The organism is Shimia fortis (genome assembly GCF_040225985.1).
GTDB lineage: Bacteria > Pseudomonadota > Alphaproteobacteria > Rhodobacterales > Rhodobacteraceae > Shimia.
Genome location: NZ_JBBPEU010000001.1, coordinates 518,225 through 629,510 on the forward strand (window position 1 = coordinate 518,225; position 111,286 = coordinate 629,510).

Consider the following 111,286-nt stretch of genomic DNA (forward strand, 5'->3'; position numbering starts at 1 on the left):
GGCGTTCCGGTGTATTCGGAAATCTTCGCAGATCGGGGATACCTCAAGAACGGGCAACTGGTGCCGCGCGGAACGGAAGGTGCGATGATCCACGACCCGCAAGAGGCGGCAGAGCGGCTTGTCGCGTTTCTGAAAACAGGAAAGATGCCGGTGATCGACGGAGACCCGATCGCGCTGCGGGCCGAGTCGATCTGTGTGCACGGTGATGGGCCTGCCGCGGTCAACATGGCGCGGGAAATCCGGGCCCGCCTTCAGGCAGAGGGGGTGCAGTTGCAAGCATTTCTGGCGCCGTGACCTTAAAGGAACCGTCTTTCATCCCCGTTGCGGATCACGCATTGCTGGTGCAAGTCGCGGATGCAATTTCCGATGCGGCGACCGCGCGTGTGCACCAGTTCGACAAGGCCATTCAGGATCAGCCCCCCACCGGTGTGCTGGAAACGATACCGGCCTTTGTGAATCTGCTGGTCGAATTCGATCCGTTGCTAAGCGATCATGACACCCTTGCGAACGCTTTGCGCGACCTGTGGCACGAACCGGCGCAGGCACAGGACAAGGGCCGCCTGCACGAAGTGTCGGTGTGCTATGACGGGGATCTGGCCCCGGATATCGCCTCTGTCGCCAAGGCGGTCGGGATGAGTCCCGAGGCCGTCATTAACATGCACCTCTCTGGCCGCTACAAAGTCGGCATGTACGGCTTTGCGCCGGGATATGCATACCTGTCGGGTGTGCCCGAACCCCTGCAACTGCCACGCAAGCCTGCCGCGACCCGCGATATCCCTGCGGGAAGTGTATTGATCGCGGGGCCACAATGCCTTGTTACCACGCTGACAATGCCGACTGGCTGGTCCATTATCGGGCGCTCCCCGACGCAAATCTTGCGAGACGATCCTGTGCGACCCTTCCTGTTCGATGTGGGGGATAATGTTCAGTTCGTGCGAATGTCGCACGAGGCGTTCCATGCACAAGACAAGGGAACGACCTGATGGTTGAATGCGTGTTTCGGATAAACTTTGCCGGTCCGCTGGTTACCGTTCAGGATGGCGGCCGGTTCGGGCACATGCGGTTCGGGGTTTCTGCGTCCGGACCGATGGACCGACTTGCCGCCGCTGCCGCGAATGCCGTGTTGGGGAATACGCATGGCGCGCCTTTGATCGAAGTCTCGATGGGCGGATTGGCGCTCGAGTGTATCTCGGGCGAGATAACGCTCGCTGTTGCGGGCGGTGAGTTCTTGGTGGAGCGAAGTGATGGAAAACTGGCCTGTTGGAGTGTGTTCAAGGTCGAGGCAGGCGACAAGCTGACCATCCGACCGGCGGGCTTGGGCAGTTGGACCTACCTCGCCTTTGCTGGGCATCTTCAGGCGCAAGAATGGTTGGGCAGTGTGGCGACCCATTCCATTTCCGGGTTTGGAGGGGGGCAGTTGGCTTCGGGCCAAGAGTTGCGCCTAAGCGACGCGCATGTCGCCGAGGACCGTCACGGCACCTTTGCGCGCCCCGATTTTGCTGCGCACAGCGATACGATCCGCGTCGTACTTGGGCCTCAGGATCGCTATTTCACAGCCGAAACCCGCGAAATTTTTAAGACAGCGTCTTACCGTCTTTCCAGTGCCTTTGACCGCATGGGTGTGCGTCTGGTTGGGCCGGATCTGCCCTTGAATGGCGCGCTGTCCATCCCGTCTGAACCTGTTGCACGCGGGTCGATACAGGTTTCGGGCGACGGGGTGCCGACAGTTCTGCTTGCGGATCACCAGACGACCGGTGGATATCCCAAGATTGCGACGGTCGTTTCGGTTGATCTGGACCGGCTCTGCCAGTCTCGGGCGGGCGACACATTGCGTTTCACTCCTGTCAGCCCGGCCGAGGCGGTTGCCCTAGTCCGTGCAGTCGTCCAGAAACGACAAGCTTATCTTGAGGAAATCGCGATCCCGAAAGGAACACTTGCTCAACGTCTAATGCGAGAGAACCTGATCAGTGGGGCGCTGGATGATGACGGGCAGTAGCCCCGGCTAGGCGCTTATCTCTTCTGCGCTGACCGCAATGCAGGTGACGGGGGTACGTACGTTATGCAGGGTGACCTCTCCCAAGTGGGTCATGTCACAGGTTGGTGCTTCGAAATCCGCCGTGGCCACGATGCGATGACCAACCTGTTTCCCGTGGTCACTCAGGCGCGCGGCCACATTAGCCGCGTGCCCGATCACTGTGAAATCCAGCCGTTCCCGAGAGCCGACATTGCCATAGGTTACGCGACCAAAAGCCAGACCAATCGAACAGGCGCAATCCGTCGTGTTCTCAGCGAGGCGATCAATGATGGCACGGGCGGCTTGCATCGCGTTTTCCCGCGCACTCTCGGCGGTGCTGTCGACCGGGAATACGGCCAGAACAGCATCCCCGATGAATTTCAGAACCTCGCCGCCACTGTCCTGAATGGCGTCAGTCACGGTCTCAAAAAACAGGTTGAGCCGGTCGATATAGTCGGACTGCCCCAAATCCGTGACCAGACTGCTTGACCCCCGAAGATCACAGAACATGATTGCCGCATCCATGTCGTCTCCATCTCCCCGGCGAATTTCTCCACCAAGAACCCGTGCGCCAGTTCGCTTGCCTACATAGGTTTCGAGCAGCCCTTGGGCATTTTCTCGTTGGTTAAACACTTCGAACAAACGGCTGATGATAGCGCTGCATTCAAACACAAGGCCAAGGTTGGCTGTCGTAAACCCCGCTGGATGATCGCAGGTCAGGGTCAGAACATTGATCTGTCCGTCCGAGAACTGCAGCGGCATCGCGACATAGTCCGTGGCGCCCTCTGCCTTGAGGTCTCGGATGATGGGAAAACGATCTTCATCTTTTTCCACGCCGATCTTCTGGCGCACGCCGCCTAACCCTTTGGAGACAAAGTCCAACGGACTGCCGACAAAAGCGGGGTGGTCATAGATTTCGTAGGACGGTGCGAAGGTGGCGAGGTCGCGCTCTCCCTTCTTCCAGACATAGTGCCGGCCCGCGATCTGCGGGTGCAAGGACCAGATCATGACCGACAGCCGAGAAATCGCGATCCCGTTTTCGATCATCTTTTGTGACAGCGCGATGGTCAGTTCTTGAGGAGAGGTGCAGCGCCACGCCTCGCGCAAAAGCCAATCGACAAACAGCCCGTTGATATGGCCCCCAGCCTGATCTGCAAGGTGGTTGCCGCCCAGATCAATCGTGGTCCGGTCGTCCCGCATAAAGCCTATATGCCCCCCGATTTCGGCGCTTTCGGGCAATGGGGTGTCGTAGCTCCAACTGCCGTTTGCGATCTCTTCTCCGTCAAGGCTGATGTGTCGATAGGTGGCTGTGCCCTTGAACGGACAAAAGGTTTGCAGGTCTGTCGGGGCAGAGAGGTCCGCGCGCACATCTTCAGGCGGAAAATAGACGGTTGGGGGCAGGCGGGTTTCATACATGACCTTGGCACGCTCGCTTTGCGCCAACAACACGTCGTCACGCCACGCCCGAACGGGTCCGTCCAGCCGCTCGATCCGAATCTGGTAGTCCTGTGAAAGGTCGCGCAGGGGGGCGCCCATGGGCCAACACCTCGGTTCTTGGAAACAGGCAACAAACATGAGGGGTGGCGCCCCCTTTGCCAAGGGGCGAGCCTTCACCTTTGTGTGCGCCAGCTTGGCAGGTTTCTACAGAACGCGGATAACGTCCTTGTCTATGGCCAGAACATAACCTTTCCGTGCGATGTTCTTGACCAGAAGTTCGCTCACAAGTTGGTTGCCCAGCGAATCCCTTAGCCGTTTGATTCGGGTGGCGCCTGCAGCTTCCTCGCAATCGGTTTCGGAACGCCCCGAGATCATAGCCTCGATCTGGGCACCGGTCAGCATGTCGTCATCCATGCGTGCTTCGGCCAGAACCGACAGTGTTTCCATTGCGGCATCCGTCAGTTTGAACCCCATGTTGTTGAGGTAGACCGCCTTTTCCTCGCGGCTGATCAACAGGGAATTGACCTGGATGCCCGAACGTTCAATCGCGGCCATGCGACGGTTCATGGTAATCAACATCACCAGAAAAACCAGTGCGGCAACCAGCATACCCGTCGCGAACACCAGCAGCGTGAAGATCACCATCCGATAGCTTGCCAGCGTTTCGGAAAACGCCGTGCCAGACTGTGCCAAAATCTCGAGAAGCTTGATCTCGGCCTGGCCTGTCAGGTCGTCATTTTCAAGGAAAAGCTGTTCGACACGCGCATTGAACGCGTTGGCATCCGGCAGAGACAAGAACAACAGCACCGCGGCGACAACTAGCAAGGCGACGATCCCGGCAAGGCCAAGACCAACTACTCGGTTGCCGTGCCGACGCGCTTCAATAGCGGAGATAGAATTGCCCTGCATTGGCTTCCTTTCCGGAAAGTTTCGAGGCGTCAAACACCGAAAGCACATTCAAAAGGCTCCAGCCGTCGCGGGCGATGCGGGGCGCGATTTCGGTTTCAGCCGATGCTTTGGTGCAGCCTTCATAAAGCTGGACCACGCCATAGTGCAGTTTAAGCGGGTTGTCTTTCTTGGCCTTGTAATCGGCAAAACACTCGGCCGCGTCAGCGGGTGTGGTCAGGAAGGCCGCGATCAGAAAGGTCAGGGTCAGGAATGTCTGTTTCATGCCCTCAACCTGCGCAGAAACCGCCTGATATTCAATAACAACGCCGTATATCAGCGGCTGATATTCGATAACACCGGGCTGATATTGCCTGTCTTTCAGGGGGCGGCCGATGTTCGAGACAGCCGCCCGGCACTGGCGTCGGGCCGAACAAACCCTGAAAGGAAACCACATGCCCAATACGATCTCTCGCAAATTCATCCTGTCCATTCTTGGGGCCGCAGTGGCTGTCACCACTCTGGCGGCGCGTCCGGCCCACGCCCTGTCTGAAGAAGATGCCGCGAAGCTGTTGTTCGGGGCGGCGGCGCTGTTCATGATCGGCCACGCGATCACCGATGATGACAAGCCGGCCCGCGTCACGCGTCACACGCATGTCCCGCCCAAGCCCCGGCATTCGCACAATTCCCACCACCCCAAGCCGCGCCCCCTGCCGGAACGCGCCCGGATCAGTTATAAAGAGTATGTTCCGCGCGGCTGTGTTCGGACGTTTGAAACCAACCGTCGCGGCAGCGTCTCCATGTTGGGGGCTCGCTGTCTGGACAAGCATTATCCGCAGGCACACCTGTTGCCCAAGACGTGCCGCACGCGGATTCACACACCGGCCTATGGTGTCGTGAAAGGCTATGACCAGCGCTGTCTGAAAGACAAGGGTTTCAAACTGACCCGCCGGAAATAAGGGTCGAGCAGAGGGCGCTTAAACGGTGCCCGGAAGCCCGGTGAGCCACTGGCCGCCGGGCTTTTTACTTGCAAGAGGCCCTGCCTTGCTGTTTGTCGCGATCATGACTGGACCTGATTTTTCCTATGAACAAGCTGCGCTGACCCGGGGCGCTACCCGTGTTGCAGGTGTGGACGAAGTGGGGCGCGGCCCCCTTGCAGGCCCCGTAACGGCGGCAGCAGTTGTTTTAGACCCGGCAAATATCCCCGAGGGGCTGAACGATTCAAAGAAGCTGACCGTGAAGAGGCGGGAAGCTCTTTTTGATGTGATTCTCGCGGTTGCGGACGTGTCGATTGCCCATGCCAGCGTGGAAGAGATTGACACGCTCAATATCCTGCGGGCCAGCCACTTGGCCATGGAGCGCGCGGTTGCCGGTTTGAAAGCAGCGCCGGATCACTTGTTGATTGATGGTAACATGATTCCGCGTGGACTGACCGGATCGACCGAGGCCGTGGTCAAAGGGGATGCAAAATCTCTTTCGATTTCAGCGGCTTCAATTGTGGCGAAAATATGTCGTGACCGGATCATGTGGGATTTGGCGCAACAGTTTCCCGGTTACGGATGGGAAACAAACGCGGGCTATCCGTCAAAAAGCCACAGAGAGGCGCTTCGAAATCTTGGGGTGACCCCACACCATAGACGTTCCTTCAAGCCTGTCCACAATATCTTGTATCAAGAGTAAAATGTAAGTGACTGATTCAAAAAAGAAATTGACCCCGAATCAGGTTTGAATCATCTTTGTCTCAACCAAGAGCGCACAAAAACAGCGCCGGTTTATTGAGGCAGAGAATGAAGACTATGACCAAAAGCAAGAGCGCAACTGCGCTCCCTCTAAACACGATTCTTGATGGTGACTGTATCGAAGTGATGAACAGTCTCCCGGAAAACTCGGTTGATCTGATCTTTGCAGATCCGCCCTATAACCTTCAGTTGAAGGGGGATCTGCATCGTCCCGATAACTCCAAGGTGGATGCGGTCGATGACGAGTGGGACCAGTTTTCAAGCTTCGCCGCCTATGACAAGTTCACCCGTGAATGGCTTAAGGCGGCCCGCCGTCTGCTAAAGCCGAACGGGGCGATCTGGGTGATCGGCTCTTACCACAACATCTTCCGCCTGGGGGCCGAGTTGCAGAACCAGGGCTTCTGGATTCTGAACGACGTGGTGTGGCGCAAGTCGAACCCGATGCCGAACTTCCGTGGCAAACGGTTCACCAACGCGCACGAGACCATGATCTGGGCCTCGAAAGAGGAAGGCGCGAAGTACACTTTCAATTACGAGGCGCTCAAAGCGCTGAATGAAGGTATCCAGATGCGCTCGGATTGGGTTCTGCCGATCTGTACCGGGCATGAACGCCTGAAAGATGAAAACGGCGAAAAGGCGCATCCGACGCAGAAACCTGAATCCCTGCTGCATCGTGTGCTGGTTGGGTCGACCAACCCGGGTGATGTGGTCCTTGATCCGTTCTTCGGCACCGGTACGACCGGCGCCGTGGCCAAGATGCTGGGCCGCGACTTCATCGGGATCGAGCGTGAAGAAGCGTACCGCAAGGTAGCCACGAAACGGCTTGAGAAAATCCGAAAGTTCGACCGCGAAGCCTTGCAGGTGTCCACCAGCAAACGCGCCGAACCGCGCGTGCCGTTCGGTCAACTTGTCGAACGCGGCATGTTGCGCCCGGGTGAGAACCTCTATTCAATGAACGGGCGTCACAAGGCCAAGGTCCGTGCCGATGGCACTCTGATCGGAGATGATGTCAAGGGATCGATCCATCAGGTCGGCGCCCATCTTGAAGGCGCGCCCAGCTGCAATGGCTGGACCTATTGGTCCTATCAGCGTGATGGCAAGAAGGCCCCGATCGACCTGTTGCGCCAGCAGATCCGGGCCGAGATGGCGGAGCGCCCGAACTAATACCTCGTAAACCCAAGAATACCGCCGGTGCCTGTGGCCTGACTTACACACGGCACCATGACTTGCCCCGCCGGTTAACGGCGGGGTTTTTTGGTATTCTGGGGGCATCAATCCCGTGTGACGGTTTCGTGACGACGCGCTATTTCAAACGAGCGGCGCAGCGTTTATCTTGTGCTTCAAGCTATCAAAGGCATTTCCCATGGCGCGGCGTTCCATTTCGTCCTTTTTCGAAGACCAGACCTATGAGCTGCCCCAGAAAGGGGCGCCCGAGTATGAGTATACCGAGCAGGTTCTCGAGCGTCACAAGCGCGAAGGGCTATATCTTGCCGTGCGGGCGCGCTGGGTGGCGATGGGCGTGGTCAGTGTGCTGCTGTTGTTCGTTGTGCCGTGGCCCGAGGTTCTGTTCTATGAATTCATTGTTGCGATCATTGCCTTCAATGGTTGGTTGATGCTGCGCATTGGCAAGGTCGGCCTGTCGCGGGCCGAGCTGACGTTGTTGTTTCTGGATCTGCTTGTCATGACGCTTGGCATGGTGATCCCCAACCCGCTCAGCGAACACACATGGCCACAGGCGATGCAGTACCAGTTCGGCAATTTCAAATATTTCTTCATATTGCTGGCGGCCGGAACGCTGGCCTATTCCTGGCGCACCGTGATTGCGATTGGAACCTGGACGGCGGGTATGTGGACCATCGCCCTCTTGGTGGGCTGGTGGTTTGCCGACCCAATGCCAGCTCTCAGCGAAGCCGCGAAAGCCGCGTTCCCGGAGGGTGACCTCGCGTATTTCATGGATCCGACCCAGTTCCATTTCCGGCTACGCATTCAGGAAGTCGTGGTGTTCCTGCTTGTCGCGGTAACCCTGGCGGTGTCGGTGCGCCGGTTCAACCGTTTGCTACGCTCGAACGCCGCGTTAGAGCGCGAGCGCACGAACCTGTCGCGGTACTTTTCGCCCAATGTGGTCGAAGAGTTGTCAAAGAACGACGAACCCCTGAAACAAATCCGCAACCACAACATCGCCGTGCTTTTCGTGGATATCGTGCACTTTACAGAGTTCGCGGCCAGTCGTAGCCCGGAAGAGGTGATCGAAACGCTGCGCGAATTTCACGGTTTGATGGAGACCGCGGTGTTTGCCCATCACGGGACGCTCGACAAATATCTGGGCGACGGGTTGATGGCGACCTTCGGCACGCCCGAGCCGACCCAGCAGGATGCGATCAACGCCCTGAATTGCGTACATGCGATGATGGACGCTCTGGACACTTGGAACGACAACCGGATCAGGCGTGGCCTGCCGCCGCTGCGTGTCGGGTTCGGCGCGCATTACGGGCCCGCGGTTCTCGCGGATATCGGGGCCAACCGCCTTGAATTTGCGGTCGTGGGCAACACCGTGAATGTGGCCTCTCGCCTCGAAGCACTGACCCGCGGTCTTAATGCGCGCTTGGTGATCAGCGATGGTATGCGTGAGGAGGTTCTGAAAGAAGGCGGTCACGCATGCCTTGCCGGTCTGCGCCGCTTTGAAAAACAGGATATCCGCGGCGTTGAACAGAAGCTTACGGTGTGGGCGTTTGAGCGCCCGGTAGAGCAAAACCCATCCTCCTGAGCTGCGCCTCAGTGTGGTGGTAGGTTAGGTGTAGCTGTTGAGGCCGATTCCAACGATCAGCAGCGCCACCAAAACGATTGTTGAGACAAGGGTCAGATAGGCCGCCATGGCAATGGCCGTGGATTTTTCCTCTTCGGCAATTTCGCTGTATCTTTGGCCGCGCGGCAGAAGCATCCGCAAGGTGGCCAGGCTCATAATCATGGCGACCAACGCAACGAAAATCGGAACTTTTACATAATCGGGAACGCGCACCATGCCTAAACCAAGGGCAAAGGCCTGTTGCGGCATCAAAAAGGTGAGGAGAACTAGGCCTGAAAAAATGGATCGAGCCGTCACAACTAAATACTCCGACGATTGACTTTAATTAGCGTCAGATACTCTATTTTCTGTGGCCGAAATTGGGCAGGCACCGGGTTTTTCCATGAAGGCGCTTGTTTTTGGGGCAATGCCTATTGGTGTGTCACGTAACGGTCACGCGATCTTGGTAAGCTGCGACAAAAAAATGCGAGAGCGTGTAGTGTCCGGATCCAAAAAGCCATTTGATACCAGAAGCCTCGAGAGCATGGCGCGCCATCACCGCACCCGAGACCTCTTGATGCGCTACAATACGACCGCCTCACCTGAAACTGCCGCAAGGCGCGGGCTTCTGGACAGTCTGCTGGGCCGTTGCGAAGACGGTGCTTGGATCGAGCCCCCCTTTTATTGTGACGGTGGGGCAAACATCCATTTGGGTGCAGGGGTATTCGTAAACTTCAACTGCGTCTTTCTGGACGGAGAGTCGATCACGATCGGGGCGGGCACATTGATCGGGCCGGCGGTACAAATCTATGCCACGGCACATCCGGTCAATGCCCGAAAGCGGATATTCGAACGCGAAGGCGTGCCAGCCTATCATACAACGGCTGCCCCGATCACTATTGGCCGCAACGTCTGGATCGGTGGGGGCGCGATCATCCTGCCGGGTGTATGCATTGGCGATAACTCCACCATTGGCGCGGGGTCGGTTGTCACGCGCAGTGTCCCCGGCGATGTGTTCGCAGCAGGAAACCCCTGTAGGGTCGTGCGACCTTTGTAGCCGTTATCGAGGCATCGGGGTTTTGGCCTTGTTATAGGCCTGCCAGTTGGTGATCTCGGGATAATACATCTGGCGCCATTTGCGCACACGCGGATTCATCACCCGTTTCCAAACCGGCGGGATCATTGCCGCCATGGTCATGATCGGGTACCCGAATGGAAGCTGCGGCGCATCGGCCTCAGTATAGTTTTGCAACAGCGGAAAGCGCCGGTCAGGTTTATAATGGTGGTCCGAATGGCGTTGCAGATTGATCAACAGCCAGTTCGACGCCTTGTGCGCGGCGTTCCACGAATGATGTGGTTTGACATGTTCGTACTTCGCTTCGCCCAGGTGTTTGCGGGTCAGGCCGTAATGTTCGACATAGTTCACCAGTTCGAGTTGCCAGATCGCGATATAGGCCTGCCAAAGGAACAGCAACAGACCCTGCCACCCCCCGATCAGGAACGCTAGCCCCAGCATCCCCGCCTGTAACGCCCAGTAGCGAAAGAACGGATTTGAGAGATCGGTCCAGGGCAACCCTTTGCGGGAGAGTCTTTGCTTTTCAAGTCGGAAGGCCGAAACCGGAACCTGCCAAAGCACGCGCGGAAAATAGCGGTGGAAGCCTTCATTATAGCGTGCGGTGACCGGATCGCGGGGAGTGCCGACATAGACATGGTGGCCGTGCAGGTGTTCGGTCCGAAAATGTGAATACAACACCATCGCCAACAGGAAATCCGCCAGCCAGCGTTCTGTCTTGTTTTTCTGGTGCATCAACTCGTGTGAATAGTTGATCCCGATTGTGCCCGTGACAACGCCCATTCCAAAGAAAAGCCCGATCTTGGCTGCAACCGAAAGGTGATCAGTGTGCGTAACAAACCAAATCATTCCGAACAGTGTCGCGAACTGGAGGAAAGGCCAGATCATTGTCACCAGCCGGTACCAGTAAAGATCTTCTTCTGGTGTTTCGAGCTCGGCATTTTCGAGATTAAGGCCAAGCGCGGCATCCAGCGCCGAAAACAAATACCAAGTGGCTGCAGGAACAAGCAAAACCCACCAGCCGCCAAGCCCCGCGACGATCCAGATCAGCGGAATCAGGAACAGCGAGAGCCAAAAGGGCAGAGCGCTTTGCAGTTTGGCAACTTGTGAAGACGGGATCATGGTCACTCTCCAGAGCTGGGCGCGCACCCGCATAATGGGTTGCCGCGCAGGCAACTGCAATCGCGATTTGCCTGCCTGCGTTCAGGTGTTGTGATAAAGATCAAACGCCTTGCGCATCACGGTTGGCAGGTCAGAGGGTCTGAATGTGTCCAGCGACACGAAGTCCCCGATATCGGCCTTGCGTTCCATTGGAACCAAAGCCGTTTTCACCGTCAGGCGCAGATGAAAATGGGTGAAAGTGTGCCGTGCCTCGCCGTTGAGGGTGGTCCATTCGGCGCGTATCGGGGTCTTGTGCCGGGGCGTTTCGCCTTCAACCCATTCTGACCCGGGCCAACCCAGCATACCCCCCAACAACCCTTTGTCGGGCCGCCTCTCGAGCAACACCGCGCCATCTACCCGCCGCGCGATATAGACCGTGCCAAAGCGGATGGGCTTCGGCTTTCTCGGGGTCTTCTGTGGTAATTCGCCGGCTGTTCCGGCGATACGCGCATCGCAGGCCGGACGCCAGGGGCAGATACCACAGGCAGGATTGCGCGGGGTGCAGATTGTCGCGCCAAGATCCATGACAGCTTGCGCGTAATCTCCGGGGCGCAAGGCTGGCGTCAACCCTTCCGCCAGTGATGTCAGCTCAGGTTTGGCGGCGGGCAGGGGGGTATGCACGTTGTAAAGCCGCGCCATGACGCGTTCGACATTGCCATCCACCACCACGGCTTGCCGGTCAAAGGCAATCGCCGCCACGGCCCCCGCCGTGTAGGGGCCTACTCCGGGCAGGGCGCGCAATCCCTCGACCGTGTCAGGAAACACCCCATCCAGATCATCCGCTACGACCCGCGCACATTTCAGCAGGTTGCGCGCACGCGCGTAGTACCCAAGGCCGGCCCATTCGGCCATTACATCTTCGTCTTTGGCCGAAGCAAGATCTTGCACCGTGGGCCAGCGTGCCGTGAAGCGTTCGAAATAGTCCTTCACCGCCGCGACAGTGGTCTGTTGCAACATGATTTCGGACAGCCACACCCTGTAGGGATCCGGGCAGACCCCTTGCTGGCGATCCGACGGGGCAACGCGCCACGGCATCTTTCGTGCATGCCGGTCGTACCATTCCAGCAAAACCTCGGGAGAGGGATGTTCACGCAAGTTTTATTCTCCGAATTGTCCGGTTTCGCTGGCACCTTGCCACGCGGCTACTAAAATAGCGCCGAACCGAAGGATGCAAGACACCAGATGCGCCGCTCTACTACCAAAGGCTTTGCCCGCACATCTTCCTTGTTGCGGGAACAGATTCGCGAAACCGGCGAAACCCGTGGTTTCGCCGCCACGCGTGTCTTGACCCATTGGGCAGAGATCGTCGGCGAAGACATGGCCGCAGTGTGCAAGCCGGTCGAGGTCAAGTATGGACGGCAGGGCCTCGGCGCGACACTAACGGTGCTGACCACCGGCGCGCAGGCGCCCATGCTCGAGATGCAAAAGGATCAGTTGCGCGCGCGGGTTAATCAGGTCTATGGCTACAACGCCATTGAACGGCTGCGGATCACCCAGACTGCGGCGACAGGTTTTGCCGAGGGGCAAGCGGTTTTCGCGCACAAGTCAAAGCCCGCACCCAAGACCGAAACACCGGAATTACGCGCCGAGGCTGCCAAGCTGGCAGAGCAGGCGCAGGATTCCGAATTGCGCGCGGCCCTTGAACGCCTGTCGCGCAATTTCTTGAAAAAGACAAAACTCTAGGAAAGGTTCCGCGATGAATCGCATCATTCCAATCTTGATCGTTGCCGTGATCGTTGCCGCTGGGGCGGGTTACTGGTTGACTCAATCGAACGGTCAGGCCAACGCCCAGCAGACACAGATTGAACGGGTTTCTGCATCGGGGGGTGACTCTGCCGCTGCAACCGATACTTCGGGTGTCATTGAAATGGTCATGGGCTCGAACGATGCGCCGGTGACCGTGATCGAATATGCCTCGTTCACCTGTCCGCACTGCGCGACCTTCCACGAGAACGTGCTGAAGCCGCTCAAGGCAGACTACATCGAGACCGGAAAGGTCAAGTTCATCTTCCGGGATGTCTATTTTGACCGGTTTGGCCTGTGGGCCTCGATGGTGGCGCGCTGTGCGGGGCCGGACAAGTTTTTCGGTATGACCGACCTGCTGATGAAGGGTCAAAGCGAATGGACCCGCGCGGGGGATCCGGTGGCGATTGCGGGCGAATTGCGCAAGGTCGGGCGTCTCGCCGGCATTGAGGATGCGGCGCTGCAGGCCTGTATGCAGGACGAAGATAAGGCAAAGCAGCTTGTCGCGTGGTATGAAAAGAACGTGGCAGAACACGACATCTCGGGCACGCCTGCATTGATCATCAACGGCGAAAAGCATTCGAACATGTCTTACGCCGATCTCAAGAAGATCCTTGACGAAAAACTGGCCCAATAAAGCCGGTGTGATCGGGCGGGGTTAGGTCCGCCCGGTCAATACCCTATCAAGAAGAGCGTCGATCGGGCCCCAATCGCCGATTTCCAGACGCACCGGCAAGGTCAGAACCTGCGCCCGGAACGCGGCGGGCAAACGTACCGCGTCTTTTTCGGTTGTCACCAACTGCGCCCCAAGGCGGCGCGCGTCCGCCTCCAGTCGTGCCATAAGGGCCGGGGTCAGCGGTTGGTGGTCGTCCAGCCCTTCGGCATGCAACAGGGTGGCCCCTTGCGCGCGCAAGGTTGCAAAAAACTTCTCGGGATGGCCAATGCCGGCAAAGGCCAGAAACGGTGTGTCGGTCCAGTCCATACCCATTTCGAGAACCGCGAGATGCCCCGTCACATGGGGCAGGACAATCTGGTCTGCCCAAGCGGCGCTGAAACGCTCTTGTGCGGTGTTGTCACCGATAGACAGAACAAGATCGGCGCGGCGTAACCCGACCTCGACCGGCTCTCTCAAGGGACCAGCGGGCAGGCAGCGCCCGTTGCCAAAGCCCTTGTTGGCATCCACGACGATCACCGAGGCATCTTTGTGCAGACTCGGATTTTGAAACCCGTCATCCAATAGGATCACATCCGCACCTGCTGTGGCGGCGGCTTGCCCCCCTGCCGCGCGGTCCTTGGCGACCCATGCCGGACCGAAGGCTGACAAAAGCAGGGGTTCGTCGCCCACCTGATCTGCGCTGTGGCTCCGTTCATTCACCTGAACGGGGCCCTCAAGGGATCCGCCATAGCCGCGCGACACCACATGCGGTGTCAGTCCGCGCGCCTGCAGCCTTTGCATCAGGGCAATCGTGGTGGGTGTCTTTCCGGCGCCCCCTGCGTTCAGGTTGCCAATACAGATCACCGGCACATCGCACCGTGCGGCACTGTCCTGACCGTGTGCGAGGCGGCGCGCCGTGGCCCGGGCATAAAGCGCGCCCAGCGGGGCCAACATCCTTGCACGCCAGTCAGGACGGTCGGGGGGCGTATCCCAAAAACGTGGTGCCCGCATCACGTTGCCTCCTTCATTTCCAGCGCATCCTGCGCGAGGCTGATGATCTGATCTGACACTTGCGCCCCCTCGGAGACAACTCGCCAGCCGGCATGGGCCATCTGGGCCGCCTGATCCGGTGCGGTAAGCTGTGATAGTGCCGAGCCAAGGCTGTCGGCGTCGCGGACAATCCTTGCCGCCCCGCCTTCGACGAGACGCGAATAGCTTTCGAGATGCCGTCTCACGCTGGGGCCGTACATGACAGCGGATCCAAGCGCTGCCGGTTCAAACGGATTGCGCCCCCCCAACCCCGAGCTCAGCGAGCACCCCATGAATGTCACTGGGGCTATCCGGTACCAAAGCCCGAGTTCGCGCAGGTCCGATCCTATCAGGATTTGCGTGTTGCTATCCGGAAATTCGCCCTCATCCCATTCGGCGATGCGCCAGTCGTCCCGGCGGCAGGCTTCGACAAAACCGACCGCGTCTTTTGCCTGGTCCGGTGCAATCACAAGCAGCAACCGATGCGACAGGCGCAGGTTATTGCGATGGGCGCTCAGAACGGCCCGCAGTTCACTCGGGTGAAGATGCGCGGCGAGCCAGACAGGCCGGCCTTTCAGGGCATCCCGTAATTCGTCCAGATCATCCTTGTTACAGGGCAGGGCCGCGTGCTCTTCCAGCAGGGTTCCAGAGCGGCGCACCGTGCGGCTTTCCCCCAAGGTGCGGCGAATTTTCATGGCTGCAGCTTCTGATCGCGCGAGGATCGTGGTGAACAGGGCCAGTGTGCCTTTGACTGGTTCCAGAAACATCCGCCACCGCGCATGTTCCAGCCCCGGTTCGTCTGCATCCAAAAGGAAAAGCGATATTCCACACTTGTGGGCCGTATGAATCAAAGTCGGGCGTAGCCACGGCCCCAGCCAGAGACAGAGGTCCGGTTGCCAATGATCCAGAAATGCCTGTGTATCATGCGGATGCTCGGTCGGCGCCTCTTGCCAGATCACCTCGGTCGGCAGCTCCGGTGGCGCGGGTTGGCCGGGGGCCGTGGTCAGCAAGAGGGACAGATCATCGCGCTGTGCGCTCAGGCGTAGCCCCAGCTGGGCTAGCGCGTTCGCGCGACCTGCCTCGCTGCAATGCAACCAGACGAGCCGGCCATGCGGCCTCGGGGTGCTGGTGTCCGGCGGGCAGGATGCTTCTCTTCTGGAAAAGGCGAGATAGGCAGAAAGTCCAAGGTTGCGCGCCATTTGATATGACTGTTCCCGTGTTGCTCAGGCCTTTTGATCCGGTATCGCGCTCCCCGGGGTCTGTTGTTGCGCGTTTCGGCACGTGGGCCGCACCTCGCGAGGGATGGGTTCAAGGCTGGCAGCAACCTATGTGGTCGCGTTCGGGGTGGCAAGGCCGCGCCTGCGGCAATTTCCGACATGCGCAGGGAGCCCTGTAAGCTTGACCTGTGCAAAGGGATGCGGCAGGTCGATGCAGGAACGAGAAAGGTCAAATCCGATGAAGCCGTTTCTAATCCTGCAACTGCGCCCCGAAACCGAAGCTTCGGACGACGAATTCCAGGCCATCCTGAACAAAAGCGGCCTTGCCGAACGCGATACGGTGCGCATCCGTCTGGATCAGGAAACCTTGCCGGCTGATCTGGATCTGGATGTTTTTTCAGGGGTGATCGTGGGGGGAGGGCCCGGATGTGTCAGCGATGCTCCCGAAAAGAAAACCGAGATTGAAGCCCGCATCGAACATCAGGTTCTCGGGCTGATGCCGGATATCACCGAACGGGACATTCCGTTTCTGGGGTGCTGTTATGGCATTGGCATTCTGGGCCATCATTTGGGGCGGGTAGTTTCAAAGGACCAATATTCCGAAGACGTCGGAACCTCTGATTGCACCCTGACCGAGGACGGGCGCAACGATCCCCTCCTTGCAGGTTTGCCGGAACAGTTTTTGGCATTTGTCGGCCACAAAGAGGCGGTTCAGCGCTTGCCCGAAGGTTGCACGCATCTGGTGTCGTCACCGACCTGCCCTTACCAGATGATACGGTTCGGGCAAAATGTCTACGCAACCCAGTTCCACCCCGAAGCGGACAGCGACGGGTTTGAGGTACGGATCAATATCTACAAGCACCGCGGATATTTTCCGCCAGAGGATGCCGACAAGCTGATCGAGATGTGTCGTGCTGCGGACGTGCATGCGCCCGAGAAGGTCTTGCGAAATTTCGTAGACCGTTACGCGGCCGGTTAGGCCCTGCCGCGAGACGTCAGGACTTGGCCAAGGATTGGGTCAGTTTGCGGTGCACCGCCGGACCGGCCGCAACCATGCCGGGCTGTCGTGGATCCGGGTTGTTGAACCGCAAAGGCTTGCCAAATCGGTCCGAGGTGACAGCACCCGCCTCGCGCAGGATCAGATCACCCGCCGCGACGTCCCATTCCCATGTCGGACGCAGCGTGAGCATGGCGTCATAACGACCTTCTGCTACAAGCGCCAGACGATAGGCGAGCGAGGGCCGGTGGCTGCGCTGCACATCCGGCGCGCCAGCTTGCCAATGATGCGCCTGCATTACGGGGCGCGCGGCCAAAAGCGTTGCACCCGCCAGATCGCTGCGCGTGCTCGGGGCAATCCGCGTGTCGTTCAGAAACGCTCCCTGGCCCCGTTCGGCATGATAAAGTTTTTCGCGCATCGGCAGGAACACCACCGCCGCGATAACCTGTCCGTTTTCCGCAATGGCCAGAGAGTGCGCCCAGCTTTTGGAGCCTTCGATAAAGCTGCGGGTGCCGTCGATGGGATCCACAATAAAAATGCGGGATGTGTCCTGCCTGTCGGTGCTGTCGAGGGATTCTTCGCTCAACCACCCATAGTCGGGCCGAGCCTTGCGCAGCTTGTCCTCAAGCATCTCGTTCACGGCAAGGTCGGCTTCGGTTACGGGACCCGCCCCTCCGGGTTTGTCCCAAACGCGGGCCTGGGGGCCGATAAAGTTTTGCGCGATGCGCCCTGCCTCGTTGGCGGCGTCGATCAGCAGGGACAGATCAGTTTCCGGCAAGTGTGAGACCTTCTACAAGCAACGAGGGCACGACGCGCGACAGGTGTTGGCGCGCATCATTGGCGGGGACTAGGTTGCGCAGGATATCACGCAGATTGCCGGCGATGGTGCATTCATTGACCGCATGGCTGATTTCCCCGTTCTCCACCCAGAACCCAGCCGCGCCGCGCGAATAATCCCCTGTCGTCGGGTTGATGGTAGAGCCGATCATCGACGTGACCAGCAGGCCGGTGCCCATGTCACGCAACAGCTCTGCCCGCGTTTGGGAACCCTGTGTCAGTGCCACATTCCAGGTCGCCGGGGACGGAGGCGAGGCCACGCCGCGGGCCGCATTGCCCGTAGATTCCATGTTCAGCTTGCGGGCATTGGCAAGATCGAGCGTCCACCCCGTAAGGATACCATCTTCGACAATCGCGCGCTGCCGGGTGGGCAGGCCTTCGGCATCAAACGGGCGGCTGGCCTCGACACGCGGGCGGTGCGGGTTTTCGATCAGGCTGAGGTGTTTGGGCAGCACGTCTTGACCCAAACAGTCACGTAGCCACGATGCGCCCCGCGCAATGCTGGCCCCGTTCGCTGCCGCCAGCAAATGCCCGATCAGGGACGAGGAAATCCGTTCGTCGAACAGGACGGGATAGGCCCCCGTGGGCGGCTGTATTGCATTCAAGCGTGACACGGCGCGGATGCCGGCGGTTGTGCCGATCTCGGTCGCGGCGCGCAGGTCGGATTGGAAAATGCGATGATCGCCATCGTAATCCCGCTCCATCTGCTCGCCTTCACCGGCGATGGCGACGCAGGACACGGCCCGCCCGGTTCGGGAATAGCCCCCCGAAAAGCCATTTGTTGCGGCCAAGTGTATTTGGGTCGCACTGTAGCCCCCAACAGCCGTCTGGACCTGTGTTACGCCTTCCACGGCCAGTGCGCTGGCCTCGGCCTCGGCGGCGTCCTGCAAAAGCATCTGGGGGTCGGGCTCGTCCGAGGGATCGGCCAGTTCCAGCGCCCCCCAATCCCATTCTGTTGCGATTTGCGCGGGTTCGGCCAACCCGATATAAGGATCTTCAGGCGCTTCCTTGGCCATGGCGACGGCTCGTTCCGCCATCGTCTGCAACGTTTGCGGCGAAGAATCAGAAACAGACACGTTCGCCTGCCGTTGTCCGACAAAGACGCGCAGGCCTAGATCAATTCCTTCGGACCGGTCGGCCTGCTCTAGTGCACCGCCCCTTACGTCAATGGACACAGAGGTGCCATGGATGGCCATGGCGTCGGCGGCATCCGCGCCCGCCTTCCGGGCGGCGTCCAGCATGGCATGTGTGAGATCATCCAGTTTCATGTTCACTTCCGTTCCCCGTTGCAGTGTGGGTTTGCATGCATGGCCCGTGTTCCGAGGTAGACCGCACGTCCCTTATGCGCAAGTCTCGTACGCAAAAGGGCCGCCGTGCTGCTGCAAAGCGGCCCTTCCGTCTCGAAACATCCGGTTACTGAATACGCTGGCCGTTTGCCAGAACGTGCCCCTCGGCGTTGATCTCGATTGTCGATTTCAACTCGTCCTCGCCAACCGGTACTGCGAACATGCCCATCATCATCCGGCCTGCCATCGCCTGATCCTCGGGCAAAAGCCCCATGGATACCAGTTTGTCGATTAGGGCGTTTGCGCCTTTCAGGTTCAAATTGAGCGCGCCTTCGGGGCGCGGAATGCCATCAAAGCTGGCCATGTCGGTATTGTCGAAGGTGAACGCGCCATCCCCCGACAAACGCGCGCCCGCAATTTCCAGAAGCATGCTGTTGAGTGTCAGGCTGTTCAACTCGCCGGGGGCTTCCATGCTTGCGGCGTCTTCGTCAATCAGGTCGGTGAACAACGAAACCTTGCCTGCAAGGTCAAAGGACAGGGTTGCCGGATCGCGCGGCAAAACCTGACCCGGATCAATCATGCTCCACAGCATTTCGGACACGGTCAGGCCGCCCAGCGTGAGTTGCATACCCACATCCTGTTGGCCGTCCCCTTTCAGCAGTGGCATCTTGAGCCCGTAGGCAGCCTCGGCCATTTCCGCGCTGATCGGGATCGGCACGCCGCCGCCAATGATGGTGGCGGTCACCTCATTGGCCTTGCCGGAATAGTCGAACCCGTCCGGCCCGATCGCGATACCCAGATTGCTGGTGGCCGAGGCAAGATCCGCGTTGAACGGTCCGTCTTGGTCGGCGCCTTCGATTTTGATGGTGGCAGGTCCCTGCGTGAAGGTGCCGTCAAAGGCAAAACCGGCATTGAACAGGGCCACCGGATCTTCCGGGTTATCCACCTCGGGCACGCTGCCACCGCCCTGGAAGTTGATGTCTTGAACCATTGCATCCATCGCAAACCGGCCGTCTTCAGGATCCTGGGCACGCATTTGGTAGCTCAGCGTGCTGGCCGACATTCTCTGGGCAAGTTTCGTCATCTCACCCGAGGTGATTTGTGACACGCCCTGAAGGTTGTCCAGCGCAAGGGTAAAGTCTACGTCCTCAATCGGCTCGTCGTTGACCACAACGCTGGTCAGGTCTGCGCCTGTTTTGGCAATACTGTAGGTGTAGGTCAGGTCATCCGTGGAGCCCGACGCAATGACCGAGGCGCCAGCATAGCTCAGCATGATCTGGAAATCGGCGGTTTCACCATCGGCCTTGGCGCTTACGTTGATCGGCATTTCGGCAGGCAGGTCAATCGAGACCGTTCCGTCGCCCTGATCCTGCAGGACAAGAGACCCCATCTCGACGCGTGCATCCCCTTCATCTTCGGGGAAGGTCATCTCGAGCACAATGTCGCTTACGGTCAGGGTGCCACCATCCATGCTTTCGGTGGCGCTGACCTCGTAGCCAAAGCTGGTCATGCTGTTGCGCCAGTTGTCCCAAACCTCTTGCGGGCTGACATCCGCGAAAGCCGCGGTCGAAGAAAAGAGGACCGCGAGCGTACCCGCGCCGGCAATTTGTTTCCATTCAATCATTTGGAACCACTCCCTGAATAAGTTGTGCATAGCTTCCGACTCTGTGACGGTGGGGTCAAGGGGGCAGGTACTGGACGGCGACAAATGACCGGTTTAGGTCTCTTGTGGTAATCGGGTCATGGAGGACGCAATGACAGATGTTCAGGGAAAAACAGTGATGATCACGGGCGCAAGCCGTGGCATCGGGGAAAGCGCCGCGCGCATCTTTGCCGAAGCGGGGGCGAATGTCGTCTTGGTTGCGCGCGGCGCGACGGATATCGAACGCATTGCGGGCGAGATCGGGGACAAGGCGCTGGCCGTGACCTGTGATGTGGCGGATTACCAAGCTTTTGAAGCGGCCGTGGCCAAGGCGATTGCCGCATTCGGGTCGGTAGACGTCCTTATCAACAACGCGGGCGTGATCGAGCCGATCTCGCACCTTTCGACCTCTGATCCCGAAGGCTGGGGCAAGGTGATCGATATCAACCTCAAAGGTGTCTATCACGGAATGCGCGCCGTGCAGCCCTTGATGGAAGCGGCCGGTGGCGGCACCATTCTGACCATTTCCTCGGGTGCCGCACACGGCCCCGTCGAGGCATGGAGCCACTATTGTGCTTCAAAAGCTGCGGTCAACATGCTGACCCGCTGTGTCGACAAGGAAGCGCGCGACAAGGGCATTCGGGCAATCGGCCTGTCACCGGGCACCGTCGCGACCGAGATGCAGCGCGAAATCAAAGCGTCGGGTGTCAACCCAGTCAGCCAGCTGGAGTGGTCCGATCACATTCCGCCGGAATGGCCTGCCAAATGTCTATTGTGGATGTGCGGCCCCGAGGGCGATGACTGGCTGGGCGATGAGATTTCTCTGCGCGATGAAAACATCCGCAAGGCAGTGGGGCTGGTATGATTGAACTGACCAAAGAAGAAAACGGGCTGTGGATTGCGACGATCAACCGTCCGGACAAGGCCAATTCCCTGACACATGCGATGCTGTCCGAACTGGCAGACATTGCCGAGGCCGCGCAAGAGGCGCGGGTGCTGATCCTAACAGGCAAGGGCAAGGTGTTTTCCGCAGGTGCGGATCTGGAGGAGGCCCGCGCCGGTCTTGCCACTTCCGATGTGTGGGAACGTCTTTCGGGCAACATCGCCCGTCTGCCCGGTTTGTCGATCGCAGCCCTCAACGGCACCCTCGCCGGTGGTGCCATGGGCATGGCTCTGGCTTGTGACCTGCGCCTTTCGGTGCCCACGGCCAAGTTCTTTTATCCGGTGATGAAGCTCGGGTTCCTGCCGCAGCCATCCGATCCGCATCGCATGGCCGAACTGGTTGGGCCCAGCCGGGCAAAGCTGATCCTGATGGGTGGGCAGAAGATACTCGCGGACGAGGCGCTTCAATTTGGCCTGGTTGATCGTCTGGTCGATGCCGACAACCTTCTGGAAACCGCCCGCGAGATTGCCGCGGATACGCTGGCTGCCAAGCCCGAGATCGCCAAGGGCATCAAGGCGATGTGCACCTGACGGCATACCTCCAAGCGGGGCCGCGTCACCTGCGACGGCGCGGTCCCGGTGTTTTTGAGTGATAGGTGGGCGGACGTTTGGCCACCCATTTGAGGAATTTTTCCAACCTTGGATGCGCACGCAGCGCCTCGATCGTGTGATATGCGCGTGCAAGCTCCGCCTCGGTCAGAGTGGCGTGAATCTCATTGTGGCAGATCTGGTGCAACAAAACCGTTGGCCCACCTTTGCCCCCCTTCAGTTTGGGGATGAGGTGGTGCTGGCTTTGCTTTGCCTCGGGCGGGATCGGCCTTTGGCACAAGGGGCAGATCGGGTCTGACACAGGGTTTCTCTTGAGTCCGGTGTGGCTGTCGGGCAAGAGGATGGCGTGAGGTTTCAGTTTATCAAGGGGTCATGGTGTGGACACGGATGAGATTATTGGTCAAGGGGCCGTCTATTTCGAGCAGGCATGGACCTTTGCCAAGGGGTGGCTGCTAAGCCCCGCCGCTTGGACCCAGTTCGCGTTGCTGGTCGTGGCCTATCTTGCCGCGCTGTTGGTGACGCGTAAGGTGCTGCCTGTCGTCGAGAAGTTGCTGACCCCGCCAGAAGAGCAAGACAGCTATATCGCGCGCGCGCGCCGGTTTGTTCTGGTCTTTACCCCCTTGGTGTTGCCTCTGCTGGCTTATGCCTTCACCGGCATCGGTGAAAGCGTGACGCGTTCGCTGTTTGGCTCGGGTGAGGTGATCGCGTTCGGCAAGCGCGTTTTCATGTTCCTTGCAGCGCGTATTCTCGTGCGTGACGTGATTTCTGATCCATTGATGAAGGTGCTTGGAAAGTACCTTCTGGTGCCCATTGCCGCCCTGTATGCCATCGGCCTTTTGGACGAGGTGATGCTCAAGCTCGACGAAACGGTGGTGCCGCTGGGCAACCTGTCGTTCTCGCTTTTGTTCCTGATCCGATTTGTCATTGTCGGGGGGGCGATCTTTTGGCTGGGGCGGTGGTCCAACGAACAGTCGTCTTCCTTCATCAAGAACCAGCAAGAGATGCGCCCGGCCATGCGCGAGCTGGTCGCCAAGACAGCCGAGATCGCAATTTTTGGTGTCGCGTTCCTGTTGCTCATGAACATCATGGGCATTTCCCTGACCTCGCTTGCTGTTCTGACCGGTGCCATCGGCGTCGGGCTCGGGTTCGGGCTTCAGAAAATCGCCTCGAACTTCATTTCTGGCATCATCCTGCTGCTCGAAGGGCAGGCTACGGTGGGCGATTATGTCGAACTGGACGGAGGCGAGGCTGGCACGATCGTCAAGATGACGGCGCGCGCCGCCATTTTGGAAACCTATGACGGCAAATGGATCGTTGTGCCGAACGAGGATTTTATCACCACGCGGGTGGTGAACTATTCCGACAGCGGGTCTGCGAACCGGTACGAAGCCCCCTTTTCGGTGAGCTATGACACGGACATCAACAAGGTGCCCGCCATCATCGAAAAGGCCGTGGGGGATCTGGATTTCGTCTTGTCAGGCGGCGAGCATGGCGAGTTGAACCCCGATTGCGAGCTGCGCGCCTTTGGTGACAGTGGGGTGGATTTTGCCGTGGAGTTCTGGGTCAACGGAATTGACGATGGCAAGAACAAGTTCACGCCACGGGTTCTGTTTGCGATCTGGAACGCGTTGAAAGACAACGATATCGAGATTCCCTATCCGCGCCGCGTGGTCGAACTGCGCGATACTCGGGATCAGGGCACCGCATGACACAAGCCCTTGTCATTGGGGCGGGGCCTGCTGGCTTGATGGCGGCAGACAGGATGTCTGCGGCAGGCCTTGATGTCACCGTGACCGAGGCCAAGCCCTCGGTCGGGCGCAAGTTCCTGATGGCGGGCAAGTCGGGACTCAACCTGACAAAGGATGAACCGTTTCCTCAGTTTCTGGCGCAGTACGAAGAGGCCGCCTCATTTCTGCAGCCGATGCTGCAAGCCTTTGGTCCGCGCGATGTTGTAACGTGGGCGGAAAGTCTTGGGCAGGACACCTTTACAGGAAGTTCCGGGCGGGTGTTCCCCAAGGCGATGAAAGCCTCGCCGCTCTTGCGGGCCTGGATGCAGAACCTTGATGAGCAGGGTGTCAAGGTTCGTACCCGCTGGCGCTGGGTTGGTGGCATAGAAGGTTATGATTTTGACACGCCCGAGGGGCGTCAAACTTTGCACCCTGATGTATGTGTTCTTGCCTGTGGAGGTGCCAGCTGGGCGCGGCTTGGGTCTGACGGGGCTTGGGCCGATTGGCTGCCCGTCAGGACCGCGCGTTTTCAGCCCGCCAATATGGGGTTTGAGGTCGATTGGTCCCCGCATATGGCCCCGCATTTCGGAACGCCGGTCAAGTCGGTGGCCTTGATCGCGGGAGGACAGCGCGTGCGGGGAGAGTTTGTTCTATCCGCGCGCGGCATTGAGGGCGGCGGCATCTACGCGGTGTCGCGGCGCCTGCGAGAAGGGGCGACGCTTTACCTTGATCTGTTCCCCGACCTTGCCGACGATGCCCTGCGCAAACGGCTTGCCAGGCCGCGCGGCAAGACCAGCATGTCCGGTTACCTGCGGAAAGCGTTGAAGCTGGACCTGGTCAAACAGGCGCTGTTGATGGAATTTGCCCGGCCCTTGCCCGAGGATTTGTTTCCCGTGCTGCGGGCCTTGCCAATCCGGATCAAGGGTCCTCGCCCGATGGATGAGGCCATTTCCACGGCGGGCGGTATCCGCTTGGACGAGTTGGATGACGGCTTGATGCTGCGCGCGCGCCCCGGCATTTTCGCAGCCGGAGAAATGCTGGATTGGGAGGCCCCCACCGGTGGCTATCTTCTGACGTCCTGTCTTGCGACCGGGCGCTGGGCAGGGGATGCCGCTGTGCGGTACGTGAAGGGTCAGGGTAAATAAAAAGCCGGACATGACATCCGACTTTTGTGTTCTGGGACTTTCAGGGCTTACTTGTAACCCTGTCCTTTGTATTTTGTGACGAGGGCCTTGAAATTGTCACTGCCGCCTTCAGTCTGTTCCACCGTTTTCCATTTGCCGCCCTTGGCTTTGGCTTGCACCGTGCAGCCAGCCGATTTGCACCCGATCCGCAATTTGTTTCCGGCGGCGTCTTTCATGCCGGTATTTCCTGCCATCGCCGGGGTGGCCATCAGGGCAATCGCTATTAGGCCGAGCATCGCAAAATGTTTCATCGTTATCTCCTTGGTAAAAAGCTGATCCAATGAGATCACGAAACTACGCGGTTTATGCTAAGTCAATTCTTATCAACCGGTGGTCAGTTTCTGGAAGGCGTCGCGGCTACGGCAGCGTTTGATATAGGCTTTGAAATCCTCGTTGTCGCTCGGGAATTTGGCGCCGCGCGCCCACCCCCCGCAATGGGTCAGGATGATATCCGGTACGGTAAAGGTTTCGCCCATCAAGTAGGGACCTTTGCAGCGCGCCATCAGGCTCTCGATGTTGCGGGCGTACTCCCATTTTGAAGGCGTGCGGATCTCGGGGATCCGGTGTTCCTCGGGCAGGATAAAGTTGTGGCGGGTCGCTATCCACAGGATCGAGTCGATCTCGTCCAGGACGCAATGGGTCAAAGCATCTTGATGGGCGCGGTCGACGGTACCAGCGGGAAAGGTCAGTTCGCCGTGTTTGTCGGCGAGATAGGTCATGATCGCGGTCGAATCGGTGATGGTCGCATCGCCGTCTTTCAGGATCGGGATCTTTCCGGTCGGGTTCGCGGCCTTGGCCTCGGCGGCGTGGGGGCCTGCCTTGATCAATTTATAGGGTTGGCCCAGTTCTTCGAGCAACCACATCACGCGAAAGGCACGGCTGGTCGGGCTTCCGATAAGTTCATACATTGTTTTTCTCCCTCTTCCTTGGTGCTCAGCGTTGCAGAGGTCACCCGAACGGGCAACCCATTCGGGAGTAAACGACGTTGGGTCAGTTTGGCAGAGTTTAAGGGGTCAGCGACGCGACAGCATTGCAAGCCGCAGGAACATCCGTTCGACGAGCGCCATGGCCGGGGCAGTTTGACCAGCTGACCGCAATTGCAGGTCGGTGTCGGTCAGGATGGTTAGCGCCTGCTCCAGTTTTGCCGCACCCCAGCCTTGCGCCTGGCGCAGCATCCGGTCGCGACGGGGGCCAAAGATCGGGGGGCGCATCCGTGCTATACCTGCCGAGGCCCCGCTGGGATCTGAGGCTGCCGTGTAAAGCGCGCGAAAATGGCGCGTCGCCCCGATGCAAAGCGTGACGGGGGCAATGCCCTGTGACTGCAATTTGCGCAGCACAGGCCCTAGTTCCGGCGCGCGTCCCTCGGCAACGATGTTCAACACGTCGTCCAGTGCCGCCTCGGTCGAGGTGGGCGCGCAGTTCAGGATATCTGTTGAAGACACCGGCGCAGGGTCGCTCAGTTTATAGAGCGACAATTTTTCAAGGGTCTGGCGAAAATCACCGGGGTCAAGCTCACGGGCCAGGTTGGACAGGTCGGTCATCGCGTCCCTTTCAACCTCTTTCAGGCCAGACTTCGCCAGTTCCGCCTCGATTTCGTCGCGCGTCGGCGGGTCGTTATAGATTCCGACCGCATAGGCATTGGCGTGCCCCTCAAACGCCTTGCGGATTTTTGACGACGCTTTGAGCTGCCCCGCCGTGACGATGATCTGGGCGTCGCCGGGGGCCCAGTCTTCAAGCGCGGTCAAAATCGCGCCCGCCGCATTGTCATTGGCATCTTCGACAAAGGCGACACGCGGGCCTGGAAAAAAGCTGATTTCCTTGATGGCATCCCCAAGCAGTGATGGTTCCTTGCGCAATTGGGCGGAGGGAATGCGTGACAGGCGCATCTCTTCTTCGCCCTGCGGGCCGATCAGCGCGGCAATCACCTCTTGCCGCTTGAGTGATACACGCATCGTGTCAGGGCCATAGATCAAAAGCCCTGTCCGGTCCGGCTCGGGTTTGGAAAAATAGCGGCTGGCGTCGCGTGCGCTCAGTTTCATAGGGGGTTCTTTGCCGCATAGGCTAGAAGCTGGGCCATGATCTGGTCGGTCAGGATGACGCTGAGACGTTCATAGGCGTCTTCTTCCGCTGCGAGGGTGTCCACGGTGGTGCCCGTGGTGGAATAGCCCGTGAAATTTTCGACCTTGCCGCTGGTCAGCACTTCCTTGGTTTCAAGGTCACGCAGGGCATAGGTGGTTGTGGCCAGAATATCATAGCGCGAGGTGATGCCGCTCACGGATTTCGCAATGCTGTTTTGCTGGAATTTTAAAGAGATGCTCAAACCGTATTTGCCGGTATCGGTCCGGCCGAGCCTGTCCTCCAACTCGCGCACGACGAGATAGGACACGTTGTCGGTTGGATCGTCGACAACCGTCTGCCCCAGTAGGCCCGAAGCGGTGCCATTGGTTCCGTAGGTGGGCGAAAAGCCACAGCCGGCCAGCACAAGGCTGGCCGCGCCAAGTATCAGAAAAGCTCTGCGATCAGATGACGACATTCACGATCCGCCCGGGGACGACGATCAGTTTCTTGGGCTGGGCCCCATCCAGCGCACGGGTGACAGCTTCGTGTGCTAGAACAAGTTTTTCAACCTCTTCCTTGGCCATATCCTTGGGCACGCTGATTTCCGCGCGACGTTTGCCGTTGATCTGGATCGGCAGGGTCACGTTGGCCTCGATCAGCATGGCATCATCCGCCACCGGCCAGGGAGCGTTGATCACCAGACCTTTGCCGCCCAGCATCGACCAGATTTCCTCGGACAGGTGCGGCGTCATCGGCGACATCAACTGGGCCAGCGTGCGCGCGGCTTCGTGTTTGGCGGCGCTGCCGGCCTTGGATTTGGCAAGCGTGTTGGTGAAGGCATAAAGCTTTGCAATCGAGGCGTTGAAGCCAAAGGATTCCACACCCAGCGTCACGTCACGGATCGCCTTGTGCATTTCGCGCAGCAACTCTTCATCCGCGGCTTGCGGTGCCTCATTGGACCCTGCGATGTCCGACGCGATGCGATGCACGCGGGCCAGATGTTTGGCCGCGGCTTCGGCACCGGACGCAGTCCATTCGACATCGCGCTCGGGCGGAGAATCAGACAACACGAACCAGCGCGCGGTGTCGGCGCCATAGCTGCTGATGATGTTCAGCGGGTCGACGACGTTGTTCTTGGACTTCGACATCTTGGCCGAGGGGATGACCTCGACCTTTTCGCCCGTTTCCTTGACGAACACGCCACCGTCACGTTCTTCGACCTCGGCGGGATAGTGATAGATCGCGCGGCCGTTTTCATCGGTGCGTTCCGCGTTCTTGTAGATTGCGTGGGTCACCATCCCTTGGGTGAATAGCGCATCAAAGGGTTCTTTGCTCTTTTCGGGCAGGTGGCCGCAGATGTGCATGGCGCGGGCGAAGAAGCGGGAATACAGCAGGTGCAGAATCGCGTGTTCGATGCCGCCTATGTATTGGTCGACGTTCATCCAGTATTCAGCTTCGGCCATGTCCGTGGGCGTTCCAGCGCGTGGCGCGGTGAAACGTGCAAAGTACCACGACGAATCTACAAACGTGTCCATCGTATCGGTCTCGCGCTGTGCAGGGGCGCCACATTTCGGGCAGCTACAATCGCGCCAGGTCGGGTGCCGGTCCAGCGGGTTGCCGGGCACGGAAAAGTCGATGGGTTTGCCGGCCTCGTCATACGGCAGTTCGACGGGCAGGTTCTCTTTCTTCTCAGGCACCACTCCGCACGTGTCGCAATGCACAACCGGGATCGGACAGCCCCAATAGCGTTGACGGGACAAACCCCAATCGCGCAGACGGTACTTGGTCACGCCTTCGCCCCAGCCCTGCGCCTCGGCAAAATCGACGGTCGCGTTGATCGCCTCTTCGCCCGTGGCCTCGTCGAGACCTGCGAAATGGTTCACCCATTTCACCTTTTCGGTTTTCGGCGGCACAAAGGCTACGTTCTCGACCGGCTTGGGATCTTCGAGAGAGAAGAACGTGTCGATCACCGGCAGGTCATACTTGCGGCAGAAATCGAGGTCGCGCTGGTCGTGGGCGGGGCAGGCGAAAATGGCACCGGTGCCGTAATCCATCAGGATAAAGTTCGCGATCCACACCGGCAGTTCCCAGTTCGGGTCCAGCGGGTGTTTGACCTTGATCCCAGTGTCAAACCCCAGCTTGGGTGCGGTCTCAATGGCCTCTTCCGTGGTGCCACCCTTGCGGCACTCGGCAACAAAATCTGCGACCTTGGGGTTTTCGGCCTCGAGCTGTTTGGCAATTGGATGGTCTGGCGAAATGCCGACAAACGATGCCCCGTTGAGCGTGTCCGGACGAGTCGTGTAAACGACAATCGGCTCTTCCCCGTCGGTGCGCTCAAACCCGAATTGCAACCCGCGCGACTTGCCGATCCAATTCTCTTGCATCAAGCGCACCTTGGCGGGCCAGTTGTCCAGCGTATCCAGCGCCGAAAGCAGTTCCTCGGACATGTCGGAGATTTTAAAGAACCACTGTGTAAGCTCACGGCGCTCGACATCCGCGCCAGAACGCCAGCCTTTGCCGTCAATCACCTGTTCGTTCGCCAGAACGGTCATATCGACCGGATCCCAGTTCACGACCGCGTTCTTGCGATAGACAAGACCCTTTTCCAGCATGTCGAGGAACAGCGCCTGTTGCTGCCCGTAATACTCCACGTCGCAGGTGGCAAACATGCGCGACCAGTCAAGCGACAGGCCAAGCGGTTTCATCTGTTCGACCATCGTGTCGATGTTGGAGTAGGTCCAGTCCTTCGGGTGTCCGCCCGAGGCCATCGCCGCGTTTTCGGCGGGCATCCCGAAGGCGTCAAACCCCATCGGGTGCAGAACATTGTGTCCGGTCGACATTTTGTAGCGTGCGATCACGTCGCCCATCGTGTAGTTGCGCACATGACCCATATGCAGCTTGCCCGACGGATAGGGGAACATCTCAAGCACGTAATATTTGGGCTTGGATTCATCCCGGACAGCCTTGAAAGTTTCGTTTTCAGTCCAGGCTTCTTGCCATTTGGTTTCGATTTCGGCGGCAGAATAGCGCGACATCCGTGGTCACCTTTCCTTGGTCTTCAGGCAATGCAGCAGTTTCACGGGTGATATGCGCCAGAATGCTTGCGGTCTAGGGGCAGGGGGCGTCAAAATGCAAAAAGAAGCCCTATAATCGCCGCGGACTTGATCTATGAAGATAAAAGCCAAGTATTTGAAAGACGACTGATGAACATTCTTTTCATTCACCAGAATTTTCCCGGGCAGTTTAAGCATCTCGCGCCTGCCCTGGCCAAACGCGGGCACAAGGCGGTTGCGCTGACCCTGCGCGTCAAAGAGCCGACAACCTGGAACGGGGTCCGTGTTCTGCCTTATGCGGTCAAGCGCAAACCTTCCCAGGGGCTGCATCCGTGGTTGGTGGATTTCGAGTCCAAACTGCTGCGGGGCGAATCCTGCTATATGGCCGCGCGTCAGCTGAAATCTGCAGGGTTTACCCCTGATGTGATTGTTGCTCATCCCGGCTGGGGTGAATCCATGTTCCTCAAGGATTTGTGGCCAACCGCGCGTATCGGACTGTTTTACGAGTTGTATTATGATGGCGCCAAAGGAGATGTCGGGTTCGATCCCGAGTTTCCCGTGCAGTCGCCCGAAACGGAATCCATGCGGTTACGGCTCAAGAATATCAACAACTTCCTGCATCTCGAGGTCGGCGATCTCGGCATCAGCCCGACTGAATTTCAGGCCAATACCTTCCCGCCTGAGTTTCGCAAGAGGATCAGCGTGATCCATGACGGGATCGACACCAAGGCCGTGACACCCAACCCTGATGTGACATTCGCGCTTGAAGGCGGGCCCACGCTAAGCCGTCAGGATGAAGTCATTACCTTCGTGAACCGCAACCTCGAACCCTATCGCGGATATCATGTGTTCATGCGGGCCCTGCCGGACCTTTTGAAAGAGCGCCCCAATGCGCAAGTACTGATCGTGGGTGGCGACGAGGTCAGTTATGGATCGCGTCCCCCGCAAGGGCAGACATGGAAACAGATATTCATTGACGAGGTGCGGGGCCGCATCCCGACACCCAGCTGGGAACGTGTTCATTTTCTGGGGCGAATTCCCTATGACCGTTTCCTCGCGCTGCTTCAGATCAGCAAGGCGCATGTATACCTGACCTATCCTTTTGTTCTCAGCTGGTCGTTGATAGAGGCGATGAGCGCAGGTGCACCGATTATCGCCAGCGACACCGCCCCACTGCACGAGGCCATCGTGCACGAAAAAACGGGGCTACTGTTTCCATTCTTTGACGGGCAGGCCTTGGTTGAAAACGTGACGAAAGTCCTGGATGACCCGGTGTTTGCCGCCGAGCTTGGGCAGGCTGCCCGGGCCCTCGCGGTCGAGAAATATGATCTCGAAACGGTCTGCCTTCCACAACAACTGGCATGGATTGACCGTCTCGCGGGTATGGAGGCGGGTGGGTTTACCTACTGACAATATGTCCGACGCAACAAAAAAGGGCGCCTGCGTGGCGCCCTCGTCATTCGATCGAAGGTTGCGATTAAAGCTTGCCGTCGGCAATCCGCAACTGGCGCGCACGTGTCAGGATCGCATCCTCAACCGCCTTGACAGTGCCGGGCGACACGGCTGACCCGCCGCTTGTTTGCATGGCCACGTGCAGCGACCGGGCATCAAGGGCGGGGTCACGAATATACACTGTGGCGCGATACGACCGTCCGCCACCGGGCGGGCGACCATACCCGGTGACGATCACGCCAGAAAACGGATCGACCGTTTGAATGGGAAGGAAATCAAGGACTTCCAATGATGCCGCCCACAGGTATTTGTTGACCCGCACGGTGACATCTGAATTGTCTGAGCCGAAAAGATCCCAGACAGTTGTGCCCTTGGCTCCTGTGATCTGGTCGCTTTCTACGGGGTTACCGACATCGTCGCGGTCTAGATAGGCATCCGCACCCGCGCTGGCGCCGGTCGCATTCCGATTGCCACAGGACGCAAGCGCCATCAACGCGGCGCATACTGCCAGAGTTCCAAAGACACGGTTCTGCTTCATGGTTCTTGCCCAGATCTTTGCTTTGTTACCGTCCTATCCAACAGAGCGTACATCGGCAAGGGAATAAAGCGTCATGGGACCCGTGTCAGAGGCGCACACGGGACAAGGGTAAAGATACCACTTGAACAGGCTTGGCGTTTCCCCTCGGAAATTCACTTATGAAATTGTAAGCCTTCATCCCAGACATAAATCCCGCTGCCCTTACCATCTTGAACGGTCACGCGACGGTGCAAAAATGGAAATGCGGTACAGAAGTGTTGTTACAAACCGGTGAGGGAAAGCGGCCTTTTCCATAGTTTTGTGACACTCGGGTCCGAGAATCTGCTGATTTCCGTTGCGAGTCCCCAAAAGCGCAGATGCGCGGAAAACTGCCGAAAACACCTGAAAATCCGTGCTTTTGTAACTGTCTTCGGGCTTGTGCGAGGGGGCGGGTCCGCAAACTGTGGCATAGCTGCACCATATCCTGCCGGTTTGCAGATCGATGCTATCCCCGTGCTTGCAAAGGACCCCCTAAAAGAGCGACAGACTACGCATACCCATTCCGGATGGACCGGTTTGGGCGCATGAATTGGAAATCCGAGGGAAAAACTATGAAAAAAGTTCTCTTCGCTACGACTGCTCTGGTTGCAACCGCTGGTGTTGCCGCAGCAGACGTCACCTTCGGCGGCTACGGCCGCTTCGGTCTGTACCACGACGACTCCGCAGCTAACGAAACCATCATCGAAAGCCGCTTCCGTCTGGTCGTAACCGCAACCGCAGAGTCGGACAACGGCCTGTCGTTCGGTGCTCAGATCCGTTACCAAGCCAACGAAAACACCACCAACGCGTTCAACACTCCGCGTTTCTGGGTTTCGACCGGCCCGTTCACCGTTTCGGTTGGTCAAACCCTGGGTGCGATCGAAAACATGCCGAACATGTACACCGGCTCGATCGGTCTGACCGGCCTGACCTACTCGAACGTTGTTTATAACTTCGGCGCCGACGCTTACACCTCGGGTGCAGCTGGTCGTCAGGGTCTGGACGTCATCTATGCTTCGGGCAACTGGGGCGTACACCTGACCTACTCGCCTGACCAAACCACTCAAAACTCGTCGTCGACCTCGACCAACGAGCGTCTGGCTGGTCACGTTTCGTACACCATGGGCAACTACACCTTTGCTCTGGGTGCACAAACTTCGGACGTCGTAACCGACACCGACCTGGCAGTCACCATCGGCGGCACCTGGGGCAACCTGTCGGCAGCTCTGATGTATGCTGACAACGGCGCAGCTGACGACAAGTACGGCATCGGCTTCAACTACCAAGTTGGCGCAGCTACCTTCATCCGTGGCTACATCAACACCGACAACGCAGCCAACGCTTACTCGACCTCGGGTGAGAACTACGGTATCGGCTTCCAGCACCGTCTGGGCGGCGGCACCTTCATCGAAGGTGGTATCGCGAACGTACGTAACGGCGCAGCAGCCGCTACCAGCGACCGCACCGTTGCTGACCTGGGTCTGCGCTTCTCGTTCTAATTTAGAACCAGAACCAACCTATAGAGGGCAGGTCTTCGGACCTGCCCTTTTCTTTTGTGCGGGGATGGTGTTCTGTGCGTCCGAACGATGTGACGAAGGAGCCTGAACATGTCGCTTGCCGAGATTTCCGCACGTATCCAGAAAGCCGAAGACGCGGCCGGTCGGGCGCGGGGATCAACCGAGTTGATCGCGGTCTCCAAAGTGCAGCCGAACGAACGGGTCGAGGCCGTTCTGAACGAAGGTCATCGGCTTTTCGGGGAAAACAAGGTGCAGGAAGCGGCTGGAAAATGGCCGGATTTCCGGGATCGATTTGAAAGTGTCCAAGTGCATCTGATCGGCCCCCTTCAAACCAACAAGGCGCGGCAGGCGATGCAGTTGTTCGAGGCGATCCATTCTGTCGATCGGCCCAAGTTGGCCAACACTTTGGCACGGCTTACGCAGGAACTGGGCCATTGCCCGGATTTGTTCATCCAGGTCAACACGGGCGAAGAACCACAAAAAGCGGGGGTGCTGCCAGCCGACGCGGATGGATTCATCAAGGATTGTCGCGACCTTGACCTGCCTGTGGTCGGGCTCATGTGTATTCCGCCAGTCGAGGAGGAACCCTCTTTGCATTTTGCCCTTCTCGCAAAAATTGCCAAGCGCAACGGACTTGAGGGCCTGTCGATGGGGATGAGCAGCGATTTTGAAAGAGCCGTGGCGCTTGGGGCGACCCATGTCCGGGTGGGCTCGGCCATCTTTGGTGCCCGCGATTACGGTTAAACCTAAGGTACGATGACCCGCGTTCCCGGCACGGCGCGTGATGCAATCCAAAGCAAGTGATCGCGGCGAAAGGCGATGCAACCCTCGGTCGGAAAGCCCTGCCGTCGGTATTGGTGCAGAAAAATCGCTGATCCGGCACCGGGTCGGGAGTCCGGCCAGTTCCAGTTGGTCAAAAGGACAAGATCATACAGAGGATCTGCCCGTCGCAACCGTTCATGGCTATGCGGGTAGGGCGCGCGCACCCATTGATTATAGGCCGTGTCATCTGCCGCATCTGACCAAAGATCGCCGTTACGGATTGGAATGGCCCATGGTGCAGGGCGTGGCATTCGGTCTGGCCGAAAGAGTAATCCGACAATCTGGTGACTGCCGCGTGGGGTGGCGCCATCACCTTCCTGTTTGTCCGATCGGATACCGCCCCGCCCGATTGTGCAGGGAAAAATCCGCCCCATAAACCTTAACCCCGTCGGGGTCAAAACCATGTCTGCGGGGCTCAAAGCAGGTGCCCCGATTTGTTGGCCTTGGTTGCGAGGTAAGCCGCGTTGTGGGCATTTTCGCCGACCTTCAGGGGAACACGCTCGGCCACATCAATGCCGTTGCTCTGCATCATGTCGATCTTGCGCGGATTGTTCGTGAGCAGGCGTACGGACGAGAACCCCATTTCTTTCAGGATGTTGGAGCCGATTCGAAAATCTCGTTCGTCATCTTCAAAGCCAAGGCGGTGATTGGCCTCGACCGTATCGAACCCCTGATCCTGAAGCGAATAGGCGCGCATCTTGTTGGCAAGTCCGATCCCGCGCCCCTCTTGGTTCAGGTACAATAGAATGCCTTCTCCTTCGGCCCCCATCTGCGCCAGCGCCCCGTGAAGTTGCGGGCCGCAATCGCATTTCAGACTGCCCAGAACATCGCCTGTGAAACAGGCCGAATGCAGCCGCGCCAGAACGGGCTCGTCACGGGGTGGGCGACCGATTTCGACAGCAAAGTGCTCTTCCCCGCCATCCTCGGGACGGAAGATATGCAAACGGCCAACCTCGGCAGCTTCCATGGGCAGCCGGGCATTAACGACGGACGACAAAGGACTGCTAGCGTTCAAGTGCGGGGCTGCGAGGTCGGCGGGGATTACGGTCAACCCGTTCTGCAAGGCAAAATGCGCGGCATCCGAGAGCGGTAAGACAATGGTTGCGGGCAGCAAGCGGGCGGATTTCGCAATCCGGATTGCGGCACGGTGCAGCGCAGCGTCGCCGTCGCGCTGGGACTGAAGGGGGCCCTTCATGGGCACGTTCAAGTCGTCCGACGGGTCTGCAATCCCCTTGACCCAGGAAAGAGGCGTGTCATTGGGGATGAGAATGCGCGCGATGTCGCCATCATAGGCGCGCGCCTTGAGCGTTTCGGCCCGTCGCGCTGTCAGCACTAACACTGCGCCCCGACCCAATGCCCGAATATCCCCCAACCTTTCGACGTTAAGCGTTTCGACAGCAAACACCAGCAAGGCGTCGTTTTTTCCGGTCAGGATAATCGGAACACCCATACGCATGTCCGACCGGGCACGGGCAAGGCGTTCTAGGATATCGGGTGCAAAGCTCATTCCGGGCCCGTTACAGTGTTACATCGCATCAACGACCGTCTAGTCCTTTTTTGCAGCAATGTGAAACAATTGCCACGCGATTTACACGAGCCTGTGAAAGAATTGCAGCATACCTTGCCGAGCACGTGATGACGCGCCACATCCCCTAAAACGACACGAAACAGGAGGGCCCCATGGCGCAGCTCAAGAAAATCTTGCTGGTAGATGACGATGAAGACCTGCGCGAGGCTTTGTCCGAACAATTGCTGATGACCGAAGACTTTGATGTCTTTGAAGCAGGAAACGGCGCTGAGGCCATGACGAAAGCCAAGGAGGGTCTGTATGACCTGATGGTGCTGGATGTCGGATTGCCCGATACGGACGGGCGCGAATTGTGCCGCCTTCTGCGCAAGCAGGGCGTGAAGTGTCCGATCATCATGCTGACCGGGCATGATACGGATGCGGATACCATTCTGGGGCTGGATGCAGGCGCGAATGATTACGTCACCAAGCCCTTCAAATTCCCCGTTCTTCTGGCCCGTTTGCGTGCGCAACTGCGCCAGCACGAACAATCCGAAGATGCGGTGTTCCAGCTTGGGCCGTACACTTTCAAGCCTTCGATGAAGATGCTGATCACTGAGGATGACCGAAAAATCCGTTTGACCGAGAAGGAAACAAATATCCTGAAATTCCTGTATCGGTCCGCTGATGGCGTCGTCGCGCGTGACGTTCTGTTGCACGAGGTCTGGGGATACAATGCCGGCGTCACAACGCATACTTTGGAAACGCACATCTATCGTTTGCGCCAGAAGATCGAGCCAGACCCCTCGAACGCGCGGCTCTTGATCACCGAATCCGGCGGTTACCGTCTGGTGGCGTAGGGTCGCAACAATTACGCAATAGTCTTGTGACACATGTTAAGAACTGTTGATTTGGATCAAAGAGGCATGTCAGCGGCACCTTTATGATCTTTTCAATTCTTCCCGCGCATGTCCGGGTTATGATATGCACCTCCCTGTTGGACTGGACCCGGACTTGTTCCGGGTCTTTTTTTTGTCTGGCCTAGAGTTGCGCGCTGGGTCTGGCTTTGCAGGCCTCGTACCAGCGTTTGAGATTCGGGTGCGTATCTTCTACGCGGATCTTCACAACGCGGGCAAAGTCGACAAAGACAAACGCCGTGATGTCCGCGAGGGAAAACTGATCCGCCGCTAGAAACTCGCGATCCGCAAGATGCGCGTTCAGCTTGTCAAAAAACAAATGGATGCGTGTTATCCCCCGCGCTGCGAGTTCCGGGATTTGTTCAAAATTCTCGGGACCAGGCAGAGCGCGCCCCTTCATATGCGGGTTCCCGTTGCGCAGGGCCTCGGCGACAGCCATGCCCAGTTGACTCTCTGTAGTGGCAGTCCATCCCAGAATGGCGCCCTTTTCATCCGGTGTGGTGCCCATCAACGGCGGCTCGGGAAAAGCTGCTTCGAGATAAGCCGCGATGCCAATGTTTTCGTTCAGCATCTGGCCGCTCTCGGTGATGAGCACCGGAATCGTAGCCCCGGGATTGACGGCCAGAAACTCGGGTGACAGCTGTTCGCCCTTGATCATGGAAACTTCACGCGTTTCGATTTCCAGCCCTTTCTCTGCAATGAACATACGTGCCCGCCGGGGGCTGGGGGCGGTACTGCAGTCGTAAAAAATCATGGTGTCTCTCTCCCTTGGCTGACCCAAGTGTTGGCTGTTGCCACCGGTTTGTCGAGAGTGCCGTGGCGTTGTCTGGATGCGGATAGTATTCCGCAGTGAAAATGCCGGTTTGGCAATGGCATCACCCGTTGCGAGTGGTTAGGGTGGCGTCGAACTGACAATGGAGCGCCCGCATGTCCTTTACGCTTGCTACCTGGAACATCAATTCAGTCCGCCTGCGCGAACCCATCGTGCTCAAGCTTCTGGAAGAAGAAGCGCCGGATGTGCTGTGCCTGCAGGAATGCAAAAGCCCGGTGGACAAGATCCCGACAGAAGGGTTTGCGCAGCTCGGATACACCCACATGGTGGCACGCGGTCAAAAGGGGTATAACGGCGTGGCGATCCTGTCGAAAATCCCGTTGGTCGAGGCGGGTGACAAGGATTTCGCCGGTTTGGGCCATGCCCGCCATATCGCCGGCACGCTGGAAAACGGGGTGACGATCCACAACTTCTATGTGCCAGCCGGTGGCGACAAACCCGACCGCGAGATCAACGAGAAGTTTGGCCAGAAGCTCGACTACCTCACCGAGATGCGCGACTGGTTCCACGCAGAAAAACCGGAAAAGTCGATCCTTGTCGGAGACCTGAACATCGCGCCGCGCGAGGATGACGTCTGGAGTCATAAACAGTTGCTCAAGGTGGTCAGCCACACCCCTATCGAGGTCGAACATCTTACCGAGACACAGGATGCCGGAGGATGGGTTGACATCACGCGTCAGGATATTCCCGAGGGTCAGCTTTACAGCTGGTGGTCGTACCGCGCGCGCGACTGGGATGCGGCAGACAAAGGGCGGCGGCTAGATCATGTCTGGGCGACGCCCGATATCTCGAATGCCGGTCACAACAGTCGTATCCTGCGCGCGGCGCGGGGGTGGGAAAAGCCCTCGGATCATGCACCGGTTTTCGCAACCTTTGATCTTTGATTTTGCGGGCCGAACCCTCATATAGAGCGCAACATATTTTTCGAGGACACGAAGATGCTGGAACTTGGACAAGGCAACGCAACCCCGGCAGGGGATCTGATCAAGGACGTCTCCGAGGCGACTTTCATGACCGATGTTGTCGAGGCATCGCAAACGGTGCCGGTCATAGTTGATTTCTGGGCGCCGTGGTGCGGCCCATGTAAAACGCTTGGTCCTGCGCTTGAGGCGGCTGTTGCCGCAGCAGGTGGCGCCGTGAAGATGGCTAAGGTCAATGTGGATGAAAACCAGATGATCGCCGGTCAAATGCGTGTGCAGTCGATCCCGACCGTCTATGCCTTCTGGCAGGGGCAACCGATTGATGGCTTCCAGGGCGCCGTGCCTCCCAGCGAAATTGATGCCTTTGTCAAACGCGTGATCGAGGCTTCGGGCGGGCAGACCGATGGGGGTTTGGAAGAGGCCGTCGCCGCAGCAGAGGAAATGCTGGCGGCCGGTGACGCGCAAAGCGCGGGCGAAACCTTTGCGGCAATTCTGGAACAGGATCAGACCATGGCCGCCGCCTTTGGCGGGCTGGTGCGGGCAAACATCGCTATGGGGGCGCTGGATCAGGCCGAGGCCATTCTTGGCCAGACCCCAGATGCCATGAAAGATGCGCCCGAAGTAGACGCAGCGCGTGCTCAACTGGAATTGGCGCGTCAGGCCGAGAACGCCGGACCTGTTGCCGAGTTGCGAGCCACGGTAGATACGAACCCTGATGACCATCAGGCGCGACTGGATCTGGCGCAAGCATTGCATGCAGCGGGCGATGCGGAGGGCGCGGTCGCGGAACTTCTCGAACTTTTCCGCCGGGATCGCGAGTGGAATGAAGGCGCTGCAAAGGCGCAGCTTTTCACGATCTTCGAAGCCTTGCCCGCGAACGATCCCGTGGTGTTGAACGGTCGCCGCAAACTGAGCTCGATGATATTTGCCTGAGGCCGGTTCCGCGCTAGAGTTGGTGTATGTTTAAAGCTGCTGATCTGCCGGACACGCTGCCCGTGTTTCCCCTTGGTGGCGCGCTGGTTTTGCCGCGCTCCCGCCTGCCACTGCATATATTCGAACCGCGTTATCTCACGATGTTGGATGACGCGCTCAAAACGCCCGGACGCCTGATTGGTATGATCCAGCCGAACGAAGTGCCTGGGCGTGAAGGCACGGGGCTGCAGATGATTGGCTGCGCGGGACGGATTACGCAGTTTTCCGAGACCGAAGATCACCGCTACCTGGTCACGTTGACCGGGGTGTCACGTTTCCGCGTGGTGCAAGAACTGGAAGGGTTCCAACCCTACCGGCGGTGCGAGGTGAACTGGGACGGTTTCGCGCGCGATCTGGGCCCGGTTGAAAAAGACAGCGCATTCAACCGGTCCGCCTTCATGGATTTGCTGTCACGCTATTTTTCCGCTTTGGACCTGTCGACCGATTGGGAGACGCTAAAGGATACCGGCGACGAATTGCTGATCAACTCGCTATCCATGCTTCTGGATTTCGCCCAAGAGGACAAGCAGGCGCTGCTTGAGGCGCCGTCGCTGGCCACTCGTCGCGAAACCCTGATCACCCTGATTGAATTTGCGCTGCGCGGCGGCGCCGGAGAGGATGTGTTGCAATGACCGAAACACAACAGGTATTTGACCGCCGGATGCTCGAGGCGCTGATCTGCCCGCAGACGCGGACGACCCTGCGCTATGATGCTGAAAATCAGGAATTGATCTCAGAGGCCGCCAAGCTCGCCTTTCCGATCCGGGACGGTATCCCCGTCATGTTGATCGACGAAGCGCGCGAGCTCGCCTGAGGCGCCTCAGCGCATCAGGCGCGGCAGTTCGCCGTTCAGCCCTGCCGCTTCGCGCATGAAGCCGCGCCGCAGGGCGGGCGAGGCGTTGACCAAACTCATGCCGATATCGCGCCCCAAACGCAGTAGCGGATTGTCATTTGAAAACAGCTTGTTGGTAATGTCTGTCGCGGCAATCAGGGTGTGCGTGTCGAAGCGGCGCCATTCCTGATACCGTTCCAGAACGTTGATGGTGGCAAAGTCTTCGCCCCTCTGTTTGGCCTCTGACAAGATCTGCACAAGTGCGGCCACGTCCCGTAACCCGGCGTTCAACCCCTGACCGGCAATCGGATGCATCCCGTGTGCTGCATCGCCCACCAATGCCACGTGATCGGCCACAAAGTCGTTCGCGACTGTCAGGTTCAAAGGATAGGTGAAACGCGCCCCGGCAAGTTCGATCTTGCCAAGGAAATCCCCGAAACGGGGGCGCAGGACCGCCATGTAGTCTTCGTCAGACAGGGCCTGGATCGCGGCGGCGTTTTCGTCGGTTTCGCTCCAGACGATGGACGACATGTTGCCGGGCAGCGGCAGGATCGCAAGCGGCCCCGGCGGCATGAAGAACTGGTGCGCCACGCCATTATGCGGTTTTTCATGGGAAATGGCGCAAACAAGGGCGGTCTGACCATAGTCCCAGCCTGTCCGTTTGATCCCGGCGCGTAGCGCAACGCCGCTTTGGCGACCATCGCAGCCAACCAGCAACCGCGCCTGCAGTGTCTTCCCCGAGGCCAGCGATACAGCCACACCCGTTGCGTCGACACTCTGGTCAACCACACTGTCTTCCGAGATCTGGGAAATTCGGCTTTCTTTGGTCAACGCATCCATGAACGCGCGGTAGAGGAACCGGTCCTCTAGCATGAAGCCCATTGGCCCTTCTTCGATTTCGTTATGGTCAAAATGAAGAAAGAACGGGGCCGGGCCTTCGCCCGCGCGGCCATCGGTGACCTTAATGTCCATCATCGGCTGCGCGTTTGCAGCAACCGAAGGCCACACGCCTATCGCTGATAACAACCTTTTGGAAGCCAGCGCGAGGGCATAGCCGCGCCCGTCGAAATTGTCGTCGGCCCGCGCCATTGTGGGACGGTTGTCGACGATGGTCACGTCAAAGCCGGCTTGGGCCAGTCCAAGGGCCAGGGCGGGTCCGTTCAGCCCGCCGCCCGCGATCAGAATATCGGTGTCAAACTGCATGCCCTCAATATGCGTGGCGAAACGGGATTGTCCATGAGTCGCAAGGCCGCTACCGTTCATTAAAGAGATATTTCTTCGGGGGAATGCGCATGTTTGACTGGCTCGGGAAAAGCGCCGCAGAACTGGGGCGGGGGATTGCAGAAGGTGCGATTGATCCCGTGGCGCTGACGCAGGCTTTTCTCGGGGCGATCGACAGCCATGATGCGCGCGACCGGATTTATTCGGTCGTGACTCATGACCGGGCCTTGGCCGAGGCAGAGGCCGCCGCCGAGCGCGCAAGGGCCGGCCATCGTCTGTCCCTTCTGGACGGCGTGCCGATCAGTTGGAAAGACCTGTTCGACAGTGCAGGTGTGGCGACTGAAGCGGGATCGCAACTGCTGGCAGGGCGGGTGCCTCAAACAGATGCCGAGGTGTTGCGCAATGCCACGGCGATGGGGCTTGTCTGTTTGGGCAAAACCCACATGTCCGAGCTGGCCTTTTCGGGCTTGGGCCTGAACCCGATGACAGCCACACCGCCCTGTATCAATGACCCCAAGGCCGTGCCGGGCGGGTCGTCCTCGGGCGCGGCGGCGTCTGTGGCCTTTGGGTTGGCTGCTGCCGGTATGGGATCTGACACGGGCGGATCGGTGCGCATCCCGTCAGCATGGAACGACCTTGTCGGCCTCAAAACCACAGAGGGGCGAGTTTCGTCCAAGGGGGTTGTGCCCCTGTGCGAAAAGTTCGACACGGTCGGTCCCTTGTGCCGCACGGTGGAAGATACTGCCCTGTTTCTTGCCGTTCTCGAAGGACGGGCGCATTCGGACCTGCGTGGCGCACGCTTGCAAGGCAAACGGTTTGCGGTTCTGGAAACGGCAGCGTTCGACGATATCCGCGAAGCCCCTCTTGCCGGTTTCACTGGTGCTGTAGAGCGGTTGCGCGACCTTGGTGCAGAAATCGAGAGCATTTCCGCCCCCGAGGTGGAAGAGGCGCTGGCCCTGTCCGGACCTCTGTTCACGGCCGAGGCTTATGGCCTTTGGCGGGATGTGATCGAGGCCCATCCCGACCGCATGTTCGACCAGATTCTGGAACGTTTCCGGATCGGCGCCTCGTTTGACGGCCCAACCTATGTGGGGGCCTGGAAGAAGCTTGAACAGTTGCGTGCGACCTGGCACGCGCGTGTGAAAGGGTATGACTTGGTCTTGTTGCCGACCTCACCAATCCTGCCCCCTGACGCCGAGCGGCTGATGACGGATCAGGATTACTATATCACTGAAAACCTGCTGGCCTTGCGCAACACCCGGATCGGGAATCTTATGGGGTTGTGTGCCATGTCTTTGCCGACCGGGGTGCCCAGTTGCGGGTTGATGATGCTGGGCGCGCCAATGCAGGAAGAACGTTTGTTGCGGACGGCCGCCGCGGTCGAGGCCGCGTTGCATGTCTGAGAACGGCCCGCACCGGGCCGGTGTTGACGCAAAGACACAACAAACGGAAAGGGCGGCATTTTTCTGGACGAAACCGGAAGGCTTCGGTACTTTGAGGGAAACGGGGCGCCAATGATCCCGAACCTTGAGGCAGTTGAATATGTTTCCCGAGCGGTTTTCGAACCTACCGGCCTACGCGTTTCCGCGTCTGCGCGCGCTATTGGACCACCATCAGCCGGGCGGTGAAGTCGTACACATGACAATCGGAGAGCCGAAACATGCGTTTCCGGCTTGGGTCACAGATGTGATTGCCGCAAACGCGGAAGGGTTCAACAAATACCCGCCGAACGATGGTGCGCCCGATCTGCTGGATGCAATTTCTGGCTGGCTCAAGCGCCGCTATGATGTGGATTTTGAAACAGACCGTCTGATGGCGCTGAACGGGACGCGCGAAGGGCTTTACAATGCGGCGATGGCGCTGTGCCCGGAGACCAAGAACGGCAAGCAACCTGTAGTGTTGATGCCAAACCCGTTCTATCAGGTCTATGCCGTGGCGACGATTTCGGTCGGGGCCAAGCCCGTGTTCGTCAATGCCACCGACGAAAGCGCGTTTCTGCCGGATTATGCCGCGCTGGACACCGAAACGCTGGATCGCACAGCCATCGCCTATATCTGTTCGCCTGCCAATCCGCAGGGGGCCGTGGCCAGCCGCGCTTATTGGCGCGACCTGATCGCCCTGGCCGAGAAACACGATTTCCGCATTTTCGCAGACGAGTGTTATTCTGAAATCTACCGTTCCACGCCGCCAGTGGGCGCGCTCGAGGTGGCGGCCGAGATGGGTGTCGACCCCGAGCGCGTGCTGGTGTTTCATTCGCTGTCAAAGCGCAGCAACTTGCCGGGGCTACGATCTGGTTTTGTGGCGGGTGGGTCGGAATGTCTACGTCGTATCCGCCAGTTGCGGGCCTATTCCGGGGCGCCCCTGCCGCTACCCCTGCAAATGGCGGCGGCCAAGGTTTGGGCGGACGAGGATCATGTCGTCATGAACCGGCGGCTATATGGCGAAAAATTTGACATCGCGGACGCGGTGTTTGAAGGGGTTCATGGCTATCACAGCCCCGAGGCTGGGTTTTTCCTGTGGCTGCCCGTCAAGGACGGTGAAGAGGCTGCATTGAAGCTTTGGCAAGAGACCGGCGTGCGGGTGCTTCCCGGCGCCTATCTCAGCCGCGACACAGATTCCGGCAATCCGGGAAAGAACTATATTCGGGTCGCATTGGTGGCCCCAAAAAACGAGGTGCAGTCTGCGTTGAGCACGTTGCGCGACTGTCTCTACGGATAAAAGAGGGTACGAGGTATGGCATATCAGGCGCGCGGGCGTGATCCGCTATTGGACAGCAACATGCAGGCCGCGATCGAAAAACGCGGCAAGGAACTCATTGGTATTGCGCTGATGGTGCTGGGGTGCATGGCCGCTGCCATGATCGCGTCATACACCCCCAATGATCCAAGTTGGATCTCTGCAACTGATGCACCTGTCCAGAACTGGATGGGCCGCTTCGGCGCATCAATTGCGGCTCCGTTGTTCATGATTGTGGGGTGGGGTAGCTGGGGGATTCCTTTGTTCCTGCTGGCATGGGGCCTGCGGTTCACCCTTCATATCGGTGAAGAGCGTGCGGTCTCGCGCCTCAGCTTTGCACCAATTATGCTGGCGCTGGCGTCGATTTATGCCGCGACACTTGTTCCCGGCGAAAGCTGGACCCACAGCTTTGGCCTTGGTGGGTTGTTTGGCGACACCGTGCTGGGGGCGCTTCTGAACATTCTGCCCGTCGGTACCACATTTGGCGTCAAGGCAATGTCTTTCGTCGCGGGTGTGGCCTTTGTGGCGTTGTCGATTTTCGTGCTTGGCTTTACCAAACCCGAGCTGCATCAGGTCGGGCGGTTCCTCGTGATTGGCATTATCCTGAGCTATGCGTCCCTTATGAACCTCTTGGGGCGTGGTGTGAATGGCGCCGCGCAGGCGGCCCAAACGGCCAAGGAACGCCGCCAGGAACGCAAGGCACAGGCCGAAGCGCAGGTCGAGATGGCGGCGGCCGCGGGATACGCCCATGCCTATGAAGAAGAACAGGTTCTGGACGAGCCAGGACATTATGATACGGAAACCACAGTCCAAGAAGCGCCCAAGCCGGGCTTGCTGGCGCGGGTGCCGAACCTGATCAAACGTGCGCCGGCGCCGGAGCCGACCCCGATGCCCGAACCGGAACTGGTTGAGGCGCCGCTGCATTCGGACATTACCGAAATGCCGGGCGATGACCGGATTCGCGCCAAAATCGCGGATGTCATCCGCGCACGGTCGGTGCCGGAACCGGAAAACGTCGCCCCCCCAATTGAAGAGGTGGCCCCGCTGACCAAGGGGCGCGGGCGTCGTCCCGATCCCCTGTTGCTGGATCCGATGCCGCACGGCACCTTGCCGCCCGAACCGCCTCTGACCGCAGCGCCGCGAGTGCAAGAGGCACCGATTGCTATGGACGTGCAGAACGCTCCGGTTGAGCCTGCCACGGTGCAACCTCTGCCACTGCAGCAAACCGAACCCGCGCCTGCCGTCACAATCCCGACCGCGGAACCGCGCAAGGTGGTCCAGCCGCGTGTGAATAAGCCGGTTCAGCCTTCGACTCGCGCCAAGGCCGAGGCACAGCCATCGCTTGCCTTTGAAGACCCCGCTGCGGCCTACGAATTGCCGCCGCTCAACTTGTTGGCCAATCCGATGGATATCCAGCGGCATCACCTGAGCGACGAGGCGCTGGAAGAAAATGCGCGCATGCTCGAGGCGGTGCTGGATGACTATGGCGTAAAGGGCGAAATCGTTTCGGTCCGCCCCGGTCCGGTGGTGACGATGTACGAGCTTGAGCCGGCACCGGGCCTCAAGGCCAGCCGCGTGATCGGCCTCGCAGATGATATCGCGCGGTCGATGTCGGCGCTGTCCGCACGGGTGTCGACCGTGCCTGGCCGCAGCGTGATCGGGATCGAATTGCCAAACGAGAATCGCGAAAAGGTCGTTCTGCGCGAAATCCTCGCGGCGCGCGACTTTGGCGACACCAACATGAAGCTACCCCTGGCGCTGGGTAAGGATATCGGCGGCGACCCCATGGTCGCGAACCTTGCCAAGATGCCCCACCTTCTGATTGCCGGGACCACAGGGTCGGGGAAATCGGTGGCGATCAACACCATGATCCTGTCACTGCTGTATCGTCTGACGCCGGATGAATGCCGGATGATCATGATTGACCCCAAGATGTTGGAACTCAGCGTCTATGACGGCATCCCGCACCTTCTGTCGCCGGTTGTGACCGACCCGAAAAAGGCGGTCGTAGCCCTGAAGTGGGTCGTCGGCGAGATGGAAGAGCGCTATCGCAAGATGTCCAAGATGGGTGTGCGTAACATTGACGGTTATAACAGCCGCGTTGCGGATGCGCTGGCCAAGGGCGAGATGTTCTCGCGGACCGTGCAAACCGGATTTGATGACGACACGGGCGAACCCGTGTTTGAAACCGAGGAATTCGCGCCCGAGAAAATGCCTTATATCGTGGTCGTCGTCGACGAGATGGCCGACCTGATGATGGTGGCAGGCAAAGAGATCGAAGCCTGCATCCAGCGCCTTGCCCAAATGGCGCGGGCGTCGGGCATCCACATCATCATGGCCACACAGCGTCCCTCGGTCGATGTAATCACCGGCACGATCAAGGCCAACTTTCCCACGCGGATTTCGTTCCAGGTCACCTCCAAGGTCGACAGCCGTACCATTCTGGGCGAGATGGGTGCCGAACAACTGCTGGGGATGGGCGATATGCTGTACATGGCCGGTGGCGCCAAGATTACGCGTTGTCATGGCCCCTTCGTATCGGATGAAGAGGTGGAAGAGATCGTTAACCACCTCAAGAGCTTTGGCCCGCCCTCCTATGTCGGCGGCGTCGTGGACGGCCCCGATGAGGACAAGGTAGACGGGATTGACGCTGTGCTAGGTCTCTCGACCGGTGGAAACACCGATGGAGAGGACGCGCTCTATGACACGGCGGTTGCGATCGTCATCAAGGACCGCAAGTGTTCGACGTCTTACATCCAGCGCAAGCTTGCCATCGGCTATAACAAGGCTGCGCGTCTTGTCGAACAGATGGAAGAGGAAGGGCTGGTCAGCCCGGCGAACCATGTCGGGAAACGGGAAATCCTCGTGCCCGAGCAATAAAGGGCCGATCCACAAAATCGTGAAGCCGCCGGGGTGCAAATCCGGCGGCTTTCTTCTTAGGTTAGAAGCATGAAGCTATTTCGAATTTTCGCAGCCCCCGTGCTGCTTGTTGCGATGGCGCTTCCGGCGCAGGCCGAAAAGCTGTCGCTCAACGAACTGTCCCAGTACCTGAATCGGATGAAGACGGCGCAGGCCCAGTTTACGCAAATCAACGATGACGGATCGATTTCCACGGGGAACCTGTATCTCAAGCGGCCGGGCAAGGCGCGGTTTGAATACAACCCGCCGGAAAAGGCGTTGATCCTTGCAAGCGCGAACAACGTGGCGATATTTGATGGCCGCTCGAACCAGCCGCCCGAGCAATACCCCCTGCACCGCACACCGCTGAGCGTGATCCTTGCGCGGAATGTCGACCTGTCGCGTGCGAATATGGTGGTCGGGCACGATTACGATGGCACCGCCACTGTGATTACGGCACAGGACCCCAAACACCCCGAATATGGTAACATCCAGCTGAGGTTCACCGACAACCCGGTCGAGCTGCGTCAGTGGATCATCAACGATGGCAACGGGGGGCGCACGACAGTTATTCTCGGAGACATGCAAACCGGCATACCCCTGAAGAACAAGATCTTCAGCATCGACCTGCACCTTTACGGAAATTGACAAACGCCCGGCCATGCCGGGCGTTTCCAGTCAGCGCGATCAGGTCACCGGATACGTGCACATTTCTCGACTTGGAACTTATACATCTCGGCGCGTTCTCCCACACGATTTGCAACCGTCATCAACCACGGTTTGTTGCGATAGGTCCCACGGGCATAGCCGGTGTGCCCTTCGTGATAGGCAAGATACTGGCGCCGCGCGTCGGTCAGAGGAATGCCGTTCTTTTCCTTGGTCTTGTTCATGTACCAGCCCATGAAGTCGGTCGCATCGCGAATGTTGTCACGCCGTGCGCCGCGCCGCCCGGTCTCTTTCTGGTATTCTCTCCAGGTCGCATCCAGCGCTTGGGCATATCCATAGGCGCTGCTTTGACGACCCATGGGAAGAACCCCCAGGACATAACGATGCGGAGTCCGGGCATCCGAGTCGAATTTGCTTTCCTGATAGAGGATCGCCATCTGCACGTGGACGGGGACGCCCCACTTACGTTTGGTCGACTTGAACGCCTTGATAAATTGCGGGCGCTGTTTGAGGATCATACAGGCGTCATCAAGGCTGTGTGGGGGTGTGTCGTACCCTCCGCCACAAGACCCAACCAGGACCACAACTATCAGCGCGCGAAAGAATCTGCTCATCTGCCTCTCGCTTTTTGCTTTTGTATGTTTTGCGACAGTCTAAACGATCTTGAGACAGAGGAAAATGACATTCGCGTGGGTTACAACAGAAGCGCAAGTAACAGTGGCAGGCCCGCAATGGAAATCAGGGTCGACACGACGACAAATCCCGCCACGCTTTCGCTGTCGGCTCCATACTTCTCAGCCAGAAGATAGGCCGTTACGGCGACCGGAGTCGAAATTTGCAGGACAAGCACCCCGAAAGATACGTCTTCTAGCGCAAACCACGAAGCCATACCCCATGCAATCACCGCACAGATCACCAGCTTGGCAAAGGACAGCCCGATCGCCGTCACAACCCGGCCCGGCGTCAGACGCGCCACGGCCACACCAAGTGTGATCAGCATCAGCGGGATGGCCATTTGCCCGATAAGGTCCAACGTATTGGTCAGGAAGGACGGCGTTTCCCACCCCTGCCAAAGAAACAGCGCCCCTAGCAGGGTTGCGCCAATCATCGGCTCTTTCAGGATTTTGCCAAAGGCGCCGCGCCCTGCTACCAGCCAGATTCCGATGGTGAAGGACAAAACCGCGCTCACCGCCAGCAGGACCACCGCGCGTTCAAGGCCCGCCTGACCAAACGCGAACAGTGCCAGCGGGATCCCGAGATTGCCCGTATTGCCAAAAATGAAGGGCGCCAGATAGGTGCGCAGGTTCAGGCCAATGAGCGCCAGAAGGGCCCAGCCGACCACGCCCACAGCCGCATAGCTGAGGGTTCCTGCGATGGCCAACTGTCCCAAAGCCACGATATCCGCCTCGGTTTTCATGAGAGCGGTAAAGATCAGGCAGGGCACGGCCAGCGTCATCGCAAGCTGCGTAACAAATTGAATTCTGTACTCGAATCCGACTTTGACCCAAGTGAACCCCACCCCGGCCAGCAGGAACACAGGAGCCGTGATTTCCAGAACTGTCAAAGCAAGGTTCACAGACTGTTTCCTTGAAAAATGTGGCAATTATTGGACAAAAGCCCCTTGAACGGGATACCTTTGGGGGATAGGGGCTGCAAGATATGTTGAAAACACGCGCAAAATATTACCTCGGGCAGGTGGTCCGTCACCGCAAGCATCCCTTTCGGGGTGTTGTGTTCGACGTTGATCCAGAGTTCTCGAATACCGACGAATGGTACGATGCGATTCCGGAAGACAGCCGTCCGGTGAAAGATCAGCCGTTCTATCATCTTCTCGCCGAAAACGATCACACCTATTATGTGGCTTATGTGTCAGAGCAGAACCTGATCGCGGATTACTCTGGTGAACCTGTCGACCATCCGGACATCCCGGATATGTTCGGTCCGTTCACGGATGGCGCATATCCTCTGCATTTCCAGATGAACTGAGACGCGGCAGTCAACCTGCCACGTCCCTCTTCGCGCTAGCCCTGTTCGACGGGGCCTCCACGCGCTTTCCACGCGCTGAAACCATCCGCCATTTCCGCGATATTCTCGACGCCGATGTCCTTTAAGGTTTTCACCGCAAGGGCAGACCGCCACGCGCTTGCGCAATAAAGGACGATCTTCTTATCGGTGGCAAAAACCGGCTTGTGATAGGGGCTTTCCGGGTCGATCCAGAATTCAAGCATGCCACGCGGCGCATGTATCGCGCCTGGAATGCGCCCGTCCCGTTTCAACTCGCGGATATCTCGAATGTCGACCAGCAGGATTTCTTCCTCGGCCAGCAGGGTCTCGATCTCTGTCTGTGACAGGGTTTCGATCTCTTCCTTTGCTTTGGCGACAAGCTCTTTGACAGGTGTGATGGGCATGGTCAGTATCCTATGGCGCAACCGTCCTTGCGCGGGTCAGAGCCCGCTTCCAGCAGGCCGTCTTCGTGAATGCGAATGGCTTGTGCGCCCCCGATCGGCGTTTCGGGGATGACAACCTTGTGTCCAAGATCGACCAACTCTTGCCGAACTTTTTCGGTATAGCCCTCTTCCACCCTCAATTCGCCGCCATCTGCAAAACTGCGCGGCGCATCAATTGCGGTCTGCGGGTCCATGCCGAAATCGACGAGGTTCGAGAGGAACCGCGCGTGGCCGTTGGGCTGATACGCCCCGCCCATCACGCCGAACGGCATGGCGACACGCCCCTTTTGGCGCAACATACCGGGGATAATTGTATGCATGGGGCGTTTGTTCGGCCCATAGGCATTCGGGTGCCCGTCCTCGAGCGTAAAGCCCGCGCCCCGGTTCTGAAACAGGATTCCGAATTTCTCGGATGCGATCCCCGACCCGAACCCGTGGAAGATCGAATAAATAAGGGACACTGCCATCCTATCCTTGTCAACGACGGTGATATAGATCGTGTCTTTATGCACCGCCTCAGACAGGGTGGCCGGCGACGGCATGGCCTTGGACAAATCAATCTGCGCGGCAAGATCTCGTGCGGTGTCCTGGGACAGCATGTGCTCCAGACGGGCGGTCGCGTCGGGATCGGCCAGAAAACGGTTGCGCGCATCATAGGCGAGCTTTGCAGCCTCGGCCTCGACATGGGCGCGCTGGCTTCCGAACGGGTCCATTCCGGTAATGTTGAAATGTGCCAGCATGTTGGACATGAGAATCGCCGTGGCCCCTTGTCCGTTTGGCGGATGCTCGACCAGTTCAACCCCTTTGTAGGTGCCGCTGATCGGATTTGTTTCCATGCCTTGGGTTTTGGCAAAATCGTCAAGGCTATGGACCCCGCCCATCGCGCGCAACGTGTTCACCATGTCTTCGGCGATTTCACCTTCGTAGAACGCCGCGCGACCCTTTACGGCCACCTGGCGCAGGACTTCGGCCTGCAACGGAGCGCGAAAACGCGTACCCACCTGCGGCACCTGACCATCGACGAGGTAATGGGCGCGCGCAGATCCTTGCAGCGTGGCCTGATCCTTGGCCCAGTCGAAGGCCACGCGCGGGGCGACAGGAACACCTGCTTCGGCATAGTGGATGGCAGGGGCCAGGATTGCGTCGAGCCCCAGCTTCCCCCAAGTGTCACTCAATTGGCAGAACGCATCAATGGCGCCGGGCACAGTCACCGCGTCGGGACTGTGGAGAGGCATCGCCTTGGCACCGGCCTTGCGTAAGGGTGCGGGGTCGGCCGCCGCCGGCGATTTGCCGGACCCGTTAAAAGCGCGGATCTCGTCTGTACCGGCTGGCGAGAACAGGACAAAACAATCGCCCCCAATGCCCGTCATCTGGGGCTCGCAAATCCCCAGCAGAACGGCCCCTGCGATTGCGGCATCCATCGCGTTGCCGCCTTGTTTCAGGATGTCCAATGCGGCCTGCGCAGCCAGTGGATGTGATGTGGCACATGCGCCGTTGTCGGCGAACACGGGCGATCTGCCCGGCAAATGTAGATTTCTCATGATGTCTCCCTCGGTCCGCGTTGGACTGTAAGGGGCGAATTTCTGTTTGCCAATCAGCCAGCCTCCGGAACCGAAGACAGCACGAGCTCCAGCCTGTTTTTTCCACTGAGCCTGACATAGCGCACATCCCGAGCGAGCATCTTGACAAGCGCCCAGCCAAAGCCGCCTTCGGGGAGGTCATGAAATTCGGTTTCCAGTTCGGGAAGACGGGTTCTGCTCAGTGTGCTGTCAGGCATGGCCGACCCGTTATCTTCGATCCTTACCGCGCATTCTGATCCGGAGCGTTCGAACCGCAGGGAGATTTTACCGTTTTCAACTTCGGCAAGGGCGTGTTCCACGATGTTGTTCAGGATCTCGGCAAGCACGATTTCAACGCGGCCCTGCATTTCCGACGACATGTCACTGCCTTCAAGACGCTTCCGCACGTCCGCAAGCGCGCTGCGTACGGCTTGTGGCGTGCCGTCCAGTTCTATCGCAAATGTCGATGTGAGTGATGTCATCTCGTCACGGCTCGGAGCGGGTCTGGCATGGATGAAGCGCGCGGGTGCCTGCCAACCTAGTGGGCCAGCGCATCGGTCAGTGAATCGTGTATGCGGAACACAGTGTCCATCCGGGTCAGCCGGAACACCTTGTCCACGTTCTCGCTGAGGCAGGACAGGTCCAGACGCCGGTCTGTCCCGAGTTCCTTCATCGAGGCAACAATCGCGCCCAACCCGCTCGAGTCGATGAATTCGACCCTGGACAAGTCAAGCACAACCCGCCCTTCCTGCCCTTCGGTCTCGACCCGCATCCTGTCTTTGAACTGGATGGCGACAGAGGCGTCGATGCGGGACTCGTTCACGGTCACCACAAGGGTGCCGGCATCAGTACTGCTCGACAGGTTCATGACTGGCTCCTTCTTCCGTTTGACCGCAGGTTAGAAGCCAAGTCTTACCAATCCCTAACTGTCACCGCATTTTTGCGGGATGGACCTTGGCCGTGATCCCGTCAAAAATGGGGCCTGAAATATCGCTGCAAAGATTTGTTGCCATGACCTTGGCAAATGCAGGAAACGCCGGAGGAGCGCGAAGATGAAAAGAGTTGTGATCGCAGGGGCCGCCCGTACCCCTATGGGGGGCTTTCAAGGCATGTTCGACGGTGTCGAGGCCGCGAAACTCGGGGGGGTGGCCATCAAGGCGGCGCTAGCCGATGCCGGGACCGACACGGTGGACGAGGTGCTCATGGGCTGTGTCTTGCCAGCGGGACAGGGCCAGGCCCCCGCGCGCCAGGCAGGATTCGCTGGCGGTCTTGGCGAAGAGGTGCCCGCTACCACTCTGAACAAGATGTGTGGATCGGGCATGAAGGCGGCGATGGTCGGGTTTGACCAGATCGCGCTGGGCCACACCAACGCGATGATTGCCGGTGGTATGGAGAGCATGACCAATGCGCCCTATATCCTTCCCAAGATGCGCGGCGGGGCCCGTATCGGCCATCAACAGGTTCAGGACCACATGTTCCTTGATGGCTTGGAGGACGCTTATGACAAAGGCCGCCTGATGGGCACCTTCGCGGAAGATTGCGCCGAGAGTTTTCAGTTCACCCGTGAAGCGCAGGACGAATATGCGCTGAAATCACTCTCGAATGCGCTTGAAGCCCAGAAATCGGGGGCTTTCGACAAAGAGATCACGCCGGTTGTCCTTCAAACCCGCAAGGGTGAGGTCACTTTTGCCGAAGACGAACAGCCGGGCAATGCCCGCCCCGAGAAGATCCCGCAGTTGAAGCCTGCTTTTCGCAAGGACGGCACCGTAACACCCGCGAACTCGTCCTCGATTTCTGACGGGGCGGCGGCGCTCGTGCTGGCTTCGGAAGACTATGCTGCGGAAAAAGGCCTGAATGTTCGCGCACATGTCTTGGGCCATGCCAGCCACGCGCAGGCGCCGGGCCTGTTCACGACCGCGCCTGTTCCAGCGGCGCAAAAGCTTCTCGACCAGATCGGGTGGAGCAAGGATGACGTAGACCTCTGGGAGGTGAACGAAGCCTTCGCCGTGGTGCCGATGGCGTTCATGCACGAGATGGGGCTGTCACGGGACAAGGTCAACGTGAACGGCGGGGCCTGTGCGCTCGGACACCCGATTGGCGCATCGGGCGCACGGATCATGGTGACCTTGCTCAACGCTCTGGAAACGCGCGGTCTGAAACGCGGTGTCGCAGCCATCTGTATTGGTGGCGGAGAAGGCACCGCGATCGCAATAGAGCGTGTCTGACGCCGCGTGCTGCACCTTTTGACAAGGCTTGCGGCATAAACCTGCATCGGCCCTAATACCCTTGTGCAAGGGAGGGGCCGATGTCCAAGCTCAAACTGTTGGCGGGTTTCCTGAAACTCAAGCTGCCCGAATCGTGGGTTGACACACTGTCGATCACGCCTCGCCCCGTGGTTCGGGGGCGCGAAATTGATACCAAAGCCCACCTCGCGAGCGAGCTGGTCGGGATGTTGCGGGACGCGAATGACCCGCCATCGATTGATGAAAGCCGCGCACAGCTGGCGGTGATGGCCCGCAAATTTGAACGGCCCTGTCCCGATGCCATCGACAAAACCGATATCACCTTGCCAGGGGCGGAGGGCCCGCGTGCGGCAAGGATTTATGGCGGCCAAGGCCAAGACCCGTTTTCACAAACACCAACACTACTTTACCTACATGGTGGCGGCTGGGTTCAAGGCAGTATCGAGACCCATGACGGGCTGTGTGGATGGCTGGCGCATCTGGCCGGAATTCGGGTGATTTCTTATGAGTATCGGCTGGCGCCCGAACATCCGTTTCCCGCAGCGGCGAATGACATATTGGCCTGCTATCGGGCGTTGGTTGCCGGGGACACAAAGGTTGCGGTTGACCCCGCCACGCTTGTCGTGGGCGGTGATAGTGCAGGAGGAAATCTGACAGCCTGTCTGATGCATGATCTCGTGCTTGAAGGGAGAGCTTTGCCCGCTGGTCAGCTTTTGATCTATCCTGGGATGGATGCGGCGTTGTCGTCCCAGTCCATGACGGACCTGCGCGATCAGCCCCTGTTGCCTGCCGCGCGCATCAAATGGTATCTCGGCATGTATATTCCTGACGGTTACGATTGGCTCGACCCGCGTATTTCACCGCTCTATTCCGAAACACTTGCGTATCAGCCTGAAGCGTTCATCGTTGCGGGGGGGCATGATCCGTTGTGGGATGATGCCCAAAGTTACGCCGACAAACTGCGTTCGGCGGGGGTGGCGGTTACGCAACTGGACTATCCGGGGCAGATCCATGCATTCATGTCATTGACGCGGGTGCTGCCCCAAGGCAATGACGCCATCGGGAAAACGGCCGCTTGGCTGCGGCGCATTTTGAAGAAGGGCTAAGCCATGCAGGTCGATTATCAAACACTGTCGCAGACAATTGCCGCGCTGACGGACGGAGAAACCGATACCGTAGCGTTGATGGCGACGGTGGCCTGCGAAGTGCACCACAGTGATGACCGCTTCGACTGGACCGGGTTTTACCGCGTGGTCGCGCCCGAATTGTTGAAGATCGGACCGTATCAGGGCGGGCACGGCTGCCTGGTGATTCCCTTCTCGCGTGGGGTGTGCGGCGCGGCAGCGCGCACCGGAGAGGTGCAGCTGGTGCCGGATGTCGATGCCTTCAGCGATCACATTGCCTGTTCTTCCAGCACCCGGTCCGAACTTGTGCTGCCAGTGCGAAACGCGGCTGGTAAGCTGCTTGGGGTGTTCGATATCGACAGCGATCAGCCGGACGCCTTTACGAAAGAAGATGCTGACAGGATTGAAAAAATCCTGACTGACGTGTTCGCGAAAGCGGTTTGATAAGGGGACTTTGCCCATGTCGCCCGAGGGCGACGCTCCTGAAGGTATTCTTGAATAGCTGAAAGACGGACACGGAAATGCTGCGCTGCGTCGTGAAAAAATACTTGGAAATTTCACAAGACTAAGGCACCGTGAAATTTGAATAGAAAATTTCACGAAGTACCTCAGTCAATGCTGCACAGAAAACCTGCCGATCTCGAAACGTTGGGAGCCGATATCCGGGCCTTGCGCAAATCGCGCGGGCTGACACTGGTGGATATGGCCGAACGCCTTGGCCGCTCTGTCGGATGGTTGTCCCAGGTCGAACGTGACAAGTCCGAGCCCACAATCTCGGACCTGCGGCAGATCGGCGAGGTGCTGGATGTGCCCATGTCGATGCTGTTCGGACATTCGAGCATTCGGGCCGAAGAGCAAGGCTTTGTCGTGCGTGCGGGTGCACGTCGCCCGATGGGAGGCAGCACCGAGGGGCTGGTCGAGGAACTCTTGTCACCCGATCTGACGGACGATTTCGAAATGGTGCATTCCACTTTCGGAGCACGGTCGCGAATGCAGCGGCCGGCGCAGCGCCCTACGCAAGAGGTGGGCTATGTCATCTCAGGGCGGCTTGACCTGCGTATCGGGGAAAGGATGTTCACTGTTGGGCCAGGGGACAGCTTTCGGATCCGGGGCGAGATGTTCCACTGGGACAATCCCTATGACGAAGCTTGTATTGCGATCTGGGTGATCGCCCCGCCGGTCTATTGAGGTGGTTGCCATGATCAAGGGATCCTGCCTTTGCGGCGACATAACATTCGAAACCGATGCCACACCCCAAGGCGCTTCCATGTGTCATTGTGGGCAATGCCGCAAACAATCCGGTGGCGTATGGTCTTCCGCTTTCGTGGCTGAGGCCGATCTCGTGATTTCAGGCGCCCCCCACTGGTTCGAGGCAAGCCCGACTGCCAAACGCGGCAGTTGTCCGCGATGTGGGGCGTTCCTGTTTTGGAAGGCCCACGCGGAAGACACGATCAGCTTTTCCCTCGGCGCAGTTGACGGTCCGACGGGCCTGACTCTCTCCAAGCACCTCTTTGTCGCTAACAAGGGCGACTACTACGACATCGCGGACGGGGTTCCGCAACAGGATTGAAAAGGACAGACCATGAATGTTTTTCCAACCAGCGCGAAGGTGGTGATTATTGGTGGTGGCGTCGTCGGCGCCTCGACGCTGTATCATCTTGGCAAAAAGGGCTGGACCGACTGTGTCCTGCTGGAAAAGAACGAGTTGACCGCCGGGTCGACCTGGCACGCGGCGGGCAATGTGCCTACATTTTCGACATCTTGGGCGATCATGAACATGCAGCGGTATTCAACCGAACTGTATGCCCGTCTGGGCGAAGAAGTCGATTACCCGATGAACTATCATCAGACCGGATCAATCCGGCTGGCCCATACCAAAGAGCGGATGCAGGAATTCGAGCGCGCCTGTTCGATGGGGCGCTATCAGGGCATCCAGATGGAAATCTGGACGCCCGAGCAGGCCAAGGAGAACTATCCCTTCCTTGAAATTCACGACCTTGAAGGCGTGTTGTATGACCCCACCGATGGCGACATCGACCCGGCGCAGGTAACTCAGGCCCTTGCCAAAGGAGCGCGGGATATGGGGCAGAAAATCCTGCGTTTCACACCGGCCACCGGCGTGACCCAGAAAGACGACAAGTCTTGGATCGTGCACACCGAAAAGGGCGACATCGCCTGTGACTATGTGGTGAACGCAGCCGGCTACTATGCGCAGCGTGTTGGGGAATGGTTCAAACCCTATGGTGGGCGTACGGTGCCGATGATGGTGATGGAGCACCAATACCTTCTGACCGAGCAGATCCCCGAGGTGGAAGCCTGGAGCAAGGAACACGGCAAGAAACTGCCCCTGATCCGCGACGTGGACGTGTCCTATTACCTGCGTCAGGAAAAACACGGCTACAACCTCGGACCCTACGAGCCGAACTGCAAAGGTCACTGGCTGTCGTCTTCAGACGATAAGATGCCTGACGATTTCTCGTTCCAGCTTTGGCAGGAAGATCTGGACCGGATCGAGGATATCGTCACCGACGCGATGGAGCGTGTTCCGCTGATGGCAACTTCGGGTGTGTCCAGCGTGATAAACGGGCCGATCCCCTATGCGCCGGATGGCCTGCCGTTGATGGGGCCGATGCCCGGTGTTGAAAACGCGTTCGAGGCCTGCGTCTTTACCTTTGGCATCGCCCAAGGGGGCGGGGCCGGCAAGGTCATGGCTGAATGGATTGTCGATGGCGCGACTGAATGGGATATGTGGGCGGTCGATCCGCGCCGCTATACCGATTACACTGATCAGGATTACTGCGATCAGAAGGGCATGGAAGTCTACGGTAACGAATACGCCATGCATTTCCCGCACCACGAATGGCCCGCTGCGCGCAACAAGAAACTGTCGCCTGTTCATGACAAACTCGTTGCGATGGGCGGGCAGATGGGGGCCTATAACGGATGGGAGCGCGCCAATTGGTTCGCCAAGGATGGTGACGACACCTCGGAGGAAGCCACGCATACCTGGGGCCGTTCTGGTCCGTGGGAGCAGCGGATCAAGGAAGAGGTCGAAAACGTGCGCGACAATTGCGGCGTGCTGGATCTGCCGGGGTTCTCGCGATTTGCGGTCAAGGGGGCGGGCGCTGCCGAGGCACTGCGGGGCCTTGTCGCGGGGGGGCTGCCCAAGGTGGGCCGGATCAACCTTGTCTATATCGCGGACTCGCGTGGTCGTATCCTGACTGAAATGTCCTGCCTGCGTCTGGACGAGGACGAGTTTGTCATGATCACCGCCGCCACCGCACAGTGGCACGATCGGGATATCCTGACACAGGCCATGCCCGAAGGGGTGGCCGTCGAAGACATCACAACCACCCGCGATACCCTGATCGTCACCGGCCCGAAATCGCGCGACATCCTGTCCAAGATGACCGATGCCGACCTGTCCCTTGGCTGGCTGACCCATCAGGCGGCGACGGTTGCGGGCAAGCCCGTACATCTGGTGCGCGTGTCTTTTGCCGGTGAACTCGGCTGGGAGGTCCATGCCCTGAACGAAGATATGCCAGAGATCTATGACGCGATCCTCGCGGCAGGCGCCAAGCCGTTTGGCATGTATGCGTTGAACTCCATGCGGCTCGAGAAAGGATACCGTGCCTGGAAAGGCGACCTCTCTACCGACTATTCGCTGCTTGAGGGCGGATTGGACCGGTTCGTCAAGCTGGACAAGCCTCAGGACTTCCCCGGCAAGGCCGCGATCCTTGCCGAGAAACAGCGAGGCATTACAAAATCCTTTGTGACCCTGATTGTCGAGGCGGGCGAGGCGGATGCGCCGTATATGTCCTGTGTCTGGAAAGATGGCGAGATCATAGGCGAGACCACTTCGGGCGGCTTTGGCCACCGTATCGGCGCATCTATCGCGCTCGGGATGATCAAAGCCGAGTTCGCAGAGCCTGGCACCGAGGTCGAGGTCGAAATCTACGGTGAGAAGTGCCGCGCCATTGTTCAGAAGGATGAACCACTTTGGGATCCGGCAAATGAACGGCTACGCGCCTGAAACCAGCCAGCACAAAAGGACCGCGCGATGACACCGGACCGGATGAAAGGCGTCTACCTGACCGCCCATGGCGGTCCCGAGGTGTTGGAATGGCGCGAGGATATTCCGGTTCCACGCCCAGGCGCGGGACAGGTTCTGGTTCGGGTTCTGGCGGCCGGTGTGAACAACACTGACATAAACACCCGCATCGGATGGTACGCGGCGGAAGTAACCGGTGCCACCGATGCTGGCGAGGTGGGCGAGGCCGGTGGCCACGCCGGGGCGATTGCCTTTCCGCGCATTCAGGGTGGCGATCTTTGCGGACGTGTTGTCGGGGTCGGAGGTGGCGTTGACGTTCCTATCGGTGCCCGCATCACCAGCCCGATAAACCTGCCCAGACCCACAATAGATGCGCCCACCGCCTATATCGCGCTGGGGTCCGAAGTGGATGGGGCATTTGCGGAATATTGCCTTTTGGAAGCCAAAGACATTTACGATGTCACGGCGTCGCCGCTCTCGGACATTGAAATCGCCGCGATCCCTTGTGCTTTTGGTACTGCGGAAAACCTGCTGACGCGGGCCGGTGTGACCGAAGGGCAAACCGTTTTGGTCACTGGTGCCTCTGGCGGGGTTGGTCTTGCGGCAGTCCAGCTGGCGGCCTTACGCGGGGCCAGGGTGACGGGGCAAACCTCGCCTGCCAAGGCCGATGTCGTACGCACGACCGGGGCCGTCGATATCCTTGAGCGTGGCATCGCCCCCGCGCCCGCACAGTATGACGTGGTGATTGATGTCGTTGGTGGCCCCGGCTTTCCCGACTTGATCCGCGCGTTGAAACCAGCGGGGCATTACGCCGTGTCGGGCGCAATCGCTGGCCCTATCGTGTCGGCGGACCTGCGCCAGATCTACCTCCCCGATATCACGCTGCATGGCTGCACCTATCAACCGCCCGAGGTGTTCGCCCGCCTTATTGACCTTATGAATGCTGGGGCAATCCGCCCCCTTGTCTCGAAAACCTATGATCTGCGCCAGATTGCCGAGGCTCAGGCGGATTTCCAATCCAAGACCTATCCCGGCAAGCTTGTGCTCATTCCCCCGAAGGAGGCCCCATGAAACAGATCATCCTCAAAGATGGCGGTACCGGTCAGGAACTGATCGCCCGCTCGTCGATGCCGCCGCACCCGCTGTGGTCGGCCAAGGTCATGATGGAGGAATCGCATATCGTGCAATCGGTGCATGCCGATTTCATCCGGGCGGGGGCGCGCATGATTACCTTGAATACCTATGCCTCGACGCCGGAACGGTTGGCACGGGAAGGCGTGCCTGAATTGTTCAAGTCGCTTCAGGCGAAAGCGATTGAACTGGTCCGGGCCGCGCGGGATGAGGTGGGGGTTGAAGGCGTACGCATCGCAGGGTGCCTGCCGCCGCTGCATGGATCCTACCGTCCGGACATGAGCAAATCACATGACGATCTGCTGCCGCTCTATCGCGAAATCGTCGCCGAGCAGGCCGAGGCGTGTGATATCATTCTTTGTGAAACCCTGTCCGCGATTTCCGAAGTTACGGCCGCGACGCAGGCGGCCGTTGAAACCGGTTTGCCCACCTGGGTGGCGATGACCCTGTCGGATGACCAAAGCGGCACCTTGCGTTCGGGCGAGAGTCTTGATGCGGCGCTGGATGCGCTTGAAGGGATGGGGCATGCCGGTGTGATGCTCAATTGCTCCAAACCCGAAGTCATCAGTGCGAACCTTCCGGCGCTATTGAAACGCGATAAACCGGTCGGCGCCTATGCGAATGGCTTTACCGGCATTGATGCGTTGGAAATCGGGGGCACGGTGACAGAACTCAAGGCGCGCAAGGACCTTACGCCCGAAGCCTACGCCGACTTTGCGATGGGTTGGGTGGACGAAGGCATCACCTTCACCGGCGGCTGTTGCGAGGTCGGACCCGCGCATATTGCCGAACTGGCGCGTCGCCTGACCGCCGATGGTTATCGGGTTGTCTGACCCATGACGCTTTCGTCGCGCCAGCAAGAGTTTGAAACAGCAGGGCGGCCCGTTGGTTTCGATATCCTGATTGCCGACGACTTTGTCTTGTCGGAACTGGCCAGTGTTGTCGACGTTCTGATGATCGCCAACCGTGTGACTGTCACACCAAGGTTCCAATGGACCTTTCGGTCTCTCTATGGTGGCACCATACGTAGCCGTACAGGTGTCAAGGTCGACACCGCGCCCGTGCCGGACCGGCCCGATGTCGCCTATCTTTTCGTGATCGGTAATTCCGACGCGGACAACCCGGCGCTTTCGGTTGGGGGGCATGTGGCCCGCTATACATTTCGCGACGCCAAGGTGTTTCTGCTGGCCGAGGCGGCCAGCCGGTATATCGCAGAACACGGCGCGCGACATGGATCCCTGACGACGCATTGGGAAAACAGTGCGATGCTGCGCGAGCGACAGGGCGTTTTCGATGCGCAATCTGCCTTTGCGGTCGAAGACGGGCAGGTTGTCACCTGTGCCGGCATGGGGGCGACGATGGACATCGTATTGTCCCTGATCGGGAAGCATGTCTCTGCAGCGGCGAAGATGACGGTGGCCGACATCATGCTGCATGAACGTATTCGCGATTTCTCGACCCAACAGCCCTACAGTGGCATCAAGGGCACGAATACCGGCGACGCCGAATTGGACGACTGTCTTGAGCTGATGGCGGCAAACATCGAAGAGCCGTTGCCGATTCAGGAACTTGTACGCCTTTTGGGAATGTCCAGCCGGTCACTTGAACGGAAATTTCGCATCTATCTGGATACGACGCCAAACACCTATTACCGTGAATTGCGCCTGAGCAAGGCCAACAATCTGCTTCTCAACACAACGATGAGTGTGCGCGAAGTCGGGCTGGCTTGCGGCTTTGGCAGCGGGTTCAGCAGCCTTTATAAAAGCTTCTTTGGCGTGACACCTCTGGCCGTGCGCAAACAAAGACGGATGCGGGTGTCGTGATCCGGTCCAGTTCGACATATTTTCTGGCGCATTTCACGCCTTTTGCCGGGCGACGGCGTGCAAATGTGCCCCTAAATCAGATCGCAGGAGAGCATGATGGCTGATCTTCCTTCCAAGGCCCGCGTGGTCATTATCGGTGGCGGCGTGGTCGGGTGTTCGGTGGCCTACCACCTGACAAAACTCGGCTGGCAGGATGTGGTTCTCCTCGAACGCAAGCAACTGACCTCGGGCACCACGTGGCACGCCGCAGGCTTGATCGCCCAATTGCGGGCCACCGCCAACATGACCAAGCTCGCGAAATATTCGCAAGAACTCTACGGGTCTCTGGAAGAAGAAACCGGCGTGGCGACCGGGTTCAAGCGGGTCGGGTCGATCACTGTGGCCCTGACCGAAGAGCGCAAGGAAGAGATCTATCGCCAGGCCGCGATGGCGCGCGCATTCGGGGTCGAGGTCGAAGAAATCTCGAATGATCGTGTCAGGGAAATGTACCCACACCTGAACCTTGAGGGGGTGGTCGGGGCAGTTTACCTGCCTTTGGACGGGCAGGGGGACCCGGCGAATATCGCCCTTGCTCTGGCGAAAGGCGCGCGACAGCGCGGTGGCATCGTCAAGGAACGCATCAAGGTTACCGAGATCGTCAAGGAGGGCCGTAAGGTCACCGGGGTGGACTGGGTCGCGGATAATGGATCGGCGTCGGGGCACATCGCCTGTGACATGATCGTAAATTGCGCCGGAATGTGGGGGCACGAAGTGGGCCGCATGGCCGGGGTCAACGTGCCGCTGCACGCCTGCGAACATTTCTATATCGTGTCCGAACCCATCGAGGGCTTGAAGCCATTGCCAGTTCTGCGCGTGCCGGATGAGTGCGCCTATTACAAGGAAGACGCGGGCAAGATGATGCTGGGCGCGTTCGAACCGAATGCGAAACCCTGGGCCATGGATGGCATCCCCGAAAATTTCGAATTCGACCAGTTGCCCGAGGACTTCGACCATTTCGAACCGATCCTCGAAGATGCGATCAACAGGATGCCGATGCTGGCCGAGGCGGGTATTCACACCTTCTTTAACGGCCCCGAGTCGTTCACGCCGGATGATGCCTATCACCTTGGTCTGGCGCCCGAGATGGACAATGTCTGGGTCGCCGCAGGGTTCAATTCGATCGGTATACAATCCGCGGGTGGTGCGGGCATGGCGCTTGCCGCGTGGATGGACAGCGGGGAAAAGCCGTTTGATCTGGGCGATGTCGATATCAGCCGGATGCAGCCGTTCCAGGGAAATAAGAAATACCTGTACGAACGCTCCAAGGAAACACTCGGGCTGCTTTACGCTGACCACTACCCCTATCGGCAAAAAGCCACCGCCCGACGGGTGCGGCGTACGCCCTTCCACCACCATCTTAGGGAACAGGGTGCCGTTTTTGGTGAACTGGCAGGCTGGGAACGCGCCAACTGGTTCGCAAACGAAGGTCAGGAACGCGCATACCAATACAGCTGGAAACGTCAGAACTGGTTTGAAAACTCGGCGGCCGAACACCGCGCCGTGCGCGAGAATGTCGGCATGTACGACATGTCGTCTTTCGGCAAGATCCGCGTCGAGGGGCCGGATGCCGAAGCCTTCATGAATCATATCGGTGGCGGCGATTATACGGTGCCGAATGGCAAAATTGTCTATACTCAGTTCCTGAACAACCGCGGCGGGATCGAGGCCGATGTCACCGTCACGCGATTGAGCGAAACCGCCTATCTGGTCGTGACACCTGCCGCGACGCGACTGGCCGATCAGACATGGATGGCGCGCCACAAGAACAATTTCAACGTCGTCATCACCGATGTGACTGCGGCCGAAGGTGTTCTGGCCGTTATGGGTCCCAATTCACGCAAGTTGCTCGAGGCGGTCTCGCCTGCGGATTTTTCGAACGCGACCAATCCTTTCGGAACCGCACAAGAGATCGAACTGGGCATGGGGCTCGCACGGGCGCATCGCGTCACCTATGTCGGAGAGCTTGGATGGGAAATTTATGTCTCGTCCGACATGGCAGGTCATGCATTCGAAACGCTGTTCGAAGCAGGTCAGGACATGGGGCTGAAGCTGTGTGGCATGCATATGATGGACAGTTGCCGCATCGAGAAGGGGTTCCGCCATTTCGGGCATGACATCACCTGCGAGGATCATGTCGTCGATGCCGGTCTTGGCTTTGCGGTAAAAACGGACAAGCCCAACGACTTTATCGGCAAATCCGCTGTCATCACACGCAAGGAAAGCGGACCCAAGAACCGGCTGGTTCAATTCCGGCTGACCGATCCGGAACCCCTTTTGTTCCACAACGAACCGATCCTGCGAAACGGCGAATATGTGGGCTATCTGTCCTCAGGCAATTACGGTCACACGTTGGGTGGGGCGATCGGGATGGGCTATGTCCCCTGCGAGGGGGAAAGCGCCGCAGAAGTGTTGGGATCAGATTATGAAATCGACGTCTGCGGCGTGCGTGTAAAGGCGGAAGCCTCGCTCAAACCGATGTATGACCCAAAATCTGAGCGGGTTAAGGTCTGACCCCAAGGCAGGGCATCTGCGCCTCGTCTGACAGGCATTCGAGAAGAGTGTCCGCAACCAGATGCGCCCATTCGCGATATGCCTCTTCCGAGGGGTGAAACCCGTCCTGTGCTATGAACCTTGGTTCATACGGCAGATCAAGTGCGAGATGCGTACAATCTCCGCGGTCCCTGGCCAGCTCGGACAGTGCACGGTCCAGCCGCTCGGCATGACACCCCAGCACCCAGCGCAGGGGCTGGGGTAGCAATGGAAAGTGGTGCATCGGCGGCAGGCCGGAAAGGACAAAGAGTTGTGTCCCGTGTTGCGCGCGCAGATGTTCCATCAATCGGGTTTGCCGCGCTTTGAAGGTTGCCTTTGACGTCAGGCGCGTCGTGTCATTGACCCCGTGCACCAGCACCGCAACCTCAAAGCGTGTCGGTGGCAAATCCGGCAGCTTGCCAAGGTTCGATTTCGTCGTGGCACCGGTTTCCGCCAGAAGGTGCCAGTCCATGTCAAAACGCTGCGAAAGGTGTTCCACCAGTTGCCCGCTCAGCGCGTTTGCCTGTGTCGAGGCTCCAACCCCGGCCGCAGAGGAATCCCCGAGGATCAACAGGCTCAGCTTCTCACCGGCGCCTGCGTGCCCCTGTCGTGGCCCCGGCGGTTCAGGCAATTTCTGCGCGATACTGCGCACATAAAGCGCCTGCGCGGCCAAGACCGGAATCAGGGGAATGCGCAGTATCTGGTCTTTGGACAGGGGCATGACAGAAACAGGTGGTGCTGGGCGAAGGCCGGGCAAACGGCCAAGCGCGGATCAGCGCAGGGCGTCCTTGAACTTCAGGAAACGCGGATCGGTTATCACGCGTGCCATGATGGCATCGCGCAGGGCGCCAACGGTCTTGTAGGGTCGCATCACCACTTCAAACGTTGCAATCTTGCCATCGTCATCCAGCGTGATCAGGTCCACCCCGACCGCATCCAGATCGCCAACCTTGCACTGGAATTCGAGCGCCCAGTCTTTGCCCTCACCCATGATACGGCGGTATTCGAAATCCTGGAAAATCTGCCCAACGTGGCCAAGGATCGCGGCGGTCGGCTCGGCCCCCGTCCAGGTTTTGTAATAGGTCGGCGGCATGAATTGCACGTCATCTGCAAGGATTTCAATGATTTTGGTGTCATCCCCCGATGCGACAATTTCGGTCATGCGTTGAATGGTTGCGTGCATGGTCGGCCTCCTCATGTTGTGTTCAGCCTGCCGATTGAAGGCGCTTGCGCAAGCATGACGTCGGGTTGCCGCCCCTTTCGCAAAGGCGTATTGCAGGCGGCATGAGTCAGATCGACAGCTACACCCCGCCGCAGGACCCGCTGGATATCCTGCATGAAGATCACGAGATCGTCGTGGTGAACAAGCCCTCGGGCCTGTTGTCGGTGCCGGGGCGTGGCGCGCATCTTGCGGATTGCCTGCTGACCCGCGTACAGGCGGCCTTTCCCACGGCGTTGCTGGTGCATCGTCTGGATCGGGATACCTCGGGGGTGATGGTGTTTGGATTGACGCCGCATGCGCAGCGCAACCTGTCGATGCAGTTTGAAAAACGCACCACGCGGAAGACCTATGTTGCGCGTGTGGCGGGACACCTTGAGCCCAAAACCGGCACGGTTGACCTGCCGCTGATCGTCGACTGGCCCAACCGCCCGCGCCAGATGGTGGATCACGAAAACGGCAAGCCTGCGGTGACTGACTGGCGGGTGTTGAAACATGGCGAGAGCGAAACCCGTGTGCGCCTGATGCCCAAGACCGGACGCAGCCATCAGTTGCGCGTGCATATGCTGGCGCTGGGGCATGTCATCCTTGGTGACCCGCTTTATGCAGAGGGTCAGGAGCGGGACGGGTATGATCGGTTGATGCTGCATTCAGAGGAGTTGCGCCTGAACCACCCGGAAAGCGGTCGGGGCATGGCGTTTCGGGCCAAGGCGCCGTTCTGAGGGGCGCTGCCCCTTTTGACGCCGGTGGCGTCAATTCACCCCGAGGTATTTGACCCAAGAAAAAGACGTGTGGTCAGGCGGTGATGGGGTGCCAGCCTTCCGGCAGGATATCGGGGTTGTGCATCTTGGCGTCCGCAAACCATGTTGCAGGTGCGGTCACGATCTTGTCGGGATTGTCATTCAGCCATGCGCCCCACCACGAAAACGAACTGTTCGCGATGATGTTGTGCGAACACAGGCTCATCAGGCGCAGGTCATCGTAGTCGGTGGCAGGACCGTTCAGGTCGACCACCACCTTTTCAAAGGGCAGGGGCAGGTTGTCCTTGGCCCATTGCGGATCGTCAGAGAACACGAACACGGTCGGGTCCGCGTCGAGTTGCGGGGCGATCTGCTGCAGGGCGGCGTGGTAATAAGCCTCGTCACAGACCCCATGCGCCCCTAGCGCAAGGTAATCGCCGCGCCGCACATGCAGCGACACCGAGGTGCAGGCACGAATGCGGTCAGCCATCGCGGCGTTTTCCGGAGATGGCGCGGGGACAGGACGGAATACCTTGCGCAGGTGATCCGCGATGGGCGCAAAATACCGTTCGGTCTGCCAATAGCCGTGCAGATAGCAGCCATCTTCCAAGCGTTCGAATGCGGGATTGTAGCCAAGGCCGTTTTCACGCCGGAACCGGGGCGCACGGCCCATCATGCGCCACAGACCATAGCCCAGAAGGCTTTCATGTTTTGCGGGCGGCAGGTTTTCGGGTGCCACGATGTCGAGATCGAATACTTCTGTCAGGCGTCGCGTCCCACGGTGGTCAATCACGCGGCAATCCAGGGCTAGGTCGACGCCCAGCCGTTCGGCCAGAGCCTTTCCTGCGGCATATTGGAACATCTGGTTCCCCAGACCGCCGAAGAGTCTTGCAATGATCATTTTCGCCCGCTTTCTTCTCGCGTATAGGGAACTGATTACAGAGTGCTTGCACGAAAGGCGAGGTAGAAATGCGAGGATCGCAATGAGTGTCCGCAGTGAGCTCAGCAAATTTTGGCGGATCCTGACAGACCCGGCCTACCGCGCTTTCAGACGTGACTACAAGAACTTCCGCAGGGCGCATGGCAAGGGCACGCCGGGGGCCTATACCGGCCTTTTGACCGGGCAAACCGTGCTGGATGTCGGCGGGTTCCACGGGGAGTGGGCCGAGATGATGCGCCGCCGCTATGCGGTGCGGGTCGAGGTGTTTGAACTGCACCCGTCATTTGCCAAAGACCTGAAGGCCCGCTTTGCGGGGCAAGAGGATGTGGTGATCCACCCCTATGCAATTGGCCATGCAGACGGGGAGATGGACCTGTCGGATGATGGCGATGCGTCCTCGGCCCTCGTCGGCGACGGTCCCAGCGTGACGGGGCAGGTGCGCGCCGTGGGACCTGTGTTCGAAGAAAATGGCCTTGATCATGTGGCGGTGATGAAGGTGAATATCGAGGGCGGAGAATACGACCTTCTGCCTGCCTTGATCGAGGACGGGCTGATTGACCGGATCGACCGGATCACTGTGCAGTTTCACAAATTCACCGAAGATGACCGCGCCCGTCGTGACGAGATCCGCGAGGCGCTTTCAAGGACGCATGACTGTGTGTGGTGCTATCCCTTTATCTGGGAAGAATGGCACAAAAAGGGTCTCGGGGTCTGACACCTCGGCCCTTGGAATAGAAAAACGCCAGAGCAGGGCTCTGGCGCTTCTTTTTTGGTATGCGGTGTGGATCACTCCATCGGAACGCCCGAGATCGCCTTGACCTCGCAGAATTCCTCGATGCCCCAGGCGCCACCTTCACGCCCGTTGCCCGACTGTTTGTAACCCCCGAAGGGCGAGCCGTTCTGGCGTCCGATGCCGTTGGTCTCGACCATGCCGGAACGGACCTTACGGGCCACGCGCAGGCGTTTGTCGTCATCTTGCGTCTGGATATAGTTGGTCAGGCCATACACGGTGTCATTGGCCATTTCGATCGCTTGCTCTTCGGTGTCAAAGGGCATGATCGACAGGACCGGACCAAAGATTTCCTCGCGGTAAATGGTCATGTCCGGCGTCACATCGGCAAACACGGTGGGGCGCACGTAGTAACCTTTGTTCACGCCTTCGGGGCGCCCAAGACCCCCGGCCAGAAGGGTTGCGCCTTCCTTGATGCCGATTTCGATCAGGTCCTGAATCTTGTTGTATTGCAGTTCCGAAACGACCGGGCCGATATGGCGACCACTTTCTGTGGTCGGGCCGACCTGCGTTGCTTCGGCGGCAGCCTTGGCCTCTTCAAGGGCCTGCGCATAGCGCGACCGTTCCACCATCATGCGAGTCGGGGCGTTACAGGACTGGCCCGAGTTCTGCATACAGTGGATCACACCACGTTTGACGGCCTTTTCGTCGGCATCCGCGAAAATGACATTCGCGCCTTTGCCACCCAGTTCAAGGCTGACACGCTTGAGCGTGTCCGCCGCCGCCTTGGAAATGGCGATGCCGGCGCGGGTCGAGCCTGTGAAAGAAATCATGTCCACATCCGGATGCGACGACAGTTGCGAGCCGACGCCCACGCCATCCCCGTTGACGAGGTTGAACACCCCTTTCGGGAACCCGGCTTCGTCCACCATCTCGGCAAACAAGAGCGACGACAGCGGTGCGATTTCGGACGGTTTCAGAACCATGGTGCAGCCCACCGCCATCGCGGGAATGGCCTTGAGCACAACCTGGTTCATGGGCCAGTTCCACGGTGTGATCAGACCGCAGACGCCAATCGGTTCAAGCCGCATCCGGTCTTTGCCTTTATAGGGTTTTTCGAACTCGAAGCCTTCTAGCGCATCAAGGAACCCGTTGAGGTGCCAGCTGCCTGCACCCCACTGGTTATTGTGTGCGAGATCCTTGGGCGCGCCCATTTCCATACGGATCGCTTCGCCCATTTCTTCTTTGCGGGCGGTATAGATCTCGCCCAGCTCGCGGATCAGTGCAATGCGTTCTTCCAGCGGGGTGTCGGCCCAGCCGGGGAACGCGGCATTGGCCGCTGCAACGGCGGCGTCGGTGTCGGCCTGATCACCGAGCGAGATCACAGCACAGACTTCTTCCGTGGCCGGGTCGATCACATCCATGTCATGCGGCGAAACGGGATCAACCCATTCCCCGTTGATGTAAAACTGGCGTTTCTCAATCATGGTCTTCCTCCGAGAATTTCCAAGCACTGTGTCAGTGCGATCCGAGTCCCGCAAGATCACCCTTGGGGTGCGTGTCGCGGCGTCACTTGTAATTTGATCAAATTATGCGGTGCCGTCAATATCGCGACATTCGGTCCCAACCGAAAAATCTGTGGTGCGGCCTCTTGCAAAGGTAAGTTTGGAATGTATCTAAATTGCAGAATATAAACCAACGCTTTGAAGGAGCATAAGATGGGTTTGCGTATCAACGACATCGTCCCGAATTTTACCGCTGAAACGGATCAGGGCACGATCACCTTCCATGACTGGATTGGCGACAGCTGGGCCATCCTGTTCTCGCACCCCAAGGATTTTACCCCTGTCTGCACCACCGAATTCGGCGCCGTGGCGCAGTTGGCGGATGAATGGGCCAAGCGCAATACCAAGGTCATCGGCCTGTCCGTCGACGGCGCCGAGGAACATGTTGCTTGGAAAAACGATATCGAGGGCTTTGCCGGCGCCAAGGCCGGGTTCCCGATCATTGCCGACGAATCGCTTGAAGTGTCCAAGCTGTTCGACATGCTGCCGGCCGAGGCGTACCTGCCCGACGGGCGGACTGCCGCAGATAGCGCCTCGGTGCGTTCTGTCTTCATCATTTCACCGGACAAAAAGGTCCAGCTGATCATGACCTACCCGATGTCCGTCGGTCGCAACTTTGCCGAGGTTGTGCGTGCGCTGGACGGTCTGCAATCCACTTATGGGGCGCCGATCGCGACACCTGCGAACTGGGTCAAAGGGCAGGACGTGATTGTTGCCCTGACGCTGGACGACGCCGCCGCCAAGGAAAAGTTCGGCGAGATCGACGCAAAGCTGCCTTATCTGCGCTTCATCAGCGACCCCAGCTAAGCCGCTGTGCGTCCGGGTATTGGGCCCGTTTTGAATGACAAATCGAAAGAGGCGGGGTGTCCCGCCTCTTTTTCACGTTTGGGGGTGACGCTTGACGGCTGCGCGATAGCGGGCGCGGTGAAATTCGCGCAACAGCTTTTGCGGCAGGTTGCCCGATTTTTGTTGCACGGTGGATCCCCCGCCAAACACCAGTTCACGCGCCCCGTTGGGAAGAATGGTCTGAACCGGTTGCCCGCTGACCCAGTGCATCTGAAGGAAGCTGTCAACTGGGCGGTCCAGTGTCTCGGTTGCGGCCAGCAGGCGTTTGGCTGCAATCCGTCCCACCACCTGAGCCGTCGTCTGAAGACCAATCCGGCGCGGAGTAAAAAGGGCCAGATCCCCTTCGCGGTCAATGACTGTGGTCAGAGGTTCGCGGTCTTTTGGCGGGATGCGGATAAATGACTCGGGCGTTGCATTGCGCCCCACAAGACGCAGAAGTGCAGGCAACACCTCGGGGTCGATGGCCAGATCATCCTCGGCGATAAGCGCTGCGTCCCAATCCTCGTCCACGATCTTTTGCCAGCATTTGCGATGGCTCAGGAAACACCCCACCTCGCCGCCTTTCAGCGGAAAAGGATAACATGGTCGGTACAATGTGCCCGCCACAATCGGTGTCGCGGCCTGAACTTCGGGCAGGCGCCCATCCACCGCATCGACGATCTCGGCGTTGGGCAATGTGGCCAACAGGGTGTCGACATTTGCGCGGCGCTCGGTCGACCCGGGCATATGAATGATCAGGCTGTGCATGTTCCCTTCATAGAGATGCCGCGGGAACACGCAAACCCATTTGAGGGATGGGCGTCAGGCAGGTTCCGGCACCCGCAGCCCGCCGATCTGCTGCAAAAGACTGATGATCTTGTCGACGCCTTCACGATGGCGCATGGCGGCAAAGACAAAGGGGCGGCCTTTGCGCATGCGGGCGGCATCTCGTTCCATGACTTCAAGGCTGGCCCCGACATAGGGCGCCAGATCGGTCTTGTTGATGATCAGGATATCCGACTTGGTGATCGCCGGCCCCCCTTTGCGCGGGATTTCCTCGCCCGCCGCCGTATCAATCACATAGATTGTCACATCGGCCAGTTCGGGGCTGAAGGTGGCAGACAGGTTATCCCCGCCGCTTTCGATCAGCACGAGTTCGACGTCTGGGTGGCGGTCCTGCATCTCGGCCACCGCAGCCAGATTGATCGAGGCATCCTCGCGAATTGCGGTATGGGGGCAGCCGCCGGTTTCAACGCCGATAATGCGATCCTGTGGCAGAATCTGCATCCGCATCAGGGCCTCGGCATCTTCCTGTGTGTAGATGTCGTTAGTGATCACACCGATCGAATAGATGTCTTTCAGCGCCTCGCTCAGCGCAGCGGTCAGGGTGGTCTTGCCAGCACCGACGGGGCCGCCGATCCCGACACGCAAAGGTCCGTTCATCTCGCTCATGTGCGGAAAATCCTTGAATATTGGGTTTCATGTTTCATGGCTGCGATATCCGCCAGAAAGGCCGCGCTGCCCAGATCGTCCAGCCTCTGCCCGATGGCCTTGCTGGCGATCTCGGCACAAAGGGGAGTGAGATCCCGGATCACCTGTTGTCCTTCGGTCTGGCCTAGAGGCACCAGCCGCATCGCCGCCGCGATCAAGTTGCTCATGAAGGCTTGCAGGTACATCTGTGCGGTCAATTCCAGAGACAGGTTTTCCAACCGTGCCGCATGCCCCATGGCCACTGGATAGGTGAGCCCGGAAAGGTCCCTTGCCCAAATCGCTGACGTTGCCGCGCAAAACGCCTCACCCTGCAAACGGGTCTCCATCAGCCGCTCTTTCGAGGACGCGAGCGCGCGCACGATGGCATCCACGGCTTGCGGATTGTCAGCGCGATACGCCTCGGCCATCAGGATCACGTCGTTGCGCGCTGCGCCATCACGCAGCACGTCCGTAACCCACGCTTTGCAACTGGCCGCATCCGTCACTTGATCACTCTCCACGGCCCATTCCAGCCCATGCGAATAGGCAAAGGCCCCCACCGGATAGGCGGGCGAAAACCATTGCGTCAGCGTCAGGATCTCAGTGGCTGTGGCCATGTGTTCGTCCGTGGCCATAGGCCCCGCCTTCTGGGGTGAACGGCTCCACCACTTCGCGCACGGTGGCGCCGATCTTGTCCAGCATGTCGCGGATCACATGATCGCGCTGGATCAGCAGGCGGGTTTCCTCGATCTGACAGGGGGTATGCCGGTTGCCGATATGCCACGCCAATCGCGGCAGGTGTTCGCCGGTGACTTCCAGCAACTCTTCGGGTGCGGCAACGATACCGACCTCTCGGCCATCTTCGAGAATCAGCACCCCGCCATGATCCAGCGAGGTTGTCTTTGGCAGATCCACCAGAACCGACTGCCCGTCATCCGTAGTCAGCACCTTGCGGCGCAGAAACCGCGCCTCATAGTCCAGCGCCACCTGCGTGGCGAGGTCCTTGTGCGCGTGCGCGTGATAGGTGCGTGCAATTGCTTGTGTCATTGTCTTTGCCTCAGAACATGAAATAGCGCTGCGCCATCGGCAGAACCTCGGCGGGCTGACAGGTCAGCAATTCGCCATCGGCGCGCACTTCATAGGTTTCGGGGTTCACTTCGATTTCCGGCGCGGCGTTGTTCAGGATCAGATCCGATTTGCCGATCCTGCGCGTATTGTCGACAGCGACGGTTTGTTTCGCCAGGCCCAACTGATCGCGTAACCCCTCGGCCTGTGCGGCGGCGCTGACAAAGGTCACGGCCGAGTTTTCGACCGAGCGACCATAGGCCCCGAACATCGGGCGGCTATAAACCGGTTGCGGCGTCGGGATCGACGCGTTCGGGTCGCCCATCTGCGCCATGGCGATGGTGCCGCCCAGCAGGACCATTTCGGGCTTCACTCCGAAGAAGGCCGGGTTCCACAGCACCAGATCGGCGCGTTTGCCTTCCTCGATGCTGCCGATCTCATGGCTGATGCCATGCGCGATGGCGGGGTTGATAGTGTATTTCGCGATATAACGGCGGACACGGTAATTGTCGTTGTCGCCGATTTCCTCGGACAGCCGCCCGCGCTGTTTCTTCATTTTGTCGGCGGTCTGCCATGTGCGGATCAGAACCTCGCCCACGCGTCCCATTGCCTGACTGTCGCTGGCGATGATCGAAAACGCGCCCATGTCGTGCAGGATATCTTCGGCGGCAATCGTTTCACGCCGGATGCGGCTTTCGGCAAAGGCCACGTCCTCGGGGATGGATTTGTCGAGATGGTGACATACCATCAGCATATCCAGATGCTCGTCCACGGTGTTGACCGTGAAGGGGCGGGTCGGATTGGTGGACGACGGCAAAACATGTTCTTCGCCACAGATCTTGATGATGTCCGGCGCATGGCCCCCGCCTGCGCCTTCGGTGTGGAAGGCGTGGATTGTGCGGCCCTTCATGGCGGCAACAGTGTTTTCCACGAACCCGGATTCGTTGAGCGTATCCGTGTGAATCATCACCTGCACGTCCATCGCGTCCGCCACCGACAGGCAGCAGTCAATCGCGCCCGGCGTCGTGCCCCAGTCTTCGTGCAGTTTCAACGCGCAGGCACCGGCCTTGACCTGTTCCTCCAGCGCGGCAGGAAGCGAGGCATTGCCTTTACCCGCAAAAGCGAGGTTCATCGGGAACGCATCCGCCGATTGCAGCATCCGCCCGATATGCCAGGGGCCGGGGGTGCAGGTTGTCGCCAACGTGCCGTGCGCTGGACCGGTGCCACCACCCAGCATGGTGGTCAGGCCCGAATGCAGCGCATCCTCGATCTGTTGCGGGCAGATGTAGTGGATGTGGCTGTCAAACCCGCCTGCGGTCAGGATGCGACCTTCGCCTGCAATGGCCTCGGTGCCGGGGCCGACGATGATATTCACACCGGGTTGCGTGTCGGGATTGCCCGCCTTGCCGATCTTTGCGATGCGCCCGTCCCTGAGGCCCACGTCGGCCTTGTAAATACCGGAATGATCCACGATCAGCGCGTTGGTAATCACCGTATCAACGGCCCCCTCGGCGCGCGTGGTCTGGGCCTGTCCCATACCGTCACGGATCACCTTGCCGCCGCCGAACTTGACCTCTTCGCCATAGAGCGTGGCGTTTGATCCGGATCCGCCGGTCTGTGTGGCCCCTGCCAATTCGGCAGTCAGATCGCGTTCGACCTCGATGATCAGGTCGGTGTCGGCCAGACGCATCCGGTCGCCGGTGGTAGGGCCGAACATGGCGGCATAGTCTGCGCGGGAAATATGGCTGGGCATCAGAGGTCCCCCATGACCTTTTGGTTAAATCCGAAGATACGGCGTGCGCCCGAAATCGGCACAAGGTTGACCTCGCGCCGCTGGCCGGGTTCGAACCGCACGGCTGTGCCCGCCGCAATGTCAAGCCGCTGACCACGGGCGGCAGCGCGGTCAAAATCCAGCGCGCTGTTGGCTTCGGCAAAGTGATAATGGCTGCCGACCTGCACGGGGCGGTCGCCGGTATTGGCCACCATCAACGTGGTCACTGCGCGCCCTTCATTCAACTCAAGGGTGCCCTCGGCCGGAAAAAGTTCTCCGGGAATCATTTGTTGCGACTCCACAGAAAAGTGGCGGCCCCCGCCCCGACCAGTAGCGCCACCATTAGCGCAGCCCACGAGGGATCATTCCCATGCGGGTGCATATGCGCGCCCTCGTGCGCAAAGGCGGGGACGGCAAAAAGAACGACAGCAGCAGGCATAAGGTGTTTCATATCGGGGTCTCCTCAGCGGATCGGGTTGTGAACGGTGACGAGCTTGGTGCCGTCGGGAAAGGTGGCTTCGACCTGCACTTCGTGGATCATCTCGGGGATGCCCTCCATACAGTCTTCGACCGTAATAACCTGCGCGCCGGCCTCCATCAGGTCGGCCACGGACCGCCCGTCGCGCGCACCTTCGACCACCGCATCCGTGATTAACGCGATTGCTTCGGGGTGGTTCAGCTTGACGCCACGGACGAGCCGTTTGCGGGCAATCTCGGCCGCCATGGCGATCAGCAGTTTGTCTTTTTCTCTGGGGGTCAGGTTCATGTCAGATCATCCAGCATCGTGGGAGGGGGGCGCCGTTCAGTAGCGACAGCGCCGGAACAAGTGTCTTGCGCAGGGCAAAGCCGTCCTGCGCCAGCAGGCGCAGAACCATTACGTCGGGTCGTAACAGGCTGGCGCCCGCGGTGTCGGGCAGCAGGTTGCGCACCTCATCCAGACGCGCCTCGGCGAGATCCGAGACAAGCACCACCGAGGCCATGGCGCCTGCGCCGTTTCCCGTGGCGGGGCGTGCCAGCTGCTGGGCGACGTCGCCATGCAGCCGGGTCACGTCGAGATAAAGCGGCACCCCCTCCCGTCGTATGTCGACCCGGTCGTTCAGATGCGCCTGCGCGAGTGTTTCGCCCATGGCCGCGCGCCCGAAAATCATCGGTTCGACCATCAGGAAAGAGGCACCCTGCGCCAGTTCCACCGTCAGTTTGCGGTCAAGCGCCGAGCCGTTGAACAGGATCGTTTCCTGCGGCAGCCAATTGATACGTGCCTGCGGGCCCACACGCAGATGGGTGCGCACCGTGCCGGTCTGGCCGGGCTGTGCCCGATACGCTCTTTCACAGGCTTGCGTGGTCAGGGTCAGGGCTGTGTCCGGTCGGGCAAGTGCTGAAAGGTTGAAGTGGTCGCCCCCCGTCACGCCCCCGGCTGTGTTGACCAGTACGGTCTCGAACGCCCCCCGCGGCAGGCGCGGAAACAGGCATTTCAAAGACCCCGACTGGCGAAAGTCACCAAGCACCGTGCGCCCCTTGCGTGCTTTGACGACCAATTTGGCCTCTCCGATCGCACGGGGCTGGCCGCGTTGCAGCGGGTCAGGGGATATGTGGGTGGTCAGGGTGATGGGGCGACTCCGGATTTTTGCTTGCCCTCTTTTTGGTCATCACGCGGTCTGAAATGCCATTCTGAGTGCGGGTGCAGAATGTAATTTCGGGGTCGCTAGATTAAAAAATGGGCGAACACCGAAATAATCGCTCAAAAATTAATCTATACGGGGTGGGGTTGGCAAAAACTCCCGCCCTGCGTTTGCTATCCGTGCTGCATTGCAGAAACGCTGTGGTCACTCGCCAGGATGCAAAATCAGGAAAGCGGGTGTGTGGCGACCAATCGATTTGGAACCTCGCAAAGGCCGCCACACGGATTGCAACAATGAATGTTGCAGAGTCAGGTAAGGGAAACGCGGTGCAAAGCGCAAGGCCCTCCCCTGCAACTCTGCAAGGAGGAAAAGATGAATCTGCTCAAATCCACACTCGCCGGATCGGTTGTTTTCGCGTCACTCGCTGGTGCCGCCATGGCAGCGGACTGCACCACCAAGGTCGGCGTTCTGCACTCTCTGTCGGGCACGATGGCGATTTCGGAAACCACGCTGAAAGACACGATGGTGATGCTGATTGATCAACAGAACGCCAAAGGCGGCCTTCTGGGCTGTGAACTCGAAGCGGTTGTTGTCGACCCGGCCTCGGACTGGCCGCTGTTTGCCGAAAAGGCGCGCGAGCTTCTGACCGTACACGAGGTCGACGTGATATTCGGCAACTGGACCTCGGTGTCGCGCAAATCGGTTCTGCCCGTGATCGAGGAACTGAACGGCCTGCTATTCTATCCGGTTCAGTATGAAGGCGAAGAAAGCTCGAAAAACGTATTCTACACCGGTGCCGCCCCAAACCAGCAGGCGATCCCGGCCACGGATTATTTCCTCGAGGAACTGGGTGTCGAGAAATTTGCTCTGCTCGGCACAGACTATGTCTACCCCCGCACCACCAACAACATCCTCGAGAGCTATCTCAAGGGCAAAGGTATCGCGGATGAAGACATCTTTGTGAACTACACGCCCTTCGGCCATTCGGATTGGTCCAAGATCGTGGCTGACGTCGTTGCGCTGGGCGCAGACGGCAAGAAGGTCGGTGTAATCTCGACCATCAACGGCGACGCCAACATCGGCTTCTACAAGGAACTGGCTGCCGCGGGCGTTTCGGCGGACGATATTCCGGTCGTGGCCTTCTCGGTGGGTGAAGAAGAACTGGCTGGTCTGGACACCTCGAACCTTGTTGGGCACCTCGCGGCGTGGAACTATTTCCAATCGGCTGATACCGACGTGAACGCCGAGTTCGTGAAAACCTGGAAAGCCACGATGGGCGAAGACCGCGTCACCAACGATCCGATGGAAGCGCATTATATCGGCTTCAACATGTGGGTGAACGCGGCCACTGCGGCTGGCACCACGGATGTCGACGCCGTGCGCACCGCCATGTATGGGCAGGAATTCCCGAACCTGACCGGCGGCACCGCCGTGATGCTGCCGAACCACCACCTGGCCAAGCCGGTCCTGATCGGTGAAATTCAGGAAGACGGTCAGTTCGACATCATCAGCCAGACCGAAGAAGTGCCGGGCGATGCCTGGACCGACTTCCTGCCGGAATCGGCGGTTCTGGTCTCCGACTGGAAAGATCTTGGTTGCGGGATGTACAACACCGAAACCAAGACCTGCGTGCAAACCCTGTCGAACTACTAATCCACGAACAGGCGAAAGGGGCCACTTGGCCCCTTTCCCCCCAGCACGGAAGCCCCCAAATGAGACAGCTTGTCCTCGCGTTTCTCGCGCTTGTTTTGTCGTGCCTGAGCGTGACCGCACAGGAAACGGCGATCCAGCCTCTGCTACAGGAACACCAGGCCGTGATCGTCAAAAGCTCGCGCAAGACCATCGCGCCCGCCATTGACGCCATCGCAAACAGTGGCCTGCCGCAGGCCCAACAGGTTCTGGAAACCTGGGCGGCCAAAAACATGTGGATGCGCAAGTCGGACGGTCTGTTCTTCATCGGCGAAAAGGGGGCGGGCAAGACCTATGACCTGACCGATTTCGACACGGGCGAAACCATCGGCCGTTACGAGAAATCCGAGCTGAAACAACTCAAACCCAACAGCGGCATCCGCGCCATGATCGGCACCGCCCTGGTGCAGTTCCAACTGTCGGACCCCGACAGGACCAAGAGGCAGGACGCCCTGACCTCCATCCAGCGCGACCCCGAGGCCGCGCTGCTGCAACCGTTGCGTGCCTCGATCGCGGGCGAATCCGACCCGGATCTCAAGGCCCAGAAACTGCGGCTCGAACGGTTGCTGACCATTGGCTATGACCCCGACACCGGTGCGCGCGTCGCCGCGATCAGTGATATGTCCGGTGATCTGGGCGTTGACGTGCGTGCCACACTGAACCCGTTGCTTGTCACTACGCGCATGGCTGCACTGACCCTGCCCGAGGGCGTGAATATCGCCCGGACGCTCACCCCCGGCGACGACGGCTTTCCCAAGGCCGAAGCCTATGCCCTGCTGGTCGAAACCAACCGTGCGCCCGCCATCGTGACGGCGGACGACATGCGCGCGGCCCTTGCCGCCAATATCGACAACGGCACCGTCGGTGGCACACCGGCCGCGTTGCTGAATACCGAAGCGGCCCGCCAGAGCGTCTACGAAGTTCTGGCCGAGGCAGGCAAGGTGCCGCCCCTCGTCAGCGAGGCGGATGTCGAACAGGCCCTGGCCAACCACGTATTCTTTGACGCCTATTCCGAACCGTCTCGCGAAGTGACCAATGCCGCCGAGGATGCGATGAAGGACATCTCTCTGAATGTCGGGATCAACCAGACGCTGGACCTGACGCTGGATGCCATGTCGCTTGCGTCGATCTATTTTCTGGCGGCAATTGGCCTTGCCATCACCTTTGGCGTGATGGGTGTCATCAACATGGCGCATGGCGAATTCATCATGATGGGCGCTTATACCGGCTATGTGGTGCAACAGATCATCCCCGATCACACCGTGTCGATCCTCGTGGCGATCCCGCTGGCCTTTGCGGTGACCTTTGCCGCCGGTGTCGCGATGGAGCGCCTTGTGATCCGCTGGCTGTACAACCGCCCACTGGAAACCCTGCTGGCGACCTTTGGCATTTCCATTGCGCTGCAACAGATCGCCAAGAACATCTTTGGCACACAGGCCCGCCCGCTGACCGCCCCCGGTTGGCTGGATGGGGCATGGGTCATCAATGACGTGGTTTCGATCAGCTATATCCGCATCGCGATTTTCTTCCTCGCACTGATTTTCCTCGGGGTGTTCCTATTCATCATGAAACGTACGCGCCTTGGCCTGGAAACTCGCGCGGTGACGCAGAACCCGCGCATGGCGTCCTCGATGGGGATAAACCCCGGTCGCGTGAACATGCTCACCTTCGGGCTTGGCTCGGGGATCGCGGGCATTGCAGGGGTCGCGATCGGCCTCTTTGCCAAGGTCACGTCCGAACTGGGCAGCGACTATATCGTGCAAAGCTTCATGACCGTTGTTGTCGGCGGTGTCGGCAACATCTGGGGCACACTGGCGGGCGCCACGATGATTGGCTTCCTGCAAAAAGGCATCGAATGGCTGAACCCGTCCAACACGCTGGCAGCGCAGACCTATATGATCGTCTTTATCATCATCTTCATTCAATTCCGGCCAAGGGGCATCGTCGCCCTCAAAGGCCGCGCGGCGGGGGATTGATCCATGGAACGTTCTTTCATTGCCAAGAACCCTTCGGTCCTGATCTTCCTCGCGATCCTCGCGCTGTTCACCATCACTGTGACGGTCCTGTCCGAGGGCTTTGGCATCGGGTTCATCTCGACCAGTTTCATCAAGACGCTGGGCAAGACCCTGTGCCTCTGCCTCATCGCCGTCGCAATGGACCTGATCTGGGGCTTCACCGGCATCCTAAGTCTAGGGCATTTCGCCTTCTTTGGGCTGGGCGGGTACATGATCGGCATGTGGCTCATGTACGAGCGCACCCGCCTGATCGTGGTCGATTCCCTGTCCAGCGCGGATATCCCGCCGACCGATGCCGAGATCGTCGATGCCATCGGCAATCAGATCTTCGGCGTCGTTGGTAGCAGCGAATTTCCAATGGTCTGGGCCTTTGCCGACAGTCTGGTTTTGCAACTCGCGCTGGTGGTCTTGGTACCCGGCCTTTTGGCGCTGGTTTTTGGCTGGCTGGCTTTCCGCAGTCGCGTCACCGGCGTGTACCTGTCGATCCTGACGCAGGCCATGACGCTCGCTCTCGCGCTGTACCTGTTCCAGAATGACAGCGGCTTGCGCGGCAATAACGGCCTGTCGGGCCTTCAGAACCTGCCCGGCGTGACCGCGTCGCAGGACGTGGTGTCGCTCTGGTTCCTCTGGGCTTCGGCTTTCGCGCTGGGCGCAGGATACCTGTTGGCCGCGTGGATCGTCTCGGGCAAATTCGGCTCGGTCATCCGCGGCATCCGCGACAACGAGGCCCGCGTGCGCTTCCTTGGGTATTCGGTCGAGACTTACAAGCTCGTGATTTTCACCCTGACCGCCTGTATCGCGGCCATCGCAGGCGCGCTTTACTATCCGCAGGCGGGAATCATCAATCCGGCGGAAATCGCCCCGATCGCGTCGATCTATCTGGCCGTCTGGGTGGCCATCGGCGGGCGTGGGCGTCTTTATGGTGCCGTCATTGGCGCGGCTTTCGTCAGCCTTTTGTCCACATGGTTCACCGGCGGGCAGGCCCCCGACATTCCGCTGGGCTTCTACACTATCAAATGGGTCGACTGGTGGCTGGTGCTGCTGGGGCTGTCCTTTGTCGCGGTCACGCTGTTCGCCCCCAAGGGCATGGGCGGGCTGGTCGATCTGTGGACCGAACGGAAATCCCCCAGCCGCCATGGCGCCGATCTTGGCCCGGATGACGGCGCATTGCGCGAACAGGAGGCCAGCGAATGAGCACCCTTCTCGAAGTATCCGGCGTGTCCGTCACCTTTGACGGGTTCCGCGCCATCAACAACCTGTCGTTCCAGATCGGCAGTGCCGAACTGCGCGCCATTATCGGCCCGAACGGTGCAGGCAAGACGACCTTCATGGATATTGTCACGGGCAAGACACGCCCCGACGAAGGGCGCGTGATCTGGGGCGATAAATCCGTCTCGCTTCTCAAGATGAACGAGGCCAGGATCGCGCAGGCCGGGATCGGGCGGAAGTTCCAGAAACCCACCGTGTTCGAGGATCAGTCGGTGCAGGAAAACCTGCTTATGGCGCTGAAAAAGCCGCGCAGCTGGTTTTCCGTTCTGGGCTATCGCCCCACCGTCGAAGACCTCGACAAAGTGGCCGCGCTGGCCGAGGAAATCGGCCTCAAAGAGGAACTGACCTGCAAATCGGGCGAACTGAGCCACGGTCAGAAACAATGGCTCGAAATCGGCATGTTGCTGGCACAGGAACCGCGGCTGTTATTGGTGGACGAACCCGCCGCCGGCATGACGCTGGCCGAGCGGGAACATACAACCGACCTTTTGGTCGAAGCCGCGAAAACCCGTGCCGTGGTCGTGGTGGAACATGACATGGAATTTGTCCGTCGCCTGAACTGCAAGGTGACAGTGCTGCACGAAGGGGCTGTTCTGGCCGAAGGCAGTCTCGACCATGTGACGTCCAACCAGGACGTGATCGACGTTTATCTGGGGCGATAAGATGCTGACACTTGACGACCTGACCCTGCATTACGGGCATTCCCAAATCCTGAACGGTATCTCGCTCGAGGCGAAACAGGGCGACGTGACCTGTGTCATGGGCACCAACGGGGTTGGCAAGACCAGCCTGCTCAAGGCGATTGCCGGCGCGCATCCCCGCTCGGGCGGGACGATGACGCTCAATGGCGAAAACCTGAACGTCCTGCCGTCACATGTCCTTGCCAAGAAGGGGATCGCCTATGTTCCGCAAGGCCGCGAAATTTTCCCGCTGCTGACCGTGCGCGAGAACCTTGAAACCGGCTTCGCCTGCCTGCCTGCGGATCAGCACTTCATCCCTGACGAAATTTACGACCTGTTTCCCATTCTCAAGGATTTCCTGCATCGGCGCGGGGGTGACCTGTCCGGCGGGCAGCAGCAACAACTCGCCATTGCGCGGGCACTGATCACGAAGCCCCGCCTGTTGCTGTTGGACGAACCGACCGAGGGCATCCAGCCCAACATCATCCAGCAGATCGGCAAGGTCATCAAACTGCTGCGTGACAAGGGCGATATGGCGATCGTTCTTGTCGAGCAGTATTTCGAGTTCGCCTATGACCTTGCCGACCAGTTCGTAGTTATGCGTCGGGGCGAAGTCGTGCTGGAAGGGGCCAAGGGCGACCTTGCCAAGGACGAGGTCATGCGCTTCGTGTCCGTCTAGGCGCGCGCCGATCCCCCCTTCGCAGCGGGGGCGCCCCCGTGCTACCGTCAGTGGGCGTACCCCACTGGGGGGGCGCGATGACCTGACAGGGGCCGGATTTGGACAAACTTTCCGTCATGAACGCCTTTCGCCGCATCGTCGAACGCGGCAGCTTTGCTCGTGCGGCCGAGGATCTTGGCGTCTCGCCCGCCTTGCTCAGCCGCGAGGTGAAGCTTCTCGAAGAAAGTTTGGGATCGGTTCTGTTGACCCGTACGACGCGGTCCATGTCTCTTACCGATGCAGGGCGGGTGTATTATGAAGAAACCATGGGTATCCTTGATGCGGTGAACGCCGTCGAGAACCGCATTCGTGAAGGGGCGGGCGCCGTGCGTGGGCATCTGCGCGTCAATGTCTCCAGCTCTTTCGGGCAGATGGTGATCGTGCCATTCCTGCCGGAGTTTCTGGAAACCTACCCGGATCTGCGCCTGACTTTGTCAATGGATGATCGCGTGGTCGATATGGTCGAGGGCGGCTTCGACCTGTCGATCCGCATCCGGTCTGCTATGCCGGATTCCGCGCTGGTGGCCCGCAAGGTCGGAACCATACGCCAGCGTATCTTTGCCGCGCCAAGCTATGCGGCGCGTCACGGTATGCCGCAAAGCCCCGAAGAGATTGCGCATCACCGGATCATAGGCTTCCTGCTGGCCGACCACCTGACACACTGGACTCTTACCGGCCCGGACGGGGTGGCAGAGCTTGAGATTGACCCGCCGGTGCGTGTCGGTAACAGCCTCGCCCTGCGTGATCTGCTGCTCGCGGGGCAGGGCATCGGCACCTTGCCGGATTTCGTCTCGAACGGTCCCGAGGCGCGGGGCGAACTTGTGCGCGTCCTGCCCGACCACGAACTCCCCGCGCCGGAAATCTTTGCGGTCACGGCCTCGCGGCTTGGGATGGATGCCAAGGTCTCGGCCTTTATCGACCACTTGCGCGCCGCCTTGGGCGGCTGACATTCTTCAACCCACGTAAAGAATGAAGTCAAACCGGCCCGGTTATTCCCGCGCCGCAGGCTCCCCATCCTCTTGGGCATGGAAACATCCAACCCCAAGAGGCCCAAAATGACTCGTATTCTTGTTCTTTACTATTCCAGCTATGGCCATGTCCGCGCCTTGGCGCAGGCCGAGGCAGACGGCGCGCGCAGCGTGACCGGCACCCATGTCGATCTGCGCCGCGTGCCCGAAACTGTGCCCGAAGACATCCGCCAACAGGCCGGTTTCATCGCTGATGACACCCCGTTGGCCACCCCTGCCGAGCTTGAACATTACGATGCCATCATCTTCGGCACGCCAACCCTGTTCGGCATGATGGCTGGCCAGATGAAATCCTTCCTTGATCAGGCGGGCGGGCTTTGGGCGCGCAACGCGCTGGTGGGCAAGGTCGCGGCGGTTTTCGCCTCGACAGGTTCGCAGCATGGCGGGCACGAGGCCACGCTTCTGTCCACGCAGATCCCGCTCCAGCACTTCGGAATGTTGATCGCAGGCATGCCCTATACCTATGCCGGGCAGACATCGGCGGACGAGATCGTGGGCGGCGCGCCCTATGGGGCGGGCACGATTGCCGGTGCCGACGGATCGCGCAGCCCATCTGAAAAAGACCTTTCTGGCGCAAGATTTCAAGGCGCGCATGTCGCCCGCATCGCGGCGCGTCTGGCAGGCACCAACCTGCAAGAGGAGGCAGCGTGATGCCAACCTTGACCGTCGATTTCTTTCACGACGTCGTATGCTGCTGGTGCTTCAACATCTCATCGCGGATGCGCGACCTTTCGGTCCTTTTTGATCTGGATGTGCGCCATCACACCTTCGTTTTGCAAGCCAGCCGCGCCGAGATGGCCGCCCGCTGGGGCACGCCCAAGCAGGCGCGTGACACCATCCTTGGTCACTGGGAAGTATGCCGACAGGTCAGTGACCGGCCCGACCTGGTCAATATCGATGCGATGCGCGCCGCCCCGTTCGACTATCCACATGGGTTGACCGCCGCGCTTGGCTGCAAGGCGGCAGAGCGGATCGGCGGGCAGGCCGCCCATTGGGACATGTTCGACGCCCTTCAGCACGCGCATCTAAGCGCGGCGCGCAACATTGCCGACCCTGATGTCGTGCAGGAAGCAGCGCGACAGATCGGTCTGAAAGCCACGCCTTTCGCGGATGCCCTGAACGATCCGGCCACGGCCCGCGCGGTCGAGGTTGATCGCCAGCGCGCCCGGTCCTTGCAAGTGCAGGCTGTGCCGACCCTCATCATACGCGAAACCGGCGCGCGATTGGTCAACGGCCCCCGCGAAGATCTTGCCGCACAAATCATGGCCGCGGAAAGGCTCGTGGCCTGAAGAAAGGAGACCAAGATGAAACCTTTATTGCTTCGCCTGTTCAAACCAGTGCCCACGCCCCGCCGTCTGCGCTGTGATCTGTCGCCCCACATGCGCCGCGATCTCGGATTGCCACCTTGCGATCCGCCCGCGCCCCCCACCGCTTTCCGCCTTTGGTAACCCCTAACCGGAGCCACCCCATGCCCCGTTCTACCGACATTTTCCTGACCGCCCTCGCGCCCGCCGTCTGGGGCAGCACCTATCTTGTGACCACCGAAACCTTGCCCGACGGCTATCCGATCACGCTGGCTGCACTGCGGGCGCTGCCTGCGGGTCTGCTGCTTCTGGTGGTGACGCGCTGCCTTCCGCCGCGCGCCTGGCTTGGGAAAACCTTCCTTCTGGGCAGCTTCAACTTCGCGCTGTTCTGGGTGCTGTTGTTCGTGGCCGCCTATCGGCTACCGGGCGGGGTTGCGGCGACTCTGGGATCGTTGCAGGCGATGATCGTGATTTTCATGGCGCGCGGATGGTTGGGTACCCCGATCAGGTTGGGGGCCGTGGTGGCCGCAGCGACCGGGGTGCTTGGCGTCGGGCTTTTGCTGGTAAGCCCCGATGCTCAGCTTGACCCCATCGGGATCGTGGCGGGCATCGGTGGGGCTGCGTCGATGGCGGCGGGCACGGTGCTCAGCCGGAAGTGGCAACCGCCGGTTTCGGCGCTCAGCTTCACCGCATGGCAATTGACGGCGGGTGGTCTGATCCTTTTGCCGCTCGCCCTGATGCTCGAGCCGCCCTTGCCGACGCTGACGCCTCTGAACTTTGCCGGTCTCGCGTGGCTGGGTCTGATCGGCGCGGCGCTCACTTATGCGCTGTGGTTTCGGGGCGTCGCCCGGATTGAACCCGGAGCTGTGGCCATGCTCGGCATGATGAGTCCGGTTACGGCGGTCACGCTGGGCTGGGTCTGGCTGGGCCAGTCCCTGTCGCTGGTGCAGGCCTTTGGGGCCGTGATCATCCTCGGCTCGGTCTGGGCCGGGCAACGCGCGAACCGTGTGTCGCCATCGCACCCGCGCCCTCGCCTGCGGCACAAGACAAAGGCCCCCGCCTGAAAGGCGGACGGAAAACTGCTGCCATGAAACAATTGCAACCCTCTCCCGCTTTGGCCCGCAATATGCGTTTCGCGGGGCTGCTCTATCTTCTCATCATTTTGGCCGGCTTGTCCGCCGAGATCGTGTTGCGCGCGCCTTTGATTGACCTACGCGATGCAGGTGCAACCGCCGCCGCGATCCTGTCCGATCCTGTCCGTTTCAGATTGGCCCTAGCTGCGGATCTCCTTATGGCGGTGTGCGATGCAGGGCTGGCGATCCTGTTGTTTCTGATCTTCCGGCCCGTCGCACCGGGGATGGCCTTGGCGGCTATGGTATTCCGGCTGATCCAAACTTGTCTGATTGCGGCCAACCTGTTGGCGCTGCAAACGGGCTGGCTCTTGCTGTCCCAAGACGTGGGGCTGCCGGTCGTACAGGCACAATCGCTGGCCTTGCTGTTTTTCGACCTGCACGGGCATGGCTACGATCTGGGGCTTGTATTCTTTGGTATCACCAGCCTGATGACCGGTGCCTTGATATGGCAGTCGGGGATCGTCGCAAAAGGTGTGGGCGTAGGGCTTGTCGCCGCCGCGAGCGTCTACCTGATCGGCAGTTGCCTGCGCTTCTTTGCGCCCGACATCTGCGCGGTTTTCACCCCCGCCTACGTCGTGCCGATTTTGGCCGAAACAGTCTTCTGCCTGAGACTTCTGGCCCGACGACCTTGACAGGACGAGGCGCAGGACCAAAGCCGCCCCTTGCGAACTTCAACTCCAAAATACAAAAGGCGCCCTTGGGCGCCTTGTTTTATTGGTCGGAGTGAGAGGATTCGAACCTCCGACCCCTGCCGCCCGAAAACAGTGGTCTTTATTTAAATCATATAGTTAAGGGAATTTCTTGCACGAGAATCAGGTGAATATGTGAAAAAAAAGGTATGTGGCGTGCAACTCCGTGCAAGCCAGTAGACGTGTATGCAACTAGCTAAGTTGACTATCGGCAGGCGCTAACGCTAGAGGTGAAAGAAGGTGAAGAATTCGTCTTTAAGGTAAAAAATGAAGATTGGTGAAGTTTACTCCCACTTGAATGGATTAGAGTGGTTGATGGTGCGCCGAGAAGGATATTGGCAAAGTCTTCAGCGCGTTATCTCAGCGGTTGATGCGTCAGCTTGCAAGACACATACGGTTGGCGGGGCCAAGGGGAACGGACGGAGAGCCTACAGCCCACCTGCACTGAATCGTCAATTCAAAACCGCAATGGAAGTTGAAGGGTGGAGTAACGCAAGTGCGAGAACTTTCTATGTTTGTAGAAACTCAGATGTAAATCTTGAGGTCTTGGACATGGAAAGGGCTGCACAAAGAGAGATTGCAGAGACGCAAAGATTACTCGATCTCAAAACACACCAGTTGAAGCAATCGCAGGCTGGCAGTCAATCTCAAGTCGACACGATTGTGGAGCTAAGGAGAGAGGTGCAAGAGTTAGAACGTGAGATTCGCGACGGTCGCAAAAGCATGCGCGGCCAGCAGAAGGCGCTAATTGAGAGCTACGGTCTAGACGCGATTCAAACTTCAAACAGTTCTGATTTCGAGAAAGATAGAGTCTCTGTGGAAGTTCAGCTTGGCAAGTATTTTGCGGTGACATTCGATCTTTTTGTAAAACATACGGCTGACTACATCCACAACCGGATTGATTTGGGAATCGAAATCGTACCGATGAAATCCATGGAGGTGGAAATGTCGAGCGGCCCCCCATTTTTTGAAAAGCACCTTCATGAAATTAATCGCCAAGGTCGTATTTTCCCCCCAGTGCCTTTGGTCTTGATTGGAATCGAGCCATGACCGAGCACCGATCACTGGATAAACTGCAAAGCCTTGGATGGGATGTCCTTTCAATCAACTTTGCAGAGTTGATTGTCGAACTTGAGTTCAAGCAAGAGCTTGAAGAACTGGTTAGTATTTTGCTGGCTGCAGAGTTTTCTGTTGAGGAGGCTATCATTAAGAGAGGTGGTGGACTAGCCGACCAAACAAAGATGCTTACAGAGCAACTCGTTTCGAAGGGATGGCAAAAAAACAATGTAACGGTCAGTAACGATATCACGTTCCAAAGGGAGTTTGATGCCATCGTTGCAAGCTCAACTACCCATGAGATTGACCACCTAATTCCCAATCCAGAAGGTCGGCTTCTGGCCATGGAGATAGAGTGGAATAACAAGGATGAGTTTTTCGACAGGGACTTTCAATCGATCCGACGATTGTATGAACTGAACGTAATCGACGCTGGAATTATTTTGACTCGGGGGCAGTCGCTGGAGGACGAACTTCTTGCTATGATTGAAGGCTATTTTGGGGAAAAGGGAGTTGAGAGTGTAAGTGATTTTCGTTCCCTGTCTGCAGAATTCATAGATGGGCAGGGTCGGGAAAGGTTTTCATTTCCAACTCGTCCGCAAGAAGCCGAAATAAACCGCAAGACAAGTGCCGGTGCCAAGACATATCTAAAGGCCGCTTCCGAAACATTCAAATCCAGTAAGTTTGGAGGGACCACAACGAACTGGCGGCAGCTAAAGAAACGAGTTGACAGACGGGATGCTGGACGAGCGCCGATTTTGTTCCTTGGGATTCCTGCCAGTGTGTTTGTGCGAACATAGTTTCCTTCACTCAGCGGCCAGTCTGTCGACCTTTTGGCTGCCATAGATAGAGTTGAAAGAAGCCATCACGCAAAATCCAATAAGCAGATCGACTATGATCTTTCGTAGCTTTTTCTCAGAGAGTCTCTGCCCATTGTCCTTCGCATAAACAGTCTGCAGAACTTGATCTGACATAGAATTGGAGAAGTCCGCCCAAAGTGTTTCTTCTTTGCACGTTGCAACAAACACTCCTAGTGCATCGATCAATTCAAACGGACCCTGACCTGACCTGTCTTGGTGTGACCAGTGTTTTTGAAGTGACAATAAGTCCAGATTTTCCAAATGACGCACCAATTGATAGCGAAGTTTTGCGAGCGTTTTCTCAACGTCGCTTGGAAGGGTCGTCAGTAGATCGTCCAACTCACCGTCGTTCAACTCGAAGCTGCGAATTCGCTTAGAGTCCCCATAAAAGAAAGAAATCTTCCAGTCGTTAGGGCCATCGACATTGGACAATTCGAAGCGTGTCCCGCTCTTGAATCGTAGTCCAGGTACGCAAAATCGAAAGCGTCGGTTGGTTGGATATGTCCGACCTACTTTGTCAGGACGTGTCTCTATATGAAAACCTTCCAAAAGCAGCGAGTTTGCATCAAGTTTGTCCAAAGATACTAGTTCCTTTGGACATACTTTTTGCATTGATGAGCCTATTAAGTATGTAAAGCAGGGTGGGATCGCATTTCCAATCATCTTGAGTTTTTGAGCATACGAAGACCCCTTGAATTCAAACTTGACGGGGAAACCTTGTAGGCAAGCTCTCTCTCGAACACTCAGGCGACGGTATTGGTCAAGTTGCTCGTCAAAAATTACCAGACTTTCGCGGGAAACTCGGGTGCATGTCGCCGTAACCGTGCGACTGGGCCGATCCAGCGGTTCTGGAAATGGCATCCCATTGTAAACAGGATGGTAAGCCTTCATGTCTCTGTTAAAGCGGGTCTCTTCAGCGCTGAGCGGTGCTTCTGTTTCGATGTCGGTCAAGGTGTTGCGCCGAGGGTCAACGTAAATTGGATCACGACCTTCGCGAACGCTTTCGATCACTGATCCGAGAGAGGTCGTTGGCGTCACCTCGGCGTATCTTTGAAGCAGTTCTAAATCTAAATTTCCAACAATGCACCTTTTTCGGCGCTGCGGTAAGCCAAAATTCGACATGTCAAAAACTTCAATATTTGCTGCATCAAGCAATTCTTCGTAACGAGCAAATGCGGGGTGCTGGCCTATGGCTTGTCGCAACACGGTTGCGACCCTTGGCACGTTTTCGAACACCCAAAATTTCGGCTGCACGTGTTCAACCACGGCTAAGAAACGTTCAATGTCCACCAATCCGTCTTCAATGTCGCCGCTTCCCCCTCTGTTTGAGAAGGAAAACTGAGTGCATGGCGGGCTTCCGACAACAATGTCTATCTCTTTTGGAAGTTCTTCAAGATTGAGCTGGCGGACGTCGAATGTGTCGTCAGAGCCGCCGTTGTTCATGGCATTGGTTTTGGCCGCAGGCTGCCACCATTCATAGGATTTGACTACATCGATGCCTGCCATGCGGAGTCCTAGCGTCCACCCGCCTACTCCCGAGTACAAATCGATAGCTTTCATTGCGCTGCCTCCACGCCTTAGACTAGCAAAGAACAGTGTCCAGATCCACCACAATATGGTGGGTGCGTTATGCGTGGAAGCACAATTTCAGCCATTATTTTGCTTTCATCGGCCTCTCATGTTTCGTGAGCAGCACTGGACCGCCTTGTTCCAATGGTGTGATACCAGAAATGGCTAGTCGGTTCGCGGATTCTCGAATGTCCGATTTTGGGGATTTTCGGACATTGGAATCTGAATGTCCGAAAATAAGGTGTTATTTTTCAGTGGGTTAGGAAGTTTTGCAAAGTTTGCAAAGTCTTGCAGAGAGCGAATCAGGGTGATTTTAGGGTGAGCAGTAAAATCGGACACTGGGAATCTGTGACATTTTTGCCATGATTCGGTCGAATGTCCGAAAATACTGGGGCGATTCGGGGAATCAGGCCAATGTCCGATAATACGGGTTTTCGGACATTTTTGAATGTCCGATTTTACTTTTGCTTTGTTTTCAAGGGGTTGATTCGTTGGGCGGGCACGCTCGAATCTTTCTCGTTGGATCAAGTTCAAACCTATTTCTGCCAGTTCAATTGCATGAAGTTGTAATGGAGGTGCCTATCGGCCCTCACAGCACGAAATCTGCAGCAGAGGACTGGCTAACTGTGCAGCCGTGCACCGCTACGAACTTGCCGCGAATATTCAGAAGAGCTTCACGCCTAGGGCGGAGCTGCACTTGAAACTGGTTCAGCAACACCTATTTCTTCCGAGGCTCTGATCGTGTCATTTTCAATGGCAATGTCAGCCCCCTCATCTGAAAGTTGCAATAATGATGAGGAAACCATGATAATTAGGAATCAGCCACCGATCGGACACTTCATTTGGGGGAGGTGGTTCACGGACGCACGTGATATCTACCGCAGCTCTCCCTACAAGCCTTCGATATCTGAAAATGGTTTCGTAGGAAGGCTTCGGAAGCGTTACAAACTGATGGGGAAACTCACAGTGGATTGCATTCTCCGTGCGCTGCTATCCAACACCCTGAACTATGAAGGTGGAGGGGGACTTTACTTCTTCAAGCAAATCTCTGCCGGTCTAAAGTATTTCGGAAGATCCGACTGTCCAGAAGAGCGCATCGAGTCCCATCTGCGCTATTACCTGAAATCGAAAGGCCGACTGCACTTGGAAATGGCGAAATATGGTCTCGATGATTTTGAGTGTGACGTGATTTTTCAGGGTGATATCCTGCGTTCCGATCTGCGAAAAATTGAGAAAGCTCTGATCCGGAGTGAAAACACTATCTGGCCGAACGGTTTGAACGTAGCATAAAGATACATCATGCTTCTCTTGGAGGCCCCAATTGTTAGGTGCCCGGCACTCAGCTGGGGCTTTCCTTCAGATTGCGAATGTGTCCCCAAGAGCCTCCTCCAAGTCCGGACTATGTTGGCTATAATGCCGCTTGAGTGTGTCTACAGTCGTATTGGTCTCTCTCTCAATGGTGTCGAATGAAATGCCTTTCCTGACCATCCAAGTGATGCACGTTCTCTTGAGGACATGGTGGGTTAGCTTGAAAGGCAGGCCCGCTTCCTTACCCACAGCCTCCAAACCTTTCTTGATGCCAGTGCTGATAGGCTTTCCTTTGTACGAGATGACGTACGGCTGGCTGCGGTCTACACAGAACAATAGATAGTGCATCAGCCGTTCGTTTTGTCCAACCGGAATCCGGGGGCGGCGCTTGTTTCCGTGCCCTGCGCCAAAATCGATATAGGCTCCTTCTACGACGTCTCCTGTTTCCCAGTTCAATGGTTTGTTTTTGGTCACTACATTCCGGTAGGCTCGTTCAGGCTTTGCAATGATGCCATCGCGTTCCATGACTGTGGGTGCCACCTCAACCCGCCGGGTTTCGATGCTCGGCATGTAGACCTGATCCCAAGTAAGTTGAAAGATCGCCTCTTTGCGTGCGCCCGTCGCCAAGGCGAGTAGCAGAAAGCCATAGATATGATTGCGATCCTCATCCTCTGCACAGCACTGCAGAACGGCTTTCATCTGCGCTTCATCAAGCCAGTCGGTGCGCTGGGCGGATACGAGGTTTCGGATTTCGATACGTGTCTCTGTGGGGACAAGTCTGTGCAGATGACCATGTCGTAGAGCAGACCTGAGGATTTGCAGGTCCTTCTTAATCGTGCCGTCGCTGAGTGGTTCTCCGCCTCGGTCCCATCGCGTGAGCGACCTAGCGTGGTCGATATAGTTCTCCACGTCGGATTGACCGAACTCCTCCCACTTCACGTTCCCCATGTATTCCATCAGGCGTTCCACCTTGGATTTCATAGGCACAATAGTGTTCTCTGCCTTCCGCCGCTTCAAATGCTGGAAATAGCGTTCCAGCAGATATCCGATAGTCACGACACTTGGAGGCGCCACGTCACCGGTAAGTATCTTCTCAGCCAGCTTTCGTTCCGCAACGTGTTCGTCGCGTGTCTTACAACTCTCTCTACGGATGTTTCCCGTCTTTGGGTCGTTCCAGACGATCTCCCAGATTCCGTCGGTTCGAGTCCGTTTGCGGTACTTGATGAATTCTTTCGTCATAACAGAATCTTAGAAACAACGGGTTTTCCGTGCAATACTTGCACGAAGAAACGCGGGGCTTGCGTCCGGTCAATGGTTTTATGCCATTGATAAATATCTGAAAAATCTGGTCGGAGTGAGAGGATTCGAACCTCCGACCCCTGCCTCCCGAAGACAGTGCTCTACCAGGCTGAGCTACACTCCGACCGTTGTGGCGCGGTGTGTATACGCGAGTCGGCGCCTTTGCAAGAGCAATGATCGCGGCGGCTTGCCTTTTCGAACCGCTTGCAAATTCTTCGTATCCTGAGCAATCTTTCAGAAAACAAGGCGCTTCTGATGCAAGACGTTCTGTTCCTCGTGATTGGCGGGGTCGGCATGTTCCTTCTGGGCATGAAAATCATGACCGCCGCCCTGCGCGAGGCCGCGGGTAGCAATTTGCGTGACTGGCTGGCGCGCTTCACCACCACGCCGTTGCGCGGGGTTGTCACCGGGGCGGTCACCACGGCGGTGATCCAGTCATCCAGCGCCACCAGCGTGATGGTTGTGGGCTTTGTCGGGGCCGGGCTGCTGACCCTCGGGCAGGCTTTGGGCGTATTGTTCGGGGCCAATATCGGCACCACCGCCACCGGCTGGATCGTGTCGCTTCTGGGGTTCAAGCTGGATCTCGGGACGCTGGCGCTGGGGTTGTTGTTCCCTGCCGCATTGATGGATCTGCTGGCGCAAGGTTTCCTGGCGCGGCTGGGGCGGGTGATCGCCGGCCTGTGCCTGTTGTTGATCGGGCTTGATTTCCTGCAGGACGGCATGAAGACGCTGACCGACGGCACCACTTTCGATTTCCTGCCGGGCGGCAGCTTTGGCGGCGTGCTGGTTTTGTTGCTGCTCGGAGCCGGCTTCACCATGCTGGTGCAATCTTCGAGCGCGGCCTTTGCGCTGGCGCTGGTTCTGTTGGATGGCGGGGCGATCACTATCACACAGGCCACGGCCATCGTGATCGGCATGAATATCGGCACCACCTTCACTGCCATGATGGCGTCTTTCGGCGGTTCGCGCCCGATGCGGCAGACGGCGATCGGCAACCTGTTGTTCAACATCGTGACGGCGGTTCTGGCCCTGCCCATTGCGCTCTCTGGGGAAACCGTGATGCAGGGGCTTGCCGACGCCACCGACCCGATGACGGCACTGCTGCTGTTCCATATGGGGTTCAACATCGTGGGCACGCTGGTCTTCCTGCCCTTCACCACGCAATTTGCGGAGTTTGTCGAACGCCTCGTGCCCGACCGCAAACCCGAGCACCTGATCTCGCTGGACCGGGCTCTGCTGGAAGAACCGGGCACGGCGCTGATCGCAGCCCAGACCGCCCTGGAAACCATCGTCGGCCGCCTTTTCGATGCCCTAGGCGCGGCCCTTCAGCCCGACCCCGATCTGCGGCAACTCTCGGCGCTAGGCGTGGTGGAAGAGGCCACCGAAGACCTTGTTTCCTTCATGGAGCATATCCGCCTGCCCGAAGGCGCAACGGAAGAGCAGAAGTTCTATACCGAGATCCTGCACCAGACCGACCATGTGCTGCGCCTGCTGGAACATGCGCGCCGTCCGGCCTTTGTGCAGGTGCTTCTTGACGATCACATCCTGCGCCGGCCCGCGATTGCCGTGGGCAGCGCCTTGCTGCGCCATCCGCCCCATGTCGTGTCAGACCATGATGCCGGGCGTCTGGCGCGGCTGCACCGGCTTGTCGAACGCCGCCGCAAACGGCATCGCCGCGCGATGTTGCTGGGGGAACATGCGGGGCTGTATTCCGTATCTTACGTCTTTGCCCACACCGATGCGATGCGCTGGCTGGACCGCGTGCTGCACCATGCCCAACGCATCGACAAGCATAACCGCAAGTTCCACAAGGTTCTGGCCCCGCACACGGACGAGCCCGCATAAAAAACGCCCGCCTAAGCGGCGGGCGCGTTGTGTTCAATTCCGGAACCGGATCAGAGGCTCGCGTCCAGCGCGGCAATGATCGCGCTGCCCATCTCTGCGGTGGACACCGGCGTGCCGCCATCGGCCTGCATCAGGTCTGCGGTGCGCACGCCATCGGCCAGAACCTTCTCGACAGCCGCTTCCAGGCGATCCGCCTCGGTGCCCTGATCGAAGGAATAGCGCAGCGCCATCGCAAAGCTGAGGATACAGGCGCTTGGGTTGGCCTTGCCTTGACCCGCAATATCGGGCGCCGAGCCGTGCACCGGTTCATAGAGCGCCTTGGGGCGGCCATTTTCCATCGGTGCGCCCAGCGATGCCGAGGGCAGCATTCCAAGACTACCGGTGAGCATGGCTGCACAATCCGACAGCAGGTCGCCGAACAGGTTGTCGGTCAGGATCACATCAAACTGCTTGGGCGCGCGCACCAGCTGCATCGCGCCGTTGTCGGCATACATATGCGACAGCTCGACATCCTTGTAATCTGCTTCGTGCACCTCGGTGACCACGTCGCGCCACAGGATGCCCGATTCCATCACGTTGGCCTTTTCCATCGAGCACAGCTTGCCATTGCGCTTGCGGGCCAGTTCGAATGCGGCACGGGCCACACGGTCGATTTCCGACTCGGTATAGCGTTGGGTGTTGATGCCGACGCGTTCGTTGTTTTCGGTGAAAATGCCGCGCGGTTCGCCGAAATAGGACCCCGAGGTCAGTTCGCGCACGATCATGATATCCAGACCGGCGACGATGTCTTTTTTCAAGGACGAGAAATCCGCCAGCGCGTCAAAGCACTGCGCGGGGCGCAGGTTGGCGAACAGGTCCATTTCCTTGCGCAGGCGCAGCAGGCCGCGCTCGGGCTTGACCGAGAAATCCAGCACATCGTATTTCGGTCCGCCCACGGCGCCCAGAAGCACCGCGTCAACCTCTTGTGCTTTGGCCATGGTGTCGTCATGCAGCGGAACACCATGCGCGTCATAGGCCGCACCGCCCACAAGGTCTTCGCTCACGTCGAATTTCAGGCCGCGCTTGTCACCGAACCAGTCGATGATGCGTTGTACTTCGGCCATGACTTCGGGGCCGATGCCGTCGCCGGCGAGGATGAGAAGCGAAGGGTTGCTCATGGGTGTCGTCCTTGATGAATTTGCTTGCTGTTGCCCTAGCGGGATGGGGCGCAAAGATCAAGAAACGAAGGGGACAAGACCCGAGGACAGAAGGTCCCAGATACGGGAAACCCGCGGTGTGTGGCGCATTGCTTCATGCGTGGTCAACCAGACCGGCAAGGCGGGCAGGGGAACACCCATGTCGATCTCGACGATTCCGGGTGCGTTCAATGCCGCATGTCGCTGGCAAAACCCGATCCCGCACCCCGCCCGAACCAGTTCCCAGTAGGCGCTTTGATTGTCACAGCGCACCACGAAATTTTCGCGCGACACGATCCAGCCCCTTTCCCGCATCGACCGGATGATCAGGTCGTTACGATCATACCCAACCAGATCATGGCTCATGAAGTCTTCGACCGTGCGGGGCAGCCCCTTGCGCCTGACATAGCTTTCCGAAGCAAACAGCCCCAGCGCAATATTCCCCAAATGCCGTGTGATCATGTCCAACTGTGCAGGCCGGTACATGCGAATGGCGATATCTGCTTCCCGGAACAACAGGTTGTCGGTGTCGTCGCTGGCGACCAGATCAATTTCCACAGCCGGCTCCTTTTCCCGGATATCGGCAAGGATATCGGGCAACACATGATGGCTCATGAACACGCTGGCGGTAATTCTGACGGTGCCCTCCACTTGTTTTTGCGCACCCGCTGCCACGAGGGACAGGCGCGACATATTCGTCTCGATTTCCCGCGCGGTGGCCAGCCATTCCTGCCCCAGATTGCTTGGCTCCAGCCCGCGCGGACGTCGATGGAACAACTCTGCACCGAGTCGGGTTTCCAAAGCCTTAATCTGCCGGCCGACCGTTGGCTGGCTCGATCCCAACCGCCGTGCCGCCGCAGACAGCGACCCTGTTTCGGCAACCGCCAGAAAAACCTGCACAAGAGACCAGTCGAAGTCGGTATGCTTACCCATTCAGAATTGAATGGATGATCTGTGAGAATAGTCAATTACTTTTCCTTATTGAATGGATGAGAGTTGTACAAATCAAAGACTCAGGAGAAAAAAGTTGGTACAAAACGTCCTCATTCTCGGCGCGCACGGCCGTTTTGGCCGCAACGCCGCCTCCGCCTTCTCTGCCGCCGGATGGCAGGTCACCACCTTCAACCGCAAGATCGATGACCTGATGGAAAAGGCGCGGAACATGGATGTTATCGTGATGGGCTGGAACCCCGCCTATCCCGATTGGGCCCGTCAGGTGCCCGACTTGCACGCCGCTGTCATTCGGGCCGCAACGGCCTCGGGTGCGACCGTGATCGTGCCGGGGAATGTCTATGTCTACGGCGCAAATAACGGCGGTATCTGGCGCGAGGACACGCCGCATCTGGCGGATAACCCATTGGGTCGTATGCGTATTTCTATGGAGCGCGCCTACCGCGGTAGCGGCGTGCGCACGATCCTTTTACGGGCGGGGGACTTTCTTGACGACACCGCGTCTGGCAACTGGTTTGACATGATCCTGACCAAACATCTGGCCAAGGGCGTTTTCACCTATCCCGGTCGCGCCGACATTCCGCACGCTTGGGCCTATCTGCCCGATCTGGCGCGCGCGGCGGTCCTGCTGGCCGAGAAACGTCGGGAACTTGAGGTCTTTCATGAGGTTAACTTCCCCGGCTACACGCTCAGCGGCCAGGACATCGCCACCCTGATTGCCCAGGTGACCGACGCGAAGATCCGCCTGAAACAGATGAGTTGGTTGCCGATCCGCTTGGCCGCCCCTGTCTGGCCTCTGGGGCGCTGCCTGCTGGAAATGCGCTATCTCTGGGATACCTCGCACAGGTTGGAAAGCACCTGTTTTGATGTGGTTTTACAGGGATTTAGGCACACCCCCGCCATTCAGGCCGTGGCCTGCGCCATTGCCCACGTGACCCCCGTTCCTCAGAACGAAATGTCCACCCAGACCAGCGCGTGACGACTTCTATCCGCGCCCTCGGGCCAGATCAGGCCGCTTTCGTGAACCGTCAGGCCGGAGGATGGCAACACATAGTCGACCCGCATGTCGCCAGGTGTCGGGTCTGGCCAATCAGCAGTGACATTTTTCCCCGTTACATCATAGGGTTCCGGATCCTGCAACCGTGGGTGCGAGAGTAGGGCGCGGATGGCGCCGCGTCGCCCGTCGCCGCGATCCGGATCAAGATTGGCGTTGCCCAACAGCACGAACCTGCCGTCCGGCACCCCGTCAAAGGCCCCGTCCAGCACCTGTTGCCACAGGCGCAGCTCGTCCGCATTGCGTAGCCCGTTCCGGTCCTCGGGTCCGTCGAACACCGGTGGGCTGGCGTCCAGCGTCAACAGCCGCAAAGGTCCACCCGGTGTCTTCACGGGCACAATCCAGTGGCCACCGGTCGACAGTCGCTGCACCGCCTGCGCCGCGCGAGACGGAAATGGTTTTCTATTCAGAACAGGCATTTGCGCGCCGGGTAGGTCTTTCCAGAGTAGCGACGAGAAATCCCGAACGGCGCTGGTCGCCACCGGCCAACGAGACACAACGGCCATGCTGCCTTCGCCATGGAACCGGCCAAAACCCTGCGCATCTTCGGGGCCATTGACCCTGCCGTCACCGTTCAGGTCGACCCCGCTTGGCACACCGCGATTGGGCGGGGCGGCAAACTGATGCGGCATCGCGTGACCCTGTTCCGCGACAAGCTGACAAAAGGCGGAAATGCCATGCAGGTCATGGTCATAGTCAATCCCTAGCAACAGAAGGATATCCGGTTTGGCCTGCGCCACAACCCGCGCTGCAGACAGGGCCTGCGGGGTTTCGCGCCGGATATCGCGCAACATAACCCCCGGCCCGCGCCCCGAAAGCTCGGCATCGAACACGGCGACGCGCATAGTATCCGCCCACACCACAGGCGCGGCGAACAGGATCAGAAGAAGCAGGAAAATCAGGCGGTTTGGATCGCCTGCGCCGCTGCATAGGCCCGACGACGGTTTTCGTCGATCATTTCGGCCACGCGTGCCATCGCCATGCCACGCATGATCAGGCTTGCCGGAATGAATGCCCATGCGCTTATTGTCCAGATCAGGGTCATCGGATCGTCGAGATAGATCGGATCGACGAGGTCCGACATCATTTGAATAATTGCTGGGATGAAGAATGGCATGAGAAACCCTAACGCGATGTTAAGGCGGCCGTCCCGACGCAGCCGCGCCAGCACATCGCCGCCCGCCGTGGGGTCGAACAGGGGCAGATTAACCCAAACATTGAACGCCCCGTTGCGCGCGGGCCAGCCAAGGATCCGCACGAAGAAATAGAACAGGGCCAAGGTCATGAGCGAGATCAGATAAGACATGCCCGCCGCCGTGCGCACCGCATTTTCCAATTGGGGCGTGGCATTTTCCGGCAACATGATCACCATCAGGCGCACCGGCGAGTAGGGAAAGTCGAGCCAGCCACTAATGACGCCGCCGAGCGCGGTCAGAAAGCTGGTAAAGGCGTTCGGTTCGTATTGTCCCCGCGCGATGGTCGACAGGGTAAAGACGGTCAGGAAAATTGCGATGAATCTCAACCGGTTGAACGGTGGCGCATATCGGAATTCGATGATGCTGGGATAGGTCGAGAAATATTCGATGAATACCAGCAGACCGGCAAAGATCGAAAACAGAACGACGATGTGGATGACGTCATATCCCACATTCGGCATGGCCAATGCCGGTGTCGCAATCAACAATGCGACCAATAATGCACGCGCAACCGCGCCAAGAAATTTCTCGAACACTGCTCTTTTCCCTTCAAACTGGACCGACGCGATACATTGCCGCGAACGTGTTCCAACTTGATTCCGCGTCGTTGGCGGAACTGCCTCATTCTTGCCTCAATTCTGCCCAGTTTGGGGCGCTGGCTCAAGGCTTTGTTTCAAATCACGGTTAATTCGCAGGGAAGCCGAGTCAACTGGTGCCGGTTTGCATCAATCGGGTTGCGTGAAAAACGACTGTTTTACAGGGGGATACAATATCTTGTGGTGCCGAGGGCCTGCATCACAAACAGGCGCTGCCTTTTTCGGCGTCCTCTTAGCTGACATAGAAAAACGGGCCTTCCCAAGGATAGCCCGCCTCATTTTTGTCACATTCGCAGCTCTGGCCAGGGTCAGACCCAGGGACGTGCAGCGGCGGCCTTGGCTTCATAAGCGTCGATCGCGTCGGCCTTTTCCATGGTCAGGCCGATGTCATCGAGACCGTTCAGCAGGCAGTGCTTCTTGAACGCATCCACCTCGAACGGGATCACCTGACCGTCAGAGGTGGTGATTTCCTGCGCCTCGAGGTCCACGGTCATGCGCGCATTGGCGCCTTTTTCCGCGTCGGCCATCAGGATATCGACCTGCTCTTGCGGCAGGACGATCGGCAGGATGCCGTTCTTGAAGCAATTGTTGAAGAAGATATCGGCGAACGAGGTCGAAACCACGCATTTGATGCCGAAATCGGCAATCGCCCACGGTGCGTGTTCTCGCGACGAGCCGCAGCCAAAGTTGTCACCCGCGATCAGGATTTCCGCATCGCGATACTGGGGCTTGTTCAGAACGAAATCGGGGATTTCGGTGCCGTCGCGATTAAAGCGCATCTCGTCAAACAGGTTCTTGCCGAACCCGGTCCGCTGGATCGACTTCAGAAACACCTTGGGGATGATCATGTCGGTGTCGATATTCACCAGCGGCATGGGCGCCGCGATGCCTTGGAGTTTTTCGAACTTTTCCATTGTGCTGGCTCCTTACATCAGCTCGCGAACATCGGTGAGTTTGCCGGTCAGCGCCGCCGCAGCTGCCATGGCGGGCGAGACAAGGTGCGTGCGCCCCTTGTAGCCCTGACGCCCCTCGAAGTTCCGGTTCGAGGTCGAGGCGCAGCGTTCGCCTTCGGACAGCTGGTCGGGGTTCATCGCCAGACACATCGAGCATCCCGCAAGGCGCCATTCAAATCCGGCCTCTTTGAAGATATCGGCCAGCCCTTCTTCTTCGGCCTGCGCACGGACGAGGCCCGAGCCGGGCACGATCATGGCGCGGATGCCTTCCTTGATCTTTTTGCCCTTCACGACCTCGGCCACGGCGCGCATGTCTTCGATGCGGCCATTGGTACAGGATCCGATGAACACGGTGTCGATTTCGATGTCCGACAGTTTCTGACCGGGGGTCAGACCCATGTATTCGATCGAACGGCGGGCCGCTTCGACCTTGCCGCCTTCGAAATCTTCCGGAGCAGGCACAACGCCGGTGATTGGCAGGACGTCCTCGGGCGAGGTGCCCCAGGTGACGACGGGTTCAATGTCTTCGCCGCGCAGGGTGACGACCTTGTCGAAATGCGCGCCTTCATCGGTGTAGAGGGTCTTCCAATACGCGACGGCCTGTTCCCATGCCGCGCCTTTCGGGGCGTGCGGGCGGCCCTTGCAGTATTCAAAGGTGGTCTCGTCCGGTGCAATCAGACCAGCGCGCGCGCCGCCTTCGATGGCCATGTTACAGACGGTCATGCGCCCTTCCATCGACAGGTCGCGGATCGCTTCACCGCAATATTCAATGACATAGCCGGTGCCGCCGCCGGTGCCGGTTTCACCGATCACGGCCAGCGTGATGTCCTTGGCGGTCACGCCTGGTTTCAGCTTGCCGGTGATCTCAACCTTCATGTTTTTCGATTTTTTCTGGATCAGCGTCTGGGTCGCCAGAACGTGTTCCACTTCCGAGGTGCCGATCCCGTGGGCCAGTGCACCAAACGCGCCGTGGGTGGCTGTGTGGCTGTCACCGCACACCACAGTCATGCCGGGCAGGGTCCAGCCGTTTTCCGGGCCGACGATGTGCACGATGCCCTGGCGGACATCGGACACGGGATAGTAATGCACGCCGAATTCCTTGGCGTTCTTGTCCAGTGCCTCGACCTGAATGCGCGATTCTTCGGTCATTTGCGCGGGGTCTTCACGGCCCGCGGTGGTGGGCACGTTGTGATCCGGTACGGCAATGGTTTTCTCGGGCGCGCGTACCTTGCGGCCTGCCATGCGCAGACCTTCAAAGGCCTGCGGACTGGTCACTTCGTGTACGAGGTGACGGTCGATATACAGAAGGCAGGTGCCGTCCTCGGCTTCATGCGCGACATGCGCATCCCAGATCTTGTCATAGAGGGTTTTGGGGGACATGGGTCCTCTCCGATTTGTTATGAATTGGCTGTGTGGCTTGCAAATCGGGCGCAGGAATACTGCGCCGGCACGCTCATAGGGCGGCGATGACGGATTTCGACTGACCAAAGAAGCGCCATGGCAAGAAGGCGCGGTCGTCAATGTCATAGATGCGTTTCATGCCTTCGCCATACACCTCGAATCGGTTTCCTTCAAGTCACGAAGCTGTACCGCGCCACCAACGGAGGTGCTTTGAGGCTGCGGCTTTTTTGCTTGCTCGCGCCCTTCCCGGCGGGCGCATTCTGGGCCGGACCGCAAACCGTCAGCGCAAATCGTTGATCTTCCAAGCAAAGATCATTGCCGCAGTAAGGGTGCGCGTGCATGATGGGGAAGATGTCAGACACAGAAACGATGACCACTGATGCGCAGACCGGCGCCGGGCAGCCGACAACGCTGGAACAGGCGGCCGCCGCGCTTGAGCCCGAGGGTGATCCGAACGCGCAGGACATCGCGCTTGGTGTCTGGGACCAGATCGTCGACTTTGCCGAAGGGTTGGTGCGCCCTTGGAATGCTTATCAAGTGGCGATTGCCCTTGTCCTGATCGCGGCGGCCTATCTGCTGGCGAAACTGCTGCGCCCGCGTCTTTACGAATGGATGAAAGACCGCGAAGGCTGGCCCAAGTGGCGCTATCGCTATCTGGTCACGCTGCACCGGCGGATGCCGCTGGTGCTGTTCGTGATCCTGATCTGGGTCACGGTCTGGATCATGCAGGGTATAACATGGCCCAGCCGGTCTTATCTTCTGGCGATTCTTGCGAACCTCTCGACTGCGTGGCTTGTCGTGGTGGTGGTCGTGCGGTTGGTCAACAATGCCTTCCTGCGCGCGGTGCTGCGCTATGGGGCGTGGATCTGGGTCACGATTTCCATCCTCGGCCTGTCGGAAGAGGCGATGCAGCTTTTGGACAGTGCGGCCGTGGATCTTGGGTCGGCGCGGATTTCGCTGTGGCATGTGGCGCAAGGTGTCGTGATTCTTGGCTTTGCCATTGCCATCGTGCGGTTCCTGTCACGGCAATCTGCCGCAACGATCAAGCGGAACGACTCGATCTCGCCCACGATGCAGGTTCTGATCGTCAAGGCGCTGCAGGTCATCCTTTATGGTCTCGCCTTCTTGATTGGCCTGCGCACGCTCGGGTTTGACTTGCGCGGGCTGGCGGTTCTGTCCGGCTTTATCGGTGTCGGCCTTGGGTTTGGTCTGCAGAAGGTGGTGTCGAACCTCGTGTCGGGCATCATCATCCTGCTTGATAAATCCATCAAGCCGGGCGACGTCATCAGTCTGGGCGAGACATTTGGCTGGATCAATTCACTGGGCGCGCGCTATGTCAGCGTGGTGACCCGCGACGGGCGCGAATATCTGATCCCGAACGAAGACCTGATCACAGGGCAGGTGGTCAACTGGTCCCATACAAACGCCTATGTGCGGCTGGATATCTATTTTGGCACAGCCTACGGTGATGACCCTCACAAAGTGCGCAAGATCGCGATCGAGGCAGCCAAAAGCGTTGACCGGGTGCTGACCTATCCCAACACCCCGGTCTGTCACATCGTGGGGTTCGGCGATTCCTCGGTGGACTATATCCTGCGGTTCTGGATCGAGGATCCGACCCAGGGGCTGACCAATATTCGCGGCAATGTCTATCTTGCGCTTTGGGATGCATTTCAAGCCGAAGGCATCAGCATTCCCTTCCCGCAGCGCGAGGTGCGGATGCTGGAAGACTCGTAACAAGGACCCGACCGGGGCCTTGTCCTGCCCGACGATTGATGTGGCCCCATGGGCGCAGACATCGCGGCAAGCGACCTGTCTGTTTTCATGCCATTGAGAATACACCTTTGCGATGCTATCTTTGTCACATGCCCGGCGTCGGGGCTCTGCGGCGCGTTGCAAGGAGGGCAGGTCTCTGTCTCTGAATACTGACGTGGCACAAAATGCTGCACTGGGCTCTGATGAAAACGGGGCCAAGACCGGCGTAACCAGCGAAGCGTTGCTTGCGCGTATCATTTCCTCGCTCGAAGACGACAAGGCCGAAGACATCGTGCAGATCGACCTGCGCGGCAAAACGGCGATTGGCGACTACATGGTGATCTGCTCGGGCCGTTCGACCCGGCAGGTGGCGGCGATCTCTGAAAAGCTCGTCGATAACCTCAAGCAGGATTTCGGTCGTCTGTCCAAGGTCGAAGGCAAAGATGCCGGCGACTGGGTGCTGATCGACACGGGCGACATCATCGTCCATGTGTTTCGCCCCGAAGTGCGCGAGTTCTACCAGCTCGAAAAGATGTGGATGCCGGGCGGAAACGCCTGACGTCCAGCGGACGCCGAGAACTGGTGATACATGCCTTTACGCGTGCATATCTGCGCCGTGGGTCGGTTGCGGCCCGGACCCGAGCGCGATCTTCTTGATGACTATCTGACACGATTTGACCGGACCGGCCGGGCGCTGGGCCTCGGGCCGGTCAAGGTGCACGAGGTCGAGGACAAGAAGGGCGGCGGTATGGCAGCCGAGGCCGCGTTGTTGTCTGGTGTTCTGCCCAAAGGCGCGGTGATCTGTGCGCTGGACGAACGCGGCAAGCTGATGTCCTCGCCCGATTTTGCACAGATGATGGCAGGCTGGCGCGACGAGGGGCGCGGGGATCTGGCATTCGTGATTGGCGGGGCCGACGGGATTGATCCGGCGCTGCGCGCGCAGGCCGATGCGAAGCTGAGTTTTGGCAAGATGGTCTGGCCGCATATGCTGGCCCGCGTGATGCTGGCTGAACAGCTATACCGCGCTGCCTCGATCCTGTCCGGGGCACCTTATCACAGGGTATAGCGCGGGCAGGGGCGTTGCCCCTCTTGGCCCGCTGGGCCAATTCACCCCAAGGTATTTCGACCAAGAAAAAGAGGACGGGCGGATCAGGCCCCAAAGCCGTCGGCTGGGTCCAGAAGAGCTGCGCGCGATTGCGAATTGAACTCGCGGCGCCAGAGCACGAACACGGTCAGAAGTGTGGCGAGGATCAGCGCGGTAGCCCCGAACAGCCATGCCGTGGCAGCCAGCCCGAAATAGACCGAGCGCATGCCGCGGTTGAAGCTGCGCGAGGCGGTGATGTTGATTTCCGACGCCTTGTGGGCGCGGGGCAGGGCGGCCGGGTCTTCGGGGTCATTGGGCACCGCCGACATGACCACCGAACAATAGCCGAATAGCCGATGCGCCCAGACGAATTTCAGAAACGCGTTGGCGATAAAAATCAGCATCAGGACCAGTTTCACCTCAAGCACGAACGCAGGTGCCCGCACGAGGGTGAGGTCGGTGGCGACGCCGGCAAGCTGTTCTGTGTTGCCGATCAGGGCCAGCCCGCCCCCGATGGCGATCATCGTGGCCGAGGCGAAGAAAGCCGTGCCCTGCCGCAGGATCGACAGCATTTGCGCGTCGAACATGCGCGGGGTGCGGCTAACGAACTGGATCAGCCACTCGCGCCGGTAGCGCGCCATCAGGCGGGACAGCGAGGGTTTGTCCGGTGAGGGGTGTTCGATCCGCCAGCCAATGCCGACCCAGGCCAGGCACAAGAGGCCAACGGCCAGCATATCCAACAGCGAAAACAGGGCGAAACGGTCGATCCAGATCATGGGTGCAGCTTAGCCTGCACGTCCTGCGCTGCCAAACAGGTTCCTGCGTACCGTTTCGGCCCCGGGTCTTGCACGGCGTTGCCCTAGTTTTGCCCTTTCCGGCAGGTAGAGACGGCGGATGACATCTTGAGGAGCAATCGCCTTGCGCATTCTGTTGACCCTGTTTCTTGGCCTGTTTCTGGCGCTGCCAGCCACCGCCCAGACGTCGCTGTTGCAACGGCTGGATACGGGTGAGGCCAGTCGCGGCTGGGAAGGGGTCGGGCGTCTTGAGATTGGCAAAGAAGGGTTTTGCACCGGTGCCCTTATCGCCGCCGATCTTGTTCTGACCGCGGCGCATTGCGTGTTCGACAAGGTCACGGGCGCCCGTATTGCCCCGACCGAGATCGAGTTTCGCGCCGGATGGCGCAACGGGCGGGCCGCGGCCTATCGCAATATCCGGCGGGTGATCGTGCATCCTGCCTATACCTATCGCAGCAAAGGCGGCGCCGAACGCGTCGTCAATGACCTCGCCCTGTTGCAACTGCACCATCCGATTCGCAACACCACCGTGAAACCCTATGAACTGGCCCGTCCTTTGGGGCAGGGCGCGCGGGTTGGGGTCGTATCCTACGCCAAGGAACGTGCCGAGGCCCCGTCCTTGCAGGAAATCTGTGAAGTGAAGGGGCAGGCGGGGGACGTCTATATCACCTCGTGTGATGTGAACTTCGGCAGCAGCGGCGCGCCCATCTTCGTGTTCGACGGTGGTGTGCCCCGCATTGCTTCGGTCGTGTCTGCCAAGGGCCAGATGGATTCTGAGCCGGTGGCGCTGGGTATGGCGCTGGACGGAGCGATCACCCTTTTGCGGGCAGAAGCCGAGGCCGATACCCCAGCCCGGCGTAACAGTACCGGCGCAAAATTCATCAAGCCATGAGACTCGGTCTGGTTCTGCCCATCCTGTTGTGCCTGCTGCCAACAATGCCCGCTTTTGCCGGTGACAGCCTGAAAGCCCTGCGCAGCCGTGGTGACCTTCTGGGATGGGAGGCGATTGGCCGTGTCGATATGGCCGGGCATGGGTTTTGCACCGGGTCGCTGATTGCGCAGGATCTGGTTCTGACGGCGGCGCATTGCATGTTTGACGAAACCGGACGCCAGATCGCCCCTGAGCGGGTGATTTTTCGGGCGGGCAATGTTTCGGGCGATGCCCTGTCGGTGCGCAAGGTCAATCGTATCGTTGTCGACAGCGGCTATGTGCCCGTTTCCGGGTCTGAAATCGACGGGGACAGGATGCGCCATGACCTTGCCCTCCTGCGTCTGGCCTCGCCCATCTTTGCAAGCGAGGCCGACCCTTTCCGCATTCATGCCACGCCGGAGCAGGGCGAGGTTGTCTCGGTTCTGAGTTATGGCAAGGGGCGCAGCGAGAACCTGTCCTGGCAGAAAGACTGTCGCGTGTTGAAGCGTGGGGCCGGGCTGATGTCGTTTGATTGTGATGTGACTTTCGGGTCTTCCGGTGCGCCCGTGTTCGTGCGCTATGGCACGCGGATGCGGATCCTGTCGGTGATATCTGCCATGGGGCAGGATCCGCAGACGGGCCGCCAGATTGCGCTGGGCATGACCCTGCCCGAAAAGGTTTCGCGCCTGAAACAACGTATGCGTAACGGCGAGCCATCCCGATTGCAGGCGGGACAGGGGGCCAAGCGGATCACGGCCGGGGCGGGCGTGCGATCCGGTGGTGGGGCCAAATTCATCAAAGTCGACTGAGGGGCGCGGCAGGGCTTGAAACCCTGATTTTCCATGCCCATCTTTCTGGCACGGGGCGCCGGTTTCGGGCCCCGTGTCACCTGCCTGTCCCATAAGGGAAGGCGCAAACATATCGTTATCGCTCATCAAGGAGGATGACCCATGCGTAGCTTTGATCTCGCACCCCTTTACCGGTCTTCGGTCGGATTTGACCAGTTGGCCAGCCTTATGGATCGTGTCCTGTCGTCCGAGGCCGGACAACCCAGCTATCCCCCCTATAACATCGAGAAAACCGCCGAGGATGCCTATCGCATTTCGATCGCCGTGGCGGGGTTCAGCGCGGATGACCTTGCAATCGAGGTCAAGCAGAACGCGCTTGTCGTGACCGCACGCAAGGCAGACGAGGCCGAGGAACGGACTTATCTGCACCGCGGCATTGCCACCCGCGCCTTCGAGCGTCGCTTCCATCTTGCCGACCACGTGCGTGTGACCGGCGCTAGCCATGTGGACGGGATGCTTCACGTTGATCTGGAGCGCGAAATTCCCGAGGCGCTAAAGCCGCGTCGCATTGAAATCAGCTCGGCAAATCCGAAAGCTGTCGAACAGGATGTGGTGGACGCCAAGGCCGTGAACTGATCGGCCTTCCCTGCTTTCACAGGGCACCCCGGTCGCGCGGCGGCCGGGGTGTTTTCATGTCTGGGGGGCAAGGTCCGGCATGTCATAGCCGATCTGGACCACAGCATCCCCGCGGCGGACCTGCGCCATCGGGCGTTTGGCCATGACGATGCCATCATAGGGAGAGATCACATCCACAGGCAGGCGCAAAGGGGCCGAGGGGTCATGGATGCGCCCCACCACTTCGCCTGTGCCCACCGGGTCTGACAGGTCTTTCAACGGTTCGAACAGCCCGGCCTCATAAGCAAAGACAGACCCCGCCGCATGCAGCGCCCGCGTGCCGCGTGGCGCATCGGGGCGGTAGGCGGGCAGCATGCCCAGATGGTGCAGCACGCGTCGCAAGCCGCGTTCGGTGAGGGAAAGAATATCGGGGGTCACGGACCCACCGCCACCAAGTTCCGCCATGACCGGGATGACGCCCTTGCGGTTCGCGGCCCCCATCGCCGTGCGCGCGGTCGAGTGCGGGCCGCCCCCGCCTTGAAACACCCACGCCTGAGGCAGGTCAAACGCCGCCTCGAGCGCGCGCAGGGTGGCGCCCTCTTCCTCGGTCCATCCCTGACCGCGCAGCAACGTGGCGGGATAGAAAAGCGAGGATCCCCCGGAATGCAGGTCGATGAGGACATCGCAGCCTGGCAACAGCACCTCTTCGATAAAATGCGCGATCATCTGGGTCGGTGTGCCGCCCGGGTCGCCCGGAAAGGACCGATTGAGATTACCGTTATCCAAGGGTGAACAGCGTTGCCCTGTCTCGGCCGCGGGAAAGTTGGTCATGGGCAATAGGATTACCTGCCCCTGTAACGCCTCGGGCACAAGATCCTGTGCCAGTTTGGTCAGGGCAATCTGGCCTTCGTATTCATCCCCGTGATTGCCCGCCAGCATCAGGACCACCGGTCCGCTGCCTTGTTTGATCGAGACTACGGGCACGGGAATCCAGCCATAGGCGCTGCGGTGGACAGAATGAGGCACGCGCAGATATCCGGCCTGTTTGCCGTCTGCGTCGAAATCGATCTCGGATGTGATGAGGGATTGCGCCATCTCTGCCTCTTGCCTTGGGAATGGGGCAGCCTTTCCCAAGGCGGGGCCGTTTTCAAGCCTGCTCTTCTTCCATGGCGGCCATGACCGTCTGGTTAAAGGCGGCAAGGGCGCCTTCAAACCGGCCGAACGTCACATGCCGGTTGGCCCCCGCACCCAGCCCCGCCTGCGCTCCGGCATTGACCTCGAAGTCTTCGGACAGGGTGACCTTGGTGATGGCATGGTTGCGCTTCCAGTGCTCGGCCTGTTCCGAATCCTCAAGGTTGCTTGAGGCGGGCACTACGGTGGAAAGGCGAAGTTCTGTCTGCCCCTCGTTCAGTGGGGTCGCGTGGATCCATGCGATGTGATCTTGCATGACCAGAAGCTGGCTGAGCGGGAACACGCAATAGAGCACGTTGGCATCCCTGCGGATGTCCCAATCCTCGCGCGGCATGTCCTGCAGGTCGGCCAGATGGGCGCGGGGCAGAACCGAGCGCATATGTTTGCCCAGCATCCGGTAACTGGACAGGTTATCAAGAAAATGCGGCCCGATCGTGTGCTTGTGTGTGACCTTGAAATGATAGGCTTCGATGCCGCCTTCGATCAGCAATTTCCAGTTGGCGTCGACGGTCAAGGTATCCGAGACGGCGATTTTCATTTTGGCCGTGTCGAGCCAGCCGAAATCCTCGACCAGAGGGGCGACAAAGGCGTCGATGTGCATTGTGCCGTTTGGATCCGGCAAAACCCAGATCCAGCCCAACCGTTCCGCAGCGGGGAGGCGTATCAGCCCCATTTTGGATTTGTCGACGCCGGGAAACCCCTGTTTTTCATGGGGAATTCCGCGCAAATCGCCTTGGTTCGAAAATGTCCAGGCGTGGTAAGGGCAGGAAAACGCGTTTCTGCATCCCTTCTCGTCCTCGACCAGACGTGCGCCACGATGGCGGCAGACGTTCAGGAATGCATGCACTTTGCCGTCCCTGTCTCGGGTCAACAGGACAGGCAAGCCCGCAATCTCCTTGCGCAGGAAACTACCGGCGTCTGGCAGTTCGCTGGCATGTACTGTCAATTGGGGAAATCGGCGGAAGACTTGCGCCTGTTCCTGCTGAAAATGCGCCGGGTCGTTATAGCGGGACACGGGGTTCTCAAAGATGGTGTCGTCCAGATAGGCCGATTGGGCCGAATGCAGGCCCAGCAATTCTTCTAGAAGATAGAGTTCAGTCGCGCGTTCCATATGAGCCTCCTTACCATTCGGTAAGATTATATGCTTACCAAATGGTAAGTTGTCAACAGATTCGAATTCGGGCATCCCTGTCGGGGCAATGACCGGAGTTCAGACATGACTGCAGAGGCGCCACATGATACACGGACCCAATTCATAGAGGCGGCTCGCCAGCTTTTTGCCGAGCGGGGCTTTTATGGAACGTCGATTGCCGCCATCGCGGACGAGTTGGGGATGACCAAACAGGCGCTGATCCACCATTTCGGCAGTAAGGAAAAACTCTATGGCGAGGTGCTGGCACGGCTGTCCAACCGGTTTACGCGTGTCTTGGAGGATATTGAGGCGGGCGGTGGCCCGGCAGAGGACCGTTTGCGCCGGTTCTGCACCACGTTCTGCGAGATTGCCCTGACGCATCCCGACGACACGCGGCTGATCATGCGAGAGCTTCTCGACAACCGCCAGAGGGCTGAACAGGCCGATGCATGGTATCTGAAACCATTTCTCGAAAACCTGAC

Annotated in this window: 115 protein-coding genes and 1 tRNA gene (2 of these 116 cut by a window edge); 63 read left to right on the plus strand and 53 right to left on the minus strand. The window is 59.0% G+C overall.

The features are described from left to right. The 3 genes in view from WNE31_RS02320 to WNE31_RS02330 are tightly spaced (each overlapping or abutting the next) and all read left to right on the plus strand, a layout consistent with a single transcriptional unit that may run on beyond the window. Positions 1 to 294, plus strand: the 3' end of a protein-coding gene (locus tag WNE31_RS02320) for a LamB/YcsF family protein (RefSeq protein ID WP_349977992.1). The gene continues 468 nt to the left of window position 1, outside the view; 294 of the gene's 762 nt are visible here — the last part of the coding sequence; its start codon lies off the left edge, out of view; it ends in the stop codon at positions 292 to 294. After that, the gene (gene pxpB / locus WNE31_RS02325; protein WP_349977993.1) at positions 291 to 983 is read left to right on the plus strand and encodes a 5-oxoprolinase subunit PxpB; all 693 of its coding nucleotides are present in this window, start codon (positions 291 to 293) and stop codon (positions 981 to 983) included. Before WNE31_RS02320 ends, pxpB begins: the two co-directional genes overlap by 4 nt. After that, a complete protein-coding gene (locus WNE31_RS02330) occupies positions 983 to 1,996 on the plus strand; it encodes a 5-oxoprolinase subunit C family protein (RefSeq protein WP_349977994.1) in 1,014 nt (337 codons plus the stop codon). Before pxpB ends, WNE31_RS02330 begins: the two co-directional genes overlap by 1 nt. Before the next feature lie 6 nt (positions 1,997 to 2,002). Here the strand turns inward: WNE31_RS02330 and WNE31_RS02335 are convergent, their stop codons facing one another. The 3 genes from WNE31_RS02335 to WNE31_RS02345 form a co-directional block, all read right to left on the minus strand. Next, entirely contained in the window at positions 2,003 to 3,550 is a 1,548-nt protein-coding gene (locus tag WNE31_RS02335; RefSeq protein WP_349977995.1) for a DUF427 domain-containing protein, read from the minus strand. Between the two features lie 105 nt (positions 3,551 to 3,655). Then, positions 3,656 to 4,360 (minus strand): hypothetical protein, encoded by a 705-nt coding sequence (locus WNE31_RS02340; protein ID WP_349977996.1) that lies wholly within the window; start codon positions 4,358 to 4,360, stop codon positions 3,656 to 3,658. Beyond that, entirely contained in the window at positions 4,332 to 4,622 is a 291-nt protein-coding gene (locus WNE31_RS02345) for a hypothetical protein (RefSeq protein ID WP_349977997.1), read from the minus strand. The genes WNE31_RS02340 and WNE31_RS02345 overlap by 29 nt, the downstream gene beginning before the upstream one ends. A 109-nt stretch (positions 4,623 to 4,731) precedes the next feature. Here WNE31_RS02345 and WNE31_RS02350 point away from each other — a divergent pair, with 109 nt between their 5' ends. The 4 genes from WNE31_RS02350 (at position 4,732) to WNE31_RS02365 (ending at position 8,839) form a co-directional block, all read left to right on the plus strand. Beyond that, positions 4,732 to 5,295, plus strand: coding sequence for a hypothetical protein (locus WNE31_RS02350; protein ID WP_349977998.1), 564 nt, complete (start codon positions 4,732 to 4,734; stop codon positions 5,293 to 5,295). Between the two features lie 103 nt (positions 5,296 to 5,398). Further along, positions 5,399 to 6,016 carry a ribonuclease HII gene (locus WNE31_RS02355; RefSeq protein WP_349978248.1) on the plus strand — a complete coding sequence of 206 codons (618 nt, stop codon included), beginning with the start codon at positions 5,399 to 5,401 and terminating at the stop codon, positions 6,014 to 6,016. A 107-nt stretch (positions 6,017 to 6,123) separates the two neighbouring features. After that, a complete protein-coding gene (locus WNE31_RS02360) occupies positions 6,124 to 7,239 on the plus strand; it encodes a site-specific DNA-methyltransferase (protein ID WP_349977999.1) in 1,116 nt (371 codons plus the stop codon). Between the two features lie 199 nt (positions 7,240 to 7,438). Then, entirely contained in the window at positions 7,439 to 8,839 is a 1,401-nt protein-coding gene (locus WNE31_RS02365; protein WP_349978001.1) for an adenylate/guanylate cyclase domain-containing protein, read from the plus strand. 24 nt (positions 8,840 to 8,863) lie between these two features. On the opposite strand, the gene WNE31_RS02370 is transcribed toward WNE31_RS02365, so the two are convergent. Continuing rightward, positions 8,864 to 9,175 carry a hypothetical protein gene (locus tag WNE31_RS02370; RefSeq protein ID WP_349978003.1) on the minus strand — a complete coding sequence of 104 codons (312 nt, stop codon included), beginning with the start codon at positions 9,173 to 9,175 and terminating at the stop codon, positions 8,864 to 8,866. 226 nt (positions 9,176 to 9,401) lie between these two features. Here WNE31_RS02370 and WNE31_RS02375 point away from each other — a divergent pair, with 226 nt between their 5' ends. Then, positions 9,402 to 9,914: a sugar O-acetyltransferase gene (locus WNE31_RS02375; protein WP_349978004.1), complete on the plus strand. Its 513-nt coding sequence runs from the start codon at positions 9,402 to 9,404 to the stop codon at positions 9,912 to 9,914. Between the two features lie 3 nt (positions 9,915 to 9,917). Here the strand turns inward: WNE31_RS02375 and WNE31_RS02380 are convergent, their stop codons facing one another. Next, the gene (locus tag WNE31_RS02380) at positions 9,918 to 11,051 is read right to left on the minus strand and encodes an alkane 1-monooxygenase (RefSeq protein WP_349978005.1); all 1,134 of its coding nucleotides are present in this window, start codon (positions 11,049 to 11,051) and stop codon (positions 9,918 to 9,920) included. A gap of 81 nt (positions 11,052 to 11,132) precedes the next feature. Continuing rightward, positions 11,133 to 12,185: an A/G-specific adenine glycosylase gene (mutY, locus tag WNE31_RS02385; protein WP_349978006.1), complete on the minus strand. Its 1,053-nt coding sequence runs from the start codon at positions 12,183 to 12,185 to the stop codon at positions 11,133 to 11,135. An 87-nt stretch (positions 12,186 to 12,272) separates the two neighbouring features. Here mutY and WNE31_RS02390 point away from each other — a divergent pair, with 87 nt between their 5' ends. Then, a complete protein-coding gene (locus WNE31_RS02390; RefSeq protein ID WP_349978008.1) occupies positions 12,273 to 12,773 on the plus strand; it encodes a DUF721 domain-containing protein in 501 nt (166 codons plus the stop codon). Between the two features lie 13 nt (positions 12,774 to 12,786). Continuing rightward, a complete protein-coding gene (locus WNE31_RS02395) occupies positions 12,787 to 13,470 on the plus strand; it encodes a DsbA family protein (RefSeq protein ID WP_349978010.1) in 684 nt (227 codons plus the stop codon). 21 nt (positions 13,471 to 13,491) lie between these two features. Here the strand turns inward: WNE31_RS02395 and lpxK are convergent, their stop codons facing one another. Together lpxK and WNE31_RS02405 are read right to left on the minus strand one after the other, a co-directional pair. Next, on the minus strand, positions 13,492 to 14,499 hold the full coding sequence (gene lpxK, locus WNE31_RS02400) for a tetraacyldisaccharide 4'-kinase (protein ID WP_349978012.1): 1,008 nt from the start codon (positions 14,497 to 14,499) through the stop codon (positions 13,492 to 13,494). Then, positions 14,499 to 15,716, minus strand: coding sequence for a 3-deoxy-D-manno-octulosonic acid transferase (locus WNE31_RS02405; RefSeq protein ID WP_349978014.1), 1,218 nt, complete (start codon positions 15,714 to 15,716; stop codon positions 14,499 to 14,501). Before WNE31_RS02405 ends, lpxK begins: the two co-directional genes overlap by 1 nt. 256 nt (positions 15,717 to 15,972) lie before the next feature. Here WNE31_RS02405 and WNE31_RS02410 point away from each other — a divergent pair, with 256 nt between their 5' ends. Continuing rightward, positions 15,973 to 16,713 (plus strand): glutamine amidotransferase, encoded by a 741-nt coding sequence (locus tag WNE31_RS02410; RefSeq protein WP_349978015.1) that lies wholly within the window; start codon positions 15,973 to 15,975, stop codon positions 16,711 to 16,713. A gap of 16 nt (positions 16,714 to 16,729) precedes the next feature. On the opposite strand, the gene WNE31_RS02415 is transcribed toward WNE31_RS02410, so the two are convergent. The 3 genes from WNE31_RS02415 to WNE31_RS02425 form a co-directional block, all read right to left on the minus strand. Continuing rightward, the gene (locus WNE31_RS02415; RefSeq protein WP_349978017.1) at positions 16,730 to 17,509 is read right to left on the minus strand and encodes a 3'(2'),5'-bisphosphate nucleotidase CysQ; all 780 of its coding nucleotides are present in this window, start codon (positions 17,507 to 17,509) and stop codon (positions 16,730 to 16,732) included. Beyond that, on the minus strand, positions 17,496 to 18,836 hold the full coding sequence (locus tag WNE31_RS02420; RefSeq protein WP_349978018.1) for a TldD/PmbA family protein: 1,341 nt from the start codon (positions 18,834 to 18,836) through the stop codon (positions 17,496 to 17,498). Before WNE31_RS02420 ends, WNE31_RS02415 begins: the two co-directional genes overlap by 14 nt. Positions 18,837 to 18,981: 145 nt before the next feature. Then, on the minus strand, positions 18,982 to 20,478 hold the full coding sequence (locus tag WNE31_RS02425) for a DUF2125 domain-containing protein (RefSeq protein WP_349978019.1): 1,497 nt from the start codon (positions 20,476 to 20,478) through the stop codon (positions 18,982 to 18,984). A gap of 130 nt (positions 20,479 to 20,608) precedes the next feature. Between WNE31_RS02425 and WNE31_RS02430 the strand changes: the two genes are divergently transcribed. Further along, entirely contained in the window at positions 20,609 to 21,361 is a 753-nt protein-coding gene (locus WNE31_RS02430; protein WP_349978021.1) for an SDR family oxidoreductase, read from the plus strand. Continuing rightward, positions 21,358 to 21,969: an enoyl-CoA hydratase/isomerase family protein gene (locus tag WNE31_RS02435; RefSeq protein WP_349978023.1), complete on the plus strand. Its 612-nt coding sequence runs from the start codon at positions 21,358 to 21,360 to the stop codon at positions 21,967 to 21,969. Before WNE31_RS02430 ends, WNE31_RS02435 begins: the two co-directional genes overlap by 4 nt. Before the next feature lie 25 nt (positions 21,970 to 21,994). Here WNE31_RS02435 and WNE31_RS02440 read toward each other — a convergent pair whose 3' ends face one another. Further along, on the minus strand, positions 21,995 to 22,288 hold the full coding sequence (locus tag WNE31_RS02440) for an HNH endonuclease (RefSeq protein ID WP_349978025.1): 294 nt from the start codon (positions 22,286 to 22,288) through the stop codon (positions 21,995 to 21,997). A gap of 76 nt (positions 22,289 to 22,364) precedes the next feature. Between WNE31_RS02440 and WNE31_RS02445 the strand changes: the two genes are divergently transcribed. Both WNE31_RS02445 and WNE31_RS02450 read left to right on the plus strand, forming a co-directional pair. Beyond that, complete coding sequence (locus tag WNE31_RS02445; protein ID WP_349978026.1) at positions 22,365 to 23,696, plus strand: mechanosensitive ion channel family protein; 1,332 nt, start codon at positions 22,365 to 22,367, stop codon at positions 23,694 to 23,696. After that, positions 23,693 to 24,859 carry a TIGR03862 family flavoprotein gene (locus WNE31_RS02450; protein WP_349978028.1) on the plus strand — a complete coding sequence of 389 codons (1,167 nt, stop codon included), beginning with the start codon at positions 23,693 to 23,695 and terminating at the stop codon, positions 24,857 to 24,859. Before WNE31_RS02445 ends, WNE31_RS02450 begins: the two co-directional genes overlap by 4 nt. Positions 24,860 to 24,906: 47 nt before the next feature. On the opposite strand, the gene WNE31_RS02455 is transcribed toward WNE31_RS02450, so the two are convergent. The 5 genes from WNE31_RS02455 to leuS form a co-directional block, all read right to left on the minus strand. Further along, positions 24,907 to 25,149: a hypothetical protein gene (locus WNE31_RS02455; protein ID WP_349978029.1), complete on the minus strand. Its 243-nt coding sequence runs from the start codon at positions 25,147 to 25,149 to the stop codon at positions 24,907 to 24,909. 72 nt (positions 25,150 to 25,221) lie between these two features. Next, positions 25,222 to 25,806, minus strand: coding sequence for a glutathione S-transferase family protein (locus tag WNE31_RS02460; RefSeq protein WP_349978031.1), 585 nt, complete (start codon positions 25,804 to 25,806; stop codon positions 25,222 to 25,224). Between the two features lie 105 nt (positions 25,807 to 25,911). Further along, on the minus strand, positions 25,912 to 26,937 hold the full coding sequence (gene holA, locus WNE31_RS02465) for a DNA polymerase III subunit delta (RefSeq protein ID WP_349978033.1): 1,026 nt from the start codon (positions 26,935 to 26,937) through the stop codon (positions 25,912 to 25,914). After that, complete coding sequence (lptE, locus tag WNE31_RS02470; protein ID WP_349978035.1) at positions 26,934 to 27,431, minus strand: LPS assembly lipoprotein LptE; 498 nt, start codon at positions 27,429 to 27,431, stop codon at positions 26,934 to 26,936. The genes holA and lptE overlap by 4 nt, the downstream gene beginning before the upstream one ends. After that, positions 27,418 to 29,991, minus strand: coding sequence for a leucine--tRNA ligase (gene leuS / locus WNE31_RS02475; protein WP_349978036.1), 2,574 nt, complete (start codon positions 29,989 to 29,991; stop codon positions 27,418 to 27,420). The genes lptE and leuS overlap by 14 nt, the downstream gene beginning before the upstream one ends. 168 nt (positions 29,992 to 30,159) lie before the next feature. Between leuS and WNE31_RS02480 the strand changes: the two genes are divergently transcribed. Then, a complete protein-coding gene (locus WNE31_RS02480; protein WP_349978038.1) occupies positions 30,160 to 31,419 on the plus strand; it encodes a glycosyltransferase family 4 protein in 1,260 nt (419 codons plus the stop codon). 67 nt (positions 31,420 to 31,486) lie between these two features. Here WNE31_RS02480 and WNE31_RS02485 read toward each other — a convergent pair whose 3' ends face one another. Continuing rightward, positions 31,487 to 31,999, minus strand: a complete 513-nt coding sequence (locus WNE31_RS02485) for a DUF3576 domain-containing protein (RefSeq protein WP_349978039.1) — start codon at positions 31,997 to 31,999, stop codon at positions 31,487 to 31,489. A 590-nt stretch (positions 32,000 to 32,589) separates the two neighbouring features. Between WNE31_RS02485 and WNE31_RS02490 the strand changes: the two genes are divergently transcribed. Together WNE31_RS02490 and WNE31_RS02495 are read left to right on the plus strand one after the other, a co-directional pair. After that, entirely contained in the window at positions 32,590 to 33,516 is a 927-nt protein-coding gene (locus WNE31_RS02490; protein ID WP_349978040.1) for a porin, read from the plus strand. 108 nt (positions 33,517 to 33,624) lie between these two features. Then, positions 33,625 to 34,278 (plus strand): YggS family pyridoxal phosphate-dependent enzyme, encoded by a 654-nt coding sequence (locus WNE31_RS02495; RefSeq protein ID WP_349978042.1) that lies wholly within the window; start codon positions 33,625 to 33,627, stop codon positions 34,276 to 34,278. Between the two features lie 2 nt (positions 34,279 to 34,280). Here the strand turns inward: WNE31_RS02495 and WNE31_RS02500 are convergent, their stop codons facing one another. Together WNE31_RS02500 and ribA are read right to left on the minus strand one after the other, a co-directional pair. After that, positions 34,281 to 34,775 (minus strand): L,D-transpeptidase family protein, encoded by a 495-nt coding sequence (locus WNE31_RS02500; protein ID WP_349978043.1) that lies wholly within the window; start codon positions 34,773 to 34,775, stop codon positions 34,281 to 34,283. Further along, the gene (gene ribA, locus WNE31_RS02505; protein WP_349978045.1) at positions 34,772 to 35,863 is read right to left on the minus strand and encodes a GTP cyclohydrolase II; all 1,092 of its coding nucleotides are present in this window, start codon (positions 35,861 to 35,863) and stop codon (positions 34,772 to 34,774) included. The genes WNE31_RS02500 and ribA overlap by 4 nt, the downstream gene beginning before the upstream one ends. 173 nt (positions 35,864 to 36,036) lie before the next feature. Between ribA and WNE31_RS02510 the strand changes: the two genes are divergently transcribed. Further along, a complete protein-coding gene (locus tag WNE31_RS02510; RefSeq protein WP_349978047.1) occupies positions 36,037 to 36,723 on the plus strand; it encodes a response regulator transcription factor in 687 nt (228 codons plus the stop codon). A gap of 181 nt (positions 36,724 to 36,904) precedes the next feature. Here WNE31_RS02510 and WNE31_RS02515 read toward each other — a convergent pair whose 3' ends face one another. Continuing rightward, on the minus strand, positions 36,905 to 37,534 hold the full coding sequence (locus WNE31_RS02515) for a glutathione S-transferase family protein (RefSeq protein WP_349978048.1): 630 nt from the start codon (positions 37,532 to 37,534) through the stop codon (positions 36,905 to 36,907). Positions 37,535 to 37,707: 173 nt separating this feature from the next. Here WNE31_RS02515 and WNE31_RS02520 point away from each other — a divergent pair, with 173 nt between their 5' ends. From WNE31_RS02520 to WNE31_RS02535, 4 genes are read left to right on the plus strand one after another with little or no spacing between them, the layout of a single operon-like run. Continuing rightward, complete coding sequence (locus tag WNE31_RS02520; protein ID WP_349978050.1) at positions 37,708 to 38,496, plus strand: exodeoxyribonuclease III; 789 nt, start codon at positions 37,708 to 37,710, stop codon at positions 38,494 to 38,496. Positions 38,497 to 38,550: 54 nt separating this feature from the next. Next, positions 38,551 to 39,465 carry a co-chaperone YbbN gene (locus WNE31_RS02525; RefSeq protein ID WP_349978051.1) on the plus strand — a complete coding sequence of 305 codons (915 nt, stop codon included), beginning with the start codon at positions 38,551 to 38,553 and terminating at the stop codon, positions 39,463 to 39,465. A 26-nt stretch (positions 39,466 to 39,491) separates the two neighbouring features. After that, the gene (locus WNE31_RS02530) at positions 39,492 to 40,136 is read left to right on the plus strand and encodes an LON peptidase substrate-binding domain-containing protein (protein WP_349978052.1); all 645 of its coding nucleotides are present in this window, start codon (positions 39,492 to 39,494) and stop codon (positions 40,134 to 40,136) included. Then, entirely contained in the window at positions 40,133 to 40,318 is a 186-nt protein-coding gene (locus WNE31_RS02535; protein ID WP_349978053.1) for a Trm112 family protein, read from the plus strand. Before WNE31_RS02530 ends, WNE31_RS02535 begins: the two co-directional genes overlap by 4 nt. A 6-nt stretch (positions 40,319 to 40,324) precedes the next feature. Here the strand turns inward: WNE31_RS02535 and WNE31_RS02540 are convergent, their stop codons facing one another. Further along, complete coding sequence (locus WNE31_RS02540; RefSeq protein WP_349978249.1) at positions 40,325 to 41,539, minus strand: UbiH/UbiF/VisC/COQ6 family ubiquinone biosynthesis hydroxylase; 1,215 nt, start codon at positions 41,537 to 41,539, stop codon at positions 40,325 to 40,327. A gap of 89 nt (positions 41,540 to 41,628) precedes the next feature. Between WNE31_RS02540 and WNE31_RS02545 the strand changes: the two genes are divergently transcribed. From WNE31_RS02545 to WNE31_RS02560, 4 genes are all read left to right on the plus strand, one after another. Then, entirely contained in the window at positions 41,629 to 42,960 is a 1,332-nt protein-coding gene (locus WNE31_RS02545) for an amidase (protein ID WP_349978055.1), read from the plus strand. A 139-nt stretch (positions 42,961 to 43,099) separates the two neighbouring features. After that, positions 43,100 to 44,275: an aminotransferase class I/II-fold pyridoxal phosphate-dependent enzyme gene (locus WNE31_RS02550; RefSeq protein WP_349978250.1), complete on the plus strand. Its 1,176-nt coding sequence runs from the start codon at positions 43,100 to 43,102 to the stop codon at positions 44,273 to 44,275. A 15-nt stretch (positions 44,276 to 44,290) separates the two neighbouring features. Beyond that, positions 44,291 to 47,173, plus strand: coding sequence for a DNA translocase FtsK (locus WNE31_RS02555; protein WP_349978056.1), 2,883 nt, complete (start codon positions 44,291 to 44,293; stop codon positions 47,171 to 47,173). A gap of 69 nt (positions 47,174 to 47,242) precedes the next feature. Continuing rightward, positions 47,243 to 47,839, plus strand: coding sequence for a LolA family protein (locus WNE31_RS02560; RefSeq protein ID WP_349978058.1), 597 nt, complete (start codon positions 47,243 to 47,245; stop codon positions 47,837 to 47,839). Between the two features lie 44 nt (positions 47,840 to 47,883). Here WNE31_RS02560 and WNE31_RS02565 read toward each other — a convergent pair whose 3' ends face one another. Next, positions 47,884 to 48,471 carry a transglycosylase SLT domain-containing protein gene (locus WNE31_RS02565; protein WP_349978059.1) on the minus strand — a complete coding sequence of 196 codons (588 nt, stop codon included), beginning with the start codon at positions 48,469 to 48,471 and terminating at the stop codon, positions 47,884 to 47,886. A gap of 80 nt (positions 48,472 to 48,551) precedes the next feature. Then, on the minus strand, positions 48,552 to 49,433 hold the full coding sequence (locus WNE31_RS02570) for an AEC family transporter (protein WP_349978061.1): 882 nt from the start codon (positions 49,431 to 49,433) through the stop codon (positions 48,552 to 48,554). Positions 49,434 to 49,516: 83 nt separating this feature from the next. Between WNE31_RS02570 and hspQ the strand changes: the two genes are divergently transcribed. Continuing rightward, positions 49,517 to 49,843, plus strand: coding sequence for a heat shock protein HspQ (gene hspQ / locus WNE31_RS02575; RefSeq protein WP_349978062.1), 327 nt, complete (start codon positions 49,517 to 49,519; stop codon positions 49,841 to 49,843). A 35-nt stretch (positions 49,844 to 49,878) separates the two neighbouring features. Here hspQ and WNE31_RS02580 read toward each other — a convergent pair whose 3' ends face one another. Genes WNE31_RS02580 through WNE31_RS02595 form a run of 4 tightly spaced genes read right to left on the minus strand, consistent with a single transcriptional unit; the run spans position 49,879 to position 52,731 of the window. After that, entirely contained in the window at positions 49,879 to 50,265 is a 387-nt protein-coding gene (locus WNE31_RS02580; RefSeq protein WP_349978064.1) for a rhodanese-like domain-containing protein, read from the minus strand. Positions 50,266 to 50,267: 2 nt separating this feature from the next. Then, positions 50,268 to 51,845, minus strand: coding sequence for a gamma-glutamyltransferase family protein (locus WNE31_RS02585; RefSeq protein WP_349978065.1), 1,578 nt, complete (start codon positions 51,843 to 51,845; stop codon positions 50,268 to 50,270). 53 nt (positions 51,846 to 51,898) lie between these two features. Beyond that, complete coding sequence (locus tag WNE31_RS02590; protein ID WP_349978066.1) at positions 51,899 to 52,345, minus strand: ATP-binding protein; 447 nt, start codon at positions 52,343 to 52,345, stop codon at positions 51,899 to 51,901. Positions 52,346 to 52,401: 56 nt separating this feature from the next. Next, positions 52,402 to 52,731 carry an STAS domain-containing protein gene (locus WNE31_RS02595; protein ID WP_349978067.1) on the minus strand — a complete coding sequence of 110 codons (330 nt, stop codon included), beginning with the start codon at positions 52,729 to 52,731 and terminating at the stop codon, positions 52,402 to 52,404. 184 nt (positions 52,732 to 52,915) lie between these two features. On the opposite strand from WNE31_RS02595, the gene WNE31_RS02600 reads away from it, so the two are divergent. The 10 genes from WNE31_RS02600 to WNE31_RS02645 all read left to right on the plus strand — a co-directional run bounded on the left by WNE31_RS02600 (position 52,916) and on the right by WNE31_RS02645 (position 64,785). Continuing rightward, complete coding sequence (locus WNE31_RS02600) at positions 52,916 to 54,088, plus strand: thiolase family protein (protein ID WP_349978069.1); 1,173 nt, start codon at positions 52,916 to 52,918, stop codon at positions 54,086 to 54,088. A gap of 80 nt (positions 54,089 to 54,168) precedes the next feature. Continuing rightward, on the plus strand, positions 54,169 to 55,212 hold the full coding sequence (locus tag WNE31_RS02605; protein WP_349978070.1) for an alpha/beta hydrolase: 1,044 nt from the start codon (positions 54,169 to 54,171) through the stop codon (positions 55,210 to 55,212). 3 nt (positions 55,213 to 55,215) lie between these two features. Next, positions 55,216 to 55,674 (plus strand): GAF domain-containing protein, encoded by a 459-nt coding sequence (locus WNE31_RS02610; RefSeq protein WP_349978072.1) that lies wholly within the window; start codon positions 55,216 to 55,218, stop codon positions 55,672 to 55,674. 171 nt (positions 55,675 to 55,845) lie between these two features. Continuing rightward, positions 55,846 to 56,418, plus strand: coding sequence for a helix-turn-helix domain-containing protein (locus tag WNE31_RS02615; protein ID WP_349978073.1), 573 nt, complete (start codon positions 55,846 to 55,848; stop codon positions 56,416 to 56,418). Between the two features lie 10 nt (positions 56,419 to 56,428). Further along, positions 56,429 to 56,800, plus strand: coding sequence for a GFA family protein (locus tag WNE31_RS02620; RefSeq protein WP_349978074.1), 372 nt, complete (start codon positions 56,429 to 56,431; stop codon positions 56,798 to 56,800). Between the two features lie 12 nt (positions 56,801 to 56,812). Next, the gene (locus WNE31_RS02625) at positions 56,813 to 59,263 is read left to right on the plus strand and encodes a GcvT family protein (RefSeq protein WP_349978075.1); all 2,451 of its coding nucleotides are present in this window, start codon (positions 56,813 to 56,815) and stop codon (positions 59,261 to 59,263) included. Positions 59,264 to 59,290: 27 nt separating this feature from the next. Next, a complete protein-coding gene (locus WNE31_RS02630) occupies positions 59,291 to 60,352 on the plus strand; it encodes a zinc-binding dehydrogenase (protein WP_349978077.1) in 1,062 nt (353 codons plus the stop codon). Beyond that, positions 60,349 to 61,245 (plus strand): homocysteine S-methyltransferase family protein, encoded by an 897-nt coding sequence (locus WNE31_RS02635; RefSeq protein ID WP_349978079.1) that lies wholly within the window; start codon positions 60,349 to 60,351, stop codon positions 61,243 to 61,245. Before WNE31_RS02630 ends, WNE31_RS02635 begins: the two co-directional genes overlap by 4 nt. 3 nt (positions 61,246 to 61,248) lie before the next feature. After that, a complete protein-coding gene (locus WNE31_RS02640; protein ID WP_349978080.1) occupies positions 61,249 to 62,235 on the plus strand; it encodes a GlxA family transcriptional regulator in 987 nt (328 codons plus the stop codon). 96 nt (positions 62,236 to 62,331) lie between these two features. Then, positions 62,332 to 64,785, plus strand: coding sequence for a GcvT family protein (locus WNE31_RS02645; RefSeq protein WP_349978081.1), 2,454 nt, complete (start codon positions 62,332 to 62,334; stop codon positions 64,783 to 64,785). Here the strand turns inward: WNE31_RS02645 and WNE31_RS02650 are convergent. Next, complete coding sequence (locus tag WNE31_RS02650) at positions 64,775 to 65,524, minus strand: SGNH/GDSL hydrolase family protein (protein WP_349978082.1); 750 nt, start codon at positions 65,522 to 65,524, stop codon at positions 64,775 to 64,777. The two genes, WNE31_RS02645 and WNE31_RS02650, sit on opposite strands and share 11 nt — an antisense overlap. Positions 65,525 to 65,575: 51 nt before the next feature. Beyond that, positions 65,576 to 65,986 (minus strand): nuclear transport factor 2 family protein, encoded by a 411-nt coding sequence (locus tag WNE31_RS02655; RefSeq protein ID WP_349978083.1) that lies wholly within the window; start codon positions 65,984 to 65,986, stop codon positions 65,576 to 65,578. Between the two features lie 101 nt (positions 65,987 to 66,087). On the opposite strand from WNE31_RS02655, the gene WNE31_RS02660 reads away from it, so the two are divergent. After that, entirely contained in the window at positions 66,088 to 66,744 is a 657-nt protein-coding gene (locus WNE31_RS02660) for an RluA family pseudouridine synthase (protein WP_349978084.1), read from the plus strand. A gap of 73 nt (positions 66,745 to 66,817) precedes the next feature. On the opposite strand, the gene WNE31_RS02665 is transcribed toward WNE31_RS02660, so the two are convergent. Then, positions 66,818 to 67,663, minus strand: a complete 846-nt coding sequence (locus WNE31_RS02665) for an alpha-1,2-fucosyltransferase (protein ID WP_349978085.1) — start codon at positions 67,661 to 67,663, stop codon at positions 66,818 to 66,820. Between the two features lie 82 nt (positions 67,664 to 67,745). Here WNE31_RS02665 and WNE31_RS02670 point away from each other — a divergent pair, with 82 nt between their 5' ends. Further along, positions 67,746 to 68,417: an FkbM family methyltransferase gene (locus tag WNE31_RS02670; RefSeq protein WP_349978087.1), complete on the plus strand. Its 672-nt coding sequence runs from the start codon at positions 67,746 to 67,748 to the stop codon at positions 68,415 to 68,417. Positions 68,418 to 68,488: 71 nt separating this feature from the next. Here the strand turns inward: WNE31_RS02670 and WNE31_RS02675 are convergent, their stop codons facing one another. Beyond that, a complete protein-coding gene (locus WNE31_RS02675; RefSeq protein WP_349978089.1) occupies positions 68,489 to 69,919 on the minus strand; it encodes an aldehyde dehydrogenase family protein in 1,431 nt (476 codons plus the stop codon). Between the two features lie 231 nt (positions 69,920 to 70,150). Here WNE31_RS02675 and WNE31_RS02680 point away from each other — a divergent pair, with 231 nt between their 5' ends. Beyond that, positions 70,151 to 70,804 carry a peroxiredoxin gene (locus WNE31_RS02680; protein WP_349978090.1) on the plus strand — a complete coding sequence of 218 codons (654 nt, stop codon included), beginning with the start codon at positions 70,151 to 70,153 and terminating at the stop codon, positions 70,802 to 70,804. Positions 70,805 to 70,876: 72 nt separating this feature from the next. Here WNE31_RS02680 and WNE31_RS02685 read toward each other — a convergent pair whose 3' ends face one another. Genes WNE31_RS02685 through WNE31_RS02725 form a run of 9 tightly spaced genes read right to left on the minus strand, consistent with a single transcriptional unit; the run spans position 70,877 to position 76,663 of the window. Further along, positions 70,877 to 71,590, minus strand: a complete 714-nt coding sequence (locus WNE31_RS02685; protein WP_349978091.1) for a glycosyltransferase family 25 protein — start codon at positions 71,588 to 71,590, stop codon at positions 70,877 to 70,879. Positions 71,591 to 71,644: 54 nt separating this feature from the next. Then, entirely contained in the window at positions 71,645 to 72,274 is a 630-nt protein-coding gene (ureG, locus tag WNE31_RS02690; protein ID WP_349978093.1) for an urease accessory protein UreG, read from the minus strand. Then, positions 72,271 to 72,909: an urease accessory protein UreF gene (locus WNE31_RS02695; protein ID WP_349978094.1), complete on the minus strand. Its 639-nt coding sequence runs from the start codon at positions 72,907 to 72,909 to the stop codon at positions 72,271 to 72,273. The genes ureG and WNE31_RS02695 overlap by 4 nt, the downstream gene beginning before the upstream one ends. Further along, the gene (ureE, locus tag WNE31_RS02700) at positions 72,893 to 73,339 is read right to left on the minus strand and encodes an urease accessory protein UreE (protein ID WP_349978096.1); all 447 of its coding nucleotides are present in this window, start codon (positions 73,337 to 73,339) and stop codon (positions 72,893 to 72,895) included. Before ureE ends, WNE31_RS02695 begins: the two co-directional genes overlap by 17 nt. A gap of 10 nt (positions 73,340 to 73,349) precedes the next feature. Beyond that, positions 73,350 to 75,110, minus strand: a complete 1,761-nt coding sequence (gene ureC, locus WNE31_RS02705) for an urease subunit alpha (protein WP_349978098.1) — start codon at positions 75,108 to 75,110, stop codon at positions 73,350 to 73,352. Next, on the minus strand, positions 75,110 to 75,415 hold the full coding sequence (locus WNE31_RS02710; protein WP_349978099.1) for an urease subunit beta: 306 nt from the start codon (positions 75,413 to 75,415) through the stop codon (positions 75,110 to 75,112). Before WNE31_RS02710 ends, ureC begins: the two co-directional genes overlap by 1 nt. Then, positions 75,412 to 75,579, minus strand: coding sequence for a peptidase M23 (locus WNE31_RS02715; RefSeq protein WP_349978101.1), 168 nt, complete (start codon positions 75,577 to 75,579; stop codon positions 75,412 to 75,414). The genes WNE31_RS02710 and WNE31_RS02715 overlap by 4 nt, the downstream gene beginning before the upstream one ends. A 12-nt stretch (positions 75,580 to 75,591) precedes the next feature. Next, complete coding sequence (locus tag WNE31_RS02720) at positions 75,592 to 75,894, minus strand: urease subunit gamma (protein WP_349978103.1); 303 nt, start codon at positions 75,892 to 75,894, stop codon at positions 75,592 to 75,594. A gap of 1 nt (position 75,895) precedes the next feature. Next, complete coding sequence (locus tag WNE31_RS02725; RefSeq protein ID WP_349978104.1) at positions 75,896 to 76,663, minus strand: urease accessory protein UreD; 768 nt, start codon at positions 76,661 to 76,663, stop codon at positions 75,896 to 75,898. Between the two features lie 456 nt (positions 76,664 to 77,119). On the opposite strand from WNE31_RS02725, the gene urtA reads away from it, so the two are divergent. From urtA to WNE31_RS02785, 12 genes are all read left to right on the plus strand, one after another. Continuing rightward, positions 77,120 to 78,400: an urea ABC transporter substrate-binding protein gene (urtA, locus tag WNE31_RS02730; RefSeq protein WP_349978105.1), complete on the plus strand. Its 1,281-nt coding sequence runs from the start codon at positions 77,120 to 77,122 to the stop codon at positions 78,398 to 78,400. 59 nt (positions 78,401 to 78,459) lie between these two features. Further along, entirely contained in the window at positions 78,460 to 80,412 is a 1,953-nt protein-coding gene (urtB, locus tag WNE31_RS02735) for an urea ABC transporter permease subunit UrtB (RefSeq protein WP_349978107.1), read from the plus strand. A gap of 3 nt (positions 80,413 to 80,415) precedes the next feature. Further along, entirely contained in the window at positions 80,416 to 81,645 is a 1,230-nt protein-coding gene (gene urtC / locus WNE31_RS02740; RefSeq protein ID WP_349978108.1) for an urea ABC transporter permease subunit UrtC, read from the plus strand. Next, on the plus strand, positions 81,642 to 82,382 hold the full coding sequence (gene urtD, locus WNE31_RS02745; RefSeq protein ID WP_349978110.1) for an urea ABC transporter ATP-binding protein UrtD: 741 nt from the start codon (positions 81,642 to 81,644) through the stop codon (positions 82,380 to 82,382). Before urtC ends, urtD begins: the two co-directional genes overlap by 4 nt. Position 82,383: 1 nt before the next feature. Further along, positions 82,384 to 83,079, plus strand: coding sequence for an urea ABC transporter ATP-binding subunit UrtE (gene urtE / locus WNE31_RS02750; protein WP_349978112.1), 696 nt, complete (start codon positions 82,384 to 82,386; stop codon positions 83,077 to 83,079). 98 nt (positions 83,080 to 83,177) lie between these two features. Continuing rightward, positions 83,178 to 84,065, plus strand: a complete 888-nt coding sequence (locus WNE31_RS02755; RefSeq protein WP_349978114.1) for a LysR family transcriptional regulator — start codon at positions 83,178 to 83,180, stop codon at positions 84,063 to 84,065. A 108-nt stretch (positions 84,066 to 84,173) separates the two neighbouring features. Beyond that, positions 84,174 to 84,797, plus strand: a complete 624-nt coding sequence (wrbA, locus tag WNE31_RS02760; protein ID WP_349978115.1) for an NAD(P)H:quinone oxidoreductase — start codon at positions 84,174 to 84,176, stop codon at positions 84,795 to 84,797. Next, the gene (locus tag WNE31_RS02765; RefSeq protein WP_349978116.1) at positions 84,797 to 85,435 is read left to right on the plus strand and encodes a DsbA family oxidoreductase; all 639 of its coding nucleotides are present in this window, start codon (positions 84,797 to 84,799) and stop codon (positions 85,433 to 85,435) included. Before wrbA ends, WNE31_RS02765 begins: the two co-directional genes overlap by 1 nt. 179 nt (positions 85,436 to 85,614) lie before the next feature. Next, the gene (locus WNE31_RS02770; protein ID WP_349978118.1) at positions 85,615 to 86,514 is read left to right on the plus strand and encodes an EamA family transporter; all 900 of its coding nucleotides are present in this window, start codon (positions 85,615 to 85,617) and stop codon (positions 86,512 to 86,514) included. 23 nt (positions 86,515 to 86,537) lie between these two features. Next, entirely contained in the window at positions 86,538 to 87,215 is a 678-nt protein-coding gene (locus WNE31_RS02775) for a DUF4386 domain-containing protein (protein ID WP_349978119.1), read from the plus strand. Positions 87,216 to 87,539: 324 nt separating this feature from the next. Next, positions 87,540 to 88,322 (plus strand): BglII/BstYI family type II restriction endonuclease, encoded by a 783-nt coding sequence (locus WNE31_RS02780; RefSeq protein WP_349978120.1) that lies wholly within the window; start codon positions 87,540 to 87,542, stop codon positions 88,320 to 88,322. Continuing rightward, on the plus strand, positions 88,319 to 89,128 hold the full coding sequence (locus tag WNE31_RS02785) for a BglII/BstYI family type II restriction endonuclease (RefSeq protein WP_349978122.1): 810 nt from the start codon (positions 88,319 to 88,321) through the stop codon (positions 89,126 to 89,128). Before WNE31_RS02780 ends, WNE31_RS02785 begins: the two co-directional genes overlap by 4 nt. A 6-nt stretch (positions 89,129 to 89,134) precedes the next feature. On the opposite strand, the gene WNE31_RS02790 is transcribed toward WNE31_RS02785, so the two are convergent. After that, positions 89,135 to 90,748 (minus strand): DNA cytosine methyltransferase, encoded by a 1,614-nt coding sequence (locus WNE31_RS02790; protein ID WP_349978123.1) that lies wholly within the window; start codon positions 90,746 to 90,748, stop codon positions 89,135 to 89,137. A 960-nt stretch (positions 90,749 to 91,708) separates the two neighbouring features. On the opposite strand from WNE31_RS02790, the gene WNE31_RS02795 reads away from it, so the two are divergent. Continuing rightward, a complete protein-coding gene (locus WNE31_RS02795; protein WP_349978124.1) occupies positions 91,709 to 92,047 on the plus strand; it encodes a GIY-YIG nuclease family protein in 339 nt (112 codons plus the stop codon). A gap of 66 nt (positions 92,048 to 92,113) precedes the next feature. Here the strand turns inward: WNE31_RS02795 and WNE31_RS02800 are convergent, their stop codons facing one another. Both WNE31_RS02800 and WNE31_RS02805 read right to left on the minus strand, forming a co-directional pair. Further along, a complete protein-coding gene (locus WNE31_RS02800) occupies positions 92,114 to 93,304 on the minus strand; it encodes a tyrosine-type recombinase/integrase (protein ID WP_349978126.1) in 1,191 nt (396 codons plus the stop codon). 107 nt (positions 93,305 to 93,411) lie between these two features. Then, a tRNA-Pro gene (locus WNE31_RS02805) sits at positions 93,412 to 93,488 on the minus strand. Between the two features lie 131 nt (positions 93,489 to 93,619). Here WNE31_RS02805 and WNE31_RS02810 point away from each other — a divergent pair. After that, positions 93,620 to 95,209, plus strand: a complete 1,590-nt coding sequence (locus tag WNE31_RS02810) for a Na/Pi cotransporter family protein (protein WP_349978128.1) — start codon at positions 93,620 to 93,622, stop codon at positions 95,207 to 95,209. Between the two features lie 50 nt (positions 95,210 to 95,259). Here the strand turns inward: WNE31_RS02810 and leuB are convergent, their stop codons facing one another. Continuing rightward, complete coding sequence (gene leuB, locus WNE31_RS02815) at positions 95,260 to 96,366, minus strand: 3-isopropylmalate dehydrogenase (protein WP_349978130.1); 1,107 nt, start codon at positions 96,364 to 96,366, stop codon at positions 95,260 to 95,262. Between the two features lie 57 nt (positions 96,367 to 96,423). After that, complete coding sequence (locus tag WNE31_RS02820) at positions 96,424 to 97,317, minus strand: LysR family transcriptional regulator (protein ID WP_349978131.1); 894 nt, start codon at positions 97,315 to 97,317, stop codon at positions 96,424 to 96,426. Positions 97,318 to 97,411: 94 nt separating this feature from the next. Between WNE31_RS02820 and WNE31_RS02825 the strand changes: the two genes are divergently transcribed. Continuing rightward, positions 97,412 to 98,314 carry a Rossmann-fold NAD(P)-binding domain-containing protein gene (locus tag WNE31_RS02825; RefSeq protein WP_349978133.1) on the plus strand — a complete coding sequence of 301 codons (903 nt, stop codon included), beginning with the start codon at positions 97,412 to 97,414 and terminating at the stop codon, positions 98,312 to 98,314. Here WNE31_RS02825 and WNE31_RS02830 read toward each other — a convergent pair. The 4 genes from WNE31_RS02830 to leuC all read right to left on the minus strand — a co-directional run bounded on the left by WNE31_RS02830 (position 98,281) and on the right by leuC (position 102,514). Beyond that, complete coding sequence (locus WNE31_RS02830) at positions 98,281 to 99,234, minus strand: endonuclease/exonuclease/phosphatase family protein (protein ID WP_349978251.1); 954 nt, start codon at positions 99,232 to 99,234, stop codon at positions 98,281 to 98,283. The genes WNE31_RS02825 and WNE31_RS02830 overlap by 34 nt on opposite strands. A 53-nt stretch (positions 99,235 to 99,287) precedes the next feature. After that, on the minus strand, positions 99,288 to 100,121 hold the full coding sequence (locus WNE31_RS02835) for a hypothetical protein (protein ID WP_349978134.1): 834 nt from the start codon (positions 100,119 to 100,121) through the stop codon (positions 99,288 to 99,290). Between the two features lie 368 nt (positions 100,122 to 100,489). Continuing rightward, the gene (leuD, locus tag WNE31_RS02840) at positions 100,490 to 101,095 is read right to left on the minus strand and encodes a 3-isopropylmalate dehydratase small subunit (RefSeq protein ID WP_349978136.1); all 606 of its coding nucleotides are present in this window, start codon (positions 101,093 to 101,095) and stop codon (positions 100,490 to 100,492) included. Positions 101,096 to 101,107: 12 nt separating this feature from the next. Further along, positions 101,108 to 102,514, minus strand: coding sequence for a 3-isopropylmalate dehydratase large subunit (leuC, locus tag WNE31_RS02845; RefSeq protein ID WP_349978138.1), 1,407 nt, complete (start codon positions 102,512 to 102,514; stop codon positions 101,108 to 101,110). Between the two features lie 372 nt (positions 102,515 to 102,886). Here leuC and WNE31_RS02850 point away from each other — a divergent pair, with 372 nt between their 5' ends. From WNE31_RS02850 to rlmH, 3 genes are all read left to right on the plus strand, one after another. Beyond that, positions 102,887 to 104,272 (plus strand): mechanosensitive ion channel family protein, encoded by a 1,386-nt coding sequence (locus WNE31_RS02850; protein WP_349978140.1) that lies wholly within the window; start codon positions 102,887 to 102,889, stop codon positions 104,270 to 104,272. 112 nt (positions 104,273 to 104,384) lie between these two features. Then, on the plus strand, positions 104,385 to 104,849 hold the full coding sequence (gene rsfS / locus WNE31_RS02855; RefSeq protein ID WP_463407409.1) for a ribosome silencing factor: 465 nt from the start codon (positions 104,385 to 104,387) through the stop codon (positions 104,847 to 104,849). A gap of 30 nt (positions 104,850 to 104,879) precedes the next feature. After that, complete coding sequence (rlmH, locus tag WNE31_RS02860) at positions 104,880 to 105,356, plus strand: 23S rRNA (pseudouridine(1915)-N(3))-methyltransferase RlmH (RefSeq protein ID WP_349978144.1); 477 nt, start codon at positions 104,880 to 104,882, stop codon at positions 105,354 to 105,356. 83 nt (positions 105,357 to 105,439) lie between these two features. On the opposite strand, the gene WNE31_RS02865 is transcribed toward rlmH, so the two are convergent. After that, positions 105,440 to 106,150 carry a DUF599 domain-containing protein gene (locus WNE31_RS02865; RefSeq protein ID WP_349978145.1) on the minus strand — a complete coding sequence of 237 codons (711 nt, stop codon included), beginning with the start codon at positions 106,148 to 106,150 and terminating at the stop codon, positions 105,440 to 105,442. A 142-nt stretch (positions 106,151 to 106,292) separates the two neighbouring features. Between WNE31_RS02865 and WNE31_RS02870 the strand changes: the two genes are divergently transcribed. The 3 genes from WNE31_RS02870 (at position 106,293) to WNE31_RS02880 (ending at position 108,502) form a co-directional block, all read left to right on the plus strand. After that, positions 106,293 to 107,060 carry a trypsin-like serine peptidase gene (locus WNE31_RS02870; protein ID WP_349978147.1) on the plus strand — a complete coding sequence of 256 codons (768 nt, stop codon included), beginning with the start codon at positions 106,293 to 106,295 and terminating at the stop codon, positions 107,058 to 107,060. Continuing rightward, the gene (locus WNE31_RS02875; RefSeq protein ID WP_349978148.1) at positions 107,057 to 107,887 is read left to right on the plus strand and encodes a trypsin-like serine peptidase; all 831 of its coding nucleotides are present in this window, start codon (positions 107,057 to 107,059) and stop codon (positions 107,885 to 107,887) included. The genes WNE31_RS02870 and WNE31_RS02875 overlap by 4 nt, the downstream gene beginning before the upstream one ends. Before the next feature lie 141 nt (positions 107,888 to 108,028). Then, positions 108,029 to 108,502 carry an Hsp20 family protein gene (locus WNE31_RS02880; RefSeq protein WP_349978149.1) on the plus strand — a complete coding sequence of 158 codons (474 nt, stop codon included), beginning with the start codon at positions 108,029 to 108,031 and terminating at the stop codon, positions 108,500 to 108,502. A 54-nt stretch (positions 108,503 to 108,556) separates the two neighbouring features. Here WNE31_RS02880 and WNE31_RS02885 read toward each other — a convergent pair whose 3' ends face one another. Together WNE31_RS02885 and WNE31_RS02890 are read right to left on the minus strand one after the other, a co-directional pair. Next, a complete protein-coding gene (locus WNE31_RS02885; RefSeq protein WP_349978151.1) occupies positions 108,557 to 109,576 on the minus strand; it encodes a succinylglutamate desuccinylase/aspartoacylase family protein in 1,020 nt (339 codons plus the stop codon). A 52-nt stretch (positions 109,577 to 109,628) separates the two neighbouring features. Beyond that, positions 109,629 to 110,783: an aromatic ring-hydroxylating oxygenase subunit alpha gene (locus WNE31_RS02890; protein WP_349978152.1), complete on the minus strand. Its 1,155-nt coding sequence runs from the start codon at positions 110,781 to 110,783 to the stop codon at positions 109,629 to 109,631. A 105-nt stretch (positions 110,784 to 110,888) separates the two neighbouring features. Here WNE31_RS02890 and WNE31_RS02895 point away from each other — a divergent pair, with 105 nt between their 5' ends. After that, a protein-coding gene (locus tag WNE31_RS02895; RefSeq protein WP_349978153.1) for a TetR/AcrR family transcriptional regulator crosses the window boundary here: on the plus strand, positions 110,889 to 111,286 show its 5' portion. It continues 211 nt past the right edge of the window; 398 of the gene's 609 nt are visible here — the first part of the coding sequence; it begins with the start codon at positions 110,889 to 110,891; its stop codon lies beyond the right edge, outside the window.

Bases quoted from the DNA above. Each gene is read 5' to 3' on its own strand.
- WNE31_RS02330 (WP_349977994.1), top strand. From the start codon at position 983: ATGGTTGAATGCGTGTTTCGGATAAACTTTGCCGGTCCGCTGGTTACC.
- WNE31_RS02335 (WP_349977995.1), bottom strand. From the start codon at position 3,550: ATGGGCGCCCCCCTGCGCGACCTTTCACAGGACTACCAGATTCGGATC.
- WNE31_RS02340 (WP_349977996.1), bottom strand. From the start codon at position 4,360: ATGCAGGGCAATTCTATCTCCGCTATTGAAGCGCGTCGGCACGGCAAC.
- WNE31_RS02345 (WP_349977997.1), bottom strand. From the start codon at position 4,622: ATGAAACAGACATTCCTGACCCTGACCTTTCTGATCGCGGCCTTCCTG.
- WNE31_RS02350 (WP_349977998.1), top strand. From the start codon at position 4,732: ATGTTCGAGACAGCCGCCCGGCACTGGCGTCGGGCCGAACAAACCCTG.
- WNE31_RS02355 (WP_349978248.1), top strand. From the start codon at position 5,399: ATGACTGGACCTGATTTTTCCTATGAACAAGCTGCGCTGACCCGGGGC.
- WNE31_RS02360 (WP_349977999.1), top strand. From the start codon at position 6,124: ATGAAGACTATGACCAAAAGCAAGAGCGCAACTGCGCTCCCTCTAAAC.
- WNE31_RS02365 (WP_349978001.1), top strand. From the start codon at position 7,439: ATGGCGCGGCGTTCCATTTCGTCCTTTTTCGAAGACCAGACCTATGAG.
- WNE31_RS02375 (WP_349978004.1), top strand. From the start codon at position 9,402: ATGGCGCGCCATCACCGCACCCGAGACCTCTTGATGCGCTACAATACG.
- WNE31_RS02380 (WP_349978005.1), bottom strand. From the start codon at position 11,051: ATGATCCCGTCTTCACAAGTTGCCAAACTGCAAAGCGCTCTGCCCTTT.
- WNE31_RS02390 (WP_349978008.1), top strand. From the start codon at position 12,273: ATGCGCCGCTCTACTACCAAAGGCTTTGCCCGCACATCTTCCTTGTTG.
- WNE31_RS02395 (WP_349978010.1), top strand. From the start codon at position 12,787: ATGAATCGCATCATTCCAATCTTGATCGTTGCCGTGATCGTTGCCGCT.
- lpxK (WP_349978012.1), bottom strand. From the start codon at position 14,499: ATGCGGGCACCACGTTTTTGGGATACGCCCCCCGACCGTCCTGACTGG.
- WNE31_RS02405 (WP_349978014.1), bottom strand. From the start codon at position 15,716: ATGGCGCGCAACCTTGGACTTTCTGCCTATCTCGCCTTTTCCAGAAGA.
- WNE31_RS02410 (WP_349978015.1), top strand. From the start codon at position 15,973: ATGAAGCCGTTTCTAATCCTGCAACTGCGCCCCGAAACCGAAGCTTCG.
- WNE31_RS02420 (WP_349978018.1), bottom strand. From the start codon at position 18,836: ATGAAACTGGATGATCTCACACATGCCATGCTGGACGCCGCCCGGAAG.
- WNE31_RS02425 (WP_349978019.1), bottom strand. From the start codon at position 20,478: ATGATTGAATGGAAACAAATTGCCGGCGCGGGTACGCTCGCGGTCCTC.
- WNE31_RS02430 (WP_349978021.1), top strand. From the start codon at position 20,609: ATGACAGATGTTCAGGGAAAAACAGTGATGATCACGGGCGCAAGCCGT.
- WNE31_RS02435 (WP_349978023.1), top strand. From the start codon at position 21,358: ATGATTGAACTGACCAAAGAAGAAAACGGGCTGTGGATTGCGACGATC.
- WNE31_RS02450 (WP_349978028.1), top strand. From the start codon at position 23,693: ATGACACAAGCCCTTGTCATTGGGGCGGGGCCTGCTGGCTTGATGGCG.
- WNE31_RS02455 (WP_349978029.1), bottom strand. From the start codon at position 25,149: ATGAAACATTTTGCGATGCTCGGCCTAATAGCGATTGCCCTGATGGCC.
- WNE31_RS02460 (WP_349978031.1), bottom strand. From the start codon at position 25,806: ATGTATGAACTTATCGGAAGCCCGACCAGCCGTGCCTTTCGCGTGATG.
- holA (WP_349978033.1), bottom strand. From the start codon at position 26,937: ATGAAACTGAGCGCACGCGACGCCAGCCGCTATTTTTCCAAACCCGAG.
- lptE (WP_349978035.1), bottom strand. From the start codon at position 27,431: ATGTCGTCATCTGATCGCAGAGCTTTTCTGATACTTGGCGCGGCCAGC.
- leuS (WP_349978036.1), bottom strand. From the start codon at position 29,991: ATGTCGCGCTATTCTGCCGCCGAAATCGAAACCAAATGGCAAGAAGCC.
- WNE31_RS02480 (WP_349978038.1), top strand. From the start codon at position 30,160: ATGAACATTCTTTTCATTCACCAGAATTTTCCCGGGCAGTTTAAGCAT.
- WNE31_RS02485 (WP_349978039.1), bottom strand. From the start codon at position 31,999: ATGAAGCAGAACCGTGTCTTTGGAACTCTGGCAGTATGCGCCGCGTTG.
- WNE31_RS02490 (WP_349978040.1), top strand. From the start codon at position 32,590: ATGAAAAAAGTTCTCTTCGCTACGACTGCTCTGGTTGCAACCGCTGGT.
- WNE31_RS02495 (WP_349978042.1), top strand. From the start codon at position 33,625: ATGTCGCTTGCCGAGATTTCCGCACGTATCCAGAAAGCCGAAGACGCG.
- ribA (WP_349978045.1), bottom strand. From the start codon at position 35,863: ATGAGCTTTGCACCCGATATCCTAGAACGCCTTGCCCGTGCCCGGTCG.
- WNE31_RS02510 (WP_349978047.1), top strand. From the start codon at position 36,037: ATGGCGCAGCTCAAGAAAATCTTGCTGGTAGATGACGATGAAGACCTG.
- WNE31_RS02515 (WP_349978048.1), bottom strand. From the start codon at position 37,534: ATGATTTTTTACGACTGCAGTACCGCCCCCAGCCCCCGGCGGGCACGT.
- WNE31_RS02520 (WP_349978050.1), top strand. From the start codon at position 37,708: ATGTCCTTTACGCTTGCTACCTGGAACATCAATTCAGTCCGCCTGCGC.
- WNE31_RS02525 (WP_349978051.1), top strand. From the start codon at position 38,551: ATGCTGGAACTTGGACAAGGCAACGCAACCCCGGCAGGGGATCTGATC.
- WNE31_RS02530 (WP_349978052.1), top strand. From the start codon at position 39,492: ATGTTTAAAGCTGCTGATCTGCCGGACACGCTGCCCGTGTTTCCCCTT.
- WNE31_RS02535 (WP_349978053.1), top strand. From the start codon at position 40,133: ATGACCGAAACACAACAGGTATTTGACCGCCGGATGCTCGAGGCGCTG.
- WNE31_RS02540 (WP_349978249.1), bottom strand. From the start codon at position 41,539: ATGCAGTTTGACACCGATATTCTGATCGCGGGCGGCGGGCTGAACGGA.
- WNE31_RS02545 (WP_349978055.1), top strand. From the start codon at position 41,629: ATGTTTGACTGGCTCGGGAAAAGCGCCGCAGAACTGGGGCGGGGGATT.
- WNE31_RS02550 (WP_349978250.1), top strand. From the start codon at position 43,100: ATGTTTCCCGAGCGGTTTTCGAACCTACCGGCCTACGCGTTTCCGCGT.
- WNE31_RS02555 (WP_349978056.1), top strand. From the start codon at position 44,291: ATGGCATATCAGGCGCGCGGGCGTGATCCGCTATTGGACAGCAACATG.
- WNE31_RS02560 (WP_349978058.1), top strand. From the start codon at position 47,243: ATGAAGCTATTTCGAATTTTCGCAGCCCCCGTGCTGCTTGTTGCGATG.
- WNE31_RS02565 (WP_349978059.1), bottom strand. From the start codon at position 48,471: ATGAGCAGATTCTTTCGCGCGCTGATAGTTGTGGTCCTGGTTGGGTCT.
- hspQ (WP_349978062.1), top strand. From the start codon at position 49,517: ATGTTGAAAACACGCGCAAAATATTACCTCGGGCAGGTGGTCCGTCAC.
- WNE31_RS02580 (WP_349978064.1), bottom strand. From the start codon at position 50,265: ATGCCCATCACACCTGTCAAAGAGCTTGTCGCCAAAGCAAAGGAAGAG.
- WNE31_RS02585 (WP_349978065.1), bottom strand. From the start codon at position 51,845: ATGAGAAATCTACATTTGCCGGGCAGATCGCCCGTGTTCGCCGACAAC.
- WNE31_RS02590 (WP_349978066.1), bottom strand. From the start codon at position 52,345: ATGACATCACTCACATCGACATTTGCGATAGAACTGGACGGCACGCCA.
- WNE31_RS02595 (WP_349978067.1), bottom strand. From the start codon at position 52,731: ATGAACCTGTCGAGCAGTACTGATGCCGGCACCCTTGTGGTGACCGTG.
- WNE31_RS02600 (WP_349978069.1), top strand. From the start codon at position 52,916: ATGAAAAGAGTTGTGATCGCAGGGGCCGCCCGTACCCCTATGGGGGGC.
- WNE31_RS02605 (WP_349978070.1), top strand. From the start codon at position 54,169: ATGTCCAAGCTCAAACTGTTGGCGGGTTTCCTGAAACTCAAGCTGCCC.
- WNE31_RS02610 (WP_349978072.1), top strand. From the start codon at position 55,216: ATGCAGGTCGATTATCAAACACTGTCGCAGACAATTGCCGCGCTGACG.
- WNE31_RS02615 (WP_349978073.1), top strand. From the start codon at position 55,846: ATGCTGCACAGAAAACCTGCCGATCTCGAAACGTTGGGAGCCGATATC.
- WNE31_RS02620 (WP_349978074.1), top strand. From the start codon at position 56,429: ATGATCAAGGGATCCTGCCTTTGCGGCGACATAACATTCGAAACCGAT.
- WNE31_RS02625 (WP_349978075.1), top strand. From the start codon at position 56,813: ATGAATGTTTTTCCAACCAGCGCGAAGGTGGTGATTATTGGTGGTGGC.
- WNE31_RS02630 (WP_349978077.1), top strand. From the start codon at position 59,291: ATGACACCGGACCGGATGAAAGGCGTCTACCTGACCGCCCATGGCGGT.
- WNE31_RS02635 (WP_349978079.1), top strand. From the start codon at position 60,349: ATGAAACAGATCATCCTCAAAGATGGCGGTACCGGTCAGGAACTGATC.
- WNE31_RS02640 (WP_349978080.1), top strand. From the start codon at position 61,249: ATGACGCTTTCGTCGCGCCAGCAAGAGTTTGAAACAGCAGGGCGGCCC.
- WNE31_RS02645 (WP_349978081.1), top strand. From the start codon at position 62,332: ATGGCTGATCTTCCTTCCAAGGCCCGCGTGGTCATTATCGGTGGCGGC.
- WNE31_RS02650 (WP_349978082.1), bottom strand. From the start codon at position 65,524: ATGCCCCTGTCCAAAGACCAGATACTGCGCATTCCCCTGATTCCGGTC.
- WNE31_RS02655 (WP_349978083.1), bottom strand. From the start codon at position 65,986: ATGCACGCAACCATTCAACGCATGACCGAAATTGTCGCATCGGGGGAT.
- WNE31_RS02660 (WP_349978084.1), top strand. From the start codon at position 66,088: ATGAGTCAGATCGACAGCTACACCCCGCCGCAGGACCCGCTGGATATC.
- WNE31_RS02665 (WP_349978085.1), bottom strand. From the start codon at position 67,663: ATGATCATTGCAAGACTCTTCGGCGGTCTGGGGAACCAGATGTTCCAA.
- WNE31_RS02670 (WP_349978087.1), top strand. From the start codon at position 67,746: ATGAGTGTCCGCAGTGAGCTCAGCAAATTTTGGCGGATCCTGACAGAC.
- WNE31_RS02675 (WP_349978089.1), bottom strand. From the start codon at position 69,919: ATGATTGAGAAACGCCAGTTTTACATCAACGGGGAATGGGTTGATCCC.
- WNE31_RS02680 (WP_349978090.1), top strand. From the start codon at position 70,151: ATGGGTTTGCGTATCAACGACATCGTCCCGAATTTTACCGCTGAAACG.
- WNE31_RS02685 (WP_349978091.1), bottom strand. From the start codon at position 71,590: ATGCACAGCCTGATCATTCATATGCCCGGGTCGACCGAGCGCCGCGCA.
- ureG (WP_349978093.1), bottom strand. From the start codon at position 72,274: ATGAGCGAGATGAACGGACCTTTGCGTGTCGGGATCGGCGGCCCCGTC.
- WNE31_RS02695 (WP_349978094.1), bottom strand. From the start codon at position 72,909: ATGGCCACAGCCACTGAGATCCTGACGCTGACGCAATGGTTTTCGCCC.
- ureE (WP_349978096.1), bottom strand. From the start codon at position 73,339: ATGACACAAGCAATTGCACGCACCTATCACGCGCACGCGCACAAGGAC.
- ureC (WP_349978098.1), bottom strand. From the start codon at position 75,110: ATGCCCAGCCATATTTCCCGCGCAGACTATGCCGCCATGTTCGGCCCT.
- WNE31_RS02710 (WP_349978099.1), bottom strand. From the start codon at position 75,415: ATGATTCCCGGAGAACTTTTTCCGGCCGAGGGCACCCTTGAGTTGAAT.
- WNE31_RS02715 (WP_349978101.1), bottom strand. From the start codon at position 75,579: ATGAAACACCTTATGCCTGCTGCTGTCGTTCTTTTTGCCGTCCCCGCC.
- WNE31_RS02720 (WP_349978103.1), bottom strand. From the start codon at position 75,894: ATGAACCTGACCCCCAGAGAAAAAGACAAACTGCTGATCGCCATGGCG.
- urtA (WP_349978105.1), top strand. From the start codon at position 77,120: ATGAATCTGCTCAAATCCACACTCGCCGGATCGGTTGTTTTCGCGTCA.
- urtB (WP_349978107.1), top strand. From the start codon at position 78,460: ATGAGACAGCTTGTCCTCGCGTTTCTCGCGCTTGTTTTGTCGTGCCTG.
- urtC (WP_349978108.1), top strand. From the start codon at position 80,416: ATGGAACGTTCTTTCATTGCCAAGAACCCTTCGGTCCTGATCTTCCTC.
- urtD (WP_349978110.1), top strand. From the start codon at position 81,642: ATGAGCACCCTTCTCGAAGTATCCGGCGTGTCCGTCACCTTTGACGGG.
- urtE (WP_349978112.1), top strand. From the start codon at position 82,384: ATGCTGACACTTGACGACCTGACCCTGCATTACGGGCATTCCCAAATC.
- wrbA (WP_349978115.1), top strand. From the start codon at position 84,174: ATGACTCGTATTCTTGTTCTTTACTATTCCAGCTATGGCCATGTCCGC.
- WNE31_RS02765 (WP_349978116.1), top strand. From the start codon at position 84,797: ATGCCAACCTTGACCGTCGATTTCTTTCACGACGTCGTATGCTGCTGG.
- WNE31_RS02770 (WP_349978118.1), top strand. From the start codon at position 85,615: ATGCCCCGTTCTACCGACATTTTCCTGACCGCCCTCGCGCCCGCCGTC.
- WNE31_RS02775 (WP_349978119.1), top strand. From the start codon at position 86,538: ATGAAACAATTGCAACCCTCTCCCGCTTTGGCCCGCAATATGCGTTTC.
- WNE31_RS02780 (WP_349978120.1), top strand. From the start codon at position 87,540: ATGAAGATTGGTGAAGTTTACTCCCACTTGAATGGATTAGAGTGGTTG.
- WNE31_RS02785 (WP_349978122.1), top strand. From the start codon at position 88,319: ATGACCGAGCACCGATCACTGGATAAACTGCAAAGCCTTGGATGGGAT.
- WNE31_RS02790 (WP_349978123.1), bottom strand. From the start codon at position 90,748: ATGAAAGCTATCGATTTGTACTCGGGAGTAGGCGGGTGGACGCTAGGA.
- WNE31_RS02795 (WP_349978124.1), top strand. From the start codon at position 91,709: ATGGGGAAACTCACAGTGGATTGCATTCTCCGTGCGCTGCTATCCAAC.
- WNE31_RS02800 (WP_349978126.1), bottom strand. From the start codon at position 93,304: ATGACGAAAGAATTCATCAAGTACCGCAAACGGACTCGAACCGACGGA.
- WNE31_RS02810 (WP_349978128.1), top strand. From the start codon at position 93,620: ATGCAAGACGTTCTGTTCCTCGTGATTGGCGGGGTCGGCATGTTCCTT.
- leuB (WP_349978130.1), bottom strand. From the start codon at position 96,366: ATGAGCAACCCTTCGCTTCTCATCCTCGCCGGCGACGGCATCGGCCCC.
- WNE31_RS02820 (WP_349978131.1), bottom strand. From the start codon at position 97,317: ATGGGTAAGCATACCGACTTCGACTGGTCTCTTGTGCAGGTTTTTCTG.
- WNE31_RS02830 (WP_349978251.1), bottom strand. From the start codon at position 99,234: ATGCGCGTCGCCGTGTTCGATGCCGAGCTTTCGGGGCGCGGGCCGGGG.
- leuD (WP_349978136.1), bottom strand. From the start codon at position 101,095: ATGGAAAAGTTCGAAAAACTCCAAGGCATCGCGGCGCCCATGCCGCTG.
- leuC (WP_349978138.1), bottom strand. From the start codon at position 102,514: ATGTCCCCCAAAACCCTCTATGACAAGATCTGGGATGCGCATGTCGCG.
- WNE31_RS02850 (WP_349978140.1), top strand. From the start codon at position 102,887: ATGTCAGACACAGAAACGATGACCACTGATGCGCAGACCGGCGCCGGG.
- rsfS (WP_463407409.1), top strand. From the start codon at position 104,385: ATGCTATCTTTGTCACATGCCCGGCGTCGGGGCTCTGCGGCGCGTTGC.
- rlmH (WP_349978144.1), top strand. From the start codon at position 104,880: ATGCCTTTACGCGTGCATATCTGCGCCGTGGGTCGGTTGCGGCCCGGA.
- WNE31_RS02865 (WP_349978145.1), bottom strand. From the start codon at position 106,150: ATGATCTGGATCGACCGTTTCGCCCTGTTTTCGCTGTTGGATATGCTG.
- WNE31_RS02875 (WP_349978148.1), top strand. From the start codon at position 107,057: ATGAGACTCGGTCTGGTTCTGCCCATCCTGTTGTGCCTGCTGCCAACA.
- WNE31_RS02880 (WP_349978149.1), top strand. From the start codon at position 108,029: ATGCGTAGCTTTGATCTCGCACCCCTTTACCGGTCTTCGGTCGGATTT.
- WNE31_RS02885 (WP_349978151.1), bottom strand. From the start codon at position 109,576: ATGGCGCAATCCCTCATCACATCCGAGATCGATTTCGACGCAGACGGC.
- WNE31_RS02890 (WP_349978152.1), bottom strand. From the start codon at position 110,783: ATGGAACGCGCGACTGAACTCTATCTTCTAGAAGAATTGCTGGGCCTG.